Source organism: Nocardia sp. FBN12 (assembly GCF_050320175.1).
Taxonomy (GTDB): Bacteria; Actinomycetota; Actinomycetes; order Mycobacteriales; family Mycobacteriaceae; genus Nocardia.
This window is the reverse complement of the sequence record NZ_CP190048.1, coordinates 4,668,390-4,783,342: the sequence shown is the minus strand read 5'-3', so window position 1 is coordinate 4,783,342 and position 114,953 is coordinate 4,668,390. Positions and strand designations below refer to the sequence as shown.

The 114,953-nt window shown below is 68.2% G+C and carries 104 protein-coding genes (2 of these 104 cut by a window edge); 49 read left to right on the top strand and 55 right to left on the bottom strand.

Annotated elements, in window-relative coordinates; translation table 11 throughout:
- Positions 1-1,766: the 3' portion of a DEAD/DEAH box helicase gene (locus tag ACQHI0_RS22645; protein ID WP_427903838.1), read on the top strand. Its footprint begins 34 nt before the window's first position; 1,766 of the gene's 1,800 nt are visible here — the last part of the coding sequence; its start codon lies off the left edge, out of view; its stop codon occupies positions 1,764-1,766.
- Between the two features lie 132 nt (positions 1,767-1,898).
- Complete coding sequence (locus ACQHI0_RS22640; RefSeq protein ID WP_427909264.1) at positions 1,899-6,017, top strand: AAA domain-containing protein; 4,119 nt, start codon at positions 1,899-1,901, stop codon at positions 6,015-6,017.
- 45 nt (positions 6,018-6,062) lie between these two features.
- Here ACQHI0_RS22640 and ACQHI0_RS22635 read toward each other — a convergent pair whose 3' ends face one another.
- Genes ACQHI0_RS22635 through ACQHI0_RS22620 form a run of 4 tightly spaced genes read right to left on the bottom strand, consistent with a single transcriptional unit; the run spans position 6,063 to position 9,170 of the window.
- A complete protein-coding gene (locus ACQHI0_RS22635; protein WP_427903837.1) occupies positions 6,063-6,767 on the bottom strand; it encodes an ESX secretion-associated protein EspG in 705 nt (234 codons plus the stop codon).
- Complete coding sequence (locus ACQHI0_RS22630; RefSeq protein ID WP_427903836.1) at positions 6,764-8,152, bottom strand: WXG100 family type VII secretion target; 1,389 nt, start codon at positions 8,150-8,152, stop codon at positions 6,764-6,766. The genes ACQHI0_RS22635 and ACQHI0_RS22630 overlap by 4 nt, the downstream gene beginning before the upstream one ends.
- The gene (locus tag ACQHI0_RS22625; protein WP_427903835.1) at positions 8,145-8,546 is read right to left on the bottom strand and encodes a hypothetical protein; all 402 of its coding nucleotides are present in this window, start codon (positions 8,544-8,546) and stop codon (positions 8,145-8,147) included. The genes ACQHI0_RS22630 and ACQHI0_RS22625 overlap by 8 nt, the downstream gene beginning before the upstream one ends.
- Before the next feature lie 18 nt (positions 8,547-8,564).
- Positions 8,565-9,170: an alpha/beta hydrolase gene (locus ACQHI0_RS22620; protein ID WP_427909263.1), complete on the bottom strand. Its 606-nt coding sequence runs from the start codon at positions 9,168-9,170 to the stop codon at positions 8,565-8,567.
- Between the two features lie 203 nt (positions 9,171-9,373).
- Here ACQHI0_RS22620 and ACQHI0_RS22615 point away from each other — a divergent pair, with 203 nt between their 5' ends.
- Positions 9,374-10,288, top strand: coding sequence for an SMP-30/gluconolactonase/LRE family protein (locus ACQHI0_RS22615; RefSeq protein ID WP_427903834.1), 915 nt, complete (start codon positions 9,374-9,376; stop codon positions 10,286-10,288).
- An 83-nt stretch (positions 10,289-10,371) separates the two neighbouring features.
- On the opposite strand, the gene ACQHI0_RS22610 is transcribed toward ACQHI0_RS22615, so the two are convergent.
- On the bottom strand, positions 10,372-11,178 hold the full coding sequence (locus ACQHI0_RS22610; RefSeq protein ID WP_427903833.1) for a hypothetical protein: 807 nt from the start codon (positions 11,176-11,178) through the stop codon (positions 10,372-10,374).
- A 197-nt stretch (positions 11,179-11,375) separates the two neighbouring features.
- On the opposite strand from ACQHI0_RS22610, the gene ACQHI0_RS22605 reads away from it, so the two are divergent.
- A complete protein-coding gene (locus ACQHI0_RS22605) occupies positions 11,376-12,548 on the top strand; it encodes an acyl-CoA dehydrogenase family protein (protein WP_427903832.1) in 1,173 nt (390 codons plus the stop codon).
- Positions 12,549-12,557: 9 nt separating this feature from the next.
- Positions 12,558-13,685, top strand: a complete 1,128-nt coding sequence (locus ACQHI0_RS22600) for an acyl-CoA dehydrogenase family protein (RefSeq protein ID WP_427903831.1) — start codon at positions 12,558-12,560, stop codon at positions 13,683-13,685.
- A gap of 90 nt (positions 13,686-13,775) precedes the next feature.
- Here the strand turns inward: ACQHI0_RS22600 and ACQHI0_RS22595 are convergent, their stop codons facing one another.
- On the bottom strand, positions 13,776-14,405 hold the full coding sequence (locus ACQHI0_RS22595; protein WP_427903830.1) for a hypothetical protein: 630 nt from the start codon (positions 14,403-14,405) through the stop codon (positions 13,776-13,778).
- Positions 14,406-14,661: 256 nt separating this feature from the next.
- On the opposite strand from ACQHI0_RS22595, the gene ACQHI0_RS22590 reads away from it, so the two are divergent.
- Together ACQHI0_RS22590 and ACQHI0_RS22585 are read left to right on the top strand one after the other, a co-directional pair.
- Entirely contained in the window at positions 14,662-14,934 is a 273-nt protein-coding gene (locus ACQHI0_RS22590; RefSeq protein WP_427903829.1) for a hypothetical protein, read from the top strand.
- Positions 14,935-14,987: 53 nt separating this feature from the next.
- Positions 14,988-15,815 carry a GNAT family N-acetyltransferase gene (locus ACQHI0_RS22585; RefSeq protein ID WP_427903828.1) on the top strand — a complete coding sequence of 276 codons (828 nt, stop codon included), beginning with the start codon at positions 14,988-14,990 and terminating at the stop codon, positions 15,813-15,815.
- Between the two features lie 53 nt (positions 15,816-15,868).
- Here the strand turns inward: ACQHI0_RS22585 and ACQHI0_RS22580 are convergent, their stop codons facing one another.
- The 3 genes from ACQHI0_RS22580 to ACQHI0_RS22570 form a co-directional block, all read right to left on the bottom strand.
- Positions 15,869-17,380, bottom strand: a complete 1,512-nt coding sequence (locus tag ACQHI0_RS22580) for a protein kinase domain-containing protein (RefSeq protein ID WP_427909262.1) — start codon at positions 17,378-17,380, stop codon at positions 15,869-15,871.
- A gap of 5 nt (positions 17,381-17,385) precedes the next feature.
- Positions 17,386-19,194, bottom strand: coding sequence for a protein kinase domain-containing protein (locus tag ACQHI0_RS22575; RefSeq protein ID WP_427903827.1), 1,809 nt, complete (start codon positions 19,192-19,194; stop codon positions 17,386-17,388).
- Between the two features lie 137 nt (positions 19,195-19,331).
- Positions 19,332-20,507: a protein kinase domain-containing protein gene (locus ACQHI0_RS22570; RefSeq protein ID WP_427903826.1), complete on the bottom strand. Its 1,176-nt coding sequence runs from the start codon at positions 20,505-20,507 to the stop codon at positions 19,332-19,334.
- A 120-nt stretch (positions 20,508-20,627) separates the two neighbouring features.
- Between ACQHI0_RS22570 and ACQHI0_RS22565 the strand changes: the two genes are divergently transcribed.
- The 6 genes from ACQHI0_RS22565 to ACQHI0_RS22540 all read left to right on the top strand — a co-directional run bounded on the left by ACQHI0_RS22565 (position 20,628) and on the right by ACQHI0_RS22540 (position 28,357).
- A complete protein-coding gene (locus tag ACQHI0_RS22565; protein WP_427903825.1) occupies positions 20,628-21,398 on the top strand; it encodes a deoxyribonuclease IV in 771 nt (256 codons plus the stop codon).
- A 103-nt stretch (positions 21,399-21,501) separates the two neighbouring features.
- Positions 21,502-22,431 (top strand): TauD/TfdA dioxygenase family protein, encoded by a 930-nt coding sequence (locus tag ACQHI0_RS22560; protein WP_427903824.1) that lies wholly within the window; start codon positions 21,502-21,504, stop codon positions 22,429-22,431.
- A 156-nt stretch (positions 22,432-22,587) separates the two neighbouring features.
- The gene (locus tag ACQHI0_RS22555; RefSeq protein ID WP_427903823.1) at positions 22,588-23,799 is read left to right on the top strand and encodes a CaiB/BaiF CoA transferase family protein; all 1,212 of its coding nucleotides are present in this window, start codon (positions 22,588-22,590) and stop codon (positions 23,797-23,799) included.
- Between the two features lie 163 nt (positions 23,800-23,962).
- A complete protein-coding gene (locus ACQHI0_RS22550; protein WP_427903822.1) occupies positions 23,963-24,877 on the top strand; it encodes a hydroxymethylglutaryl-CoA lyase in 915 nt (304 codons plus the stop codon).
- 124 nt (positions 24,878-25,001) lie between these two features.
- Positions 25,002-25,778 carry an ABC transporter ATP-binding protein gene (locus tag ACQHI0_RS22545; protein WP_427903821.1) on the top strand — a complete coding sequence of 259 codons (777 nt, stop codon included), beginning with the start codon at positions 25,002-25,004 and terminating at the stop codon, positions 25,776-25,778.
- A 59-nt stretch (positions 25,779-25,837) separates the two neighbouring features.
- Positions 25,838-28,357 carry an ABC transporter permease gene (locus ACQHI0_RS22540; protein ID WP_427909261.1) on the top strand — a complete coding sequence of 840 codons (2,520 nt, stop codon included), beginning with the start codon at positions 25,838-25,840 and terminating at the stop codon, positions 28,355-28,357.
- A gap of 69 nt (positions 28,358-28,426) precedes the next feature.
- Here the strand turns inward: ACQHI0_RS22540 and ACQHI0_RS22535 are convergent, their stop codons facing one another.
- From ACQHI0_RS22535 to ACQHI0_RS22515, 5 genes are all read right to left on the bottom strand, one after another.
- Positions 28,427-30,643, bottom strand: a complete 2,217-nt coding sequence (locus ACQHI0_RS22535) for an ADP-ribosylglycohydrolase family protein (protein ID WP_427903820.1) — start codon at positions 30,641-30,643, stop codon at positions 28,427-28,429.
- Positions 30,644-30,853: 210 nt separating this feature from the next.
- A complete protein-coding gene (locus ACQHI0_RS22530) occupies positions 30,854-32,017 on the bottom strand; it encodes a VWA domain-containing protein (protein ID WP_427903819.1) in 1,164 nt (387 codons plus the stop codon).
- 199 nt (positions 32,018-32,216) lie between these two features.
- Complete coding sequence (locus tag ACQHI0_RS22525; RefSeq protein WP_427903818.1) at positions 32,217-34,592, bottom strand: DUF5682 family protein; 2,376 nt, start codon at positions 34,590-34,592, stop codon at positions 32,217-32,219.
- A gap of 48 nt (positions 34,593-34,640) precedes the next feature.
- Complete coding sequence (locus ACQHI0_RS22520; RefSeq protein ID WP_427903817.1) at positions 34,641-35,741, bottom strand: ATP-binding protein; 1,101 nt, start codon at positions 35,739-35,741, stop codon at positions 34,641-34,643.
- Positions 35,738-38,737, bottom strand: a complete 3,000-nt coding sequence (locus ACQHI0_RS22515) for a DUF5691 domain-containing protein (protein ID WP_427903816.1) — start codon at positions 38,735-38,737, stop codon at positions 35,738-35,740. Before ACQHI0_RS22515 ends, ACQHI0_RS22520 begins: the two co-directional genes overlap by 4 nt.
- A gap of 392 nt (positions 38,738-39,129) precedes the next feature.
- Here ACQHI0_RS22515 and ACQHI0_RS22510 point away from each other — a divergent pair, with 392 nt between their 5' ends.
- From ACQHI0_RS22510 to ACQHI0_RS22495, 4 genes are all read left to right on the top strand, one after another.
- The gene (locus ACQHI0_RS22510) at positions 39,130-41,601 is read left to right on the top strand and encodes an AAA family ATPase (protein WP_427903815.1); all 2,472 of its coding nucleotides are present in this window, start codon (positions 39,130-39,132) and stop codon (positions 41,599-41,601) included.
- 73 nt (positions 41,602-41,674) lie between these two features.
- A complete protein-coding gene (locus ACQHI0_RS22505; RefSeq protein WP_427903814.1) occupies positions 41,675-42,049 on the top strand; it encodes a hypothetical protein in 375 nt (124 codons plus the stop codon).
- Between the two features lie 113 nt (positions 42,050-42,162).
- The gene (locus tag ACQHI0_RS22500; protein ID WP_427903813.1) at positions 42,163-42,543 is read left to right on the top strand and encodes a YchJ family protein; all 381 of its coding nucleotides are present in this window, start codon (positions 42,163-42,165) and stop codon (positions 42,541-42,543) included.
- An 18-nt stretch (positions 42,544-42,561) separates the two neighbouring features.
- Positions 42,562-42,837, top strand: coding sequence for a SelT/SelW/SelH family protein (locus ACQHI0_RS22495; protein WP_427903812.1), 276 nt, complete (start codon positions 42,562-42,564; stop codon positions 42,835-42,837).
- Positions 42,838-42,843: 6 nt separating this feature from the next.
- Here the strand turns inward: ACQHI0_RS22495 and ACQHI0_RS22490 are convergent, their stop codons facing one another.
- Positions 42,844-43,065: an FmdB family zinc ribbon protein gene (locus ACQHI0_RS22490; RefSeq protein ID WP_427903811.1), complete on the bottom strand. Its 222-nt coding sequence runs from the start codon at positions 43,063-43,065 to the stop codon at positions 42,844-42,846.
- Between the two features lie 196 nt (positions 43,066-43,261).
- On the opposite strand from ACQHI0_RS22490, the gene ACQHI0_RS22485 reads away from it, so the two are divergent.
- Complete coding sequence (locus tag ACQHI0_RS22485) at positions 43,262-44,839, top strand: carboxylesterase/lipase family protein (RefSeq protein WP_427903810.1); 1,578 nt, start codon at positions 43,262-43,264, stop codon at positions 44,837-44,839.
- Between the two features lie 58 nt (positions 44,840-44,897).
- On the opposite strand, the gene ACQHI0_RS22480 is transcribed toward ACQHI0_RS22485, so the two are convergent.
- From ACQHI0_RS22480 to rfbD, 3 genes are read right to left on the bottom strand one after another with little or no spacing between them, the layout of a single operon-like run.
- Positions 44,898-45,977 (bottom strand): sugar phosphate nucleotidyltransferase, encoded by a 1,080-nt coding sequence (locus tag ACQHI0_RS22480; protein ID WP_427903809.1) that lies wholly within the window; start codon positions 45,975-45,977, stop codon positions 44,898-44,900.
- A 35-nt stretch (positions 45,978-46,012) separates the two neighbouring features.
- Positions 46,013-46,912 (bottom strand): glycosyltransferase family 2 protein, encoded by a 900-nt coding sequence (locus tag ACQHI0_RS22475; RefSeq protein WP_427903808.1) that lies wholly within the window; start codon positions 46,910-46,912, stop codon positions 46,013-46,015.
- An 11-nt stretch (positions 46,913-46,923) separates the two neighbouring features.
- Complete coding sequence (rfbD, locus tag ACQHI0_RS22470) at positions 46,924-47,775, bottom strand: dTDP-4-dehydrorhamnose reductase (protein ID WP_427903807.1); 852 nt, start codon at positions 47,773-47,775, stop codon at positions 46,924-46,926.
- Between the two features lie 226 nt (positions 47,776-48,001).
- On the opposite strand from rfbD, the gene ACQHI0_RS22465 reads away from it, so the two are divergent.
- From ACQHI0_RS22465 to ACQHI0_RS22455, 3 genes are all read left to right on the top strand, one after another.
- Positions 48,002-49,411: an LCP family protein gene (locus tag ACQHI0_RS22465; protein ID WP_427909260.1), complete on the top strand. Its 1,410-nt coding sequence runs from the start codon at positions 48,002-48,004 to the stop codon at positions 49,409-49,411.
- Positions 49,412-49,414: 3 nt separating this feature from the next.
- Positions 49,415-50,128 (top strand): TIGR03089 family protein, encoded by a 714-nt coding sequence (locus ACQHI0_RS22460; RefSeq protein WP_427903806.1) that lies wholly within the window; start codon positions 49,415-49,417, stop codon positions 50,126-50,128.
- A 104-nt stretch (positions 50,129-50,232) separates the two neighbouring features.
- The gene (locus ACQHI0_RS22455) at positions 50,233-51,561 is read left to right on the top strand and encodes a cytochrome P450 (protein WP_427903805.1); all 1,329 of its coding nucleotides are present in this window, start codon (positions 50,233-50,235) and stop codon (positions 51,559-51,561) included.
- A gap of 88 nt (positions 51,562-51,649) precedes the next feature.
- Here the strand turns inward: ACQHI0_RS22455 and ACQHI0_RS22450 are convergent, their stop codons facing one another.
- Positions 51,650-52,348: a response regulator gene (locus tag ACQHI0_RS22450; protein WP_427903804.1), complete on the bottom strand. Its 699-nt coding sequence runs from the start codon at positions 52,346-52,348 to the stop codon at positions 51,650-51,652.
- Positions 52,345-53,898: an ATP-binding protein gene (locus ACQHI0_RS22445; RefSeq protein ID WP_427903803.1), complete on the bottom strand. Its 1,554-nt coding sequence runs from the start codon at positions 53,896-53,898 to the stop codon at positions 52,345-52,347. The genes ACQHI0_RS22450 and ACQHI0_RS22445 overlap by 4 nt, the downstream gene beginning before the upstream one ends.
- Positions 53,899-53,995: 97 nt before the next feature.
- Between ACQHI0_RS22445 and ACQHI0_RS22440 the strand changes: the two genes are divergently transcribed.
- Positions 53,996-55,360, top strand: a complete 1,365-nt coding sequence (locus tag ACQHI0_RS22440; RefSeq protein ID WP_427903802.1) for a cation:dicarboxylate symporter family transporter — start codon at positions 53,996-53,998, stop codon at positions 55,358-55,360.
- 110 nt (positions 55,361-55,470) lie between these two features.
- Here the strand turns inward: ACQHI0_RS22440 and ACQHI0_RS22435 are convergent, their stop codons facing one another.
- Together ACQHI0_RS22435 and ACQHI0_RS22430 are read right to left on the bottom strand one after the other, a co-directional pair.
- Positions 55,471-55,689: a DUF4287 domain-containing protein gene (locus ACQHI0_RS22435; RefSeq protein WP_427903801.1), complete on the bottom strand. Its 219-nt coding sequence runs from the start codon at positions 55,687-55,689 to the stop codon at positions 55,471-55,473.
- Positions 55,690-55,753: 64 nt separating this feature from the next.
- Positions 55,754-56,170 carry a DUF4267 domain-containing protein gene (locus ACQHI0_RS22430; RefSeq protein ID WP_427903800.1) on the bottom strand — a complete coding sequence of 139 codons (417 nt, stop codon included), beginning with the start codon at positions 56,168-56,170 and terminating at the stop codon, positions 55,754-55,756.
- Between the two features lie 108 nt (positions 56,171-56,278).
- Between ACQHI0_RS22430 and ACQHI0_RS22425 the strand changes: the two genes are divergently transcribed.
- A complete protein-coding gene (locus ACQHI0_RS22425) occupies positions 56,279-56,845 on the top strand; it encodes a TetR/AcrR family transcriptional regulator (protein ID WP_427903799.1) in 567 nt (188 codons plus the stop codon).
- Positions 56,846-57,031: 186 nt separating this feature from the next.
- Positions 57,032-58,501: a phytoene desaturase family protein gene (locus tag ACQHI0_RS22420; RefSeq protein WP_427903798.1), complete on the top strand. Its 1,470-nt coding sequence runs from the start codon at positions 57,032-57,034 to the stop codon at positions 58,499-58,501.
- On the opposite strand, the gene ACQHI0_RS22415 is transcribed toward ACQHI0_RS22420, so the two are convergent.
- From ACQHI0_RS22415 to ACQHI0_RS22380, 8 genes are all read right to left on the bottom strand, one after another.
- Positions 58,492-59,445: a cation diffusion facilitator family transporter gene (locus ACQHI0_RS22415; protein ID WP_427903797.1), complete on the bottom strand. Its 954-nt coding sequence runs from the start codon at positions 59,443-59,445 to the stop codon at positions 58,492-58,494. The genes ACQHI0_RS22420 and ACQHI0_RS22415 overlap by 10 nt on opposite strands.
- 82 nt (positions 59,446-59,527) lie before the next feature.
- The gene (locus ACQHI0_RS22410; protein ID WP_427903796.1) at positions 59,528-60,442 is read right to left on the bottom strand and encodes a cation diffusion facilitator family transporter; all 915 of its coding nucleotides are present in this window, start codon (positions 60,440-60,442) and stop codon (positions 59,528-59,530) included.
- Positions 60,443-60,519: 77 nt separating this feature from the next.
- Positions 60,520-61,737: a mannose-6-phosphate isomerase, class I gene (gene manA / locus ACQHI0_RS22405; RefSeq protein WP_427903795.1), complete on the bottom strand. Its 1,218-nt coding sequence runs from the start codon at positions 61,735-61,737 to the stop codon at positions 60,520-60,522.
- Positions 61,737-62,951 carry a tobH protein gene (locus ACQHI0_RS22400; RefSeq protein ID WP_427903794.1) on the bottom strand — a complete coding sequence of 405 codons (1,215 nt, stop codon included), beginning with the start codon at positions 62,949-62,951 and terminating at the stop codon, positions 61,737-61,739. Before ACQHI0_RS22400 ends, manA begins: the two co-directional genes overlap by 1 nt.
- A 136-nt stretch (positions 62,952-63,087) precedes the next feature.
- The gene (locus ACQHI0_RS22395) at positions 63,088-64,467 is read right to left on the bottom strand and encodes a phosphomannomutase/phosphoglucomutase (RefSeq protein WP_427903793.1); all 1,380 of its coding nucleotides are present in this window, start codon (positions 64,465-64,467) and stop codon (positions 63,088-63,090) included.
- Positions 64,468-64,564: 97 nt separating this feature from the next.
- The gene (locus ACQHI0_RS22390) at positions 64,565-64,939 is read right to left on the bottom strand and encodes a DUF3499 domain-containing protein (RefSeq protein WP_427909259.1); all 375 of its coding nucleotides are present in this window, start codon (positions 64,937-64,939) and stop codon (positions 64,565-64,567) included.
- Positions 64,940-65,064: 125 nt separating this feature from the next.
- A complete protein-coding gene (locus ACQHI0_RS22385) occupies positions 65,065-65,547 on the bottom strand; it encodes a metallopeptidase family protein (protein ID WP_194826429.1) in 483 nt (160 codons plus the stop codon).
- 124 nt (positions 65,548-65,671) lie between these two features.
- The gene (locus ACQHI0_RS22380; protein WP_133733920.1) at positions 65,672-65,905 is read right to left on the bottom strand and encodes a WhiB family transcriptional regulator; all 234 of its coding nucleotides are present in this window, start codon (positions 65,903-65,905) and stop codon (positions 65,672-65,674) included.
- A 563-nt stretch (positions 65,906-66,468) separates the two neighbouring features.
- Between ACQHI0_RS22380 and cofD the strand changes: the two genes are divergently transcribed.
- The 10 genes from cofD to ahcY all read left to right on the top strand — a co-directional run bounded on the left by cofD (position 66,469) and on the right by ahcY (position 74,765).
- On the top strand, positions 66,469-67,455 hold the full coding sequence (cofD, locus tag ACQHI0_RS22375; protein WP_427903792.1) for a 2-phospho-L-lactate transferase: 987 nt from the start codon (positions 66,469-66,471) through the stop codon (positions 67,453-67,455).
- Positions 67,452-68,846 carry a coenzyme F420-0:L-glutamate ligase gene (locus ACQHI0_RS22370; protein ID WP_427903791.1) on the top strand — a complete coding sequence of 465 codons (1,395 nt, stop codon included), beginning with the start codon at positions 67,452-67,454 and terminating at the stop codon, positions 68,844-68,846. Before cofD ends, ACQHI0_RS22370 begins: the two co-directional genes overlap by 4 nt.
- On the top strand, positions 68,843-68,965 hold the full coding sequence (locus ACQHI0_RS22365; RefSeq protein WP_427903790.1) for a hypothetical protein: 123 nt from the start codon (positions 68,843-68,845) through the stop codon (positions 68,963-68,965). The genes ACQHI0_RS22370 and ACQHI0_RS22365 overlap by 4 nt, the downstream gene beginning before the upstream one ends.
- Positions 68,962-69,495 carry an NUDIX hydrolase gene (locus tag ACQHI0_RS22360; RefSeq protein WP_427903789.1) on the top strand — a complete coding sequence of 178 codons (534 nt, stop codon included), beginning with the start codon at positions 68,962-68,964 and terminating at the stop codon, positions 69,493-69,495. Before ACQHI0_RS22365 ends, ACQHI0_RS22360 begins: the two co-directional genes overlap by 4 nt.
- 197 nt (positions 69,496-69,692) lie before the next feature.
- Positions 69,693-70,931 (top strand): alkane 1-monooxygenase, encoded by a 1,239-nt coding sequence (locus ACQHI0_RS22355; RefSeq protein ID WP_427903788.1) that lies wholly within the window; start codon positions 69,693-69,695, stop codon positions 70,929-70,931.
- Complete coding sequence (locus ACQHI0_RS22350) at positions 70,928-71,101, top strand: rubredoxin (protein ID WP_358107553.1); 174 nt, start codon at positions 70,928-70,930, stop codon at positions 71,099-71,101. Before ACQHI0_RS22355 ends, ACQHI0_RS22350 begins: the two co-directional genes overlap by 4 nt.
- Complete coding sequence (locus ACQHI0_RS22345; RefSeq protein ID WP_266292625.1) at positions 71,098-71,280, top strand: rubredoxin; 183 nt, start codon at positions 71,098-71,100, stop codon at positions 71,278-71,280. Before ACQHI0_RS22350 ends, ACQHI0_RS22345 begins: the two co-directional genes overlap by 4 nt.
- Positions 71,277-71,936 (top strand): TetR family transcriptional regulator, encoded by a 660-nt coding sequence (locus ACQHI0_RS22340; protein ID WP_427903787.1) that lies wholly within the window; start codon positions 71,277-71,279, stop codon positions 71,934-71,936. The genes ACQHI0_RS22345 and ACQHI0_RS22340 overlap by 4 nt, the downstream gene beginning before the upstream one ends.
- 131 nt (positions 71,937-72,067) lie before the next feature.
- Positions 72,068-73,225: an alkane 1-monooxygenase gene (locus ACQHI0_RS22335; protein WP_427903786.1), complete on the top strand. Its 1,158-nt coding sequence runs from the start codon at positions 72,068-72,070 to the stop codon at positions 73,223-73,225.
- Positions 73,226-73,283: 58 nt separating this feature from the next.
- A complete protein-coding gene (ahcY, locus tag ACQHI0_RS22330; RefSeq protein ID WP_427903785.1) occupies positions 73,284-74,765 on the top strand; it encodes an adenosylhomocysteinase in 1,482 nt (493 codons plus the stop codon).
- A 230-nt stretch (positions 74,766-74,995) separates the two neighbouring features.
- On the opposite strand, the gene ACQHI0_RS22325 is transcribed toward ahcY, so the two are convergent.
- Positions 74,996-75,196 carry a hypothetical protein gene (locus ACQHI0_RS22325; protein WP_427903784.1) on the bottom strand — a complete coding sequence of 67 codons (201 nt, stop codon included), beginning with the start codon at positions 75,194-75,196 and terminating at the stop codon, positions 74,996-74,998.
- Between the two features lie 104 nt (positions 75,197-75,300).
- On the opposite strand from ACQHI0_RS22325, the gene ACQHI0_RS22320 reads away from it, so the two are divergent.
- From ACQHI0_RS22320 to hpf, 6 genes are all read left to right on the top strand, one after another.
- Positions 75,301-75,948, top strand: a complete 648-nt coding sequence (locus ACQHI0_RS22320; protein ID WP_427903783.1) for a dTMP kinase — start codon at positions 75,301-75,303, stop codon at positions 75,946-75,948.
- A gap of 77 nt (positions 75,949-76,025) precedes the next feature.
- Positions 76,026-76,703: an MtrAB system response regulator MtrA gene (gene mtrA, locus ACQHI0_RS22315; RefSeq protein ID WP_379240180.1), complete on the top strand. Its 678-nt coding sequence runs from the start codon at positions 76,026-76,028 to the stop codon at positions 76,701-76,703.
- Positions 76,704-76,773: 70 nt separating this feature from the next.
- The gene (mtrB, locus tag ACQHI0_RS22310; RefSeq protein ID WP_427909258.1) at positions 76,774-78,684 is read left to right on the top strand and encodes an MtrAB system histidine kinase MtrB; all 1,911 of its coding nucleotides are present in this window, start codon (positions 76,774-76,776) and stop codon (positions 78,682-78,684) included.
- Entirely contained in the window at positions 78,681-80,498 is a 1,818-nt protein-coding gene (lpqB, locus tag ACQHI0_RS22305; protein WP_427903782.1) for an MtrAB system accessory lipoprotein LpqB, read from the top strand. The genes mtrB and lpqB overlap by 4 nt, the downstream gene beginning before the upstream one ends.
- 103 nt (positions 80,499-80,601) lie before the next feature.
- The gene (locus tag ACQHI0_RS22300) at positions 80,602-81,246 is read left to right on the top strand and encodes a ComF family protein (RefSeq protein WP_427903781.1); all 645 of its coding nucleotides are present in this window, start codon (positions 80,602-80,604) and stop codon (positions 81,244-81,246) included.
- Between the two features lie 183 nt (positions 81,247-81,429).
- The gene (gene hpf, locus ACQHI0_RS22295; RefSeq protein ID WP_427903780.1) at positions 81,430-82,131 is read left to right on the top strand and encodes a ribosome hibernation-promoting factor, HPF/YfiA family; all 702 of its coding nucleotides are present in this window, start codon (positions 81,430-81,432) and stop codon (positions 82,129-82,131) included.
- Positions 82,132-82,179: 48 nt separating this feature from the next.
- Here hpf and bluB read toward each other — a convergent pair whose 3' ends face one another.
- From bluB to ACQHI0_RS22265, 6 genes are all read right to left on the bottom strand, one after another.
- On the bottom strand, positions 82,180-82,824 hold the full coding sequence (gene bluB / locus ACQHI0_RS22290) for a 5,6-dimethylbenzimidazole synthase (protein ID WP_427903779.1): 645 nt from the start codon (positions 82,822-82,824) through the stop codon (positions 82,180-82,182).
- Between the two features lie 15 nt (positions 82,825-82,839).
- On the bottom strand, positions 82,840-84,084 hold the full coding sequence (locus ACQHI0_RS22285; RefSeq protein WP_427903778.1) for a fatty acid desaturase family protein: 1,245 nt from the start codon (positions 84,082-84,084) through the stop codon (positions 82,840-82,842).
- Between the two features lie 97 nt (positions 84,085-84,181).
- A complete protein-coding gene (locus ACQHI0_RS22280) occupies positions 84,182-85,582 on the bottom strand; it encodes a fatty acid desaturase family protein (protein ID WP_427903777.1) in 1,401 nt (466 codons plus the stop codon).
- 141 nt (positions 85,583-85,723) lie between these two features.
- Positions 85,724-86,854 carry a ferredoxin reductase gene (locus tag ACQHI0_RS22275; protein ID WP_427903776.1) on the bottom strand — a complete coding sequence of 377 codons (1,131 nt, stop codon included), beginning with the start codon at positions 86,852-86,854 and terminating at the stop codon, positions 85,724-85,726.
- A gap of 128 nt (positions 86,855-86,982) precedes the next feature.
- Positions 86,983-87,525: a DUF6912 family protein gene (locus tag ACQHI0_RS22270; RefSeq protein ID WP_427909257.1), complete on the bottom strand. Its 543-nt coding sequence runs from the start codon at positions 87,523-87,525 to the stop codon at positions 86,983-86,985.
- Between the two features lie 10 nt (positions 87,526-87,535).
- Positions 87,536-88,948 (bottom strand): WS/DGAT/MGAT family O-acyltransferase, encoded by a 1,413-nt coding sequence (locus ACQHI0_RS22265; RefSeq protein WP_427903775.1) that lies wholly within the window; start codon positions 88,946-88,948, stop codon positions 87,536-87,538.
- A 227-nt stretch (positions 88,949-89,175) separates the two neighbouring features.
- Between ACQHI0_RS22265 and secA the strand changes: the two genes are divergently transcribed.
- The 3 genes from secA (at position 89,176) to ACQHI0_RS22250 (ending at position 92,773) form a co-directional block, all read left to right on the top strand.
- Positions 89,176-91,974, top strand: a complete 2,799-nt coding sequence (gene secA, locus ACQHI0_RS22260; RefSeq protein WP_427903774.1) for a preprotein translocase subunit SecA — start codon at positions 89,176-89,178, stop codon at positions 91,972-91,974.
- 116 nt (positions 91,975-92,090) lie between these two features.
- Positions 92,091-92,357: a hypothetical protein gene (locus ACQHI0_RS22255; protein ID WP_427903773.1), complete on the top strand. Its 267-nt coding sequence runs from the start codon at positions 92,091-92,093 to the stop codon at positions 92,355-92,357.
- Positions 92,354-92,773: a type II toxin-antitoxin system VapC family toxin gene (locus ACQHI0_RS22250; protein WP_427903772.1), complete on the top strand. Its 420-nt coding sequence runs from the start codon at positions 92,354-92,356 to the stop codon at positions 92,771-92,773. The genes ACQHI0_RS22255 and ACQHI0_RS22250 overlap by 4 nt, the downstream gene beginning before the upstream one ends.
- 25 nt (positions 92,774-92,798) lie before the next feature.
- Here ACQHI0_RS22250 and ACQHI0_RS22245 read toward each other — a convergent pair whose 3' ends face one another.
- Positions 92,799-93,122: a hypothetical protein gene (locus tag ACQHI0_RS22245; RefSeq protein ID WP_427903771.1), complete on the bottom strand. Its 324-nt coding sequence runs from the start codon at positions 93,120-93,122 to the stop codon at positions 92,799-92,801.
- Entirely contained in the window at positions 93,119-93,397 is a 279-nt protein-coding gene (locus ACQHI0_RS22240; protein ID WP_427903770.1) for a hypothetical protein, read from the bottom strand. The genes ACQHI0_RS22245 and ACQHI0_RS22240 overlap by 4 nt, the downstream gene beginning before the upstream one ends.
- Positions 93,398-93,505: 108 nt before the next feature.
- On the opposite strand from ACQHI0_RS22240, the gene ACQHI0_RS22235 reads away from it, so the two are divergent.
- Entirely contained in the window at positions 93,506-94,783 is a 1,278-nt protein-coding gene (locus ACQHI0_RS22235) for a phthiocerol/phthiodiolone dimycocerosyl transferase family protein (RefSeq protein WP_427903769.1), read from the top strand.
- Between the two features lie 59 nt (positions 94,784-94,842).
- On the opposite strand, the gene ACQHI0_RS22230 is transcribed toward ACQHI0_RS22235, so the two are convergent.
- The 6 genes from ACQHI0_RS22230 to ACQHI0_RS22205 all read right to left on the bottom strand — a co-directional run bounded on the left by ACQHI0_RS22230 (position 94,843) and on the right by ACQHI0_RS22205 (position 100,517).
- On the bottom strand, positions 94,843-96,357 hold the full coding sequence (locus tag ACQHI0_RS22230; protein WP_427903768.1) for a class I adenylate-forming enzyme family protein: 1,515 nt from the start codon (positions 96,355-96,357) through the stop codon (positions 94,843-94,845).
- 21 nt (positions 96,358-96,378) lie between these two features.
- Positions 96,379-97,131 carry a glycosyltransferase family 2 protein gene (locus ACQHI0_RS22225; protein ID WP_427903767.1) on the bottom strand — a complete coding sequence of 251 codons (753 nt, stop codon included), beginning with the start codon at positions 97,129-97,131 and terminating at the stop codon, positions 96,379-96,381.
- Positions 97,128-98,147 carry an NAD-dependent epimerase/dehydratase family protein gene (locus tag ACQHI0_RS22220; protein ID WP_427903766.1) on the bottom strand — a complete coding sequence of 340 codons (1,020 nt, stop codon included), beginning with the start codon at positions 98,145-98,147 and terminating at the stop codon, positions 97,128-97,130. Before ACQHI0_RS22220 ends, ACQHI0_RS22225 begins: the two co-directional genes overlap by 4 nt.
- A 112-nt stretch (positions 98,148-98,259) precedes the next feature.
- Entirely contained in the window at positions 98,260-98,553 is a 294-nt protein-coding gene (locus ACQHI0_RS22215) for a hypothetical protein (protein WP_427903765.1), read from the bottom strand.
- Positions 98,554-98,615: 62 nt separating this feature from the next.
- Positions 98,616-99,482 carry a hypothetical protein gene (locus tag ACQHI0_RS22210; protein ID WP_427903764.1) on the bottom strand — a complete coding sequence of 289 codons (867 nt, stop codon included), beginning with the start codon at positions 99,480-99,482 and terminating at the stop codon, positions 98,616-98,618.
- A 6-nt stretch (positions 99,483-99,488) separates the two neighbouring features.
- A complete protein-coding gene (locus tag ACQHI0_RS22205) occupies positions 99,489-100,517 on the bottom strand; it encodes a 3-oxoacyl-ACP synthase III family protein (protein WP_427903763.1) in 1,029 nt (342 codons plus the stop codon).
- Positions 100,518-100,684: 167 nt separating this feature from the next.
- Between ACQHI0_RS22205 and ACQHI0_RS22200 the strand changes: the two genes are divergently transcribed.
- Complete coding sequence (locus ACQHI0_RS22200) at positions 100,685-101,839, top strand: cytochrome P450 (protein WP_427903762.1); 1,155 nt, start codon at positions 100,685-100,687, stop codon at positions 101,837-101,839.
- Positions 101,840-101,852: 13 nt separating this feature from the next.
- Here ACQHI0_RS22200 and ACQHI0_RS22195 read toward each other — a convergent pair whose 3' ends face one another.
- The 7 genes from ACQHI0_RS22195 to ACQHI0_RS22165 are packed head-to-tail and all read right to left on the bottom strand — an operon-like array spanning position 101,853 to position 108,506.
- Positions 101,853-102,011, bottom strand: a complete 159-nt coding sequence (locus tag ACQHI0_RS22195) for a hypothetical protein (protein ID WP_427903761.1) — start codon at positions 102,009-102,011, stop codon at positions 101,853-101,855.
- Position 102,012: 1 nt separating this feature from the next.
- A complete protein-coding gene (locus ACQHI0_RS22190) occupies positions 102,013-103,410 on the bottom strand; it encodes an FAD-binding protein (RefSeq protein ID WP_427903760.1) in 1,398 nt (465 codons plus the stop codon).
- Positions 103,411-103,462: 52 nt separating this feature from the next.
- Positions 103,463-104,104, bottom strand: a complete 642-nt coding sequence (locus ACQHI0_RS22185) for an ABC transporter ATP-binding protein (protein WP_427903759.1) — start codon at positions 104,102-104,104, stop codon at positions 103,463-103,465.
- Entirely contained in the window at positions 104,104-105,087 is a 984-nt protein-coding gene (locus tag ACQHI0_RS22180; RefSeq protein ID WP_427903758.1) for an ATP-binding cassette domain-containing protein, read from the bottom strand. Before ACQHI0_RS22180 ends, ACQHI0_RS22185 begins: the two co-directional genes overlap by 1 nt.
- On the bottom strand, positions 105,084-105,938 hold the full coding sequence (locus ACQHI0_RS22175; protein WP_427903757.1) for an ABC transporter permease: 855 nt from the start codon (positions 105,936-105,938) through the stop codon (positions 105,084-105,086). The genes ACQHI0_RS22180 and ACQHI0_RS22175 overlap by 4 nt, the downstream gene beginning before the upstream one ends.
- Positions 105,931-106,962, bottom strand: coding sequence for an ABC transporter permease (locus tag ACQHI0_RS22170; protein ID WP_427909256.1), 1,032 nt, complete (start codon positions 106,960-106,962; stop codon positions 105,931-105,933). Before ACQHI0_RS22170 ends, ACQHI0_RS22175 begins: the two co-directional genes overlap by 8 nt.
- Positions 106,923-108,506: an ABC transporter substrate-binding protein gene (locus tag ACQHI0_RS22165; protein ID WP_427903756.1), complete on the bottom strand. Its 1,584-nt coding sequence runs from the start codon at positions 108,504-108,506 to the stop codon at positions 106,923-106,925. The genes ACQHI0_RS22170 and ACQHI0_RS22165 overlap by 40 nt, the downstream gene beginning before the upstream one ends.
- A 95-nt stretch (positions 108,507-108,601) precedes the next feature.
- Here ACQHI0_RS22165 and ACQHI0_RS22160 point away from each other — a divergent pair, with 95 nt between their 5' ends.
- Positions 108,602-108,934, top strand: a complete 333-nt coding sequence (locus ACQHI0_RS22160) for an ArsR/SmtB family transcription factor (RefSeq protein WP_427903755.1) — start codon at positions 108,602-108,604, stop codon at positions 108,932-108,934.
- Positions 108,935-108,965: 31 nt separating this feature from the next.
- On the opposite strand, the gene ACQHI0_RS22155 is transcribed toward ACQHI0_RS22160, so the two are convergent.
- The 3 genes from ACQHI0_RS22155 to ACQHI0_RS22145 form a co-directional block, all read right to left on the bottom strand.
- Positions 108,966-109,409, bottom strand: a complete 444-nt coding sequence (locus ACQHI0_RS22155) for a hypothetical protein (RefSeq protein WP_427903754.1) — start codon at positions 109,407-109,409, stop codon at positions 108,966-108,968.
- Between the two features lie 73 nt (positions 109,410-109,482).
- Positions 109,483-109,941: a MarR family winged helix-turn-helix transcriptional regulator gene (locus ACQHI0_RS22150; RefSeq protein ID WP_427903753.1), complete on the bottom strand. Its 459-nt coding sequence runs from the start codon at positions 109,939-109,941 to the stop codon at positions 109,483-109,485.
- A gap of 106 nt (positions 109,942-110,047) precedes the next feature.
- Positions 110,048-110,638 carry a DUF4352 domain-containing protein gene (locus tag ACQHI0_RS22145; protein ID WP_427903752.1) on the bottom strand — a complete coding sequence of 197 codons (591 nt, stop codon included), beginning with the start codon at positions 110,636-110,638 and terminating at the stop codon, positions 110,048-110,050.
- A 336-nt stretch (positions 110,639-110,974) separates the two neighbouring features.
- On the opposite strand from ACQHI0_RS22145, the gene ACQHI0_RS22140 reads away from it, so the two are divergent.
- The 3 genes from ACQHI0_RS22140 to ACQHI0_RS22130 all read left to right on the top strand — a co-directional run.
- A complete protein-coding gene (locus ACQHI0_RS22140) occupies positions 110,975-112,909 on the top strand; it encodes an N-6 DNA methylase (RefSeq protein WP_427903751.1) in 1,935 nt (644 codons plus the stop codon).
- A 133-nt stretch (positions 112,910-113,042) separates the two neighbouring features.
- Positions 113,043-114,569, top strand: coding sequence for a serine/threonine-protein kinase (locus ACQHI0_RS22135; RefSeq protein WP_427903750.1), 1,527 nt, complete (start codon positions 113,043-113,045; stop codon positions 114,567-114,569).
- Positions 114,570-114,738: 169 nt separating this feature from the next.
- On the top strand, positions 114,739-114,953 hold the beginning of the coding sequence (locus ACQHI0_RS22130; RefSeq protein WP_427903749.1) for a hypothetical protein. Its footprint extends 877 nt past the window's final position; 215 of the gene's 1,092 nt are visible here — the first part of the coding sequence; its start codon is at positions 114,739-114,741; the stop codon falls past the right edge of the window.

The window sequence follows — 114,953 nt, the reverse complement described above, 5'->3', positions numbered from 1 at the left end:
ACAACGACAGGAACGACACCGGCCCGACTTTCGCCGATCTCGGGATCGATGACCGCGTACTGCGGGCCATCGCCGATGTGGGCTACGAGTCGCCGTCCCCGATTCAGGCGGCGACGATTCCCCCGCTGCTCTCCGGCGCCGACGTGGTTGGCCTGGCGCAGACGGGCACCGGCAAAACCGCGGCATTCGCGATCCCCATCCTGATGAACCTGGACACCGCGCAGAAGAAGCCGAGCGCGCTGGTGCTCGCGCCGACGCGTGAACTCGCGATCCAGGTCGCCGAGGCGTTCGGCAAATACTCCTCGCACATCCCGGGTCTGCACGTGCTGCCGATCTACGGTGGGCAGAGCTACGGCGTGCAGCTGTCGGGTCTGCGGCGCGGCGCGCACGTCGTCGTCGGCACCCCCGGCCGTGTGATCGATCACTTGGAGAAGGGCACGCTGGATCTTTCGCAGCTGCGCTACCTGGTGCTCGACGAGGCCGACGAGATGCTCAAGATGGGCTTCCAGGAAGACGTCGAGCGCATCCTGCGTGACACCCCCAAGGACAAGCAGGTCGCGCTGTTCTCGGCCACCATGCCGGGCGTGATCCGCAAGATCTCCAAGCAGTACCTCAACGATCCGGTCGAGATCACGGTCAAGTCCACGACGCAGACCAGCTCGAACATCACCCAGCGCTATGTGCAGGTGTCGCATCAGCGCAAGCTCGATGCCCTCACCCGCGTGCTCGAGGTCGAAGCCTTCGAGGCGATGATCATCTTCGTGCGCACCAAGCAGGCCACCGAAGAGCTGGCCGAGAAGCTGCGCTCGCGTGGTTTCTCCGCCGCCGCGATCAACGGTGATATCGCGCAGAACCAGCGTGAACGCACGATCGGGCAGCTGAAGTCGGGCGGCATCGACATCTTGGTCGCCACGGATGTGGCCGCGCGTGGCCTCGATGTGGATCGCATCTCGCACGTCGTCAACTACGACATCCCGCACGACACCGAGTCCTACGTGCACCGCATCGGCCGCACCGGCCGCGCCGGCCGTTCGGGCGAGGCGCTGCTGTTCGTGGCCCCGCGTGAGCGTCACCTGCTCAAGTCGATCGAGCGGGCAACCAAGAGCGCGCTCACCGAGATGCAGCTGCCGAGTGTCGATGATGTGAACGCGACGCGCGCCTCCAAGTTTGGTGACTCGATCACCGAGAATCTGTCCTCGGACAACATCGCGCTGTTCCGCAAGCTGATCGAGGACTACGAGGCCGAGCACAACACTCCGCTCGCCGATATCGCCGCGGCACTGGCCGTGGCCGGCTACGACGGCGACAACTTCTTCATGTCGCCCGAGCCGGAGCCCGCCCCGCGTCGCGAGCGTGACTTCGACCGCGACCGTGAGCGCGCACCGCGCCGCTACGACGACGAGGACCGTCCGCGTCCGCCGTCGTTCAACCGGGAGAACGGCGAAGAACTCGCCACCTACCGGATCAGCGTCGGCAAGCGGCACCGCGTGGTGCCGGGCGCGATCGTCGGCGCCATTGCCAACGAGGGCGGCCTGCGGCGCAGCGACTTCGGTCACATCAGCATCCGGCCCGACTACAGCCTCGTCGAGCTGCCTGCCAACCTGCCCAACGAAACGCTGGAAGCCCTGCGGCGCACCAGGATCAGCGGCGTGCTGATCCAGCTGACGCCCGACCAGGGCGCACCGGCGCAGCGACTGAACGCTCGTGGCCCGCGCCGCGACCGCGAGGCGCGTCCGCGCACCGAACGGCGCAAGCCGCGCACCTGAGTCCCGCTCGCGTGCACCAGGGTCGTGGTCGGCGCATTCGCGCTGTTCGCGGGTAGTGCCCTGGTCTCTCGCAGCGCTGGTTAAGGTGTTGGGCGTCGGGTGTGCGTGAACACAGGAGGGCCGCGCTTGTTCGTGTCCGGTGATCGGGTAGTCGGTGCCGTCGGCGATCTCGCGCGCGCGGCGAACTGTGAGTTCGCGGTGCTGCGTGGCATCGACGCCGCCCTCGGCAACCTACCCGGGGTTCCCGACACCACCGCCCCGCTCGTGCGCACGGCCGAACCGTCAGCCGAACTGGTCACGCACTTCGGTGCGGGGCTGGTTCGCATTCCGTCGCCCGAGATGGTCGGCGGTGACGCGGCTGCCCGGATCGCGGCGCTCACCGCTGCCGCGGAGCAGACCGCGCACGCCCTGCGTTCCGGTGCCGAGGCGATCTACGGTGCCGTGTTCTTCGATGGTCGGTTCGCCTGTGGTGCTGATCTTTTGGTCCGGACTTCCGATGCGTCGGTTCCCGGTCCGATGCGCCCCGCGCGCGGTGTAGTCCACGCCGGCGTAGACCTGGTCAGTGCGGTGGACGAGTCGGGCAAGGTAGCTGACGAATCCCCCTGCGCCGCTGGCGTACCGCGCTACACGCTGCACAGTGCACTCGGTCCGGCTGCGGTCGGCGCGCCTGCGGCGCCCGGTCGTGGCGCGCGGAATCCGGCGGGCGACGCCGAATCTGTGCCGGCTGTGGGATCCGACGGACGGCGGGGGTTCGAGCGGTCGGGCGAGTCGGGGTGGTCGCGCATCGAGGACGGCGCTGCCTCAACAGGTCTGACGTCGTCGTCGGGTCCGGCAGTGGCGATGTCGGCTCGGCACGAGGATTCGGTGTCGTCGGCCGACGACGAGATCAGCGGTATCGCCGGATCGGCCGCGGTATCGCCCGCCGACAGTCGGCTGCTGCGACGCGAATTAGCCGCTGGACGAACGCCTTTTGAGCGGATCGCCGCTTTCGTGCACGCCGTCGAGGTCGACTCGGCTCGCGAATTGCTGTGCGCTCGCCTCGAGTTCGCGGCGTGCGCACAGGCTCTCGCCGACGCGGGTTTCGCTGCCGACCCGTCGGCCTACCTCTGGACAGCCGACGGCGTGCGGCGGGTGGTGACCGAGGAGCTGGCGCCGGTGTATTCGGCGCGGCGGGCTCGGGTGGAGCGGATCATCGAGGACAAGCTGGCGGAATTGCTGCCGGTGCAGTGGGGCGATCCGCGCTATCTGGCGTGCGGCCGGTGCCCGAGTTGCCGTGCGGCGGCGGCGAACGCGCGAGATCTCCTGCTGGTCGCGGGGATCCGCGCCGCTCAGCGGGCCAGGCTGCGCGAGGCGGGCGTCCTCACGATCGACCGCTTGGCCGCCACCAGTACTCCCGTTCCCGGTCTTGCCCCGCGCACGGTGACGGCACTGCGCACACAGGCTGACATCCAACTGGTCCGCGAACGCACCGGCCGCCCCGCCTTCCTGCTCCGCGACGCCACCGCGCTCGGCGCCCTGCCCGCCCCGCGCCCCGGCGACCTCGCCCTGGTCATCGACCTGGACCGGCACGGCGCCATCACCGGCCTCGAACTCGCCGACGCTGCCACCGTCGTCTTCCGGCCGGTCGTGGCCGGGGTCGCGCAGCCGAGCATCATCGGCAACCGCCCGACATTCGGTCCGCGGGATACCAACGCCGTGGTCTTCGGGCCGGGTGGTGTGGAACAGGCGAATCCGGGCGGTTATCCGTGCGCCGACGCGTCGGACGCGGGCGCTGCGGGACGGAGAGTCGCCGGTGACGATGGCGTCCTCGATCCGCGCGACCCCCTCGCCCGGTTGGGCGGCGCCGTATCCGCGGAGGCCGACACCATCGCTTTCGCGCGCGTTGTCAGCGACTCGCCCGACAGCACCCGAGGCCCCGATCGCTTCGATCATGCCGTGGCCGGGACCGGTTTTCGGCCGGGGGGAAGCGAAGCTCGCGCGGCCGGTTTCGACGAGTTCGACTCGGTGAACCTCGTCGATGACGCCCCATCGGCTCAGGGCGGGGGAGTGCTCGAGGAGCTGCTGGAGATCATCGCCGAGCACCGGGCGGCGGATCCGGATGTGCGCGTGTACCACTATGGTTCGGATGTTCGGACGGCGCTGCTCGATGGGGCGGGTCAGCTGGGGACCGGAGCCGATCTGCTGGATGAGCTGTTGGCCGATCGTGCGCTGGTGGATCTCGCGCCGATCGTGCGCACCGCGCTGTTGATCGGTGAACAGTCGTATGACGCAACGGGACTGGCCGCATTGCTGCCCGATACACCCGGTCGCGCGGCGACGGTCCTCGGTATCCGCGACTGGTTGCTCGATCGCGCGGCCGATGCGGGAATCGCTGTTCCCGGCGCTCGGTTCGCCGTCGCGGATTCCGATGTGCCGCCCTCGCTGCATCCCGGCTCGCTGGAGGCGGCGCTGAGCGAGTTCGCCGCTGACGCGCAAGGTGATTCGGCTCGCGCCGCCTCCTTGACGGCCGCGGTCCTCGGCTATCACCGACGGGAACGGCAGCCGCGCTGGTGGGCTCATATCGATCGGCTCGGCCATCCGGTCGGCGAATGGGCCGACGCGCCGGGCGTGCTCGTCGTCGAATGGGGCACCGTCGACACCAAATGGCATCGCACGCCGCAACTTCCGACGATGCGGCGCTACCTCACGCTCACCGGCAGGCTCGGCACGGGCGCCACCCTCACTCCCGGCACGCAGATGGTCACGATCTACGACGGTGCCGCCGCGGCGGGCATGACCCAGACGCTCGGCCGCCGCGCGACCGCGACCGCCACCGTGCTCGGCTGCGCTGTCGACCCGAATTTCGACGACACCGTGCGCCTGGAAGAACTGCTCCCGGCAGGCTGTCCGCCCTACGACGACCTCCCCGCCGCCATCGCCCCCGGCCCGCCCGACGGGGAGGCCGAGATCGAGGCCGCACTGGAGCACACCGCCCAGGATCTGCTGATGAGTCTGCCGTGGGTGCCCGAGAACGCCGTCTACGATCTGCTGCTGCGCCGCGCGCCGCGACTGCGCGACGGGATGGCGCTGCCCCAGCCCCACGACGATCTCGGGGCCGTCCTCGCCCACGCGGTCGGTGCGCTGGACGCCTCGTATCTGGCTGTGCACGGGCCGCCCGGCACCGGCAAGACGGGAATCACCGGGCGTGCGCTCGAGCGACTCGTCACCCGGCACAAGTGGCGGATCGGGGTGGTGGCGCAGTCGCACGCGGTGATCGAGCGGATCTTCGACGCGGTGGTCGAAGCGGGCCTGCTGCCCGAACTCGTGGCGAAGAAGGATGTCGCGTCGGTCGGCCCCGAGTGGTCGGCGATCGATGCCACGCGGTATCCGCGCTTTCTCGACAACGCGGTCAACGGGTGCGTGATCGGCGGCACCACAGCGGATTTCGTCGATGATCGGCTGATCGCGCCCGGGGCACTCGACCTGTTGGTGATTGCCGATGCTGGCGAATGCTCGCTGGCCGATACGGTCGCGGTCGCGGTGAGCGCGCGCAACCTGTTGTTGATCGGCGATCCGGTTCCGGCCAGGTCACAAGCGAAACATCCAGAGCCGGTGCAGGTTTCGGTGCTGGAGTGGCTGTGTGAAGGTGCGGCGACGCTGCCAACCGAACGTGGTTACTTCCTCGATCGCACCTGGCGGATGCACCCCGCGATCTGTGAGCCGGTTTCGGCGAGTTGTTATGACGGTCGGCTGCGTGCGGACGAGGCGGTCACGTTGACAAGGGATTTGGCGGGTATCGCGCCCGGGGTGAGTACGGTGCTCGTGGAGCATCGGGGTAGTGCTACCGAATCCGATGCCGAGGCGCGGGAAGTGGTGCGGCGGGTGCGGGTTCTGCTCGGTGAGACGTGGACCTCCGATGGAGGGACGCGCAAGCTGCACCCGCATGACATTGTGGTTGTCGCTCCCTATGCGGCGCAGGTGGCTCGGATTCGGACGCTGCTGGCGCGCGCCAAGATCGAGGACGTGCTGGTGGGGACGCCTGATCGGTTCCGTGGGCGGGAGGCCGCTGTGGTTCTGCTGTCTATGACTACTTCTACGCCTGCTGATGCGCCGTTCGGGATGCGGCCCTTGTTGTCGCGCAGTGTTATTCATGCGACGTTGTGTCGGGCTATGTGGAAGGCCATTGTTATTCGGTCTCCGCTGCTTACCGAGTATCTTCCGGATACGGAGGAAGAGTTGGCTGATCTTGTGGGGTTTCTTCAGCTCGGGTAGTGGATACGTTCGGGGTTTGGTCGAGCGCGGGGTTCGGGTGCGGGTTCAGGCGCTGCGGAGTAGGCGGCGTAGCCATTCGACGGTGGAGTCGGGGGTGGCGGGGATGATGTCTATGTGGCGGCTTGCGTGGACTAGGTAGCGGCCGTCGTTGGGGAGGTCGATCCAGGACAGGACGCCGGCGGGTTTGGGGTCGGTGCCTGTGGCTACGAGGATTTGGCCGATGCCGGTGCGGGGGCGCTGGAGGAGGCGGCGGATGCGGGCGGCGTCGGAGGGGCCCGCGACGGGGGCGGTGACTAGGTCGCGGCTGTCTTCGTCGACGCGGGTGGCGGGGGCGGTGATGCGCGGTGTGCTGCCCGGGGGGTGGCCGGGTAGGCGGGAGAAGACCTGGGCGGCAAGACGTTTCGTGCTGCCTACCTGGACGTGGACCGGGCCGCCGCGGTCGGGTGCGCTGCCGGGATCCTGCACCGCGAGTACCGCGACGTCCGCGGTGACCGCGCCTAGCATTCGTACCGGTGCGGGTGCGTGGCCGCAGACCTCGACGCGGATCTCCGGTTTCGCCAGCACCCGCAGGGCGGCCGCGAGGTCGGCGTCGAGGGTGCGGGCGCACCAGGCGTCGAGCGCGGGCTGCTGGGCGGCGCGCTCGACGGTGTCGCGAGCCGACGCGCGGACGGCGAGCGGATAGGGGATCCGGTCGCCGTCGGTGCGCGCCCAGGTCAGCGCGAACTGGTCCGGGGTGAAATGCCAGTTCACTCCCGCTCGGTCCACTCGCCGAGCACGGCGGGACTGGTCGGCTCCATCTTCCCGATCAGCGCATTCACCTCGTCCGCGGGCTCGAGGTAGGTCGGTTCGTCCTCGAGGTACCGCAGGAACTCGTCGTCCTCGTCCTCGGGCTCCTCCACCGGCGGGGCGGGCCGCGGCCCACCGGCGGGCCGGGTCTGATCAGCGGCGGCCATCGCCCCACCCATCATCCCGCCGATCGCACCCGCACCCATTCCGGCCGCGGCCTCACCGCCGGCGACCGCGGGATCGCGCTCCTGCCGCCCATCGCTCGCGGCTTCGGTCGTACTTCCGGTCGAGGCGCCGGTCACCTGGCCTGCGCCCACTCCGCCGGCCGCAGCGCTACTGGTCACAGTGGCATCGGTCGGGCCGCCGCCGGCCGCTTTCGGGTCGGCCCCCGCCACATCGGTTGTCGCGGAACCGGTCCGTTCGGACTTGGCAGGGCGGGGTCGGTTGCCTACCTGCACTGCGCCGGGTGCGGCCGTGGTAGTCGATGGCGGGGTGGTGGCGCTCGCACCGTTGGCGCTGGTCAGCGGCTGGCCCGGCGCTGTCCTCGCGGCGGGAGCAGTCGTCGCGGGAGCGGTTGCGCTCAACACGCCGGTGGCGGTTCCGGCGGCCGGGTACGCGCCGTTGCTCGTCGGGGTCGTGCCTGTGCCGGCAACCGGCGAATATCCGGCGGACGCAGTGGCAGCGGAGGTGGTCGCGGGTGAGGTCGCCGATGCGATCGCGGCGGACGCGGTCGTCTGCGGGATTCCAGCCGACGGCACGGTGCCCGACCCGGCCGCACCGGCAGCGGCCGTGCCTGTCTCCGTGGCGATTCCGGTGAACGCGGGCACACCCGACCCGGTCGGCAGGAACGCTCCGGCGTAGATCGTCTCCATCGCCTGCACCGCGTCGAGCCTGGCGTTCTCGGCGTCACGCGCGATCGTGGCGTTGTTCGCGGCCTGCTCGGAGTCGAGCAGCGCCGCGGCCGGATCAGGCTGTGCCCCATCGGGTTCCGCGACAGCCGCGCGAATGGACTCCGCCGCGTCGCCTGCCTGGCTGAGACGCACACCGACCGCGGTCAACACATCGGCGATCCGGCGACCCGCTTGTTCGAAGTCGCGCACGGCATCGGAGGCCTGCCCGGCCGCCGCACCGCGCCAGCCGTCGGCGATCGCGGCACGGATCTCACCGTGCGCGATCTCCACCCCGTCGCCGAGGCCGGTGGCAGTGGTCAGGAACACCTCACCCGCCCCCACCAGCGCCGCCGGGTCGAGTTGTCTTACCGCATTGTGGATCTCGGCGTGGGAGAGGTTGTCGAAGACTTCGACGACGGACACATAGTCGACATCGGTCCGGCCGGAGAGACTACGCATCGCCACCACCACCGGGAACCTCGATCGCGGCGACCGCGCCCGCCAGCGCCTGGTCGGCCTCGCGGTAGGTCGCGCCCGCGGCGCGGAAAACGGCGGCCAGATCGCGCGCGGTGCGCGCGTAGGCACGCAGTTCGTCGAGTGCCTCGGTGGCCTTGGTCTCGAAGCCGGTGCGCAGGGCGGCGCCCGAGGCGAGTCCGCCGAAGCCGGGAATGACCGCGGTCCGGCTGAGCGCCAGCACCTGGGCTTCGACCTCGTCGGCCAGCCGTTCGTAGCGCAGCGCGCAGCGTTCGGGCGCACCGTCGGCGACGAGCACCCCGTCGATCCACAGCCCACCCTCGTCGACGGCTTGGCCGAGAGCCGCCGTATTCGGCAGCCCCGTTCGGTTCGGTTGCACCGGTTCCCCCTTCGTCGTTCATCGCACCGCGGTGAGTACCCACTCCGCGATATCGGCCGCCACGCGGTGCTGCACCGGTTCGTGCAACAGGTCGTGTCCGGCGTCGGCGTACTCGCGCAAATCTACCGATCGGTGCCGTGCTGTCCATAGCCGGATTACATCGATGGGTGCTCGCCGGTCGTCCACCCCGTGCACCGCGAGGAGCGGCAGACCGGGGTCCGGTGCGAGGTCGGCGGCGCGGCGCGGGGTGCCGCATACGACGAGTCCGGCCAGGTCAGAGCAGTTTTCGCGGGCACAGTTCAAGGCGGTCACCGCACCGAGGGAGTGGCCCATCAACACCGGCGCGGCCGCATGACCGGCTCGGACGAGGGCGAGAAATCCCCACGCGTCGGCGGTCAGCTCGTCGAGGGTGCCCGGCGCGTCGGGATCGCCTTCGCTCAGCCCCTGCCCCGCGGTGTCCAGTGCCCACAGCTCGATCCCCGCGGCACGCAACGCCGCGGCGAAACGGTGGTAGTGCCCGCTGTGCTGACCGGTTCCCGGCAGCAGCGCCAGCCGCGCCGCGGGTTGCTCGACGGACCACTGCCTGCAGTGCAGGCGTCCGCGTTCGGTGTCGAAGAAGGGCACCGGTCGATTATCGCCGCTCACGATCGGCGAATCCGCCGTCCGTGGCCGGCCCGCTGCGAGTCGCCGATGAATTGTCATGCGGGACAGCGCCGGTACGTGATACGCCGTGATCGGAACCGCAGGTGACGTGCGCTGCCCACGGTGGGCCGGCAGCCGTTAGACTTCGCGCGTCGAACCAGGTCGAACAGAGTCGAGGGTTGCAGATGTTGTCGTTCCGCCGTTGCGTCGTCCGTGTCGTGGTCGGTGCCGCTGTCGTCGGCAGCGCTTCGCTCGGTTCCGGCACTGTCGCGGGGGCCGCGCCGCTGTCGCTGTGTGGACAGGCGCGCCAGGATGTCGCGATCAGGTCGAGTGTGCCGCTGCTGGACTGGTCGGAGAACTTCGGCATCGACGCCAACGGTGACCTCTGGGTTTCGCGGGTCATGCGCGGGGAGGTGCAACGCTACGACCGCGACGGGCGACTCACCGCCACCGTCGCCGTGCCCTCGCCCGGTGCGGTCCGGCTCGGTCCCGACGGACTGCTCTACGTGGTCACCGGCAACTCGCCGCTGGCCGGTTCCGGCGGCATCGTCCGCTTCGATCCCGCGGCCGCGCGCCCGACCCCCGTCGCCTTCGCGACCGGGTTCCCGCAGCCGAACGGCGCCGCCTTCGACGCCGACGGCAATCTGTATGTGACCACCGGCAACGGCCTGCACCGCTTGCGCCGCGACGGCAGCGAGGACATGGACTGGTGGTCGGCCGTCAGTATCGATGGCCCCAACGGCGTTGTGGTGTCGGGTGATTCGGTCTACGTCACCGCGAACTTCGCCGCCGCTGCCGGCCCGGTCGGTCGCGTACTGCGACTCTCCCGCACCGACCCGAGCACAGCGACCACGGTCGCTGACCTGACCTCGTTCGGCGCTCTCCCCGATTTCGTCGACGATCTCGTGGTCCGCGGTGGCTCGCTCTACGTCACCACGCTGGCCGGGAACCTCGTCCGCGTCAACCCGGCCACCGGTACCGCCTGCACCGTCGTCTCCACCCAGCCGCTGACCGCGGTCGTCGCCGACCCCGCCGACCCGTCGGCCCTGCTCGCGGGTTCCGAAGAGGGCACGGTCCTGCGTATCCGCCCGATCGGCTGAGAGCTACGCCAGTCAATCGCCTCGAAGCGACCGGCGCATGCGCACCCGCCCGATCGCGCGGCGGGGACTGCTGGTGAAGCGGCTCAGCCGCCGACGTTGGCTGCCGCGGGCGGGGCCGGGGGAGCGGGAGCCGGTGCGGGCTGCGGCGTTTCCGCGGGCGCGGGGGCCGCGGGGGTCGTCGAAGCCGGTGCGCCCGAGGCGGATTCGCCCGAGCCCGGGTTGACGGCCTTGGGTTCGGGGGCGGGCGGAGCCGCCGGAGCTTCGGGGACCACGACCGGCAGATCGGGCACGACGAACGTGCCGACGGTCGGGGGCATCACACAGCGGGCACCCGCGTAGTCGATGGTTCCCCACATGGAGGCGACCACGGTGCCCGCGCCGCTGTGCACGGTCTTCGACAGCGACGGCAGGTTGAATTCGGTCTGGTCGTCGAGGCCGACGATGCCGCTCTGCCCGTTGTTGACATTGACCCAGGCGACACTGAGTCCCGATGCGAGCGGAACGCCGGTGTGGCGCGGGCTCGCACTGAAGCGGATATCGCCCGGCGTCAGGCTGGCCTCGGTGCGCGGGCCCGGCCCTTCGAACGACGCCGCGGCGATGATCGTCGTGATCGGGCCGTTGCTGCCGCAGCCGAAAGTGGGCGCCGCGTAGGTGAAGGGGGTGAACTGCGTCGAGATATCACGCAGGGTGTCGGCGCCGACCATGTTGGTGAAGCCGGCGATCGCGCCGACGCCGGCCTTCGTCGGGGCGTCCTCGCCCGCGAGGTGGTTCAGGTGATTGATCGCGTCGTCCACCGGCGTCGCGGTCGCGCTCGGGGCCAGCAGTGCCAGCGCGCCGATGCTCGCCGCGGTGATCGCCGCTGCTCTACCTGCGATGGATCTGCCGTTCACCCGTAACTCCTCGGTGGATGCTCGTCGCCGGATAGTCCGGTTCGTCTGGCAACGTACCAGGTCGGCACGTGGGTCGCCGAGCCACCGGCGGCGTGGCGGGCGCCGGTGGGACAGGCATCGAGTGTGATGTAGTCGACACCGAGGATTACCGAAGGGTAAGTTTCTCTTCGACGGCTACGAGTGACTGGGAGACCCGTATGAAGTTAGCCCTGTCCCCTGACGAGGTCGCTTTCCGCGACGAGCTCCGGCATTTCTACGCCACCGAGATCCCGGCCGACATTCGTGACCGGGTGAAGCACGGCGCGGACCTGTCCCGCGAGGACATCGTCACGGCGAACAAGATCCTCAACGACAACGGCTTGTGTGTGCCGAACTGGCCGGTGGCCTGGGGCGGCAAGGACTGGACGCCGATGCAGCGCCATCTGTGGCTCGACGAGATGCAACTGGCCTCGGTGCCGGAGCCGCTCACGTTCAACGCCTCGATGGTGGGTCCGGTGATCGCGCAGTTCGGTTCCGAGGAACTCAAGCAGCGCTTCCTGCCACCCACCGCGGCGCTCGACATCTGGTGGTGCCAAGGCTTTTCCGAGCCTGACGCGGGTTCGGACCTCGCCTCGTTGCGCACCACCGCGGTCCGCGACGGCGACTCCTACATCGTCAACGGCCAGAAGATCTGGACCACGCTCGGCCAGTACGCCGACTGGATCTTCTGCCTGGTGCGCACCGACCCGAACGCGCCGAAGAAGCAGGCGGGCATCTCCTTCCTGCTCTTCGATGTGAAGTCACCCGGTGTCACCATGCGCCCGATCAAGCTGATCGACGGCAGCTACGAGGTGAACGAGGTGTTCTTCGAGAACGTCCGGGTGCCCGCCGATCAGCTCGTCGGCGAGGAGAACCAGGGCTGGACCTACGCCAAGTACCTACTCGGCAACGAACGCACCTCCATCACCGGCGTCGGCAAGACCAAGGTCAAGCTCGGCCTCGCGAAGGAGTACGCCCGCGCGACCAGAACCGGACGCGGCACCCTCCTGGAGGACCCGGTGTTCGCGGCGCGATTGGCCGACCTCGAGAACGAACTGCTCGCCCTGGAGCTGACCCAGCTGCGCGTGGTCTCCAACTCTGTTGCGGGCAAGCCGAATCCGGCCTCCTCGGTGCTGAAGCTGAAGGGCACCGACTTGCAGCAGGCCGCCACCGAACTGCTCCTCGACATCGCGGGCACCGACGCGCTGCCGGTCGACGCCGACGACATCGCCTCACCCGCCTGGGCCCAGCACACCGGTCCCGGCTACCTGAACTACCGCAAGGTGACCATCTACGGAGGCTCGAGCGAGGTCCAGCGCTCGATCATTTCCTCCACGATCCTCGGATTGTGAGGCGCTGACATGGAACTCGCACTGACCGAAGAACAGACGATGCTGCGTGACACCGTGCGTGAACTGCTGCACCGGTTCTACGACGGTGAAGCCCTCACCAAGAGCGGCGACACCGACCCCGGCTGGAACCGCACGGTCTGGAAGCAACTCGCCGACCTGGGCGTACTCGGGTTGACCATTCCCGAGGAGGACGGCGGCGTCGGCGCGGGCCCGGTCGAGGCGATGCTGGTGCAGGAGGAGCTGGGTCGCGCGCTCGCGCCGGAACCCGTGCTCGACTCGGTGGTGATCCCGGCTGAACTGCTACGGCTGGCAGGCAGCGCCGAGCAGCGTCAGCGGCTGTTGCCCGCGCTGGCCGAGGGAACCACTCTGCTCGCCTTCGCCCACACCGAGCCCGGCACGCGATGGCCGTCGACGGAGCTCGCCACCACGGCGGTCGCGCAGGGCGACGGGTACGCGCTGACCGGCGTGAAGAATCCGGTGCTGCGCGGCGACGTCGCCGACGAGTTGATCGTCAGTGCGGTGCTGCCCGACGGCGGGACCGGGCTGTTCCTGGTCGACCCGAATCAGGATGGCGTGCAACGACGTGCGTATCGCACCTTCGACGGTCGCCGGGCCGCGCAGTTCGATCTGGCAGGCGCGACGGGCGCACTGCTCGGTGACGCCGTCGACGCCGGCGAGACCATCGCCCTGACCCAGGGCTACGCGCAGGCGGCGCTGTGCGCGGAATCGGTCGGGGCGATGGAGGTGGCCCTCACGCTCACCACCGAATACCTCAAGACCCGCAAGCAGTTCGGGGTCACGCTGTCGAAGTTCCAGGTGCTCACCCAGCGAGCGGCGGACTGCTACGTCTCGCTGGAACTGGCCCGCAGCATGAGCCTGTACGCGACGGCGGCACTGGCCGACGGCGGCAACGATCCGGCGGTCGCGTCGCGGGCGCGGCTGCAGGTGGGCAAGTCCGCCGAGCACATCGGGCAGGAGGCGATCCAGATGCACGGCGGCATCGGCGTCACCGCGGAGTATCCGGTGAGCCACTACGTGGCCCGGTTGACGGCGATCGGCCAGACGCTCGGTGGCGCACTGGAACATCGGCGGGAGCTGGCCGATCGGGTCGGCGAGTACGACCTGGTCGAGCTGTAGTTCGCAGACAGACCGCACTGGGCGGACACTGTCGGTCGCGACGGTCGGATTGTCGACCCTCGGGCCCGACGATGTCCGCCCAGCGCGATGTCAGCCCGCGGACTCGGTCGGCACCGGGGCATCGGTCGTGGTCGAAGCCGATGTTTCGGGCGTCGCCGGAGTGGTCGCGGCCGGGGTCGGCGTAGCGGCGGTGTCGACCGGGGTTGCGCGGTCGAAGGCGTGGGTGGGCGGGTAGTCCTCGGCCGCTTCGTCATCGCCGACGCGGGGCGGGGTCACGGTGCGGGTCGGGTTCGGCCGAGAGGTGAGCTGCGGCCGGGTGGTCGTCGGCTCGTCCTCGGTGGTCTCCGGCGGGCGAGTCGCGGCCTCGGGCGGCCGGGATTCCGTGGTCGCCTCGGCCGGACGGGACTCGGGTGCCGGTTCGCCCTCGGATGGCGTCTCCGACGGCGAGGTCTCGGTCGAGCTGAGGCTGAACGGCTTTCGCGGCGACATGTACGGCGCGATCCGCCAGGTGGGCGACGGCGGGATCGGGATGTGCACCGTCGTCGACGTGGGCTCATCGGCCACCCGCGCGGGTGCGGCGGCCAGATCCGCGCTCAACGGCGGCGCCGGCACGTAGACATCCTGCTGTCCGACACCGCACGCACCGATGATGATCAGTCCGAGCGATACCGCGCCAACAGCGACTGCCGGACCTACGAACTTGGCCCTGCTGTTATCCATCGCCTGTTACTCCTCGTCGGCATCGAGATCGCCTCACAGTAGTGCAGGTCGAGCGAAAGAGCGCATTTTAAACGCTAGTGGTCCAGATATCGGATTGATCAATTCAGCGTGTCGTGGGGACGTGTCGCGCGCGTTCGGCGTCACCGAGTCGTAGCGTGTGTGAGCAAAGTTACGCATGAGACGCCCGGACCGAAACACCTGTCGCGCGAAGTTTGCGCTGTGCAAGTATCTGATCGGCGTCATCGAGGAGAATCTCATGGGAGCACTCTCGACACCCCGGCTGGAAACCGCGGCGGCGAACACTGATTCGACCGCCGCCGGGCATCTGTCGTCGACACCGCCCGGGACCTTCGTGGTCGTCGCGCGGGTCATGGGCTGGTTGTTCTTCATCGGCGGACTCGTCGGCGCCGGCCTCGGCATCGCGGGGCTGCACGTGGAGATCACCGTCGCCGGGCTGATTCTGGCCTGCACGGCTGGACTCATCCTACTGAAGCTGCGCACCGATCGGGACGCGCGCGAAACAACCTGAGACACCTCATAATTCGAATGCGACCGCGGGTGTGAAGACCTACCGTCGGTGTGGTGCGCATCGATATCACCACCGACGCTGCCCGGTTCCTGACCGAAGCGGAGCCGTTCCTCCGCCGTGATCCGCTACGCCACACGGTGATCGCGACCGTGCTGGTCAACCGGATCAACGGCAGGTCCGGGGCGATGGTGACGCAATTCCTGAGCGTGCGCGACAGTGCGGGCGTGGTCGTCGGCATCGCGCAGTGCACGAACGGCGCTGTCTACCTCGGTGAGCTGCCCGTGCACAGTAGTGCGGCAGTCGCCGATGCCTTCCTCGCCCGCGACATCGTGCTACGCAGCGTCGAAGGCGACAGCGCCGCCGCCGCTGCCTTCGCGGCGCGCTGGTCGGCGGTCGGCGGCGGTAGCTACCGCGAGAAGTACTCGACCCGCCTGTTCGGTCTCGGTGAGCTGTCCGTGCCCGGCGCCGTCGGCGCTGCGCGCCAGGCCACCGCCGACGACGTCGCCCTCGTCATCACGATGATCGAGGAGTTCGGTGTGGAGGCCGACGTGCCACAAAGACTCGATGAGACGGCGGTGCGCAGGCGCCTCGAGGCTGGAACGTCGTGGTTGTGGGAGCACGACGGGACGCCCGTCACGCTGGTCGCCCGGCAGACGGCGGTGTTCGGCTGGGCCAGAATCGGGCCGGTCTACACGCCACCGCGGTTCCGGGGCAATGGATTCGCGAGTGCGCTCACGGCGACGGTCGCGGGCCGGATTCGGGCGGAAGGCGCCGATGCCTGTCTGTTCACCGATCTGGCCAACCCGACGTCGAACAAGATCTACCAGCGGATCGGATTCGAGCCGGTGCGCGACTTCGTGCACTACACCTTGACCGCTTGATGGGCGCGGCGGTCGTCGAACGCGCACGGCCGGAGGCGAATGCGCGGGTACGCCTAGGTCAGCGGAGCCGAACGCCACCAATCCAGCTCGTCGCTGGGCTGTGCAGCGTTGGCGCCGATGATCTGCGGGTCGCTGCTCGGCGGCGCCGTCGAGGTCGGGCGGGTCGACGCGGAAGGCGTTGCGGATAGCGATGTTTCGAGAGCGGGCTGACCCGACGCGCCCGCCTTTCCGTCATCGCCGAACGCCACCCAGAACACCCAGCCGAGGAACGCGACGGCGGCGATGATCGCCAGCCAGCCCATCGGCGACCCCTCCCAGCGTGAGTCCCGCTTCTTGCCGAGATACTCCTCGCGGACCGAGGTACGCTCGCCTGTCGTCCGGGCATTCCCCGCTTCGCGGGCGCGCTGAGCGAGGGTGCTCGGTGGGTACGGCGACGACCCGTTGGGCGCCGAGGGACCGTACGGCTGCCACGGTTGGCCGGCTCCGGCATCGGCGGGCCGCGAATACGCGCCGACCCCGGCAGGCGACGGCTGACCGGGGCTCGGTGCCCACTGCGGGTGGTAATTCTGGGGCAGTGGTCGGCCGCCTGCGGCCCAAGGCTGGTCGCCTGTCCATGGTGTTTGTCCGACAGGCGAATTCGGGCCGCCGGCTACCGGGTACCCGGCGCCGGGAGTGTACGGCGAGTTCGGCGGGTAGGTCCTCGTCGCCGCCGAGCCAGGGAACTGTTGCGGCACAGCATGACCGGCCAGGGCCTGCACGGCGGCGGCGGCGAACTCGGCGCAGGTGGCGAAGCGCTCTTCGGGGCGCTTGGCCATGCCACGAGCGATTACCGAGTCCAGCGCCGGGGTGATGCCCGACCGCAGGGTGCTCGCCCGGGGTGGGGGTTGCTGGAGGTGGCCCTGGATCACCGCGACGGGGTTGGTGGCGTCGAAGGGAGTGGTTCCGGTGAGCAGGCGAAAGAGCGTGCAGGCCAGGGAATACTGGTCGGCGCGGCCGTCGAGGGCGATCCCGGACAGTTGCTCCGGTGAGGCGAAAGCCAGTGTGGCCGTGAAAGTTCCGGTTTGGGTCAGCTTGGCGGCATTGTCGTTGTGCAGGCGGGCGATGCCGAAATCGGTGAGGTAGACGCGTTCGGTGGTGTCGACGGGTTCGAGCAGGATGTTGGCCGGCTTCACGTCGCGGTGCAGCACGCCTCTGCTGTGCGCGAAGTCCAGTGCCGCCGCGGTTTCGGCGACGATCCTGACCGCGCGCGCCGGGTCGACGGGCGACTGCAGCGACGACGCGTCGGCGCCGTCGATGTAGCGCATCGAGATCCACAGCTGGTCGTTCTCGACACCCCGGTCGTACACGGTGACGATATTGGGGTGATCGAGTTGCGCCACGAGGTCGGCCTCGCGCTCGAACCTGGCCCTGATCTCGTTGTCGAAGAACAGCTCTCGATTCAGCAGCTTCATCGCGGTGCGCCGGGGCAGCCGCGGATGGCGCGCCAGATACACCGAGCCCATGCCGCCACGGCCCAGCAGTCGTTCGATCGTGTATCCGGCGAAAATGCTGCCGCCGTCGAGCATCGACATCAGTTCAGCGGCGCCGAACGCCACCAGCGCAGCACCTCGTCGGCCGTGCCGTAGCCGTCGGTGTACATCAGGAACTGGGCGCGGTCGGGGTCACCGGTGAACTGCGTGATGATCTTGTTCCCGTTGTCGGTGTACTTGTAGTTGGTGTACTGCTTGCCGCCGTTGCTGTCGGTGGATTTGGTGTTGGTGGGCAGGCCGTCGAGCACCGACTTGACGTCGGCAGCGGAGTTGAAGGCGTAGATCCGGTAGAACGGATCGTCGCTGTCGCCGCCACCGAAGCAGCTCCACAGGTGCGCCCAGGCACCGAAATCGGGTTCGCCTTCCGCGGGCGAGGGCGGATCGCTGCTGTCGGTCTCCCAGCAGGTCGCGCCGTTGTACCCGGTGGAATCGTCGGTCGTGGCGGGCACGATCCGGCCGAATTCGGCGCTGATCGCGTCGGCGCTCGGGGTGATGAGGTTGGCCGCTGCGGTAGTGGTGGTGGTGGTCGTGCGGTCGCCGCCGGTGTCATCGCCGCTGGCCGCGATGCCGATGCCGATCAGCAGCGCGATCACCAGAATCACCGCGACGACGATGCCGATGATCAGGCCGGTGTTCGACTTCGACGGCGGTCGCTGCGGGTATTGGGTGAAACCGGCGGCTTGTGGCCGCGGCGCGGACTGGTACTGCGGGCGCGACTGCGGGGTGTAGGGATTCTGCGTGGCGCCGGTCTGCGGCCGCTGGGCGCCGCCGGTCATCGGGCCCTGGGCGGTGCCCATCGGACCGCCGGTCATCGGGCCTTGCGCGGTGCCCATCGGGCCGCCGGTCATGGGGCCCTGGGTGGTGCCCATCGGGCCGCCGGTCATCGGGCCTTGTGTCGCAACGGGATACGGCAGGCCGGTCTGTGGAATCGCGCCACCCGTGGTGGGCCGTCCCGCGATCGGGTGTGCCCCGCCGGTGCCCGGTCGCGGACCGACAATCGGCATCGCGGGCGCACTCGGACTGTTCAACGCCTCGATCGCCGCCGCGGCGAAATCCGAACACGAATCGAACCGGTCGTCGGATCGCTTGGCCATCGCCTTGGCGAGCACGCCGTCCAGCGCGTAGGACAGTCCGGGGCGAACACTGCTCAGCGCGGGCGGCGGTTGCTGCAAGTGGCCCTGGATGACCGCGGCCGGGTTGGTCGCCGTGAACGGTCCCGAACCGGTGAACAGCCAGAACAGCGCGCAGGCAAGGGAATACTGGTCGGAACGGTGGTCCAGCGCGGCGCCGGTGAGCTGTTCGGGCGAGGCGTAGGCGAGCGTCGCGGTGAAGGTGCCCGTCTGGGTGAGATGACCGGTGTCGTCCCGCAATCGGGCGATGCCGAAGTCGGTGAGGTACACCCGTTCGCCACGGCCCGCGCCCGAGCGGGCGAGCAGGATATTGGCCGGTTTCACGTCGCGGTGCAGCACACCCATGCCGTGCGCGTAGTCGAGCGCGTCGGCGGTTTCCTTCACGATCTGCAGCGCGCGGGCGGGCGGCAGCGTCTGCGGATCCACCGATGCCGCGTCGATCCCGTCGATGAACTGCATGGAGATCCACAGCTGCTCGTCGTCGTGCCCGCGGTCGTAGACGGTGACGATGTTCGGATGATCAAGGCGCGAAACAAGATCCGCCTCGCGCTCGAACCGCGCCCGCACCTCGTCGTCGAAGAACATCTCGCGGTTGAGCAACTTCAGCGCCGTCATCCGCGGCAGCCGAGGATGTTTGGCTAGATAGACCGAACCCATGCCACCACGACCGAGCTGCCGTTCGATGACGTAGCCGGCGAAGACATCTCCGTTGGCCAGCATGTCTGCTCCACTTCCCGCCGCGCGCCGGGACCCACCAGCGCACGCGCGTACAGCATGAAAAGCCGCGGCCGGGGTGGCCCGCCACGGGAAAATCAACGAAACCTTAACAGCCGGCTATGACGCCGAGGGGTGCACGATCACGGTGGGCGGCGCTGCTGGGGCGGCACGATGTAGCCGGGATGGTTACGGCCGCCGGGGAAATCGATGGTGCCGGGGCGCGGCGTTCCGCGGCGCGGCGGGATGGCCGAACCGCCCGTCGACGGCCGCGGCGCATGCGTGTGCGGCTGCGCGGGAGTTGTCGGCGGGGTGTGCGGCTGCACGTGTGGGTGCGGCTGCGGGGGTGTCGGTGGGGGTGCGTTGCGGTACGGCTGCGCCGGCGTTTGCGGTCGGGGATAGCCCGGTGCCTGCGGGTAGGGCTCGCGGGCGCGCAGGACGACGCCGGTCGGGCTGTACTGCTGCTGGTGATGCCATGGCCCCGGCACCGCGAACAGCGCGGCCTTGGCCGCCTGCGCGAACTCCGCGCAGCTGGCGAATCGTGCGTCGACGCGCTTGGCGGTGGCCCTGGCCAGCACCGCGTCGAGGGTCGCGGGTAGATCGGGGCGCAGGCTGCGCAGCGGCGGCAGTGGCTTGCTCAGGTGCGCTTGGATCACCGCGCCCGGGCTCGGGCCCGGGAACGGCACCGAGCCGGTGAGCATCCAGAACAGCGTGCAGGCCAGCGAGTACTGATCGGCGCGATGATCCAGCGGTGCGCCTGCCAGGTGCTCGGGCGCGGCATAGGCCAGGGTGGCGGTGATCGAGTCGCCCGAGGACAGGGTGGTCTCGCTGTCGCGGACCGCCGCGATGCCGAAGTCGGTGAGTACCACGCGTTCCGGGCGCCCGATCGGCGGTTTGGCGAGCAGGATGTTCGCCGGTTTCACATCGCGGTGCAGCACGCCGCCCGCGTGCGCGAAGTCCAGCGCGGTGGCGGTCTCGGCGGCGATCTGTACCGCCCGGCCCGGTGTCAGCACGTTCACGTCGGCGGTCGCCACGTCGGTGCCAGCCACGAACTGCATGGAGATCCACAGCTGGCCGTCGTCGTTGCCCCGGTCGTAGACATTGACGATGTTGGGGTGCTCGAGCTGGGCGACCAGGTCGGCTTCGCGTTCGAATCGGCGGCGGGTCTCGTCGTCGGCCGACAGTTCGCCGCTGAGCAGTTTGAGTGCGGTCAGCCGGGGCAGACGCGGGTGCCTGGCCAGGTAGACCACACCCATCCCGCCCTGTCCGAGCACGCGCCGGATCGTGTATCCGGCGAACACGTCGCCTTTGCGCAACACGCGAAGTCACCCCCTCCAGGGCAGAGCACCCGTTTGAAATTCTACCGATGTATCTCTCTGAGCCGTCGCGGTGCAACATCGCGGGCAAAGTTGTCGGTGCCCGATATTAAGGTGGCAACTATGCGCATTGGAGCACACGTTCGCGACGAGAGCGATCCGATCGGCTTCGGCGAGAAGCTCGGTGCCGAGGTCGTCCAGATGTTCGTGGTCGATCCGCAGAGCTGGGACAAACCCCAGCCCCACCCCAAGGCTGCCGAGATTCTCGCCAGTCCGATCGATGTTGTCGTGCACTCGTCCTATCAGATCAATGTCGCGAGCCTGAACAACCGGTTGCGGATGCCCTCGCGCAACGCGGTGGCCCAGCAGGCGAAGGCCGCGGCCGAACTCGGTGCGTTCGGGCTCGTCGTGCACGGCGGGCACGTGCGCTCCGACGCCGAGCTCGACACCGGAATCGACAACTGGCGCAAGCTGTTCGAGCGTCAACAGGACAAGGGCGGATTCGCCGTGCCGATCCTGATCGAGAACACCGCCGGTGGCAATCACGCGATGGCCAGGCATTTCGACTCGATCGCGCGGTTGTGGGACGCGGTCGGCGAGTACGGCGCGGGCTTCTGCCTCGATACCTGTCACGCGTGGGCCGGCGGTGAGGAACTGGTCGGGGTGGTCGAGCGGATCAAGGCGATCACCGGGCGCATCGATCTCGTGCACCTGAACTCCTCGCGCGACGAATTCGATTCCGGCGCCGACCGGCACGCCAATTTCGCCGACGGCACCATCGACCCGCAACTGCTGGCCGAGGTCTGCCGCACCGCCGGTGCGCCGGTGATCCTGGAAACCCCGGCCGACGGGGTCGCCGAGGACCTGGCCTACCTGCGGGAGAACCTCGGCTGAGGGGTGTTGGGATCACCCCGAGGCAAAACCTGTCTGTCGAACGCGATTCGCGGTGTGCTTGATGCGAACCAACCGATCGAGAACGACAGTGAAGGTGATCCCCATGACGGTCGACCACGCTATCCCCGCCACCGTGACGGTGACCAAGCTCGGCGCCCACATCGGCGCGCAGATCGATGGTGTCCGGCTGGGTGGTGATCTGGACGCGGCGACCGTGGCGACGATCCGACGTGCGCTCAACGAGCACAAGGTGATCTTCTTCCGTGGTCAGAACCACCTCACCGAGGACGGTCAGTACGAATTCGCGGAGCTGCTCGGCACGCCGACCACGCCGCATCCGACGGTGAAGTCGGCCGGGGTGAAGAGTCTGGCCATCGACTCCGAGCGGGGTCGCGCCAATTCCTGGCACACCGATGTGACGTTTGTCGACCGGGTGCCGAAGGCGTCGATCCTGCGCGCGGAGTATCTGCCGAGCTACGGCGGTTCGACGACCTGGGCGTCCACGGTCGCGGCCTACAACTCGCTGCCCGCGCCGCTCAAGGCGCTGGCCGAGAACCTGCGTGCGGTGCACACCAATCTCTATGACTATGCCGGTGCGGTCGACAAGGTTCGTCCGGCCCAGGTCGAGTACTCGGCGGAGTTCCAGTCCGATGTGTACGAGACCGAACATCCGGTGGTGCGGGTGCATCCTGAAACCGGGGAGCGGTCGCTGTTGCTCGGGCACTTCGTGAAGCAGTTCGTGGGGATTCCGTCCAAGGAGTCCGAGCAGCTGTTTCGGTTGTTGCAGGATCGGGTGATTCGCCTGGAGAACACCACCCGCTGGAACTGGGCCGACGGTGATGTGGCGATCTGGGACAACCGTGCCACTCAGCATTACGCCATCGACGACTATGACGACCAGCCGCGTCGACTGACCCGGATCACCCTCGCCGGTGACATTCCGGTCGGCATCGACGGGCAGTCGAGCACTGTGCTGAAGGGGAACGCTGAGGACTACTCGATCGTCGAGGAAGTTGAGTTGCTCGCTAGTTGAGGTGGTGCTGACCTGGGGTTTGGTTGTCCCAGGTCGGGAGTGCGGTGGTTGGGAGGGTGGGGTGTGGAAGACGGGGACAGGCTGGGTTCGCGGGGTGACAGGCTGGGTTCACGGTGTGGCTGAGAGGGTTGGGAGGGGGCCCGCCATACTGGGCGCATGAGTATTCGGCCGTTGGACGGTGTTCGCGTCCTGGAACTCGGTAACTATGTTGCCGCTCCCACTGCCGGACGGATTCTCGGCGACTTCGGCGCCGAGGTGATCAAGGTGGAACGCCCTGGTACGGGCGATGAGTTGCGGAACTGGCGGTTGTACGGGGGTGACACCTCGATGTTGTATCGGACCGTCAATCGGAACAAGAAGTCGATCGTGCTGGATTTGCGGACCGACGCGGGGCGGGCGGTTGTGCTCGACCTGGTGAAGCAGTGCGATGTGCTGTTGGAGAACTTCCGGCCGGGAATGCTGGAGAAGTGGGGGCTCGGGCCGGAGGTGCTCGAGGAGGTGAATCCGACGCTGGTGATCACGCGGATCTCGGCGTATGGGCAGACCGGGCCGATGGCGGCGCGGCCGGGGTTCGCGGCGGTCGCGGAGGCGGTCGGTGGGCTGCGGGAGCTGGTGGGGGACCCGGATCGGCCGCCGGTGCGCACCGGGGTGTCGATCGGTGATTCGATCGCGGGTATCTACGCGGCGTTCGGGACCGTGATGGCGCTGTTCCAGCGCGAACGGGTCGCGGGGCCGGTGCCGCAGGTGGAACGGATCATCGACGTGGCGCTCAACGAGTCGATCCTGTCGGTGATGGAATCGCTGATCCCCGACCACCTCGCCTACGGCATCAACCGCGAACGCGTCGGTGGGCGGATGGAGGGCATCGCCCCGTCGAACGCGTACCCGACCAGCGACGGTTACTCGATCATCATCGGTGGCAACGGCGACGCCATCTTCCAGCGGTACATGGAGGTGATCGGCCGCCCCGACCTCGCCGTCGACCCGGAACTGGCCGACAACAACGGCCGCTGGCGCCACCGCGAACGCCTGGACGCCTCGATCGCGGAATGGTCGATTCAGCACACCAGGGCGGAGGCACTGAAACTTCTCGACGCCGCCGCCATCCCCTGTGGTCCGATCTACACCGCGGCCGATATCGTGGCCGACGAGCAGTACCGCGCGCGCAATATGATCCAGACGTTCCCGGTCGACGTGGGCGAGGCCGAACCCAAACAGGTGGGTTTCGGTGGCATCGTCCCGGTGATCGGGGGCGCATCGCTGCCGATCCGCAATGTCGGCCCCGACCTCGGCGAGCACACCAGGGAAGTGCTCGGCGGGCTGCTCGGGATGAGTGAAGATCAGATCGACGCGCTGGAGGCACTGTGACGAGGCGAGTACACGGCAGGCGCCGCCCGCCGGTGCGCAACAAGTGGGAGCCGCGCGGTCCGGGACACGTGCGCCCGACGGTCCATCCGACCCCGGCCAGCGTGGGTGACAAACCGTGCGGTGGCGTGATGTGTGTGCCCGCGCGGGAACCGGAGCAGCGGCGGTGACCGCGCCGCTGTTGCGTGATGTGACGCTGCGCGACGGTTTGCAGCTCACCGGCAAGGTGCTGCCGGTCGAGCGGAAGGTCGACGTGGTGCGCAGGCTGCTCGCCGCCGGTGTGCCCGCGCTCGAGATCGGCTCGATGGCGCGACCCGATCTTGTTGCGCCGATGGCCAATTCGCTCGACTTGATCGCGGCGCTCACCCCGGATGAGCTGGCGAAATGCTGGGTGTGGGTGGCCACGCCGCGCCATGTCGAGAAGGCCGCCGCGGCCGGTGCGCGCAATTTCCAGTACTGCTTCTCGGTGTCGGACGCCCACAACACGGCCAACATCGGCCGCGATACCGAGACCTCGGTGGCCGCGATGCCCGACGCCATCCGCCTCGCCCGCGATGCCGGTGGCGAGATCCAGCTGTGCCTGGCCACGACGTTCACCTGCCCGTTCGACGGTCCCGTCGATCCGGAACGCGTCCTCGCCATCGCGAACGACCCGCGCACCGAAGGCGCCGCCGACATCGTCCTCGCCGACACCCTCGGCCAGGCCTGCCCCGACCAGGTGAGCGCGTTGGTCACCGCGGTGCGCGACTCCACCCCGCCGCGCCGCATCGTCTTCCACGGTCACGACACCTGGGGCATGGGCGTGGCCAACACCCTCGCCGCCGTCGCCGCGGGCGCCACCATGGTCGACGGCGCACTGGGCGGTCTCGGCGGCTGCCCCTTCGCTCCTGGCGCCAGCGGCAACACCGCCTCCGAGGACATCCTGTTCGCCACCCGCCCCGACTGGTTCACCCCCGCAACCCTGGCTGACCTGGTCGTTCTCACCGAAGGACTGCTCGCGGACCTCGGTGAGCCCAACCGTTCCCGTGCCGCGCAAGGTGCCCGCTCCGAAGCCGCGGCTTTCGAATGGGTCGTGCGCTAGCCGACCCCCTGACACGGGGCCGACCGAATCGAGGCCGGCTCGCTGGTTGAGAGTCCCCTGAGACCTGCGGTATCGGGGGGATCCCGGATGGCGCGGTTCACCCTGGACAGCCAGACTGGACAGCATGACTTCGCACGCCATGGGGACCGAGGCCGTCGACGCGGCGGCCGCCACCGATATCGCGGCCGCCGCGACCGATCTGGTCAAGCTGTACGGATCGGGAGATACACAGGTCAAGGCACTGGACGGGGTGTCGGCTGACTTCGCGAAGGGCGAATTCACCGCGATCATGGGTCCATCGGGTTCGGGCAAGTCGACCTTGATGCACTGCCTGGCCGGGCTCGACAGCGCCAGCGCGGGCCAGGTGCGCATCGGTGACACCGCGCTCACCGGCCTGTCCGACAAACAGATGACGGCGCTGCGGCGGGATCGGATCGGGTTCGTCTTCCAGGCGTTCAACCTGGTCCCCACGCTCACCGCGCTGGAGAACATCACCCTCCCGCTCGATATCGCGGGCCGCAAGCCCGACCAGGAATGGCTCGACACCGTGGTCAAGCGCCTCGGCATCGGCGACCGCCTCGAGCACCGGCCGTCCGAGCTGTCCGGTGGCCAGCAGCAGCGCGTGGCGTGTGCGCGTGCGCTGGTGGGCAAGCCGGAGATCATCTTCGGTGACGAGCCGACCGGCAACCTGGACTCACATTCCTCGGGCGAGGTGCTGTCGATCCTGCGTGCCTCGGTCGACGAGTTCAACCAGACCGTCGTGATCGTCACCCACGATCCGCGCGCGGCCGCCTACGCCGACCGCGTCGTGTTCCTCGCCGACGGCCGGATCGTCGACGAGCTGCGTGACCCGACCCAGGATTCGATCCTCGACCGGATGAAGGCGCTGGAAACTCGATGACGAACACAGCACCGCGCAGCGATTCGATGAAGGGCGGTGGCCGGGTGGCGGGCGGGCCCATGCGCAAGGTCGCCTTGCGTAACCTCGCCGCGCACAAAGTGCGATTGGCGCTGACCCTGTTGTCAGTGGTGCTCGGTACCGCCTTCATCTCCGGATCATTCGTCTTCACCGATACCTTGCAGCGCACCTTCGACGGTATTTTCGAAGGCCAGGCTCAAGGTGTCGACGTGCGCGTCAGCCCGTCGGATCGCCAATCACTGGGCCTACCGACGAATATCGTCGACGCACTGGCCAAGCACGAAGGTGTCGCACGGGTCGCCCCCGCCGTGAACGGCCCGGTCGTGCTGCTCGAGCCCGACGGCAAGAAGGCCGTCCAGACCGGTGGCGCACCGAGTTTCGGCCTGTCCTACCTGCCGCCGGAGAAGTCTGTCGAGGAGCCCGAGAAATTCGTGGCGGGCGCCGCGCCCACCCAGCTGAACGAGATCGCGCTCAACACCAGTGGCGCCGAGAAGGCCGGGCTGAAGGTCGGCGACAAGACCAAGGTGCTGATTCCCTCCAAGGGTGATCCGTTCGAGGTGACCCTGTCCGGCATCTACGAGATGCCGGGTGCGGGGAGCAGCGGAGTGGTCGCGGTGATGTTCACCGAGCCCCAGGGCCGCAAGCTGTTCACCGACGGTTCGCACGTGGCCTACGCCGATATCGCCGCGGCGCCCGGTGTTTCGGCCGATGACCTGCGCGATCAGCTCGCCGCGGGCCTGCCCAACTACAAGGTGCAGAACTCCGACGAGGTCCGCGAGGACATGAAGAAGGAGATCTCCGAGGCGCTCACCTTCATCAACTACTTCCTGCTCGCCTTCGGCGCGATCGCGCTGATCGTCGGGACGTTCATCATCTACAACACCTTCTCGATGATCGTGGCGCAGCGTCTGCGCGAACTCGCGTTGCTGCGCGCGATCGGGGCGAGTCGTCAGCAGGTCGGGCGCTCGGTCGTCGCCGAGGCGATCGTGATAGGGCTGATCGGCAGTGTGCTCGGGCTGGCCGCGGGTATCGGGTTGGCGTACGGGTTGTCGGCGTTGCTCAACGCCTTCGATCTCGGACTGCCGACGGGGTCGCTGACGGTGCTGCCGCGGACCGCGATCATCGCGCTGCTCGTCGGCCTGATCGTCACTGTGACCAGTGCCTACGCGCCTGCTCGACGGGCCGCGAAGGTGCCGCCGGTGGAGGCGATGCGTTCCGAATTCGCCAGTGCCGGTGACTCTTTGCATCTGCGGACGATCGTCGGTGCGGTGCTGGCCGTAGCCGGTGGGGTGCTCGTGTACGTGGGTGCGCAGGGGACCGGTAAGGGCTCGGCGGTGACCGTCGGGGTCGGTGCGCTCGGGTTGATCCTGGCGGTGCTGCTGGCCGCGCCCGCGTTGTCGCGGCCGATGGTGGCCGTGCTCGGGGTGCTGACCAAACCGTTCGGTCCGATCGGGCAGATGGCGCGCAACAACGCCACGCGTAATCCGCGTCGAACCGCGGCCACCGCGTTCGCGCTCACCCTCGGCCTGATGCTGGTCTCGGCGATCGGCATTCTCGGCGCTTCGGCGAAAACCAGTGTCGGCGTGCTCATCGACAAGGGTGTGAAGGCCGAGTACGTGCTCGCCGGTCCGCAGATGATCGGCGCGCCGATCGGGGCGGTCGACGCCGTGCGCACCGAGGTGCCGGGGGTCAGCGATGTCACCGGGATCCGGGTGGTGGCGTTCAAGGTCGGCGACGATCAGATCGGCGCCACCTCACCGGACGGCCCGATCGATCCGGTGATGGACATCGAGATGAAGAGCGGCACCAACACGATCCCCGCCGGTGGCGCGCTCGTCGATGAGACCGAGGCGGCCGCGCGCGGGTGGAAGGTCGGTGACAAGGTCGCCATCACCAGCCTCGACAAGAAGCAGCTCGAGCTCACAATCGCCGGCGTCTACGCCAACTCACCGCTGCTCGGTCCGATGGTGGTCGATCCCGGCATCTACGAGCAGTTGATGCCGCAGAGTCTGCGCACCAATGTCTTCGTGCTGGTCAAGGCCGAACCGGGCGCCGATCTCACGGCGATGCGGGCGAATCTGGAGAAGGCCACCGAGCCGTTCGTGGTGGTGCAGGTGCAGGACCACGAACAGTTCAAGGGCGCGCAGGGGAAGCAGATCAACACCCTGCTCGCCATTCTCTACGGGTTGCTCGCGCTGGCCGTGGTGATCGCGGTGCTCGGCATCATCAACACCCTGGCGCTGTCGGTGGTGGAGCGGCGGCGCGAGATCGGCATGCTGCGCGCGGTCGGTACTCAGCGTGCGCAGGTGCGGCGCACGATCTACCTGGAGTCGATGTTGATCGCGATCTTCGGCGCGATCGTCGGGCTGGTGCTCGGTATCGCGCTCGGTGTCGGATTCCTGCGCACGCTGCGGGACATGGGCATCGACCAGATCACTATTCCGTGGTCGCAGCTGGTGATCGTGCTGGTCGCGTCCGGTGTGGTCGGTGTGCTGGCGGCGGTGTGGCCGGGTGTGCGGGCCGCGCGAACGCCGCCGTTGGCGGCTATCGCGGATCTGTAGACGGCACAGGCACTTCGGCCCCCGGTGGACGACTCCGCCGGGGGCCGACTTGTGCCGGGTGGACGGCGATCACGCCGGGTAGCGGTTGTACCAGTCGCCGGTCGGCTGGCCTGTGTTGTCGGCCGGTGGGGTGAGGCCGAATTCGGTGGAGTAGTCGGCGGCCAGGCGTTCGAGGACGCGGCGCGCGTCGATGGTCTCGAACCAGCGGCGGGGTAGGGCGCTGCGGCCGTAGCGGGCGCCGAGGAGACTGCCCGCGAGGGAGCCGGTGGCGTCGCTGTCGCCGGAGTGGTTGATCGACAGTAGGAGTCCGGTGCGGACGATGTCGTGGGGTGCGCCGCCGAGACCCTCGGCCGCGAGGACGGCGAAGACGGCGATCGCGAGGGCTTCGGGACCGATCCAGCCCTGGCCGAGGGTCTCGACGTCTTCCGGTGTGGGGTAACGCCTTTCGCGTTCGATCCGGGCCGCGAGCCGGTTCGCCGCGTTGAGCGCGGCCGACGTTTCCTCGTGGTCGGCGTAGCTCGTCAGTTCTGTTCGTGCGCGCGAGAGCGCGGTGGCGGTGTCGGCACCGCGGGCGAGCTGATAGATCAGCGCGGACAGGGTGCCCGCCGGGAGCCAGCCGCTGGGATGGCCATGGGTGAGTGCGGCAGCATCGCAACCCAATTCGAAGATGGCGTCGGTGGCGGCACCGGAACGGTCTGCGGCGTAACCGAATCCGCACGGGGCGGCACGCATTACGGCGCCGCTGCCCTTGGAGTTGTTGATCGGCTGGTCGCGGGTGCCGAGTGGGCTGGTCGGTGCGCGCCGCTCGGCCGCCCGGCGCAGCGCGGTGTAGACCGAGTTGGCCACGCCGCGTTGCTCGGTGAGCTCGGGGCACCCGCTGAGGGAGCTGTGCAGCGCGAACGGTTGATCGGGCAGCTCCGAGACCTGTCCGCGCAACCACACGAGCAGGCCCTGCTGGAGCAGACCCATCGTCGCTCCGCCGATGCCCTTCGCCCTGGCCCGCACCGAGCCCCGGATCAGCGCTTCGACGGTGAACGCGGTCAGCTGGGTCTCTTCGGAGATGCGCAGCGGGTCGATGTCGATGACGCCAGCCGCGCCGTACTCGGCGCGAATCTGTTGCAGTGAACGGGTTTCCACGGGAGCGCCGAGCGCATCGCCGATCGCGCCGCCGAGTAGGCAGCCGTGCACGGCGTTCAGCCAGAGCGGGGCGGCCGTCGCGACGGCGTCCCTGGTCCGCTCGGGGCTCGATGTGTGCGTGCTGTGTGCGGTCGATCCCTGGGCCGACCGGACGTCGATGCCGCGGCCGTGGACGGAGACGAGACGCTCCGGCTCGGTCGCGGTGTGGCGGACAGCGGTCGGGTCGTGTCGCCCGGCGGCGTTCGGAGATCCGTGTGGCACGGGGCCGGTGCCCGGCCGCAGCGCCGAGGTTGCCCCGGCGGCGGGGCGGCGGCGGAGGGCTTCGGTGAGGGCGGTGGCGAAGGCGGTGCAGCTGGGGAAGCGGTGGGCCGGATCTTTGGCCATGGCCTTGGACAGAACCGTGTCGACCGCGGTGGGGAGCGTGGCGCGGCGGGTACTTGCCGACGGGGGTGGGGTGTTGAGGTGGCCGAGCATGACGGTGGCGGGGTTGGGGGCGTCGAAGGGGCCGGTGCCGGTGAGGAGGCGGAATACCGTGCAGGCCAGGGAGTACTGGTCGCCGCGCCCGTCGAGGGGGGCGCTGCTGAGTTGTTCGGGGGAGGCGTAGGCGATGGTGGCGGTGAACTGGCCGGTGCGGGTGAGGCCACCGGTGTCGTCGAGGAGCTTCGCGATGCCGAAGTCGGTGAGTACGACTCGTTCGTCGAAGCCGGCGCCGACGCCCGCGGTGCGCGACAGCAGGATGTTGGCGGGCTTCACGTCGCGGTGCAGGACACCCTGGCGGTGGGCGTAGTCGAGGGCGCTCGCGGTCTGAGTGACGATCTGGGCGATCCGCTCGATCCCGAACTGCTGCACCGGAACCGCCGACGCATCCGTACCGTCGACGAACTGCATGGCGATCCACAGTCGTTCCTCGTCGATGCCGCGGTCGTAGACGGTGATGATGTTCGGGTGATCGAGCTGGGCCACGAGGTCGGCTTCGCGTTCGAATCTGGCCCGGATCTCGAAGTCGGCGAACAGATCACGGTGCATCAACTTCAACGCGGTGAGCCGCGGCAGCCTGCGATCCCTGGCCGCGTACACCGCGCCCATCCCGCCCCGCCCCAGCTCACGCTCGATGACGAAACCGGCGAACACCGCCCCGCGCCGCAACATCGCCTCACCCCGTCCAACGAACCCGATCGTTCGCAGCCTAGTTGGCCCGGGCGCGATGCGCTCCGAGTCCCTCGTGCCGGTCTATGTGCCTGCCTTCGAGTTCAGCTGCTGCACCGGGCCCGAGCGAGACCGAACTGCCTGGCTGCCGCGCTCTGCGCACCCGTCAGGCAAGGCAAGCGAGGCGCTTCTCGTCGCGGGCGGCACGGCGAATCAGACCGCCGGGGCGTTGGTGTCGGCCCAGCGGGTGATGTCGCCACGGTCGAGAGCGGTAGCGAGTAGGTCCGGGAATTTGTCGGGGGTGCAGGCGAAGGCGGGGATGCCGAGGGCGGCCAGTGCTGCGGCATTGTCGTGGTCGTAGGCGGGTGCGCCCTCGTCGGAGAGGGCGAGCAGCACGACCACCTGGACGCCCGCTTCCTTCATCGCGTTGCAGCGGCGCAGCATCTCGTTGCGCACGCCGCCTTCGTATAGGTCGGAGATGAGCACGAACAGGCTGTCGGTGGGGCGGGTGATCAGGGTTTGCGCGTAGGCGATGGCGCGGTTGATGTCGGTGCCGCCGCCGAGCTGGGTACCGAACAGGACGTCGACCGGGTCGGCGAGCTGATCGGTGAGGTCGACGATCTCGGTGTCGAACACGACCAGTGAGGTCTTCAACGACCGCATCGACGCGAGGACGGCACCGAAGACCGAGGCGTAGACGACGCTGGCCGCCATCGAGCCGGATTGGTCGATGGCCAGGACAACGTCGCGCTGGATCGACTGCGATTTGCGGCCGTAACCGACGAGCCGTTCGGGCACGACAGTGCGGTGTTCGGGCAGGTAGTTGGCCAGATTCTTGCGGATGGTCCGGTTGAAATCGATGTCGCGCAGTTTCGGGCGATGGGTGCGGGCGGCCCGATTGATCGCGCCGGAGACGGCGGCCACGGTCTTGGCGGCGATGCGCTGCTCGATCTCGCGCACCACCTTCTCGACCACCATGCGCGCGGTGGCCTTGGTGGTTTCTGGCATCACCCGGTTGAGACCGAGCAGCGTGCCCACCAGATGTACGTCGGGCTCGACCGACTCCAGGAGTTCGGGTTCGAGCAGCAGCTGGGTGAGGTTGAGCCGGTCGACGGCGTCGCGCTGCATCACCTCGACCACGGTCGCGGGAAAATAGGTGCGGATATCCCCGAGCCAGCGCGCTACTCGGGGCGCCGAACCGCCGAGTCCCCCTGACCTTTTCGTCGAACCCCCGGCTTCGCCGGTGTTGTAGAGGGCCGACAGTGCCTGGTCCATCGCCTGATCGGCACCCGAGCTCAAGCCGCCGAGTTGCTCCTCGGCCGCGGTGCCGAGCACGAGACGCCAACGGCGCGACTGGGTTTCGTCGGGTTCGGTCATCGGTGCTCCTGGTGGTCGAGCGTGCGATCTGGCTGCGGTATCGCGAGGGTGCCGCGCACGGCCGCCGTGGCGACCGCGCCGCGGGCGATTCGCGGTGCGCGATTCTCGTGTGGGACTGCGGGCAAGGAGCGCGAGCCGCGGATCTGATGTCGCGCACGGCCCGGCCGCTGGTTCGGCGTCAGCTGCCTGTGCGGGCGGGTCATCCTGCGGCCCCGAGGATCGCGGTCGCCGCGCGCAGTGCCAATTGCCCGCGGATCGGATCGATCGCGGTGGGGGTGTGGGCGGCGGTCGGGGCTGAACCGGTGTCGCGCAGTGCCTGGCTGATGGCTCGGCGTTCGCCGGATTCGAAGGAGCCGAAGGTGCGGCGCAGCAGCGGGAGGGTGGCGACGAACTGGTCTTCGTTGAGGTCGCGGAGCCATTCGTCGATGCGGCGCAACAGCTCTCGGTCGTGAACAAGGAGCAGGCCGCGACCGCCGAGGAAGCCGTCGATCCAGGCGGCCTTGGCGGCGGGGGTGTTGCCGATGGACAGCGCGGCGGCGAGGCGGCGGGCGGAGCCGGCGTCGTCGATCCGTTCGGCGTCACAGAGCAGGCGCACCGCGCGCCCGCCGATCGCGCCGTGCACATCGTCGCGGTCGGCGATGCGCTGCAGGGTCGCCAGCCATTCGGTGGTGGCGTGCTCGTCGTCGCGGGTGCTGATGGCGGTGTGCGCGGCATCGATCTGGGTGCGCAGGGCTTGGGCGGCATCGGCGTCGAGGCCGGTGACGGCGCCCGGCAGGCCCGCGCAGATCCGCACCAGCAGGCCGTCGGCGACGTGGGCGAGGGCCTTGGTGTCGGTGCCGCGGACATCGCCGTAGCGCAGGGTGCGGGTCAGACCGGGCAGGGCGCCGAGCAGGTGGGTGACGTCGTGGTCGAGCGCGGCCGCCGCCTCCAGCCTGATGATCAGACCCTCGGTGGCGCCGCCCAGATCGGCGAGCAGGGCCATTTCCAGTGCGTCGGCGAGCGCGGTGACGGTGACGTCGTCGCGGCTCGCGGTGTCGAGGATCTTGGTCTCCGCGGCGGTGCGCAGGGTGGTGCCCCAGATCGCGGCTTCGACGATGCGGACTTCGAATTCGGGTTCCCAGCGCAGGGTCCACGTCTCCCGGAAGGTACCGGTGCTGCGGACCTCGCCGGTTGTCGGAGTGCCCCAGGCGATCCCGAGCAGGCGCAGGCGATGCAGCAGGTGCGAGCGTTCGACGTCGCGTTCCTTGCGCAGGTCGAGGTCGACGTTTCGGGCGAGCGCTTCCTGCTTGAGCCGCAAGGTCTTGCTGCGCGCACGCAGATCGGCGGCAAGGGGGACCGTCGGGGTGTCCTCCGGGACGCCGCCGAGCGTTTCGCCGACCACGAGCTCGTCGACGACAAGGCGCAGCATGGTTTCGTCGCCACCACACATGACCGACCGCACGGCTTCGGTGACCTCGGACAATCCGGGCAAGGGCCTGCCGCGCAACGCCGCGAGGGTGTCCGCCAGCCGCACGGCCTCGATGATGTGCGCACTCGACACCGGCAGATCGTGCGCGCGCAGCACCCCGGCGACCTTGGTCAGCCACCGCGCGACCGGCCGCTCGGTCTCGGTGAACAGATGGTGATACCAGCCGGGCGAGGTGACACCCGCCCCGTAGCCCGAGTCGGCCGCCAGCCGCGAATGCGTCCACGGCACCCAGGTCAACGCCGCCTTCGTCTTCGGTAACCCCTTGAGTAGGCGCATATCCGGAGCCGCAGGACCGAGCGGCTCGACCAGCGCGGGTGCATGCCAAGCCCCACACACCACCGCCAACCGCCTCGCGCCACCCTTGAGTACCTGCCGCATCACCTGCCGCATATGCGCTTCACGGACCAGGGTGTGCCGGTCGACGATGAGGGGCGCGATCGACGGGTCATAGTGTTCCGCCGCGGGTGGCGCGGTCCCGGTCGCGGAGTGTGGGGCGTCCTCTCGGAGCGCGGCCATCGCCTCGGCGATAGCATCGAAAGCCGCACTGTCGGGGACGGATTCGACGACGGCGTCCCACCAGCGCTCGGCGTCGTCGTAGCCCGCGGCCGCGGCGAGGGCGGCGAGGGGATCGGAGCCGCCACCACGGGCGTTGTCCTCGGCGGCGAGGACGTTCGTGGCCGGAAGGTCGCAGAAGCGAACCGGGACGGCGTGGTCGACCCCGTAGCGCATGGCCTGCCATTCCGGCGAGAACACCGCGAACGGCCAGAATGCGGCGCGGGCAGGCGAATCCGGGACATAGGCCAGCAGTGCGACCGGTGGGGCCATCGTGTCGGCGGCGACGAACCCGACGAGCGGATCGGCATCGGCAGGGCCCTCGATGAGAATGGCGTCAGGCCGGAACTCCTCGAGCGCGTGCCGTAGGGATCGCGCCGATCCGGGTCCGTGGTGCCGGATGCCGAATACCCGCGTCACCGCGACCGCATCGACCGACTTGTCGTGGGCGGCCCCGCCCACGACAGCCTCCGACCCAGGGCGCCTGTGGACGTCGGCATCGTCCGGTGTGGTCGCACCGGCGGCCGAGTGGGCCGCGTTCTTGCGTTGACTCATCGAAAACACCATGTGCGCTGTGTGTTCCGTCCTCCCCGGCGGTGGATGTCAGCCGGCGATTTCGCGGCAGGCTCGGTAGAAGTCGGCCCAGTCGGGGCGTTCGCGGACCACGGCCTCGAGGTATTCGGTCCAGACGACGGTATCGGCGACGGGGTCTTTGATCACCGAGCCGAGGACGGCGCCCGCGATGTCGGAGGCGCGCAGGACGCCGTCGCCGAAGTGGGCGGACAGGGCAAGGCCGTTGGTGATCACCGAGATCGCCTCCGCGGTGGACAGGGTGCCCGAGGGGGATTTGAGTTTGGTGCGACCGTCGGCGGTGATGCCGGAGCGCAGTTCGCGGAAGACCCGCACCACGCGGCGGACTTCCTCGGCGGCGGCGGGAACCGTCGGCAATTCCAGTGCGGCGCCGAGCTGTTCGACGCGACGGCTCACGATGGCGACCTCGGAATCCTCGTCGGCGGGCAGCGGCAACACCACGGTGTTGAAGCGGCGGCGCAGGGCCGAGGAAAGATCGTTCACGCCGCGGTCGCGATCGTTGGCGGTGGCGATGACATTGAAACCCTTGGCCGCCTGCACTTCTCCGCCGAGTTCGGGGACGGGCAGGGTCTTCTCCGACAGGATGGTGATGAGCGCGTCCTGCACATCGGAGGGGATGCGGGTGAGCTCCTCGATCCGGGCGATGGCGCCGGTGCGCATGGCGGTCATCACCGGCGACGCGACCAGGGCCTCGTCACTCGGGCCTTCGGCGAGCAGCCTGGCGTAGTTCCAGCCGTAGCGGATCGCTTCTTCCGCGGTGCCGGAGGTGCCCTGTACCAGCAGCGTCGACTCGCCACTGATCGCGGCCGAAAGATGTTCGGATACCCACGTTTTCGCGGTACCAGGGACGCCGAGCAGGAGCAGTGCCCGGTCGGTGGCGAGGGTCGCGACCGCGACCTCCATCAGTCTGCGCGGGCCGACGTATTTGGGTGTGATCACGGTGCCGTCGTCGAGGGTGCCACCCAGGATGTAGGTGACCACCGCCCACGGCGACAGCTTCCAGGACGGCGGGCGCACCCGATCGTCGACGCGGCCGAGGGCGGCCAATTCGTCGGCGAAGGCCTGTTCGGCGTGTGGGCGAAGCAGAGTGGTAGACGGTTCGGTGGTGGTCATCGCAGCTCCTCGAGCATGGTGGCGCGGTCGGTGAGATCGTGGGCGAGTCGGTGGAAAGCCTGTTGCCAGGCGGGGTCTTCGGTGCTGTCGGCGAGCGCGGTGATGCGCGCGGCCAGTTCGACAGGCAGGTGGACGCTCGCCGCGGTGAGCAGCGCCCTGTCGGTGTACACGCCGGCACTGGCGTGCGGCTGACGCGCGGTGGTGCGGGCGCGCTCGCCGAGCAGGCGCAGCACATGGGTGGCCACTCGGTCCGGCCACGGGTGATCGAGGCCGGGCAGGATCGCGTGCAGTTCGTTGAGTTGATGCGCGTCGAGGTCGAGGACGTGCTCGATCCGGTCGGCGGCATCGAGCAGGGTGAACAGTTCGCGACGCCGCAGCACGGCCTGCTCGGTGGGGGTCGCGTGGGCGAACAGCGCACGGGCCCACCCGGTGTCGCGCTGGGCGAGCGTGGCATCGACCCAGCCGTCCACGATCGCCTTGGCATAGCGGGGTGGCAGGGACAGCGTCAGCGCGGTGGACGCGACCGTTTCCTCGGTGGCGCGCACGATCGGAGCCCATGCCGAGAGCGGCGTCGCACCGATCGCCTGGTGCAGGGTCGTGATCGTCGAATCCGGGGTGTCCCAGCGCAATTTCGCTTGATCGGTCGCATCGGTGATGCCGTCGCGGCGGGCCTGCGCGTCCAGCTCCGCCGGGACCGTCACCTCGACAGTGCCGTCGTCGGCCACCCGCATCCAGGACGCCACCAGCGTCGCCATCCGCTGCCCGAACGCGGCGTCCGGGAGAGTGTTCAGCAGCGTGGTCGCCGTCCGCCTGACATCGCCGCGTCGATCGTCGAGTGCCCGCTCGAGCAGCGCTTCGTCCGCCGAACTCAGCCCATCGGCCAGCAACGCCAGCAACTCCGCCTTGACCGGCCCTGACTCCTTCGGCCACGCCGCGGTCAACACGGCGCGGGCCGCGGCCGGATCCGCCCGGCGGGTACGCGCGAACCAGTCCTTGCGCTCTCCCGGCGTTCCGAACAGCCACACATCGTGCGCGACACCTGCGCCCGCGTCGTCGCTCGACCCAGAGCCGGTATCGGTGCTCGGCTCACGACCCGCCCCGAGGTCGGCACTCGCGGTATCGGCGTCCGTTGTGTGGGCGAGTGGCCGAGCGATGCCGGGCGCTTCCGTGTGCGATGTGGCTGCGTCGCTGGGGAATTCGTCGACGAGTTTCGCCCAGGCGGGGTTGCGGGCGGCCAGCCATCGTCCACGGCGACCCGCCAGGCGGAGCAGCGGTGCTCGCAGTGCGGTGTCGGAGGCCGCGGACAACGCCTGGACGCACAGCACATCGGGCAGCCGGAAGTCGAAGGGTGTTGCCGCGGCGAACCATTCGGGCAGGAACGGCGACTTGTCCGCGAGCAGGCGGCTCAGGCGGTCGGCGGCGGGACGCGGCAGCAGCGGGCGTGGATCGTCCGCGGCGGGTTCGGGTATCGACGCGGTGCGGGGGAGTTGCCCGCCGCGCAGGTACAGGTCTTGGAGTGCGGCGGTGTGGAGCAACCGGGTGGCCGGTTCGCCCGCGTGTTGCGGGACGGCGGTGGCGACCGCGGCATCGAGCTGGACGCCGTCGGCGCTGCGGCGGGCGGTACCGAGCAGCGCCACCGAAACCAGTTCGGCCAGTGCTGGAGTGGGGGTGGTCTCGGTGGGGAAGTCGGTTTCCAGGTCGCTCACCTCGCCCGCGGAGAAGACCGTGATCGGGTCGAAGCCGTCGGCTCGCCACTCGCCGCACACGGTCACCGGGTGACCACCAGCGACGGAGATCAGCCGCCACGGGCGCACGCCCGCGGGCAGCGGTAGCGCGGTGCCATCGGCCGCGACGAGCTGCCACCCGTTCTCGTCGAGCATCGGCACGACATCGGTGAGCAGCGCGGGCCAGGCCCGCAACCACGGGTCATTGCTCAGGGCGGCGGCGTAGGCGTCCAACGCGTCGTCGATCGTGGTGCCGCCGACAGCGGGGATGGTGGTGAACGGCTCGGGGGCGCCGTGGCGGGTACCCCACTGCACGCGCAGCGATGCCGCGCCGGGGTAGTAGTGCAGTTCCGCGTCCACCTCGCTACCGGGCGCGGGCACCTCACCGGTAAAATTCGGTGTGGCGAAGGAATGTTCGATGAGCAGGGCCCATCGTCCGCTGCTACGACCGCGCAACCAGGTTCGCCGGGTGTGCAGGCGCTCCTCCTCGCTCACCCGCATGCCGAGCACCAGCCAGCGATCACGCACGGCGGGCTGGGTCAGGACCGACTCGGCCGCCGTCGGATAGCCGACATGAGTTCGAATACCCGCTTGCAGCGACTCGGGGAGTGCATCGAGCCGGCGATGGGCGAGGACCAGCAGGTGCAGGCGGGCGTACTCGCGCAACAGCAGTTCGGGCCAGTGCTCGTTGGTGACGACCGCCGTGGGCAACCGGCGCAGGGCCTCGGCGACACGGGGCGCCTGCGCGTCGACCATCCGTGCCGCGATCGCCTCGTAGGCGGCGAACGACCGGTCGGTCTGGGCGAGGCCGGTCCGGATCTGGTCGGTCAGCCAGACCTCGAGTTCGGTGAGCCCGGCCGCGACGCGGGTTCGTCGCTGCTCGACGGTGGCCTGCGACGGGGTGCTCGCCGCCTTGGCCTTCGGCGGCGCGGCGGCCTTCGCGGCGCGTCCCGCCAGCCATTCGGCCGCGAAATCGGCGGGGGCGTCCCGGACCGGCGTCTGGCCGCTCGACCACGTGAGCAGCAGTGACAGCGTGTGCTTACAGGGGAACTTGCGGCTCGGGCACGAGCACTTGTACGCGGGCCCGTCCAGGTCGACGATCGCTTGATACGGCTTCGCGCCACTGCCCTGGCACAGCCCCCAGACCGCGTTGCCCGCCGTGCCGGTGTCGCGCCAGCGACCTGCCAGCTTGCGTGCGGCAGCCAGCGAGCTCGCGTCGGGCGCGAGTGCGCGGACCTGGTCCTCGGTCCACGGCGTGCGGTGCTCGGTCATCGGTTCCCCCGTTCTCTGTTCGCCGAAATATCTACCGCAACCCACCGACAACTGACGGACGTGGCGGACAAATGCCTGGAAAATGCTGGTGCTGTGGGAAATTCGTGTTCCAGCTCTTGCTGTGAACGGTGATGTCTGGCATTCTGATCTGTTCGGCACCGCCCGGACCGCCCGCGCTGCTCGACGCAGCGTAACGCGGGTGTGAACACCTCATCGAGCTGCCCGCCGGGGTGGGCGAGGGGTGGACATCGAGGGCCCGCCGTGGCATCACGATGGCCATTCCACTCCCGCGGGCAGATTCGCTGGGGCCCTGCGCATCCCCTGGGCGAACGTCCGGCGATCGGGTAGCGTTTCCACCAGAATCGTCGCGTTGCGCGCGGGCGCGAAGGGGGATGTCTCGAGTGTGCTCGGATCGGATCGCCGAGGTGGTCGCGCGCGAGCTCGCCGCCGACCCGGCAGTGGAGGAACGGGTCGCCGAATGCGTGCTCGCCGCGCTGAGCGCTGTCGACGGTGACTCGGCCGCAACGGATTCCGGTGATACCGGGGTCTTTCTGCGGTCGATCACCGTGCAGGGGTTTCGAGGGATCGGACCCGCGGCGACGCTGCGGCTGAATCCGGGGCCAGGTCTGACGCTGGTGGTCGGGCGCAACGGCAGCGGGAAGTCGAGTTTCGCCGAGGCCGCGGAATTCGCGTTGACCGGTGGGAACCGGCGCTGGGACGGCCGCTCGACCGCATGGCGGGAGGGGTGGCGCAACCTGCACGAACCCGATACCGCCCGGATCGATATCGAACTGCTCACCGCGGGTGACGAGCCCGCGCTCTCGGTCGCCACCCGCTGGGACGCGAGCGCGGAACTGGCCGACGCGCAGTGGACCGAGCGGCGTGGATCCGAACCGGCGGCATCGGTCGACCCGGGTGGCCGCAGGCAACGGCTCGATCTGTACCGGCCGTTCCTGTCCTACAGCGAACTCGGCGCGCTCGTCGACGGGAAGCCGAGCGATCTGTTCGACGCGCTGCATCGCCTGCTCGGTCTCGACGAGTTGGCGGCCGCGGCCGAACAGATCAGACTGCGCAAGCTCGAACTCGAACGCGCCGTGAAGGATTCGCGCCAATCGCGCGCCGACCTGCTGGTCGAACTCGCCGAAGCCGATGACGAGCGCGCCCGCGGCGTTGCCGATCTGCTGCGCACCCCGGACCCCGACATCGACGCGGTGGCAGGTGCGGTGGCCGACTCGGTCCTCGGGATCGATGGGCCGGAGGGTCTGCGCGCGATCCTGCGGCTGGCCGTGCCCGGCACCGAGCAGGTCGCGGCCACGGCGGATCGGCTCGCCGAAGCGTCCCGGAATGTGGCGCGGCACGCGACCGCCGACACCGCAGCCGACCTGCGTGTGCTCGAATTGCTCACGCGGGCACGCGACCACGTGGCTGCCTCGGGTTCGTGTCCGTGCCCGGTCTGCGGACGCGACGATCTCGACACCGAATGGCGCACCGCCGCTGATTCCGAAATCGCTTACCGCACTGCGGAACTGGCGGCGCTCCAAGCGGCCACGGCGGAATTCGATGCGGCACTGGTGGCGGCTCGTGGCCTCCCCTGCGCGGTGCCGGCGGAGCTCGGCTCGGCGACCGCGCGCGGTGTCGGCGGCGCTGGTTCGCACGAAACCCCGGACTCGTTGCGCAAGCAGCGCGAAATCGTCGGGCAGCTCTGGTCTGAGTGGGCCGCGCTGGCCACCGCCGACCACGACGATCGGATACCGGATCGGCTACGGACGGTCCACGCCGATCTCGCCGCGGAACTCGAGGCACTGCAACGGGATACGCGGATCGAGCTGGACCGGCTGGATACGGTGTGGTCGCCGCTGGTCCCGCGCATTCGCGCCTGGCTCGACCCCGCTCGTGCCGTCGCCGACCACGCGAGCGAACTGCGGGTGGTGAAGAAGGCAGCCGACTGGCTCAAAGCGGCGACGGCGACGATTCGCGAGGAGCGGATGCGGCCGTTGGAGACCACGGCGCGGTGGGTGTGGAGCACGCTGCGGCAGCAGAGCAATGTGGAGCTGGGCGCGATCCGCCTGCAGGGCAGTGCGGGGACGGCGCGGCGGGTGCTGCTCGATGTGACCGTCGACGAGGTCGACGGTGCGGCGCTCGGGGTGATGAGCCAGGGGGAGCTGCACGCGCTCGGGCTGTCGCTGTTCCTGCCGCGAGCCACGGTGGCGCACAGTCCGTTCCGGTTCGTGATGATCGACGACCCGGTCCAGGCGATGGATCCGGCGAAGGTCGACGGGCTGGCGAGGGTGCTCGCCGAGGTGGCGGCGTCGCGGCAGGTGGTGGTGTTCACCCACGACGAGCGACTTGCCGAGGCGGTGCGCCGGATGCAGCTCGATGCGACGGTGCTCGAGGTGCAGCGTCGCGAGCGTTCGATCGTCGAGGTGCGGGTGACCGGCGATCCGGTTCGCCGGTATCTCGACGACGCGCGATCGCTGCTGCGCACACCGCAACTCCCAGCCGCCATCGCCGACGAACTCGTTGCCACCTGTTGCCGTTCGGCGATCGAGGCGGCGGGTCTGGCGAAGGCGCGGCACGAACTACTGGCCGCCGGGCTCGAACACAGTGAAGTGGAACGGCGCGTTCGCAACGCGCACACCACCAGGGCCATGATCACGCTCGCGATCATGGGTGTCGGTGCGCGGGTGGACGATCTGAACAAGCACTTGAGCGCGGTCGGCGGACGCTGGCTCGTCGGCGTCCTCCGTGACGCCACCGCGGGCGCGCACGTTCCGATCGACCGTCCGATGCGGGAATTGATCAGCGACACCGAGCGATTCATCACCTGGCTGCGCGCGCACGAGCCTGCCGTGGTGCGCGCGTGAGTGGCATCGCTGGGGAAGTAGCGGCGTCGTGAATCGCCGCGGCAGGCCTCGCGCGAAGTTCACGCGACCCTCGGTGGCGGAGCGGCTCGAAGCGGCCGAGAATTTGCTGGACGGGTCGGTGTCGGACGCGGGCGGGGTGTGGTCACGGGCGGTGGCGTGGATCCTGCGGTTGGCGCTCGAGCAGGCGGTAGATCAATTGTGGGCGCAGGTGGCGCCGGAGTTGATGCGATGTCCGATGCGGGCGCAGCTGCTCGCTCTTCGGGTGTACGCCGGGCCGGAAACCGCGGGTCAGGTCGGGGCGCTGTGGGCCGCGTTGTCGCGGGCCGCGCATCACCTCGACTACGAGATGGCGCCCAGCGTCACCGACCTACGGCGCTGGCGGGATCAGACCGCGGAGCTGGCTCGGGTGTTGGACCTCGCCCCCCTCGCACACCAGCCGTTCGGATGATCGGCCGACTGGTAGTTTAGGCCCTCCCGGCCGCTGCGCACTCGACGTAAAGCCGGGAGCCGAAAGTCGGGCTCCCGGGCGGCCCGCCGAATTCCCGGAGAGGCGAACGAGTAGTGACAGCGTGTCCGTGTCGTCGCGGTGAGCCGTTCGATGCCTGCTGCGGGCCCTTTCTGGCCGGCGAGAAGGCCGCGCCGACCGCGGAAACGCTTATGCGCTCGCGCTATACCGCCTATGTCGTCGGCGATGTGGACTATCTGCTGCGGTCCTGGCATCCCAGCACTCGTCCTGCCGAGCTCGAGCTCGATCGGGGTCAGCGGTGGCTGTTTCTCGAGATCGTGGGAACGCAGCGTGGGGGGCCGTTCGACGACAACGGGACTGTGGAGTTCATCGCCCACTACAAGGTCGACGGTGTGCGCGACGCGATGCACGAGCTGAGTACCTTCGTGCGGGTCGACGGGGCCTGGGTTTACCTCGACGGGACGTTCCAGGCCTGATCCGGGGATACTGCTGTGGTGCCCCGTATCACGATCGAGTACTGCACCCAATGCCGCTGGCTGCTCCGGGCGAGCTGGATGGCGCAGGAACTGCTGACCACGTTCGCCGCCGAACTCGGGGAGGTGGCGCTGGTTCCCGGGCAGGGCGGCATCTTCCGGATCACCCTGGACGGTGAACAACTCTGGGAACGCAAGGCGGACGGGGGGTTTCCCGATATCGCGATCCTCAAGCAGCGGGTTCGCGACCGGATCGCGCCCGACCGCGACCTCGGCCACGTCGACCGGCGCGAGTGAATCAGGTCAGCAGCAACCGCCACCACCGCAGCAACCGCCACCGGCCGGACGAGGTGCGGGTGCGGGAGTGGGAGCTGAGCCACGTCCCACGGCCGCGAAGGTGGTGAGCAGTTTGACGGTGTCGTCGTGGCCGAGGGGGCACGATGCCGGATCCGAGGACTGCGCCATCGGCCGGTTGACGTCGAAGGTGTCGCCGCAGGAGCGACACCGGAAGCTGTAGTTCGGCATCGGCCCAGTGTAAGCGGCACCGGCACGAGAAGCCGCTTCCTTCTGTACCGCGAAGTAACTGTTACCTGCGGAAACGGCGCGTAGGGCGCGCGCACGCCCGGTGCGCACGTACTCTCGTAGGAAGTCACCAGGTGCTGCGGCCCGCGGGAGCAAATGCACAGGCACCCGTGCGGTCGCGCCGGCTAGGAGGTGTGCGATGAGCATTCAGCCCGATCTCGACTCCGACACGCGGACGCACGAGGCCGACCCACTGGCGGACACCGAATACGGACTGGCAGGCGGAACCTGGGACGGTCCGATCGCCGTATGGCGCAGCGTCCCCTACGCCGCCGCACCCGCCGGACCTGCCCGATTCGCCAGGCCCGAGCCCCCGAAGCCCTGGGACGGCGTTCGTGACTGCGTGGTGTTCGGTGACATCGCACCGCAGGCCATGGGCGCGATGGTGCCGGTGGGTTCCGATCTGCAGATGGGCGAGGACTGTCTGTGGGTCAATGTCTGGTCGCCGCGACCCGAACCGAGCGACGGTGAACCGCGCCCGGTGATGGTGTGGCTGCACGGCGGCGCCTACTGCCTCGGTACCGCCGCCCAGACCATCTACGACGGGCGCAAGCTGGCCGAGGCCGGCGATGTGGTCGTCGTCTCGGTGAACTATCGGCTCGGGGTGCTCGGTTTCCTCGATCTGTCCTCGTTCGGTGATCAGTTCACCGCGAATCTGGGCCTGCACGATCAGCTCGCCGCGCTCGCGTGGGTGCGCGACAATATCGCCGCGTTCGGCGGCGATCCGAGCAATGTGACGCTGTTCGGCGAGTCCTCGGGCGCGGGGTGCGTGACCGCGCTGCTCACTTCGCCTGCCGGGGCCGGTTTGTTCCACAAGGCGATCGTGCAGAGTCCGCCCGCCACTACGGTTTTCGGGCAGGAGCGGGCCGCAGTCGTCGGCCAGCGGTACCTGGAACTGCTGGAACTCGGGCCGGGCGAGGCGAATCGGTTGCTGGAGTTGCCGATCGAGCAGCTCGTCGAGGTCGGTGCGGTGCTGCTGGACGAGGTACCGATCAAGGAACCGGGCAGGCTCGCCGCCGCACCGGTCGTCGACGGAGATCTGTTGCCGGGCTATCCAATCGACCGATTCCAGCAGGGGCATTCGCATCGGGTGCCACTGCTGATCGGGACCAATCGCGATGAGGCGTCGCTGTTCCGGGTGCTGCGCTCGCCGATCATGCCGGTGACGCCCGACGCGGTGAACGCGATGCTGCGCGATGTCGCCGCGTCGCATCCGGAGATGTCGCCCGAGCGGATCGCGGAGATCACCTCGGCCTACCCCGATCTCACCAAAACCCGTGGGGCACTGGCGATGTCGACCGACGCGGCGTTCCGGATGCCCGCGGCCTGGGTGGCCGAGGGTCATGCGCAGCATTCACCGACCTGGATGTACCGGTTCGACTACGCGACCCCGATGTTGAAGGCGGCCAGGGTCGGAGCGGGTCACGCCACCGAATTGCCTTATGTCTTCGGCAATTTCGGCACCTTCAACCACGACCCCACCTTCTGGCTCGGTGGGCGCAAAGCCTCGGTCGCGGTCTCGGGTCGCATGCAGCGTCGCTGGCTGGCCTTCGCCGAACACGGCGTCCCCGCCGCGATCGACGGTTCCAAGCACTGGCCGCACTACCGCCCCACCGCCCGCACCACCCTGCTCATCGACACCATCGACCGCGTCGTGGACAACCCCGACGCCGACCTGCACACCGCTTGGGGCGACCAAGCCGTCGGCTTCAGCTGAACAGCACGACGCCGGGCCACCGGCCGAGGAAATCGGCGATGACCCGGCGTCGGGTGGATCAGACGTCGGTGGAGAAGCGGATGCCGCCGTCGGGGATGACCACTCCGGGCCACACGCGGGCGCCGCGCAGGAGTTCACAGCGGGCGCCGACATTGGCACCGTCGCCGATCACGCCGTCGCGAACCAGCGCGCGGGGACCGATGCGGGCACCGAAGCCGATGATGGAGCGTTCGACCGTCGCGCCCGCTTCGACCACCGCGCCGTCGAAGATCACCGCGCCGTCCAGCCGCGCACCCGCGCCGATCTCGGCGCCACGCCCGACCACGGTCCCGCCGATGAGCAGCGCGCCCGGCGCCACACCGGCACCGGGGTGGACGAGGGACTCGCCACGCTGGCCGGGCAGGGCCGGGGAGGGAGCGATACCGCGGACCAGGTCCGCGGAGCCGCGCACGAAGTCTTCCGGGGTGCCCATGTCACGCCAGTAGGAGGCGTCGACATGGCCCTGCACGCGGGCGCCCTCGGCCAGGAGCGCGGGGAAGACCTCGCGTTCCACCGAGACCGGACGACCCGTGGGGATCTTCTCGATGTATTCGCGGCGGAACACGTAGCAACCCGCGTTGATCTGGTCGGTCGGCGGATCCTGGGTCTTCTCCAGGAACGCGGTGACGCGGCCGTCGGCGTCGGTCGGCACGCAACCGAAGGCGCGCGGGTCGCTGACCCGGACCAGATGCAGGGTCACGTCGGCATTGGTCGACTCGTGGGTGTCGAGGATCGCACCGAGGTCGGTGCCGCCGAGCACATCGCCGTTGAACACCATCACGTTGTCCGCGCGCAGCTTGGGCAGCACGTTGCGGATACCGCCACCGGTGCCGAGCGGCTCGGTCTCGGTCACGTACTCCAGGTCGAGGCCCAGGTCGGAGCCGTCACCGAAGTGCTCTTCGAAGACCTCGGCCTTGAAGGAGGTGCCGAGCACCACGTGGGTGATCCCGGCCTCGGCGATCCTGGCCAGCAGGTGGGTCAGGAACGGCAGCCCGGCCGTCGGCAGCATGGGCTTGGGCGCCGAGAGGGTGAGCGGACGCAGCCGCGTGCCCTGTCCGCCGACGAGAATGACCGCGTCGGTGCCTGCATTGCCTGCCATCGAGTTTCCCCTGTTCACAGTGGACCGGCGCCTACTCAGGCACCGGTTCGCGCTTGCTCACGCAGCGCCGATCGAACCGCAATCTTGGAGCGAACCGCAAGTCCGGCCCGCAACGCGCCCCGCAACGGTGCCTGCCACCAGTGCGGATGCCGGTCCGCCTGGAAGCGGTAGGCGCTGGCGTGGTGGGCGGGCAGCATCAGTTCGGGATGCTTGCCCGCGGCGTGGCCCTTGGCATGGGTCACCTCGGCGTCCGGGACGAACACATTGTGCCAGCCCGCCTTGCCCATGCGGTCACCGAAGTCCACGTCCTCCATGTACATGAAGTAGCGCGAGTCGAATCCGTCGATGGTGTCGAAGGCGGCGCGGCGCACCAGCAGGCAGGAGCCGGACAGCCAGCCGACCACCCGCTCGGAGATCTGCTCGTTCTCCTGGCGATAGCGCACCGACCAGGGGTTCTTCGGCCAGACCGAGCCCAGAATCGCGTGTCCGGCGCCGTCGGCGAGGCCGGGGACCCGACGGGCGGAGGGATAGATGCTGCCGTCGGGCTCACGCACCATCGGCCCGATCGCGCCCGCTCGCGGCCAGCGCGCTGCGGCCTCGAGCATCTTGTCGATGGAGTCGACGCCCCAGCGGATGTCCGGGTTGGCCAGGATCACGAATTCGATCGACGGGTCGATCTCGGCGACGGCCCGGTTGATGGCGCCGCCGTAGCCGATATTGCCGCCGGTGTGCAGCAGCGTGACGTGCGAGTTGGCCTCGGCGACCAGCTCGGGGACGCCGTCGGTCGAGCCATTGTCGGCCAGGATCACCTGCGGCTTCTCGCTGGTGGCGTCGGCCAGGGTGGTGATGAAGTGCTCGAGGTGCTCACCCGGTGAATAGGTCACCGTGACCACGGCAAGGCCGGCGGGGGCTGGAGAATCGGCTGCGTCGTTCACGAGAGCGGAGCCTAGTCGGACAACCGGCTCAGTGTGTCGGTGAGTGCGATACGCCAAGGGCGAAGGGGGGTGAGGCCGGCCGCGTCCCAGGCCGCCGGGGACAGCACCGAATACGCCGGGCGCGGAGCGGGTCTGGGGAATTCGCTGGACGCGCACGGCAATACCCGGTTCGGGTCGGCTCCCAGGTCGGCGAAAACCGCCGCGGCGAGATCGAACCAGGTGGCGGTGCCGGAATTGGTGGCGTGCAGCACACGGGGGGTGTCGGGACGGGTGCTCAATTCCAGGAGCGCCGCGGCCAGGTCGGCGGCGCTGGTGGGGGAGCCGAGCTGGTCGTTCACCACGCTGATGGTGTCGCGTTCGGCTTCCAGCCTGCGCATGGTCGCGACGAAATCCCCCTCGACACCGGCGTACACCCAGGCGGTACGCACGACCTGGGCGCCCAGCTCGAGCACGGCCTGCTCACCGGCCAGTTTGGACCGGCCGTAGACCGTGTGCGGTCCGGTGGGGTCGCTCGGCTCGTACGGCGTGCGCGCGGTGCCGGGAAAGACGTAATCGGTGGACACGTGGATCAGCCGCGCACCCGCGTCCGCGCAGGCGGCCGCGAGCACGGCCGGTCCGGTCGCATTGGCGGCGAACGCGGCCTCGACATCGGTTTCGGCCGCGTCGACCGCGGTATAGGCCGCGCAGTTGAGCACCACGGCACCCGGCACGAGGACGGCGTCGACGGCACCGCGGTCGGTGATATCGAGTTCGGCCCGCCCGAAGCCGCGCGCCGCCGGTGCCAGCCGCGAGATCTGTCGCCCCAGCAGACCGCGTGCGCCGGTTACGATCAGGTGAGCGGGGGCGGGGAAATCGGCGTTCACGCCGCAAGTCTGGCACGCCGGGGCACCTGCGGTTGGGCCTCGGTGTGGTAACTAATGGTTAGCCTGTGATGGCCGGTATCCGAGGACGAGCCCGGGCCAACGACACGGCGGTGTTTGCCGGGGGGAAGAGCGGACCGGGCGCGGAGTTCGTCGAGAGGATGCACGAGTGCGAGAGTCGACTAGGCCGGTCAGCGCGCCTGCGGGCACCTTCGGCCCGGCCAAATTGATGGTGGCGATCTCGGCGGTCTTGGTCCTGTGCCTCACCGGATTCGCCTGGCGCAGTGTCGACAACCTGATCGCCAATATCGACCGGATCGGTGGCCTCGGTCTCGGGGGTGGCCGCGACGGCGCCGTCGACATCCTGCTGGTCGGCGTGGACAGCCGTACCGACGCGCACGGCAATCCGCTCACCACAGCCGAACGCGCCATGCTGCACGCGGGCGACGAGGTGGGCACCAACACCGACACCATCGTGTTGATCCGCGTCCCCAACGACGGCCGTTCGGCCACCGCGATTTCCATCCCGCGCGACTCCTACGTCGATATCGGCGGCGGCCAGGGCAAGGCCAAGATCAACTCCGCGTACGGCTCGACCAAGGAGACCGAACGCGCCGAACTGCTCGCCGACGGCAAGTCCGAGGCCGAGGCGGAACGCGAGTCGACCAAGGCGGGACGGCAGGCGCTGATCAAATCGGTGGCCAACCTGACCGGCATCAGCGTCGACCACTACGCCGAGGTGAGCCTGCTCGGCTTCGTGCTGCTCACCGACTCGGTCGGCGGTGTCGAGGTGTGCCTGAATCAGGCGGTGGACGAACCGATGTCGGGCGCGGACTTCCCCGCCGGGCGCCAGCGTCTCGACGGTCAGGAGGCGTTGAGCTTCGTGCGTCAGCGCCATGACCTCGAACGCGGTGACATCGACCGGATCGTGCGTCAGCAGGTGTTCATGGCGCAACTCGTCGGCCAGATGCTCAATGCCAAGACCCTCGCCAATCCGGGCAAGCTCAGCGAGATCAGCGAGGCGGTCGGGCGCACCGTCGTGCTCGACGAGGACTGGGACGTGCTGGCTTTCCTGCAGCAGCTCAAGGATCTGTCCGGCGGCAAGGTGGCATTCGAGACCGTTCCCGTCTCCGACCTCAACAGCATGACCTCGGACGGGGAATCGGTGGTCAAGGTCGATCCGAAGACGGTGCAGAGCTTCGTCGCCGGGCTCGTCGGCGAGGAGAAGGCCGACGACGGACCGAAACTCGACCCGTCGACGGTGACGGTGAGCGTGCTCAACGCGGGCGGTGCCACCGGGCTCGCGGGCAAGGTGTCGACGGCGCTGACGGGCAAGGGATTCAAGGAAGGCACGGTCGGCAACTACACCGGCGGCAGCGTGAGCTCGAGCCGGGTGCTGGCCGCGGACGCCGACAATCCGAAGGCGGCGGCGGTCGCCGAGGCGCTCGGTGGTCTCACCGTGGTCGCGGATCCGTCGCTGTCGGCGGATACGGTGAGCGTGGTGCTGGCGAGCGACTACTCTGGTCCGGGCTCAGCCGCGGCAGGCATGTTCGATGCAGGCGCGACTGCGACCGCGACACCGATACCGCCCGCCCCGCCGATCGACGCAGGCCAGAACGGACCGAAATGTGTGAATTGACCCATGCGTGAGCCGAACTCGACCCTGACCGACGCCCTCCTCGACCCGATTCTGGAACGCGATCCCGCCGGACCGCGCGTCACCTGGTACGACGACGCCACCGGCGCCCGGATCGAACTGTCGGGGCTGACGTTGGCCAACTGGGCCGCCAAGACCGCGAACCTGATCCGCGACGAATTCGCGCTCACCCCCGGCGCCAGGGTGGCGGTGCTGTTGCCCGCGCACTGGCAGACCGCCGCGGTGCTGCTCGGATGCTGGTGGGCGGGAACCGAAGTGGTGCTCACACCCGATCCCGATGCCGACCTCGCGCTGGTCACACCCGACCGGCTCGACGATGCCGATGGTGTCGACGAGGTGGCGGTGCTGTCGCTGGACGCGATGGGAACGCCGGTCCGCGACGTTCCGGTCGGCGTCACCGATTTCGCGACCGCGGTGCGGGTGCACGGTGATCAGTTCCTGCCCGGCGGTTTCCGGGCGGCGCTCGACGGTCTCTCGGTGAGCGAAGTGCTGGCCACGGCCCGGAAATCAGCCGCACTGCAAGGGTTTTCCGCAGGCGATCGGGTGCTTTCGAGTACGCCGTGGGAGACGGTCGAGGAAGTGATCGACGGGTTCGTCGCGGTGCTGTTCGCGGGGGCTTCGCTGGTGCAGGTCGTCAATCCGGATCCGGGTGCGATCGAGCATCGGGTCGTCACCGAGAAGGTGACCGTCCGCCGCTAGCTCCTACCTGGGTATTGGTTCGGCTCCGCCTCGGGAACGTGTCGCGTGTCACACCCGCTCCGTACTGTGGAAGCAAGTTCTCGGCTTCGACGGTAGGGGTGGCGATGTTCGCGCAGTACTGGGTTCGATGGTCGGCCGAACACGGGGCACCGCGCGCGATCCTGCGCTGGCAGGTGCGTCGCGGTGATCCGTTCGCGACGTTGCTGAGCGGTCGGCGGGGATTGCACGATCCCTATCCGCTGATCGATGAACTGCGCGGGTCGGGCGGATTGCGCAAAACGCCACTGTCCTACGCCGCGTTCGATCACGCGCCGGTTCGGGCGATTCTGCGCGACCCCAGATTCGGCGTGCGGCCCGCCCTCGGCAACGATCTGCCCACCCCGTGGCGCAAGCTCGCCGAGCGGGTCACGGTGCCACCCAACCCGGTCGAGCCCCCGTCGATGCTGGTCATCAACCCGCCCGACCACACGCGCATGCGCAAGCCGGTGGCCTCGGCGTTCACCCCGCGCGCCATCTCCAGGCTGCGGGACCGGGTGGAGGTGGTCACCGCCGAACTCCTCGACGCGATGCCCGCCGACGGATCGGTCGACCTGATCACCGATTTCGCCGCCAAGGTGCCGATCGCGATCATCGCCGAAATGCTCGGCTTCGCGCCCGCGGACCGGGACAGGTTCCTCGATTGGGGCGACAAGGTGACACCCCTGCTCGACATCGGCACGTCGTGGCGGTCCTACCGTGGCGCGATGCGCGCGATCGAGGAGATGGACGACTTCCTCGCCGACCACATCGCCACCCTGCGCCGGGCGCCGGGCGAGGACATCCTGTCCACCCTGGTCAGTTCGGGCGAGCTGAACCTGGCGGAACTGCAGGCGGGCGCGAGTCTGCTGATGGGCGCGGGTTTCGAGACGACGGTCAATCTGATCGGCAACGCGGTGGCCGCGCTGTCGGCGTACCCCGATCAGCTCGCGCTCGCGCAGGACGATCCGCAACGCTGGCCCGATGTGGTGGAGGAGACGCTGCGCTTCGATCCGCCGGTGCAGACCACCGCGCGCCAGGCGCTGGAGGATGTCGAGATCGAGGGCGGCCTGGTGCGGGCGCAGACGACGGTGATCCTGTCGCTGGCCGGGGCAAACCGTGACCCGGCCGTCTTCCCCGACCCGCACCGCTTCGACATCGACCGCCCCAATCTCAGGGAGCACGTGGCGTTCAGCAGCGGCATCCACGCCTGCCTCGGTGCGAGCCTGGCCCGGATGGAAGCGGTCCATGCCCTGCGCGCGCTCTACACCCGTTACCCGAACCTGCGGTTACGTGGCGAGCCGACGCGTCGAAACCTGTTCACGCTGCACGGTTTCGAACATATGCCGGTCGACCTCGGACCTGTCGCGCGAACGCCGGCGCCCGACGACTTGGCAGGTGCCTCGCGTCCCGCCTGAGTCGGTGGCGATCGTCGGGCTCGGGGGCGCTGGTGAGTCCCGGTCCGGTCGAATGGGTTTCGTTCGTAACGAAGCCCCGCTCGGTCGCCTACGTGCTCGCGCGCCAGCGGTAGCGGGTCTTCGGGCGACCTGCGCGCCCGTAATCGGCACGGCGTTCGGCGAGTCCGTCGTCGGCGAGCTTCTCGAGGTATCGCCACGCGGTGATGCGCGAAACACCAACGACGGCAGCGGCATCGGTGGCCGTGATGCCGGTCTCGGTCGCGCGCACCGCCCGTGAGACCTCCTCGAGGGTGTGCTGCACAACGCCTTTCGGCGCGCCGGCCTTCTGGTCGGCGGTGCGCAGCGCGCCGAGCGCGCGGTCGATGTCGTACTGCGACAGTGCCGCCTCGCCCGCGGGCAGCGCGGTGTTGAAATCGCGGTAACGTTCCAGCTTTTCGCGGAAGGCGGCGAAGGTGAAGGGCTTGAGCAGGTACAGCACCACACCGTGCGCCACCGCGCTGCGCACCATGTTCAGCTCGCGCGCCGAGGTGATCGCGATGACATCGGGACGGGGCGTGAGCCCGTTGAGCGCGGCGGCCACATCGAGCCCGCTGATATCGGGCAGCCCGATATCCATCAACACCAGGTGGAACGGATTGCCGTCGGCGATCGCCTCGGCCGCCACCCGCAGCGCGTCGCGCCCGGTGTGCACGAGCCCACCGGTGACGAAACCGTCGAGCCGTTCGAGATAGGCCCGATGGGCCTGGGCGATCAACGGCTCGTCCTCGACGATCAGGACCCGGATCATGGTTTCTCCCTCAGCGGAATGCGAACGATGACCGCGCTGTGTGGTGCGGCCGTGGTGGTGATGGTGCCGCGATGTCGATCGACGAGGCGGTGCACCAGAGCGAGGCCGAGGCCCGCGTGGTCGGATTTCGTGGTGTAGCCGCGTTCGGCGGCCCGCGAGAACATCTGGGCCGACATACCGGGCCCGCTGTCGGACACCTGCACCCACAGCGCGCCGTCGCGGTGACACACCGACACCTCGACGCGCTTGTCGACAGTGCCCGCGGCCGCATCGATCGCATTGTCGATCAGGTTGCCGACCAGGGTCACGGTCTCGTGCGCCGAGAGCGGATCGGTGGAGTCCAGCGCGGTGTCCTCGCTGATGGCCAGGCTCACGCCGCGCTCGGCGGCCTGGTCGACCTTGCCGAGCAGCAGCGCGGCCAGCGCCGCGTCACCGACAGCGGCCAGCAACCGGTCGATCAGGACCTGTGAGAGCTGGAGTTCCTCGGTCGCGAAGGCCACCGCCTCATCGGGGCGGCCCAGCTCGACCATGGTGACCACGGTGTGCAGCCGGTTGGCCGCCTCGTGGGCCTGGGCGCGCAGCGATTCGGCGAAGCCGCGCACCGAGTCGAGCTCACCCAGCACCGCGCGCAGTTCGGTCTGATCGCGGATGGTGAGCACGGTGCCGATCTCGCGGCCCTCCCAGCTCACCAGGTCCTGGTTGACCAGCAGGATGCGGTCGGTGGTCACGTGCGTCTCGTCGCGCACCACGCCACCGCTCATCTGCTGCAGCGAAACCGGCAGGTCGCTGCGGAGGACCGGCCCGTCGGGCAGGTCCAGCAGGGTGCGCGCCTGATCGTTGACCACCTCCGCCGCCTCGGCTTGGGCACCGAACACCACCAACCCTTCGTGCACGGAGTGCAGGACCGCGTCGTGGTGCTCGTAGAGCGCGCGCAGCTCGTCGGGGGCCAGCCCGTGGGTCTGGCGGCGCAGCCTGCGGCTGATCAGGAACGACGACAGCGCGGCCAACGCGAGACCCATCGCGGCCACCCCGAGGATCAGGGGCAGCTGGGTGGCGACCTGGGTGCTGATCTTGGCGCGGGTGACCCCCGCCGAGACCAGCGCGACCACCCGGCCGTTGTCGTAGACCGGAGTGACCGCGCGGATCGAGGGGCCGAGGGTGCCGGTGAAGGTCTCGGTCAGCGTCTGGCCTGCCAGCGCACCGTCGATGCTGCCGACGAACGGCTTGCCGATCAGGTCGGGGTTGGTGTGGGTGTAGCGCGTGCGGTCGGGCGCCATCACGACGATGAAGTCCATGCCGGTGGCCGCTCTGATCCGCTCGGTGGTCGGCTGCAGCAGCCCGCTCGGGTAGGGCGAGTTCACCGCGGCCAGAGTCGACGGCGACCGCGCCACCGTCACCGCGACATCCCTGACCTGCATTTCCGCGGCCAGATCATGGTCGCGTCTGGCATCGAGCACGGCCAGGATCGTGCCGACGGCGATGAGCAGCGCGAGCACCACCAGCTGCCATACGAAGGCCTGTCCCGCGAGCGACAGTCGTCCTCGTCGCACCTCTTGCCTCCGACCTGGATTTCTGAACGTTATGCACCGATATGAACCTTATGGAACAAAGTGACGGCCGTCACAATAGTTCCTCATGCTCGTCGGCATGAGCGATACCACCGCACCACGGAAACGCGACCATACCCATTGGCTGTATATCGCGGTGATCGTCGCCGTCGTGGCCGGCGTCATTGTCGGCCGGGTAGCACCGGAATTCGGTCAGTCACTGGCGCCGCTCGGCACCCTGTTCGTGAACCTGATCAAGATGATGATCGCGCCGGTGATCTTCTGCACGATAGTCCTGGGCATCGGGTCGGTCCGCGCGGCCGCCACCGTCGGCAAAGTCGGTGGCCTGGCCATCGGCTATTTCCTGGCGATGTCGACGGTCGCGCTCGGCATCGGGCTCGTGGTCGGCAACCTGATCGATCCGGGCGAGGGGCTCAACGTCACGGCCTCGGGCGCGGGTGCGAAGTACGCCGATCAGGCGCACAGCGCGGGCGGCACGTGGGACTTCATCCAGAACATCGTGCCGACCACGCTGGTGTCCTCGCTGACCGCGGGCAGCGTGCTGCAAGCACTGTTCGTCGCGTTGCTGGTCGGGTTCGCCGTGCAGGCGATGGGCGAGACAGGCGCACCGATCCTGCGAGCGGTCTCGCTGATGCAGAAACTTGTCTTCCGGATCCTGTCGATGATCCTGTGGCTGGCCCCGATCGGCGCGTTCGGCGCGATCGCCAACGTGGTCGGCCGCACCGGCTGGTCTGCGGTGGTGCAGCTGGCGACGCTGATGATCGCGTTCTACCTGACGTGTCTGGTGTTCGTGTTCGGTGTGCTCGGCGTGATCCTGCGCATGGTCTCGGGCGTCTCGATCCTGAAGCTGTGCCGGTACCTGTCGCGCGAGTACCTGCTGATCGTGGCGACCTCGTCGTCGGAGTCCGCGCTGCCGCGACTGATCGCCAAGATGGAACACGCGGGCGTGGAGAAGACGACAGTGGGTGTTGTTGTGCCGACCGGCTATTCGTTCAACCTCGACGGCACCGCCATCTACCTCACGATGGCCTCGATCTTCATCGCCGACGCCATGGGCAAACCGCTGAACCTCGGCGAACAGATCGGCCTGCTGCTGTTCATGATCATCGCGTCCAAGGGCGCCGCGGGCGTCACCGGCGCCGGCCTGGCCACCCTCGCCGGCGGCCTGCAGAGCCACCGCCCCGACCTGCTGGACGGCGTCGGCCTCATCGTCGGCATCGACCGCTTCATGTCCGAAGCCCGTGCCCTGACCAACTTCTCGGGTAACGCGGTGGCGACGCTGCTCATCGGAACCTGGACCAAGACGGTCGACGCGGACCGGACCCGGCGGGTGCTCGACCGTGAACTGCCGTTCGACGAGGAGACGATGGTTGACGACCACGATGTCGACCACCCGGTCGACATCACGAAACCTGTTCCAGTACAGGCTGTCGACGCGCAGTGAGACAGCCGAAAGGCCCCGCGATGAGAACTCGCGGGGCCTTTTCGGTGATTCATCGGGTCAGATTCTCGAGCAGGGGCTCCGTGATCCGAATCGTATGCCGACTGGGGGAGTCAAATCCTGGACCACTTGCCCGGGTTGAGGTGGAACTGCACGAGGGCGGTGGCGTGGCCGTGGCCGAGGCCGTGTTCTGACTTCAGCCAGGTGACCAGTGCCGTGTGCCCGGTTGGCTCGGCCGCGTCGAGGAGGGTGAACCACTCGTCGACGGAGCGCCCGTACTTGGTCTCGATGGTGGGGAAGTAGGACGCGGGTCCGTGCGGCGCGTTCGCCATGGTGGTTCCTCCTCGACGGGTGTTCGTTATCGGTGAAGACGGTGCGGCGGGACAGAATTCATCGTCAGGCTGTGACGAGCTGGCGTTCGGTCGAGCTCACACGGCGTTCACGGATGAGCAGCACGCCGGCCAGTGCGACCAGTACCGCGGTGAAGCCGTGGACACCGAAGGCGGTGGCGGTGGAGCCGTGCCAGCTCAGGACGGTGGCCATGTCCCCGAACGGGGTGAGCGAGGTGGCCAGCATGGCGACGCCGAGGGCGAAGCGTTGCTTGGTGGCCAGCAGGCCGAGGATCACCAGGCCGCTGACGATGTCGCGGACGCCCTTGAGGTTCAGGAACGCCACCGCGTCGCCCTGGGGTACCGCGGGGAGGCCGAAGCCCGCGGCCGTCGCCTCCGGGGCGATCAGGTAGTTGATGCCGACGTAGATGATGAAGAGCCCGCCGAGCAGGGAGAGGGCGGTGGCGATGCGCGAGGTGGTCATGGTGTGCTCCTGAATCTTTCACTGTGCTCTGAAAACTAGCGGCGCTAGGTGTTAGAAGAACCATAACTCAGCCTCGCTACCTTGTCTAGCGCTGCTAGAATTTCAAGCATGAGTACGCAGCAACGCAAGGAACGCGACCGCGCCGAACGCCATCAGCGGATCATCGACGCCGCACGCGAGATGGCCGAAGCGGACGGCTGGGACGCGGTCACCATCCGAAAACTGGCCGACCGCATCGAATACAGCCAGCCCGTGCTCTACAGCCACTTCGCGAACAAGGCGGCGATCGTCGGCGCCGTGGCCCTGCAGGGCTGCACCGAGTTCGCCGAGAAACTGAAGCTGGCCAGGGCGGCCGCGACCACCCACTCCGAGGTCGTCGCCAATGTCGCCCGCGCCTACCTCGACTTCGCCACCGACAACCCGGCCCGCTACGACGCCATCTTCGAGCAGAAGACCGACCTCGAATTCGGCCTCAACGCTCCGCAGCCACTGCGCGACGCCTTCGCGGGACTCGAAGCGATGTTCACCCCGTACGCCGAAGGCGACGAACTCGGGGCCCGCACCGAAGTCGCCTGGGCCTCCCTGCACGGCCTCGCGACGCTGGAGCGCAACGGCCGGCTGCGCCCTGATCTGAGAGAACGGCGTATCGCCCTGCTCGTCGACGGGGCTGTGTAGATCGAGCGCCGGCGCGCTGGCGCGGGCCCCGCCCCAGCGCAGACAGGCAGCGGAGACCTTGCCGGGCCCGTCACCGATAGCGCTCGGCGCTGAGCGGGTACTCGGCACGGTGAGTGAAACCTCATCGGCGCGCGGACCGGCCCCGCGTAAGTTGGAGCAGGTAGGCACACGTGCGGAGGGACGGCAATGGCGGAAGTCGTAGTAGTGGGGTCGGGACCGAACGGACTCGCCGCAGCGGTGATCGCCGCTCGCGCCGGGTTGTCGGTGCGGGTTCTCGAAGCGCAGGAGCAGCCGGGCGGGGGATCGCGTACGGCCGAGTTGACGCTGCCCGGCTTCCATCACGACATCTGTGCCGGTGCGCATCCGATGGCCTTGGCATCACCGTTCTTTCGCGCGTTCGATCTCGAGGCGCACGGTGTCGAACTGCTCGCTCCGACCGTCTCCTACGCACACCCGCTCGACGGGGGGATCGCCGGACTGGCCTGGCGCAACCTGGAATCCACGGTCGCCGACCTCGGCCGCGACGGCCGGGCCTGGCGTGACCTGTTCGCGCCGCTGGTCGAGCACTGGCCCGAGGTGGTCGACCTGGCCATGTCGGATCTGCGGCACCCACCGCTGCACGTCGGCACCGGCATCAAGTTCGCGACCCGGCTGCTCGAGCAGGCATCCCCGTTGTCCGACAACCGCTTCCACGGTGACGTCGCGCCCGCGATGTTCAGCGGGGTGGCCGCCCACGCCATCACCTCACCGCGGGCCTTCCCCGCGGTCGGCGCGGCACTGCTGCTGGGCACCCTCGCGCACGCGGGAGGCTGGGTGGTTCCGCGCGGTGGCAGCCAGGCCATCCCGAACGCGATGATCGCCGAGATCGAACGGCTCGGTGGCGAGGTGATCACCGGGCATCGGGTCGACGATTTCGCCGAGCTCGCGACCGCGCGCGCCGTGCTGTTCGACACCTCGCCCGCCGAACTCCTTCGCATCGCCGGCGACCGGCTGCCGTCGCGATACCGCAACGGCCTCGGGCATTTCCAGTACGGCAACGCCGCCTGCAAGGTCGACTTCGCGCTGTCGGGGCCGGTGCCGTGGGCCGCGCCGGGCGCCGACCTGGCAGGCACTCTGCACCTGGTCGGCACCAGAGCCGAAGCCATGCACGCCGAACACCAGGTCGCCACCGGCAGATTCGCCGATCGGCCGTTCGTCCTGGCGATTCAGCCCGGCGTGGTCGACCCCACTCGCGCACCCGCTGGCCAGCACACGCTGTACACCTACGCGCACGTCCCCAACGGAACCGACCGCGATATCAGCGACCAGGTGATCGACCAGGTCGAGCGCTTCGCCCCCGGCTTCCGCGACCTGATCCTCGCTGAACATGTGCGACCGGCGGCTTTCATGCCCGATCACAACGCCAACTACATCGGCGGTGACATCTCGGCGGGCGCGATGACTACGCGCCAGACCGTGTTCCGGCCGATCGCTCGCTGGAATCCTTACGCCACACCGATTCCGGGCACGTACCTGTGTTCGTCGTCGACCCCGCCGGGTCCCGGCGTCCACGGGATGCCTGGCTTGCACGCGGCGAAACACTTGCTGCGCAACCGTTTCGGCATCGTCACCGACCCGCTCGACCTGTTGCGCGGCGAGGCACCGGCCTACCGGTAGGGCTTCATCGGCGCGTCGTGGACCTTGTCCGGCTTGAAAACATCGGGTTCCAGGTAGACCGTGCTCGTGTTCGGCACGGCGGCGTGGATGCGGTCGTCCGCGGAGTCGATCACCTCGGCCACCTGCGTGATGTCGAGGCCGGCGTGCAGCGCGATCTTGGCGTTGATCAGCAGATCCTGTGGCCCGAGGTACTGGGTCTGCATCCGGATGACGCGCTCGACCCGCGGATCGGCCAGCAGCGCCGACCGAATCGCGGTGTCGTCCTTGGCCGTCGCGCCCTCACCGATCAGCAGGCTCTTGGTCTCCACGATCAGGATCACGGCGTTCACGCCGAGCAGCAGGCCGATGAACAGGGTCCCGACGCCGTCCCACACCGCGTCGCCGGTGATCATCGACAGACTCACCCCGGCCAGCGCGAACATCAGCCCGGTGATCGCGCCCGCGTCTTCGAGCAGCACCACCGGCAGTTCGGGATTACGAGTGTTGCGGATGAAGTGCCACCACGAACTCTTGCCTTTGAGCAGCGCCGACTGCTTGCGCGCGGTGACGAAACTGGCACTTTCGAGAATCAGCGACACACCGAGGATCGCGATCGCGACCCAGGCCGACTCGATCTCTTCCGGGAACCGGATCTTGTGGATCGCCTCGTTGATCGCGAACAGGCTGCCCATCACGAACAGCACCAGCGCGACGACGAACGAGTAGAAGTACCGATTGCGCGAATATCCGAACGGGTGCAGCGTGTCCGCCGGCTGCTCGGCCCGATTACGTCCGACCAGCAGCAGCGCCTCGTTGCCGGTGTCGGCCACCGAGTGCACCGCCTCGGCCAGCATCGACGACGAACCGGTGATGAACGCGCCGATGAACTTCGCGATCATGATCCCCGCGTTCGCCCCGAGCGCGGCGAGGATCGCGACCTTGCTGTCTCCACCCTGCTCGGCCATACCGGGCACCGTACCGCCGGTGCCCGCCCAGACGCCTGACCTCGTTCACCGTGTCGTCGGCACCGAACCGCGGCGCCAGCCGCTATTTGACCCGGTAGAGGTCGGGTTCGAGGTAGATCAGGCGGGCGGTGGGGACCGCGGCGCGCACGCGCATCTCGGCGGCGTCGATGGCCTCGGCGACATCGGCGATGCCCAGGTTCGGGGCGAGGGCGACCTTGGCGGCGACCAGCATTTCGTCCGGGCCGATGTACTGGGTCTTGAGGTGGATCAGTGAGGTGATCTTGGTGCCGTCGACCAGGTTCTCGCGGATGGCCCGACCCTGTTCGGGGGTGGCGCCTTCGCCGATGAGCAGGCTCTTCATCTCGATGATCAGCACGATCGCGATGATGCCGAGCAGGATGCCGATGGACAGGGTGCCGATGCCGTCGAAGATCGGGTCGTCGGTGACCATGGTGAGTCCGACGCCACCGAGGGCGAGCACGAGACCGACCAGCGCGCCGGTGTCCTCGAGCAGCACTACCGGCAGCTCGGGGCTGCGCGAGTTGCGGATGAACTGCCACCAGCTCGCATTGCCCTTGAGCGGCCTGGATTCGCGCACCGCGGTGAGGAAGCTGTAGGTCTCCAGGCCGATCGCGATCACCAGGATCACCACCGCGACGATCGGCTGACTCAGCTCCTCGGGATGCTGGATCTTGTGGATGCCCTCGTAGATCGCGAACACCGAGCCGAGGGTGAACAGCACCAGCGCCACGACGAACGAGTAGAAGTAGCGGTTGCGGCCGTAACCGAACTGGTGCAGCTCGTCGGCGTCCTTGGCGGCGGCGCGCTGCCCGAACAGCAGCAGGCCCTGGTTCGAAGTGTCGGCGACCGAGTGCACGCCCTCCGCCATCATCGACGCCGACCCTGTGATGAACGCGCCGATGAACTTCGCCACCGCGATCCCCGCATTGGCCGTCAACGCCGCGAGGATCGCCTTCTTGCCACCACCAGCCGACATGCCGGCCCGCCCTTCTGCTCACTGAACACGACTCGCCACAGCCTAATCGGATGCAGGCGCGAAAGTGGGTGTCGGTATCAGTTGTCCCCGACGCAGGCGCTGAACAGCTGAGCGGGGCCGCGCAGCGCGCGCGCCTTGATGTCGGTGTCGGCGGCGGAGATCCAGGCAGCGCTGCCACGTTCGACGATGAGAGTGCGTCCGTTCTCGGACAGCTCGACCGTGCCCGCGGTGCACAGCACGATGCCCGGCCCGGCGTCGGCGAGCACGACCGGCTCGGCCTCGGCGCCGAGGTCGAAGCGGCACAGTGCGAATTCCGGTGCGGGCGTGTGGTATCGGATACCGCCGTCGTCGCCGGGTTCGGGTTCGATCACCGGCAGGTCGATCGGCTCGAAATCCAGGACGCGCAGCAACTCCGGCACATCGACGTGCTTGGGGGTGAGCCCGCCGCGCAACACATTGTCGGAGTTGGCCATGATCTCCACGCCGACCCCACGCAGATAGGCGTGCAGATTGCCGGCCGCGAGGAACAGCGCCTGACCAGGTTCGAGGGTCAGCCGGTTGAGCAGTAGCGCGGCCAGGACACCCGCGTCGCCGGGGTAGACCTCGGCCAGTTCGAGCGCGGTGCGCACCTCGGCGGTGAACTCCCGCGCGCCCTTACCGGACAGGTACTGCACACAGCCCTCGAGCACCGTGGGCAGCAGCTTCGACAAGGCGGCGGGCGGCAGCGTGATCCAGGTGGTGAACAGCGTGCGCAGCCCGGCCGAATCAGGCTGGGCGGCAAGCAGTTCGGCGTAGACATTGAGACCGGGGACGTCGAGTGCGCGCAACAGGTCGACGGTGCGGTGCGGGTCGCGGAACCCGGCCAGCGCCTCGAAACGTTCCAGCGCGACAACGAGTTCGGGCTTGTGGCTGTCGTCGCGGTAGTTGCGTAGCGGTGAATCCAGCGCCACCCCGGTGCGGTTCTCCCGTTCGAAACCGGCTTGGGCCTGCGCCGAGCTCGGGTGCGCCTGCAGCGACAGCGGTTCCTCGGCCGCGAGGATTTTCAGCAGGAACGGCAGCCGGGTGCCGAAAGTATCGGCCACCGCGCCCAATTCACCCGCCGGGTCGGCGGTGAGTACCTCGAGCAGCGAGCGGTTGCCCGAGTCCAGCTTCACCTGCGCGGGATCGGCCGGGTGCGCGCCGAACCAGAGTTCGGCCTCGGGATGGGCCGAGGGCACCGGCCTTCCGCACAGCTGAGCGAGCGCGGTGCGCGACCCCCATGCGTAAGAACGCAGCGCACCAACGAGTTCCTGCACTAGTAGCGTCCCCCGTCATATCGATCCGGTTCGGGCGCGGCGGTACCGCGCGCACCGATCAGCCGAAGATAGGCAGCGGCCATGTCCAGCCGCAGCGCGAGCACGGCCAGCTGCTCGAGTTCGCTGCCGTGTCCGCCCCCCGCGGCGGATTCGGCAGCCGTTCGCTCGATCATGGCGCCGGGGTCGGCGAGCTGGGATTGCAGCACGTCGACGTCGGCATGGACCAGATCGGCGTCGACCAAGCCCGCGCCCGCGCCCTCGAAGACCGCGAGCTTGCGCCGGGCGGCGGCCTGATCGGGGTGCACGCTCAAGGCCAGCACCCGTACCCGGTCGACCGGGGCGGGTCCGTCGAGCTCCTCGTCGTGGAACAGCGGATCGAAGCCGGGCGCGGTGCCACCGGTGGTCGCGGCCAGGCGACCGACCGCGGCGACGGCGTCGGCGAGATCGGCCGCCGAAGCCAGCCTGCCCGCGGACTGCAGCAGCACCTCGGCGCCGTGCCCGGCCAGTTCGACCGCGGCGGGGGAGTCGCCCGCGAGGACGACTCCGACACCGTGCATGCGCGCGGCGAGGGTCTTGGCCGGGTTATGGAAGACCTCGTTGGTCGGGCCGTCGCGTAACGCTTCGGCGTCGAGCATGTCGGCCAGCGCGGTGAGATCGGGCGTGGCCGGGCCGCTGCGCTGGGCGTCGACACCGCGCAACACCGCGATGCCGACCGCGAGGAAACGCAACAGCCGATTGTGGTCGAGCACGGGCACCCGCGGTTCGAGCACGATCGCGCGACCGGCGGCCACCGCGCGCAACGGACCCTCGTTGGGCGCGGCGATCACCACCTCGGCGCTGCGGCGCAGGGCACGGTCGACGGCGTCGATCAGGCGCGGATCACCCGCGTCGTCGCCGGCTACCAGCACCACATCCAGCGGGCCGACCCACGGCGGCAGCGCGGTGACGGCCACGATCGGCAGCCCGGCGCGGTCGCCGAGCGTGGCGACGAGCAGCCCGGCCGCGCGCGCGGCGCGACCCGAGCCCGCGACCAGTACCAGGCTGCGCGGGCGCAGGTCGGCGAGCCGTTCGATGAGCGAGGTTTCGGCGACCGCCGCGGCGGTGGCCCGCACCTGGGCGCCGCCCGAGGCAGCCGAGCGCAGGGCGCCGCCGGTGTCGGCCGCCGCCAGCGACTCGGCGTCGTCGAGGTCGAATACCGGTGTTCCAGCGATCATCGCCGAATCCACCTCCCCTCATCGCGCTGTGTCGTCTGTGACTCCACTATTCCAGCCGGGCACCGGCAATGCTCGTAATCCGCCGTCGCCGAATACCGGGCATGTGATTCCACGGGTACTGGTTTCATCTTCCCAGTCAGGCGCGGACGATGCTCAGGATCTCGGTCACGAGTGCGTTTACTTCGGCCTGCGATCCGGCCTCGACATTGAGTCGAAGTAGCGGCTCGGTGTTCGAGGCGCGCAGGTTGAACCAGGCGTGCTCGCCCAGATCGACGGTGACGCCGTCCATCCGGTCGACCGATTCGGTGCGGTCGGCGAACGCGGCGAGCACCGCGGCGGTGCGATCGGCCGCATCGGACACGGTCGAATTGATCTCGCCAGAGGCGGCGTACACGTCGTAGGCGGCCATCAGATCCGAGACGGTCCGCTCGCCCTCGCCGAGCGCGGCCAGCACGTGTAGCGCGGCCAGCATGCCCGAGTCGGCACCCCAGAAATCGCGGAAGTAGTAGTGCGCCGAATGCTCGCCGCCGAACACCGCGCCGGTCGAGGCCATCTCCTGCTTGATGAACGAGTGCCCGACCCTGGTACGCACCGGCTTGCCACCCAGCTCCTCGACCAGCTCGGGCACCGCCCGTGAGGTGATCAGGTTGTGGATAACCGTCGCGCCCGGCTCCTTGGCCAGCTCACGCTGCGCCACGATGGCCGTGATGGCCGAGGGGGACACCGGCTCGCCGCGCTCGTCGACGACGAAGCAGCGGTCGGCGTCGCCGTCGAAGGCAAGGCCGATGTCGGCGCCGCTGGAACGGACAAGTGCCTGCAGGTCGACGAGGTTCTTCGGGTCGAGGGGGTTGGCCTCGTGGTTGGGGAACGAGCCGTCGAGTTCGAAGTACAGCGGCACGATCGTGATCGGGCCGAGCGTGCCGAGCACGGCGGGCACGGTGTGGCCACCCATGCCGTTGCCCGCGTCGACCGCGATGGTGAGCGGGCGGATCTCGTCGAGGTTCACCAGTTCGCGCAGGTAGGTCGCGTAGTCCGCGAGCAGATCGGTGGTGGTCGCCGCGCCGGGCGCGCCGTCGTAGGCGGGCACGCCCTCGATGACCTCGGCGGCGATGGTCGCCAGCCCGGTGTCCTGGCCGACCGGCAGGGCGTTCGCGCGGCACAGCTTGATGCCGTTGTACTTCGCCGGATTGTGGCTGGCGGTGAACATGGCGCCGGGACAGCCGAGCTTGCCGGAGGCGAAGTAGAGCTGGTCGGTGGAAGCGAGGCCGATGTGCACCACATCGAGGCCCTGGACCTGCACGCCCTGCGCGAAAGCCGCAGCGAGGGCGGGGGAGGATTCGCGCATGTCATGGCCGATCACGACGCGCTCGGCACCCTCGGCGCGCATCAGGCGGGCGAAGGAAGCGCCTACGTCGCTGACGAACGCCTCGTCGATCTGCTCGCCCACCACCCCGCGGACGTCATAAGCCTTGATCACGGCATTCACGAGTTCGCCAGAGCGCGCGAGGGTCGTCATGCGCACAAGCCTATCCGCCTCTCCGCGACTTCGGCCGTACAGGTCCGCCTAGCTCGACCGTGTTCGGCAGGTCCTGCGTGGGGAGCGCTCGGCTGGGTCAGGGGTCCGGGAGAACGCGGAGGTGGCCGCGGCGGCCCGTGCGCGCGGTGCGTGGGGCGGCGGGGGCGTTGTCGCGGTAGCCCGGCTGGTCGGGTTCGGCGGGGCGGCGGCGTAGGCCCGCTTCGCGGACCGCTTCGGCCAGTGCCGTCAGATCGTCGTCGTCGGGTGTGCTCGAGGAGAAGCCGCCTTCGTGGCGGACCAGTTCCCAGCCCTTGGGCGCGGTGATGCGGCAGGCGTGCGTCTCGCAGAGATCCCAGGAATGCGGTTCGGCGACAGTGGCCAGGGGTCCGACGACGGCGGTCGAGTCGGAGTACACATAAGTCAGCGTCGCTACAGCCGGGTTCTTGCAGCCGGGTCGGCAGCAACGACGCATAGGGATCACGACGTCGAGATTAGCCCTCCACGCGCGGAAAGTGGAGACGGACACGCCCTAAAAGGGCCCGGAAAGGGCCCAGTCGCGCACCGTTCGCCGGTCTGGCGCGCACCGGCGGGCGAGGCCTATTCGGGCTCGGGATCGATCAGATCGGGGTCGACGCCGAGGTAGGTCGCGATCTGCTGCACGAGTACCTCGCGCAGCAACTCGACCAGATCGTCCGGATCGGCCGCCCGCAATTCCAGCGGCTTGCGGAACAACACCACCCTGGCGCGAGTGGCCGCACCGTGCCGGTCGACGCCGGCGGGGATGAGCCGCGACAGTGGCACCGGGCCGTCGGCCACGACCTCGTCCGGCCAGGTGACCGAATCAGGATGCAGCGGACGGATTTTCGGCACATCGTCGACGGCGATATCGAGCTTGGTGAGGCGATCGTGCCAGCGGGTGTCCAGCGGAGCGAAGGCCTCGAGCACGAGCCGATCGAATTTCTGCCCTCTGGTGCGCCACGCGGGCACCGTCGGCGGGAGCATGGGGCCACGAACACCGCGGCCGCGGCGGGTCACCGAACGGGCGGTGGGTGCCGGGGAATGACGCCGGGAACGTGCCATGGGTCTTTCACCTCTCTCGCCTGCACCGTGAAGATCAACAAGGGCGTTCGCCCGGAGACACCGACGTACTGCGCCTGCGTGGCTCCGGGCCAGGCCTGGAGAGAGTCTACTTTCGAACAGTCACTTAACCGATTCCGCGCTTCAGCCTGCGACGCTCTCGTTCCGAGAGACCGCCCCAGATGCCGAAGCGTTCATCATGTGCCAGTGCGTATTCCAGGCACTGGTCACGTACTTCACAGCCCAAGCAGATTCGCTTGGCCTCACGCGTGGAGCCGCCCTTCTCGGGGAAGAACGCCTCGGGGTCGGTCTGAGCGCAGAGGGCACGTTCCTGCCACTGCTCTTCGATCGACTCGAACATTTCGTCGAAGCCCGGCACGACCAGACTCAGCCGGGGAGCCGCGACTTCGCTTACCACGTCCGGTTCCTGCCAGCTCATGTCAGCGCAGACAGCGTGAGCTGCGCCTGCTGTGGAATCGGTCGGCGAGACCAGATCTTCGGTCATCGTTCCGCCTCCTCACTATGTGTTAGCGCAGAATGATTCTTTCCGTCGGACCAGATACAACCCCGACGGCCCAACACCGCGACGTAGTCTCGCGGGCTTCCCCGAGCCTGCCTTCCGGCGAGTTGGAACCCGCTCGCAACCCCACCCGTGCGCCAAGTCCTCGCGCGGTGGCCTTTTCAGGCGAGTTGGAACCCTCTCGCAAACGCCCCCGCGCTATGCCCTCTCGCGGTGACCGGAATGACATGTCTGTGATTAGACACGCCGCACTTGCCGGTGGTCAACCCGCCGTCACCCTTCCGTTACACTCCGCACCCGCCTTTCGTGTTGATCTTGTTATGTGCTGTGGCAAATGATCAGCAACTTCGCTGGAATTCGGCGCGAAATCAGTCGGCAACCCTCGGTCACTAGGCTGTGACCTTGTGACTGCACAACACTCGGTGCGCGAGCCCAAGATCGCCGTACTCGTCGGCGGCGTCGGCGGTGCCCGGTTCCTCCAAGGCGTCCGGCAGCTGCTGCCCGAGGCCGACATCTCCGCTGTCGTCAACGTCGGCGACGACGTCTGGATGCACGGCCTTCGCATCTGTCCCGACCTCGACACCTGCATGTACACCCTCGGCGGTGGCATCGATACCGAGCGCGGCTGGGGCCACGCCGACGAAACCTGGCACGCGAAAGAGGAGCTGGCGAAATACAACGCCCAGCCCGATTGGTTCGGCCTCGGCGATCGCGATATCGCCACCCACCTCATTCGCACCGAAATGCTGCGCGCCGGATATCCGCTGTCCGCGGTCACCGAAGCGCTGTGCAATCGGTGGCAACCGGGGGTGCGGCTGATCCCGGCTACCGACGATCGCTGCGAAACCCACGTGGTGGTCAGCGATCCCGACAATGCTGGCGAACGTCGCGCGATCCATTTTCAGGAGTGGTGGGTGCGGTACCGCGCGGCCCTCCCGACGCACGGATTTGCCTCGATCGGTGCCGAGCAAGCCTCCCCGGCGCCGAATGTGACCGAAATCATAGGCGCCGCTGACGCCGTGTTATTGGCCCCGTCGAACCCCGTGGTGAGCATCGGCGCGATCCTCGCCGTGCCCGGAATCAGGGGCGCGCTGCGCACCACCGAGGCCAAGGTCATCGGGCTCTCGCCGGTGATCGACGGAAAGCCGTTGCGCGGCATGGCCGATGAGTGCCTATCGGCGATCGGGGTCGAGTCGACGGCCGAGGCCATCGGGCGTCACTACGGTGCGCGCTCGGCCACCGGCATCCTCGACGGCTGGCTGGTGCACTCCACCGACTCCGCGGAGGTTCCCGGCGTCGAGGTGCGCAGTGTGCCGCTGCTGATGAGCGACCCCGAGGCGACCGCTGAAATGGCGCGCGCCGCACTGGAATTGGCGGGAGTGAAGGCATGAGCGAGATTCGCCAGGAAGCGTCGCAGCCACTGGCTGGTGACAGTCGTGGCGCGTTGCCCGACCATGCCGCCGACGAACTCCGGATTCTGCCGGTGCCGGGGCTGCCGGAGTTCCGGCCGGGCGATGATCTCGCCGAACATCTTGCGGCGCAAGCGCCCTGGCTCGCCGATGGCGACGTCGTGGTGGTCACCAGCAAGATCGTGTCGAAGGTGGAGGGTCGCATCGTGGCCGCGCCGATCGACCCCGACGAACGCGACACCGTGCGTCGCCAGCTCGTCGAGGACGAAGCCGTTCGGGTGCTCGCGCGCAAGGGCCGCACCCTCATCACCGAGAACCGGCTCGGCATCGTGCAGGCGGCCTCCGGGGTCGACGGCTCGAACGTGGCCGAGGGCGAATTGGTGCTGCTGCCGGTCGATCCCGACGGCAGCGCGAAGGCTTTGCGTACCGCGCTCGCCCAGCGGTTGGGCGTCGACGTGGCCGTGGTCATCACCGACACCATGGGCCGGGCCTGGCGCAACGGCCAGATCGACGCCGCCATCGGTTCGGCCGGGCTGCGTGTGCTGCACGACTACGACGGCGCCGTCGACGGGCAGGGCAACGAACTACACGTCACCCAGGTGGCCATCGCCGACGAACTCGCCGCGGCCGCCGACCTGGTCAAGGGCAAGCTCGGCGGCGTCCCGGTGGCGGTGGTGCGCGGGCTGCGGACCGACGACGACGGTTCGACCGCGGCCGCGCTGCTGCGCGGTGGCGTCGACGACCTGTTCTGGCTCGGCACCGCCGAAGCGCTCGAGCAGGGGCGCAAAGAGGCTGTGCCGCTGCGCCGTTCGGTGCGTGCCTTCGCCGGCGACGCCGTGGACCCGGCACGGATCCGCGCCGCCGTCGCGGTCGGCCTCACCGCGCCTGCCCCGCACCACACCCGCCCGGTGCGTTTCGTCTGGCTGCGCAAGGCGACGCTGCGGGCACAGCTGCTCGAGGCCATGGCCGAGAAGTGGAGCGCCGACCTCACCGCCGACGGGCTCGATGCCGAACGCGTGCGACGTCGAATCGCGCGCGGTCGTATCCTTTTCGACGCGCCGGAGGTGATCATCCCGTTCTGCGTGCCCGACGGCGCCCACGACTATCCCGACGCTCGCCGTCAGGCCGCCGAGCAGACGATGTTCACGGTGGCCGTCGGCGCGGCGGTGCAGGGTCTGCTGGTCGCGCTGGCCGCCGACGGACTCGGCAGCTGCTGGATCGGCTCGACCATCTTCGCGCCCGAGATCGTGCGCGAGGTCCTCGGGCTCGACGAGGACTGGATGCCGTTGGGCGCCATCGCGATCGGTCATCCACTCGAAGAGCCTGTCCCGCGCACCGTCGGACCGGCCGGCGCTGGGCTGGTAGAGCTGTGAGCGCGAAGGCGCTCGCCGCCGCGTCGGAGCTGCGTGCGGCGACCGCGGAGTCGGCACATGCCGCACAGCCGACGCCCGGCGTGGTGACGCGCGCCGCGGTGACGGAGCTGGTCCGATGAGCGCGGAATCGCTGCATGCCTCGGCGACCGAATTGCTCACCGAGTGGGAGCCGGACACGAACCCGGATCGCTCACTGCGCGAAGCGATTCTGGCCTTCCTCGGCTCGGCGCCTCGCGGCTGCCTGCGTGAACACGCCCCCGGCCACATCACCGCGTCGGCCATCGTGCTGTCGCACGATCGCCGCGACATCCTGCTCACCCTGCACCCGCGCGTCGGCCGCTGGATCCAGCTCGGCGGTCACTGCGAACCCGATGACAAGACCGTGCCGGACGCGGCGCTGCGCGAGGCCGTGGAGGAATCGGGCATCCCCGACCTGGTTCTCACGCCCGGTCTCTACGGCGCGCAGGCGCACCCGATCACCTGCTCGCTCGGCGTCCCGACGCGGCATCTCGACCTGCTCTTCGAGATCGTGGCACCGCCGAACGCGGTCCCGGTGCGCAGCGCCGAATCGACCGATCTGCGGTGGTGGCCGGTCGACGGGCTACCACCGGGCGCGGACGTGCTGCTTCCGGTCAGAGGCCGAATGTAAAGGCCCCTGAATAGGTCACTGACCTGTAACGACGGCGACCGTGTCCAGTTCGGGCACGGTCGCCGTCGGCGTTATCGGACCGACACTGCTTTACAAATCGGCAAATTTGTCTAGACAGCGGACGCATCCGGACATATCGTCTGTGACAGAGAGTTACGCACATCACAGGTGTGAGATGTGCCTCGGAACTGGAGACGATGATGTCGACTGATGCCAACGCGTCCGAGCAGCGGGTCGCGCCGCCGCAATGGCGAGATTCCAAGCGATATTTGTGGCTGTGGGGCCTGTTCGCCCCGACCGGCCTGTTCACGATCGCGATCCCCCTGATCTGGGGCCTCAACCAACTCGGCTGGCACCGCATCGCCGAGATCCCGTTCTGGCTCGGCCCCGTGCTGGTCTACCTCGTGATCCCGCTCGCGGACCTGTTCTTCGGTCCGGACGGCAACAATCCGCCCGACGAGGTGATGGAGTACCTGGAGAACGACAAGTACTACCGCTACCTCACCTACCTGTACCTGCCGTTCCAGTACGCCTCGCTGATCTTCGCCTGCTACATCATCACCGCGCCGAATCTGCACTGGCTCGGCTTCCCCGGTGGCGCCAATGTGGTCGACAAGATCGGCATCGCGATCAGCGTTGGCATGATCGGCGGCATCGGCATCAACACCGCGCACGAACTCGGCCACAAGAAGGTCGAACTGGAACGCTGGCTCGCGCGCATCGCGCTGGCGCAGTCGTTCTACGGGCACTTCTACATCGAGCACAACCGCGGTCACCACGTCCGGGTCGCCACCCCGGAGGATCCCGCGAGTTCGCGGATCGGCGAATCGTTCTGGGCCTTCTGGCCGCGCACGGTCTGGGGCAGCCTGCGCTCGGCCTGGCATCTGGAGAAGGAACGACTGGGCCGGCTGGAGAAGAGTCCGTGGACGCTGCGCAACGACGTGCTCAACGCCTGGGCGATGTCGGTGGTGTTGTGGCTCGGCTTGATCGCCGTGTTCGGCATCGAGGTGCTGCCGTACCTGATCCTGCAGGCAGTCGTCGGCTTCAGTCTGCTCGAGTCGGTGAACTATCTCGAGCACTACGGCCTGGTCCGGCAGAAGACCGCGAGCGGACGTTACGAACGCCCCGCACCCGCGCACAGCTGGAACAGCGACCACATCGTCACCAACATCTTCCTCTATCACCTGCAGCGCCACAGTGACCATCACGCGTACCCGACCCGGCGCTACCAGACGCTGCGCAGCTGGGACGGCGCGCCGAACCTGCCCAGCGGCTACGCCAGCATGATCCTGCTCGGTTACTTCCCGCCGATCTGGCGCAAGGTGATGGACAAGCGCGTGCTCGCGCACTACGGCGGGGACGTCACCCTCGCCAATATCGAACCCAAGCGCCGGGAGCAGGTGCTGGAAAAGTACGGAACCGAGGTCGGGTCGTGAGCGCCTACAGATGTCCGGTATGCGATTTCGTCTTCGACGAAGCCAAAGGTGCCCCACGCGAAGGATTTCCGCCTGGCACACTGTGGACGGCCGTCCCCGACGACTGGTGCTGTCCGGACTGCGGGGTGCGGGAGAAGATCGACTTCGAGGCGGTAGGAGAATCGCTGTGACCGACTACAAGCTGTATCAGTGCGCACAGTGCGGTTTCGAATACGACGAGGCCCAGGGCTGGCCCGATGACGGCATCGCCCCCGGTACCCGCTGGGACGATATCGCCGACGACTGGACCTGCCCGGACTGCGGTGCCCGCAAGTCCGACTTCTTCATGGTCGAGATCGAACGTTCGTGAGCGTCGCGGGCACCCCGCGCACCGGTTCGCGCGTCCCGTACCAGGAGGCCGCGCGCGAACTGCTGCGCAACTCGGTCCTGGACGGGATGCGCGAACTGCTCACCGAGCGTGACTGGTCCAAGGTCACCCTCGGTGACGTCGCGGCCAGCGCGGGAGTGAGCAGGCAGACCCTCTACAACGAATTCGGTTCGCGCGCGGGGCTTTCGCAGGCCTACGCGTTGCGCCTGGCCGACGATCTCGTCGACCACGTGCGCGAGGCGCTCGACGCCAATGCCGGTGACGCGCGGGCCGCGATCCAGGTCGGAATGACCGGCTTCTTTCTCTCCGCCGCGGGCGACCCTTTGGTCCGCTCGCTGCTGAGCGGGGAGATGAAGCCGGATCTGCTGCGGTTGATCACTCTCGACGCGGCCCCGCTGCTCGAGCACGCCACCGCGCGGTTGACCGAGGTCTTCATGCACAGCTGGGTGAACGCGACGCGGGCCGAGGCCGATGTGCTCGCGCACGCGCTCGTGCGCATCGCGCTGAGCTATATCCCGAACCCGCCGGTCCCCGAGCGCGACGCCCCCGCCGAGATGAGCGCCCTGCTCACTCCGTACGTGGAGGCGATTGTGCAGGTACGGGGCATGCGCGTCCCATCAGGTGAGCTGGATCACTGAGAGAAGTCACGAGCCCTGATTCGCTCCTGTGTAACCGTCACCACGTTTGAGGATCTGCCGCTGTGTAACGCGCCTATGGTCTGTCAGTATTCACATCGGTCGACGATCGGTCTTTTTGTAGCGGAGCGGGTGTGCAAACGGTTGGCAAACCGGGGGGTTTTCGTGATCCCAAACGGTATCTCTGGGCTTTAGGGCTGATCGCCCCGGCGTGCGCGCTGTTGCCCTCCCAGCTGGTGTTCCATACCAAGGCTGAAGTGTTCTGGTGGATCGGGCCTGTCATCGTCCTGATCGCCATCCCGGTGCTGGACTGGATCGTCGGCGAAGACGGCAACAATCCCCGCGACGAGGACTACGCGGCGCTCTCCGCCGACCGGTACTACCGGTGGTGCACCTACCTGTTCCTGCCGATCCAGATGATCAGCCTCGGCGTGGCCTGCTTCATGTGGACGAGCCCCGAGCTGGCGCTCGTCGACAAGCTCGGTTTGGCCGCCACGGTCGGCTTCGTCAGCGGCATCGGCATCAACGCCGCCCACGAATTGGGCCATCGGGTGGAGAGTGCTGAAAAATTGCTGTCGAAGATCGCGCTCGCCCAATCGGGGTACGGGCACTTCTTCGTCGAGCACAATCGCGGACACCACGCCCGGGTGGCAACGCCCGAGGATCCGGCCAGTGCCCGGATGGGTGAATCGCTCTGGGAATTCTTGCCGCGCAGCGTGCTCGGCGGGTTCCGGTCGGCCATGCAACTCGAGCGCGCGCGCCTGTACCGGCAGGGGCGCAGCTGGTGGAGTATCGAGAACAACATCCTGCAGGCCTGGGCGATGACGGCGGTGCTGTTCGGTTCGCTGACCCTGGTCTTCGGCCCGGCGATTCTGCCGTGGCTGGTCATCCAGGCCGTGATCGGCTTCGGCCTGCTCGAGACCGTCAACTACGTCGAGCACTACGGACTGCTGCGCGCGCGCAAGCCCAACGGCCGCTACGAACGGTGCTCCCCGCGTGACAGCTGGAACTCCGATCGCCTGGTCACCAACATCTTCCTGTTCCATCTGCAGCGCCACAGCGACCACCACGCCAACCCGGGCCGGCGCTATCAGACCCTGCGCAGCACCGAGGAAGCGCCGCAGCTGCCCGCCGGGTACGCCACCATGATCCTGCTGGCCGCCGTCCCACCGCTGTGGCGTGCGGTGATGGACCCCAGGGTCGCGGCCCATTACGGCGGCGACCTGAGCCTGGCCAATGTCGCGCCAGACAAGCCGCGACGGTTGCTGGCCCGATACCGCGCCGCGGCCTGAGGCTCGACCTTGACGACAGCGGGGAACTCGCGCGGCCCCAACCGGTAACCTAGCCACCGTGACGACCTCAGAACTCCCCGCGCGCACCGAGCTCACCCCCGACGTCCGCAACGGCATCGACTTCAAGGTGGCAGACCTCTCGCTGGCCGAATTCGGCCGTAAGGAGATCCGCCTCGCCGAGCACGAGATGCCGGGCCTGATGGCACTGCGTCGTGAATACCACGACGTTCAGCCGCTGAAGGGCGCGCGAATCTCCGGATCGCTGCACATGACGGTCCAGACCGCCGTCCTGATCGAAACCCTCGTAGCGCTGGGCGCCGACGTGCGCTGGGCCTCCTGCAACATCTTCTCCACCCAGGACCACGCCGCCGCCGCCATCGTGGTCGGCCCGAACGGCACCGTCGACGAGCCCAAAGGCATCCCGGTCTTCGCCTGGAAGGGCGAGACGCTCGAAGAGTACTGGTGGGCCGCCGAGCAGATGCTGACCTGGCCCGGCGCCCCGGCCAACATGATCCTCGACGACGGCGGCGACGCGACCATGCTCGTGCTGCGCGGTGCGCAGTTCGAGAAGGCCGGTGTGGTTCCGCCCGCCGACGCCGACCACTCCGCCGAGTACACGGTGTTCCTCGACCTGCTGCGCGAGAGCATCGAGGCCGACAAGACCAAGTGGAGCACCATCGCCGAGTCGGTCAAGGGTGTCACCGAGGAGACCACCACCGGCGTGCTGCGCCTGTACCAGTTCGCCGCCGCGGGTGAGCTGGTGTTCCCGGCGATCAACGTCAACGACTCGGTCACCAAGTCCAAGTTCGACAACAAGTACGGCACCCGCCACTCGCTGATCGACGGCATCAACCGTGGCACCGATGTGCTCATCGGTGGCAAGAAGGTGCTGATCTGCGGTTACGGTGACGTCGGTAAGGGTTGCGCGGAGTCGCTCGCGGGCCAGGGCGCGCGCGTGCAGGTCACCGAGATCGACCCGATCAACGCGCTGCAGGCGCTGATGGACGGCTACGACGTGGTCACCGTCGAGCAGGCGATCGGCGATGCCGACATCGTCATCACCTCGACCGGCAACAAGGACATCATCACCCTCGAGCACATGAAGGCGATGAAGGATCACTCGATCCTGGGCAATATCGGCCACTTCGACAACGAGATCGATATCGCGGCGCTGGAGCGTTCGGGCGCGACCCGGATCAACATCAAGCCGCAGGTCGACGAGTGGACCTTCGATTCGGGCAAGGCGATCATCCTGCTGTCGGAGGGTCGTCTGCTCAACCTCGGCAACGCGACCGGCCACCCGTCGTTCGTGATGTCGAACAGTTTCTCCAACCAGGTGATCGCGCAGGTCGAGCTGTGGACCAAGCCGCAGGAGTACGACAACGAGGTCTACCGCCTGCCCAAGCACCTCGACGAGAAGGTCGCCAAGATCCACGTCGAGGCCCTCGGTGGCACGCTGACCAAGCTCACCAAGGATCAGGCCGAGTACATCAACGTGGACGTGGAAGGCCCGTACAAGCCCGACCACTACCGCTACTGATTCAGACATGAGAGTGGCCCGTCGACCATCCGGTCGGCGGGCCACTGTCGTCTCGGCCTCAGCCGGGGTATTAGCCCAGGCAGAAGGTGTTCTGCGGTGACACGCCCGACATCGTCGCCAGCGAACACAGCACGCCGGGTGCGCCGAGCGCACCGGCGGTGCCGCTGGTGATCGCGTTGCTGCCCGTCGTGGTGGTCGACCGGCGACGGGAAATCGGGAGGTCGCGCCCGCTAGCCGAGGATCGGGCCGGTGCAGAAGATGTTGTGTTCACTGCTGATACCGAGCAGCGCGCACATCACCGAATTGAAGGCCGTGGAGGACCCCGCGTCGGGGGGAAGGACAGGATCGGCGGCCTGCGCGGTCGCGGTACCGCAGGCGAGGGCGGCGGTGATGGCGAACGTGGCCGCCGTGGTGCGGAGAATCAACCTCATGGCGAGAATCCTCGTCGACCGCGATGGCGCCGACCAGACCATGTTTCCGGGGTGGGACGGCCGGGGTCGGGTCGGTGCCGTGATCTGCGGGTAATCTGCTGCGCATGGGCGTGCTGATTGCGGTCGAGGGACTCGACGGGGCAGGAAAACGGACGCTGATCGATGGGTTGATCGCCGAATTGTCCGGCAAAGGGCTGCGGGCGGACAGTATGGCCTTTCCGCAGTACGGGCATTCGATCCACGCCGATCTCGCCGCGGAGGCGTTGCGCGGGGGCAACGGTGATCTCGCGGGGTCGATCAACGCGATGGCGATCATGTTCGCGCTCGACCGGGCCGCGGCGCGCGCGGAGCTGTCGGACCTGTTGGGCGGCAACGACATCGTGATTCTGGACCGGTGGGTGGCCTCCAACGCCGCCTACTCGGCCGCGCGGGCGCAGCAGAACGCCGATGGCGAAATCGTTTCGTGGGTGGGCGATCTGGAGTTCGGCAGGCTCGAACTGCCGGCGCCGGATCTGACGGTACTGCTCGACGTGTCCACCGAGGTGGCGGCCGAACGTGCCCGTCGCCGTGGCGAACTCGATGACACGCGCGCCCTCGATGCCTACGAACGGGACGGCGGTCTGCAGCAGCGCACCGGCGAGGTCTATCGTGAACTCGCCGACCGCGACTGGTTCGGCCGGTGGTGGACATACCGATCCGATGACGATAGGCCTGCGTTACTCACCCTCTGCTCGGAAATCTTTGCCGGATAAGGTTGGATACGCGACGGGTTCACACCATTAATGGCGTGGCAGCCCGATCCTGGCCATGGAGATGACAACATAGGACTATGAAGCCCAAGATTCTGGTCGTCGACGACGATATGGCACTCGCTGAGATGCTGACCATCGTCTTGCGCGGGGAAGGGTTCGACCCGCATGTGGTGGGCGACGGCACACAGGCCCTGTCAGCGGTGCGGGAGATCCGCCCCGACCTGGTTCTGCTGGACCTGATGCTGCCCGGCATGAACGGCATCGACGTATGCCGCGTGCTGCGGGCCGATTCCGGCGTTCCGATCGTCATGCTCACCGCCAAGACCGATACGGTCGATGTAGTTCTCGGCCTGGAGTCCGGTGCCGACGACTACATCGTCAAACCCTTCAAGCCCAAGGAACTCGTCGCCCGCGTGCGAGCGCGCCTGCGCCGCACCGAGGACGAGCCCGCCGAGCTGCTTTCGATCGCCGACATCGTCATCGACGTGCCCGCGCACAAGGTGACCCGCGGCCCCGCGCAGATCTCGCTCACCCCACTGGAGTTCGACCTGCTGGTCGCGCTCGCGCGCAAGCCGCGTCAGGTGTTCACCCGCGAGGTACTGCTCGAACAGGTCTGGGGTTACCGGCACGCCGCCGACACCCGTCTGGTGAACGTGCACGTGCAGCGACTGCGCGCCAAGGTCGAGAAGGATCCCGAGAACCCGGAGATCGTGCTGACCGTGCGCGGGGTCGGATACAAGGCCGGACCGCCGTGATCGGTCACTGCGGGGCGCCGCTGTGACCACTGGTCCAGTGGCGCAGCTGCGGCGGTGGGCGACCCCGATCATGGCCTGGTTTCAGGCCGTCGGGACCGCACTCGGCCATCTGTGGCGCCGTTCGCTGCAGCTGCGAGTCATCGTTTCGACGTTGACCCTGTCGCTCATCGTGATCACGATCCTCGGGGTCGTGCTGACCGGTCAGATCACCGACCGGCTCCTCGAAGCCAAGATCAACGCGGCTGTCGAGGAGATGGATCGTGCCCGCAGCACGATCGAGAACAAGATGTCGGGCGTGCAGTCCGGCATCAGCCAGGACCAGCAGCTCGCCGACGCGCGGGCGGCCCTGTCGAGCCGCGGCGGCACCGGTCAGTCCACCGGCGCCGCGGGCAGTTTCGACTCGGCGCTGGCGATGGTCGGCGGCACTCCGCCGCACGAGATCCAGGCCGGACCGCTCGGCGAGGTGCCGCAGGAGTTGCGCCGTTTCGTCCAGCGCAACCAGGTCTCCTACCAGTTCACCACCGTCGCCGACCCGGACGGTTACCGCGGGCGCGCACTGGTGATCGGCAGCCCGAGCGCCGAGGTCGCGACCCTGGAGATCTATCTGATCTTCCCGCTGGCCAGCGAGGAATCGAGCCTGTCGCTGATGCGCGGCACGATGCTCATCGGTGGTGTGGTGCTGCTGGTGTTGCTCGCCGCGATCACCGCATTGGTCACCAGGCAGGTGGTGCTGCCGATTCGGTCGGCGGCGCGGATCGCGGGCCGATTCGCCGACGGCAGGCTCAAAGAACGCATGCTGGTGCGCGGCGAGGACGACATGGCCCGGCTGGCGCAGGCGTTCAACGAGATGGCCGAGAGCCTGTCGAACCAGATCACCCAGCTCGAGGAATTCGGCAATCTGCAGCGCCGCTTCACCTCCGATGTCAGCCACGAACTGCGCACCCCGCTCACCACGGTGCGCATGGCCGCCGACCTCATCCACGGCTCGAGCGACGAACTCGATCCCGCGCTCGCGCGCAGCTCAGAGCTGCTCGTCAACGAGCTCGACCGGTTCGAGGGCCTGCTCAACGACCTGCTCGAGATCTCCCGTCACGACGCGGGCGTGGCCGAACTGCAGATCGAATCGCTGGACGTGCGGATGTGCGCGCGGGCCGCGATCTCCACGGTCCGCCACCTGGCCCGCGACGCCGAGATCGAGGTGGTGATCGACCTGCCGGAGGAGCCGGTGGTCGCCGAGGTCGACCCGCGCCGCGTCGAGCGCGTGCTGCGCAATCTGCTCGCCAACGCGATCGACCACTCCGAGGGCAAACCGGTGCTGATCCGCATGCGCGGCGACGCCGAGGCCAATGCCGTCGCGACGGTGGTGCGCGATCAGGGCGTCGGGTTGCGGCCCGGCGAGGAAAAGCTGGTGTTCAACCGGTTCTGGCGCTCGGACCCGTCGCGGGTACGTCGCTCGGGCGGTACTGGGCTCGGCCTGTCGATCAGCGTCGAGGACGCGAATCTGCACGAGGGCAGGCTCGAAGCATGGGGCGATCCGGGCGTCGGCGCGAGCTTCCGTCTGCTGCTGCCGATGGTGCGCGGGCGCAAGCTCGGGCAGAGCCCGCTCGCCCTGGAACCGATGCTGCGCAAGGTCCCCGCGCTGCCGGAAGTCGAACCGGCCGAGCCGACGGTCGACGACGCGTCCACCGATGTGCCTGCCACGGATGCGCCTGCCGCCGAATCGACCGGCGGTGAGTCGATGGGGGCCGTAGTGCCGGAGGCCCGGTCGACCGAAGCTGAGCAGACGGGAGCCGATGCGGCAGTGATCGAGCCGACGGGCGCCGAGCCCGACGGACATGAGATGGTCGAACCACTCGACCCCGAACCCGCGGTGGGGGAGTCCACCATCGAACCGCCTGCCGCGGGCGCCCAGACCAATGGACGTGGCACGGTCCCCGCTGACAAGTCGAGACCCGTCGAGACCGGAGAAGGAGAGTCATGACCAGCGCGCGTGGTGATCGTCGGGATCGGCACGGCGCCGCATTGCTCGCAGCGGTACTGGTAGCCCTGATGGTGCTCACCGGGTGCGCCAGTCTCCCTGAGTCCTCCGCGCCCCAGGCGCTCGGCACGATCAACCGCGCTCCCACCTCGGAGGGCCCGACCCCGCCGATCTCCGGCCGCGACCCCGACCTGCTGCTCGGCGATTTCCTCACAGCCAGCGCCGATCCCACCAACCGGCACGCCGCGGCCCGCCAGTACATGGCGCCGGAGACCGCGGGCAGCTGGAACGACGAGGCGAGCACCACGATCGTCGACGACCGCCCCGACACCCTGCGCGAGTCGCGGTCGGGCGACAAGGCCAGCTACGTGCTGCGGGCTCGCAAGGTCGGCGAGCTCGCTCGCGACGGCGGCTACCGCGCCACCGACGGCACCCTCGAGAACAAGATCGAGATGAGCAAGATCGACGGCGAGTGGCGGATCACCGAGCTGCCGTCGGGCGTGGTGATGGACAACGACGCCTTCGTGAAGTCCTATCACCGCTATGTCCTGCACTACATCGACCCGGGTAGTTCGCTGCTCGTCCCTGATCCGCGCTGGGTCTCGGTGCCGCGCGCCCAGCTCACCGAGCGACTGATCGGCATGCTCGCGGAGGGACCACAGTCCACGATCGCCCCGGTGGTCCGCAATCAGCTGGCCGACCCGGTCTCGCTGCGCGGTCCGATCACCAAGGCCAACAACGAACCGGGCGATGTCGGCGTCGGCATCGGCGGGGTGCGGATCGACTTCGCCGGCATCGGTGGGCTCGGCCAGCGCGAGCGTGAACTGCTCGCTGCGCAGGTGGTGCTCACCCTGTCCGGCGCCGAGATCCTCGGCCCGTACGTGCTGCTCGCCGACGGCAAACCGCTCGACGACCGGTACGCGGCCAACGGCTGGTCGGTGGCCGATGTCGACCAGTACAGTGCCTCGGCGCCCGGCCAGAACCGGATCGGCCTGCACGCCCTGCGCAACGGCACCCTGGTGCAGGTCACCCCTGACGGCATCGTCACGCCGAGCGGTTCCTTCGGCGAGGCGACCAACCTGCAATCGGTCGGCATCTCGGCCGACGGCCAGTTCGTCGCCGCGGTCGCCGACTCCGGCAAACCGGCACCCGAACCGGCGCGCACCCTGCTCATCGGCAACTACGGCGCCAAGGCGTTCGCGGTCGCCGAGGGCGCCAGCATCGCCCGCCCGTCCTGGACCAGCGACGGCGGCGCCGCCTGGACGGTGATCGACGGCGAACGGGTGATCCGGGCGGTCACCGATCGCGCCACCGGCAATGTCTCCACCGAAGACGTCGACATCTCGGCCCTGGTCGGTGGCGCGGGCGCACCACGGCCGCCGATCAGCGAGGTGATGATCTCGCGCACCGGCGTGCGGGCGGCGCTGATCGCCGATGGCGAGGTCTACGTTGCGGTGGTCGAGCGTCGTCCCGACGGCAAGTACGCGCTCACCTCCCCGGTGCCGCTGGCGCTCGGCCTGAGTTCGCGCGCGGTCTCGCTGAGCTGGGTCACCGGCGACACCGTCATGGTCGCCCGCGAAGGCAACGTCGACCCGGTCTTCACCGTCTCCATCGACGGCTCCCAATTCAGCGCGGTGACCTCGCAGAACCTCACCCCGCCGGTCCGGGTGGTGACAGCGGCCCCGGCCACGCAGTACGTGGCCGATTCCCGGGCCGTCCTGCAGCTACAGACCGCCGATCCGACCCGCAACGACCGTTTCTGGCGCGAGGTACCCGGACTGACCGGAGAACAGGTTGTACCGGTCCTACCGAGCTGACACATCGGCGGTGGCACGCCGAGGACAACACCGTCGAGCGACGGGCCGAGAACGCTGGTCGAGCGACTGAATGTGTCGGTGGCCACTGCCATACTCGCTCGCTATGAAGGCGCTGCTGGATCTGATCCTGCCCGACCGGTGTGGGGGCTGCGGTGCGGTCGGCGAGCAATGGTGTGCCGGGTGCGCCGCCGAGCTCGGCCGCGGGCTGGTCCGGGTTCGGCCGCGTGCGGACCCCGGTGTTCCGTGCTGGGCGCTCGGGCCCTACCGAGGCGTTGGCCGGCGGGCGGTGCTGGCAGCCAAGGAACACAGCAGGCGCGATCTCGCCGACCCACTCGGCCTGGCACTGGCCCACGCACTGGTCCGTCTGCGCGCCCCCGACCGCCCGCTGGTGCTCGTACCCGCACCGACCAGAACCGCGGCAGCGCGACGGCGTGGCGGTGATCCGGTGGCCCGCTCGGCCGCGGTGGCGGCGCGATGGCTGATCGATTGCCGAACCGCACCGCTGCTGCGGATGGGTCGCGGTGTGCGCGATTCGGTGGGCTTGACGCCGCATGAACGCACCCACAATCTGCGCGGCAAGATCACGACCGTCGCGGGTCAGGGCGACCGGGGTGTTATCACTGGAAAAGACCAGGTAGTGCTGGTCGACGACGTACTCACTACCGGTGCCACCGCGTGCGAATCGGTACGTGTTCTTGGCCGAATCGGCATAGTTCCGCGAGCGGTTTTGGTGACCTGCGCGGCTTGACTGAGGAAAGTTCGCGTGAACAGTGGCGGACTTGCTCATGGCGGACTAGCGTCGCGAGCACACACCGAACCACAAGTTTGGGAGGTGGTGCCGCGGATACAGGTGCCGGGCGATTCCCGATCGGCACAGCTCAATCCCGCCGCCCTACGTTCGTAGTTGTGCGGCCATATCCGGGAGGTACGCGTGACGACTTCTTCACGGGCATCAGTGCAAGATGCTGAACCCACGGCACATTTCAACGGTGCCACCGAGACGATCGAATCCGAGACACCACACGCCGAAGTGGTGGTATCCGGTCGTAACGTCGAAATACCAGACCACTATCGAATCTACGTGACGGAGAAGCTGTCTCGGTTGGAGCGCTTCGACCCGTCGATCTTCCTCTTCGATGTGGAACTGTTCCACGAACGCAACCGTCGTCAACGCAAGGCCTGTCAGCGCGTGGAGATCACCGCGCGCGGCCGTGGACCGATCGTGCGCGCCGAGGCGTGCGCCGACAGCTTCTACGCCGCGCTCGAATCGGCCACCCAGAAGATCGAGAGCAGACTGCGCCGGTCCAAGGACAAGCGGCGCGTCGTGCACTACGGCGACAAGACGCCGGTCTCGGTCGCGCAGGCCACTGCCACATTGGTCGACGAGTCGCTGTTCACCCAGCCGAACGGTTCCGCAGCCCACGATCACGACGAGCCGGTCGACGAATCGGGCCCAGGACACATCGTGCGCACCAAGGTGCACACCGCGACACCGATGTCGGTTGACGACGCCCTCTACCAGATGGAATTGGTCGGCCACGACTTCTTCCTCTTCCATGACAAAGAGACAGACCGCCCGTCGGTGGTCTATCGCAGACACGCCTTCGACTACGGCCTGATCAAGCTGGCCTAGAACGCTGACCGATCCGGGCATCCGCTGTGCGGGTGTCCGGATCCTTGTTCAGCCGCCGAAGGTCTCGCGATGCACGGCGTCGGTCAACGAGCGTCCCGCACGCCACCCGAACCGTTCCAGATCCGGTACCTGCTGGAATCGGCTCACCGGCCCGACACACAGCCAGGCCACCGGCTTGATCCCGACAGGCAGGCCGACGAGTTCGCGCAGGAATTCCGGGTCGTAGAACGACACCCAGCCCACCCCCACCTGCTCGGCGGTCGCCGCGAGCCACAGGTTCTGGATCGCCAGCACCGTCGAATACACGCCGGTCTCCGGCACGCTCGCCCGGCCGAGCACCTGCGGCCCCCCACGCGAATCATCGTGGGTGACAACAACACCCGTGCCGCTCTCGATGATTCCGTCGATCTTGATCGGCGCGAAGGTCGCCGCCCGCTCGGCGGGCAGCGACGCACCGAACTCGACTCGCTTGTCCGCCACATGTTCGGCGAAACGGCGCAGCGTCTCGGCCTGACGCACCACCACGAAGTCCCACGGCTGTGAGTTCCCGACGCTGGGCGCGCGATGCGCCGCGTCGAGAATCCGCAGGAGGGTGTCGTCGTCGATCGGCTCGCCGGTGAATTCGGCGCGCACGTCACGACGCAGACGGATCGCGTCGTAGACGCTCAGCTGATCGGCACTCACACCGACCATCCAACCGCAGCCGGGTCAGGCAGGAGACCGGCGGGCCAGCTTGCGCCCGGCGGCCAGCGCGGTACGCAGGCCCTGACGACGTCCGGTCGCCGGGTCGATCGAGGGGGTGGTGTTGCCGGCGAACAGGCGCTCGGACTTGGTCTCCGGCGCGTCGTCGGTGGTGTGGCGCAGGTACTTGTTCGGCAGCGAGAGCTTGAGGATGGTGCGCCACGACTTGAAGTACTGCACCGGCAGCGAACCGGTGGTGTAGGGCAGGTCGTACTTCTCGGCCAGCTCGCGCACCCGCACCGCGATGGCGGCGTAGCGGTTGCTCGGCAGGTCGGGGAACAGGTGGTGCTCGATCTGGTGGCTGAGGTTGCCGCTCATGAAGTGCAGCAGCGGCCCGCCGCTGATGTTGGCGCTGCCCAGCATCTGGCGCAGGTACCACTCGCCCTTGGTCTCGCCCTCGATGTCGGCCTTGGTGAACTTCTCGGCGCCGTCGGGGAAGTGCCCGCAGAAGATGATCGCGTTGGTCCACACATTGCGCACCACGTTGGCGGCGATGTTGGCGGTGAGCGTGGTGAGAAACGCCGGGCCGGTGAGCAGCGGGAAGACCACATAGTCCTTGGCGGCCTGCTTGCCGATCTTCTTCAGCACCAGTGTGCGGTCGGCCTCGAACTGCTTCCACTCGGGCGAGTCCTTGGCCCACTTCTTCTTGGCGACCTTGCCCAGCTCGAGATGCTGGATCGCGACGCCGTACTCGAACAGCGCCTGCAGCAGCAGGTTGTAGACGGGATTGCCCAGGTAGAACGGCATCCAGCGCTGGTCACGGGTGACGCGGAGCAGGCCGTAACCGATGTCGTCGTCCATGCCGAGCACATTGGTGTACTTGTGGTGCAGGAAGTTGTGGGTGATCTTCCAGTGCGCCGACGGTCCGGCGTTGTCCCATTCCCACGAGGTGGAGTGGACTTCCGGATCGTTCATCCAGTCCCACTGCCCGTGCATGACGTTGTGGCCGATCTCCATGTTCTCGATGATCTTGGCCGAGCCGAGCAGGGCGACACCGGCCAGCCAGGCCGGGGGCAGGAAGCTGGCGAACAGTACCGTGCGGCCGCTGATCTCGAGCGCTCGCTGTAACCGGATGACGTTGCGGATATAGCGCGCGTCGGCCGCGCCGCGCGAGGATTCGATCTCCCGGCGGATCGCATCGAACTCCGCACCGAGAGCTTCGACATCCGCAGCGGTGAGGTGTGCGTATTCCTTGACATCCGAGATCGCCATGGCGGCTACAGTACCGTAAGTTACGAGAGCGTAGGTTGGCGATTTTCGCGACGAAATGTGTGATAAGTCCTATTGCGAAACCGAGACGTAAATGTTATCAGGCGTGTCGGGCCATGCGACGGGCGGCTTTGTCGCGCAGCACGCCACGCTCGCGCACCGCGCGTTCGCCCAGCGCCCGCTTTGCCTCGCGCAGCGCCAGCTTCTCCTGCCGTGCCCGCGCCTTGAGCGCTGTTTTCGCCTCGCGCAGCACTTCTTTCTCGTGCCGTGCCTTGATCTCGAGCGCGACCTTCGCATCGTGCAGCGCCGAGCGCAGCCCGAACCGCTTACCGGTCTCCGGATCGACCCGCAGGCTCTCGGGCAGCGAGATACCGGCGAACTTGCGCTCCGATGACGTCTCGGGCGCATCGTCGGCGGTGCGCTTGAGGAAACGATCCGGCAGTGCCAGCTTGTGGATGGTGCGGAAGGCCAGCAGGTACTGCTTGCCCAGCGACCCGGTGGTGTAAGGCAGGTCGTACTTGTCGCACAGCTCGCGCACCCGCACCGCCACCTCCGAGTACCGATTGCTCGGCAGGTCGGGGAACAGGTGGTGCTCGATCTGGTAGCACAGATTGCCGCTCATGAACGCCATCACGGGACCGGCCTTGAAGTTGGCACTGCCCAGCATCTGACGCAGGTACCACTCGCCCTGGGTCTCCCCGTCGAGCTGTTCGGCGGTGAACTTCTGCGCGCCGTCGGGGAAGTGGCCGCAGAAGATCACCGCGTAGGACCACAGGTTGCGCACCAGGTTGGCGGTGGCGTTGGCCTTGAGTGTCGACTTCCAGGCGGGGCCGGTGAGCGCCGGATACAGCACGAAGTCCTTGACGACCTGACGCCCCGCCTTGCGGTAGAAATCGAGATCGGGCGGCGAGGTGAGGGTGCCTGCCTTGACGCCGGCCAGTTCCTTCTCGATGCCGAGATCGTGCAGCGCGATACCCCACTCGAAGGTCGCGGCGAGCAGCAGGTTGGCGGCGGGCTGGGCCAGATGCAGTGGGCGCCACTGCTCGTCGCGCGTCATCCGCAGAATGCCGAACCCGAGATCCTCGTCTTTGCCGAGGACGTTGGTGTAGGTGTGGTGCGAGTAGTTGTGCGCGCGCCGCCACTGCGACGACGTGCCGGTCATGTCCCACTCCCAGGTGGTGGAGTGGATCTCGGGATCGTTCATCCAATCCCATTGGCCGTGGCTCACATTGTGGCCCAGCTCCATGTTCTCGATGATCTTGGCGACCGAGAGCATGGCGGTACCGCCGAGCCACGCCCACCGGTTGCGGCTGCCGAACAGCACCGCGCGCCCCGCCACCTCGAGTGCGCGCTGGGCCGCGATCGTGCGACGGATGTACTTCGCGTCGCGCTCGCCGCGCGAGGTCTCCACCTCACGGCGGATCGAATCGAGTTCTTTCCCCAGGGTCTCGATGTCGGCCGCCGTCAGATGGGCGAAGGCCTGGATATCGGTGATAGCCACCGGGGGTCCTCCTGTGAGTGGTCCTGAGTCGTGCCCGGCCGGAATTGATCGAAATCAGTGGCCTCAACGATTGCCGTTGGTCACGGTGTGTGACCGACGCATAACTCCGAGGGTACCCGGTGGTTGCTCCGGCGGGCCGACCTAGATGTCGAGGGTGCAGTCGCCGGCGGCGGCGGAGATGCAGGTTTGCACCTTGTCGCCCGGTTGGCGCTCGTCGCCGTTGCGCAGGTCGCGGGCGTGTCCGGCCGACAGCGTGACCACGCAGGTCTGGCAGATGCCCATCCGGCAGCCGAAGGGCAGCTGCACGCCGACGGATTCACCGGCTTCGAGCAGACTGGTCGCGCCGTCGACAGTGAGGCTGCGCCCGGTGGTGCCGAACGTCACGGTGCCGCCCTCGCCGATCGCGGAGCGTTCCACCTCGAAGCGTTCGATGTGCAGCTTGTCGGCCACACCCGCGTTCTTCCAGTGGTTCTCGATCGCGTCGAGCATCGGGGCGGGGCCGCAGGCCCAGGTCTCGCGCTCGCGCCAGTCGGGGTAGAGCTCGTCGAGGCTGGCCAGGGAGAACAGGCCCTGCGCGTCGGTGAGCTGCAGGTGCGAGACGAAGCTGGGGTGCTTGTCATGCAGGGCGCGCAGCTCGGCGCCGAACATCACGTCGGCGTCGGTGGGCGCGGAATGGACGTGCACCACATCGTGGACGCCGTCGCGGCGGTCCATCGTGCGCAGCATCGACATGACCGGGGTGATGCCGCTGCCCGCGGTGAGGAACAGCACCTTCGCCGGCGGCGGCTCCGGCAGCACGAACCCGCCCTGCGGCGCGGCCAGCCGCACGATCGTGCCCGCGGCCACCCCGTTGACAAGGTGGCTTGACAGCTTGCCTTCCGGCATCGCCTTCACCGCGATGGAGATGAGTCGTTTGCCGCCCTCGCCGGTCCAGTCGGGCGGACAGGTGAGCGAGTACGAACGCCAGTTCCAGCGGCCGTCGATCAGGATGCCGATACCGATGTACTGCCCTGGCCGGTATTTGAAATCGAAGCCCCAGCCCGGCTTGATCACCAGGGTCGCCGAGTCGGCGGTCTCCTTGTGCACCTCGACGATGCGCCCGCGCAGCTCGCGCGCCGACCACAGGGGGTTGGCCAGGTGTAGGTAGTCGTCGGGCAGCAGGGGAGTGGTCACCCGGGCGACCGCGCCGCGCAACACGTTCAGCTTGCCGCCGCGGTCGGCGACCTGCGCCGCCGGTGCTTCGAGCCATTCCCGGAACTTATTGAGGACCATGCGCTGCGATTTCTCCCTGTCGTGCATTCGGGCCACCGTGGGGTGACTCGCTCGCAGCCAGGTTACGGCATCGTAGGTTCAGCGCCAGTTGTGAACAGTGGGCAACCCCGTCGGCCCTGCGCCGACAGTTACAACAGCTCGAGCAGGAACGGCACTTCTTGTGGCGCGTACCAGGCAAGCTGATGGTCCTCCGCGTCACCGAGCACGAATTCGGCATCGGTGTCACCGAGGTCGGCGGCGTCGATGACGTCCACCGCCTTCGCGACCTGCGGCTCGGCGTCGGCCAAGTCCACATGCACCGCCGCGACCTGCTTGAAGGTGAGCGGCCCCGACAGTTTCACCACAGCGTCGTCGAGATCGGGCCGCAGTGTCGCTCCCGGCACATCCGCCGCGATCACCGCGCGCCGGTACACCGGGCTGACCGGGTCGGCCGCCGCGCCTTCGCTGTCGCCGAGATCGTCGAGGCCGTCGCGTTCGGCGCCGATCAGGCGCATGGAGGCCCGTGCGGCTTCCTGCATCGCCACTTCCGCGAGCTCGTCGTCGTCGCCCGCCGCGTACGCCTCGCGCAGGGCGGGTGTCACGGCGAACGCGGTCCCGCCGAGCGGGAACAGCTGCTGCTCGTCGACGAGTTGGCGCAGGATCGGAATCGTCGCCGGGATGTAGACGCGCATCGTGTCGTTCTCAGAGACAGGCACCGAGCAACTCCTCCATCGATTCGTGCACCGATGCCGCGAGGACATCGATATCGGCCATGGCGTCGCGGTCGGCGTTGAGTCCGTAGAAGACCTGACCGTCGTACGAGGTGAGCCCGAAACTCAACGTCTGATTGCGCAGCAGCGGCGATACCGGATACATCTCGAGCATGCGCGCCCCGCCGATGTACATCGCGGTCTGTGGTCCCGGCGCGTTGGTGATCACCAGATTGAAACTGTTGTCGGCGAAGGTACTCGCCGCCCGCACACTCATCGCGTGCAGGCTCGCGGGCGCGAACCCGGCCAGGTGCACGAGTGTGCGCGCCCTGACACCGCGACGTTGCCTGCCCGCGGCGTCGGTGGCGTGCGAGATGTGCGACAGCCGCATCGTCGGATTCGGTTCGCCCACCGGCAGATCGATGAGGAACGAGGACACCTCGCTGGCCGGGGTCAGCTGGTTGTCGCCGTCGACGTAGACCGACATCGGTACCACCGCACGCAGATTGGTGGACTCGACCAGCGCCTCGTTGCGCGAGAGCAACCAGTTGCGCAGCGCTCCGGTGACCACCGCGAGCACCGTGTCGTTGATCGAGCAGTCGAAATGCCCGCGGATCGTGCGGTAGTCCTCCAGATCCGTGCGCACCACGTCGAAGCGGCGGCTGCGCGAGGTGCGGGCGTTGAGCGGGCTGTCCGGCGCCGCGCTCGAGGTCGCCGCGCGCACCACATTGGCCGCGGCCTGCACCGCCATCCGGGTGCCGCGCACCACTCCGAACGCGTTCGATCCCGCGTCGCGCATCACGCTGTAGGCCTCTCGCGGCTGCGCGGCCAGTCGCGACAGCGCCCCCGCCAGCAATTCCACATCGGATGGTTCGCGCGGTGCCCGCCACGCGTCGTCGGCCAGTTCGCGCGGCAGCGGGGAGTTGTCGAGGATCACGTGCCCGATTTCCAGGGCGGTATCACCGTCGACGAGCGCCGAATGTGACTTGGTGAACACCGCGGCGCGACCGTCGGCGAGGCCTTCGATCAAATACATCTCCCACAGTGGCCGCCCCTGATCCAGCGGGCGTGAGGCGAGCCGGGCGACGAGATCGTAGAGCTGGGAGTCGCTGCCCGGACCGGGCAGCGCGGAGCGGCGGATGTGATAGCTGATGTCGAAACGACTGTCCTCGACCCAGACCGGCCGACCCATGGCGAGCGGGATCTCGCGCACCTTGCGGCGGTAGCGCGGCACCATCGGCAGCCGGGATTCGACCAGGTCGACGAGGCCTTCGTAGTCGAGTACCTGGCCCGCGGCGTCGGGGGAGGAGTTGTTCAGAATCGCGAGAGAGCCGATGTGGATCGGGTTGCTGCTCGACTCGAGCCGATAGAACGACGCGTCCTGCGGCGTCAATCTCGTGATCACGCGCTCCGATGCTCCTTCCGGTGCCGCGTGGCGCTGATCGGGCACGCGCTACATCCTACGTCACGGCAGGTGAATCGCAGTGCCGGGCAACGAGGCTCGCCGGGCATCGTGACCTGGGGCAATGACTGCGCCGGTACGTCAGGCACGGGTCCACGCCGCCGGGTACGGTGGTCTGCGGACTACCATCGCCGTTGAACACAACTCCGACCAGAGGACTGACGAGACCCGTGCCTGCGCTGACACTGACGAGGTTGCTACGGATTGGTGAAGGTCGCATGGTCAAGCGGCTCTCGAACCTCGCCGATGAGGTCATCGCGTACGGCGACGAGATCGAGCCGTTGACCGACGACGAGCTGCGCGCCAAGACCGACGAGTTCCGCGAGCGCTACGCCGCCGGGGAAACCCTCGACGACCTGCTGCTCGAGGCTTTCGCCGTGGCGCGTGAGGCGTCGTGGCGGGTGCTGAACCAGAAGCACTACAAGGTCCAGATCATGGGTGGCGCCTCGCTGCACCTGGGCAATATCTCGGAGATGAAGACCGGTGAGGGCAAGACGCTCACCTGTGTGCTCCCCGCGTACCTGAACGCGATCTCCGGCGACGGCGTGCACGTGGTCACGGTAAACGACTACCTGGCCAAGCGCGACGCCGAGTGGATGGGCCGCGTGCACCGCTTCCTCGGCTTCGAGGTCGGCGTGATCCTGGGCGGGATGACCCCGGCCGAGCGCCGCGTGGCCTACAACGCCGACATCACCTACGGCACGAACAACGAGTTCGGCTTCGATTACCTGCGCGACAACATGACTCACTCCCTGGACGATCTCGTCCAGCGCGGTCACAACTTCGCCGTGGTCGACGAGGTCGACTCGATCCTCATCGACGAGGCCCGCACCCCGCTGATCATCTCGGGTCCGGCCGACGCCTCCTCGAAGTGGTACGCCGAGTTCGCGCGCATCGCGCCGCTGCTCAAGAAGGACGTTCACTACGAGACCGACATCAAGAAGCGCACCATCGGCGTGCACGAGGCCGGCGTGGAGTTCGTCGAGGACCAGCTCGGCATCGACAACCTCTACGAGGCCGCGAACTCGCCGCTGGTGAGCTACCTGAACAACGCCATCAAGGCCAAGGAGCTCTACACCCGCGACAAGGACTACATCGTCCGCGACGGCGAGGTGATCATCGTCGACGAGTTCACCGGCCGCATCCTGGTCGGGCGCCGCTACAACGAGGGCATGCACCAGGCTATCGAGGCCAAGGAGAAGGTCGAGATCCAGCCGGAGAACCAGACCCTGGCCACGATCACCCTGCAGAACTACTTCCGCCTCTACAACCGCCTGTCCGGCATGACCGGTACCGCCGAGACCGAGGCCGCCGAGCTGCACTCGATCTACAACCTCGGCGTGGTCCCGATCCCGACGAACAAGCCGATGGTCCGTAAGGACCAGGCCGACCTGATCTACAAGTCGGAAGAGGCCAAGTTCGCCGCCGTCGTCGACGATGTCACCGAGCGGCACGAGAAGGGCCAGCCGGTGCTGATCGGTACCACCAGCGTCGAGCGCTCGGAGTACCTGTCCAAGCAGTTCACCAAGCGTGGTGTGGCGCACTCGGTGCTGAACGCGAAGTTCCACGAGCAGGAAGCCCAGATCATCGCCGAGGCCGGCCGCCCCGGCGCGGTCACGGTGGCCACCAACATGGCCGGTCGTGGTACCGACATCGTGCTCGGCGGCAACGCCGACATCATCGCCGACATCCTGCTGCGCAAGCAGGGCCTCGACCCGGTGAACACCCCCGACGAGTACGAGGCCGCCTGGCACTCCGCGCTCGAGCAGGTGAAGAAGCAGACCGAGGACGATGCCGAGACGGTCCGTGAGGCCGGCGGTCTCTACGTGCTCGGCACCGAGCGCCACGAGTCGCGTCGAATCGACAACCAGCTGCGTGGTCGTTCCGGCCGCCAGGGCGATCCGGGCGAGTCCCGCTTCTACCTCTCGCTGGGCGACGAGCTGATGCGCCGCTTCAACGGCGCCGCCCTCGAGGCGATCATGACGCGGCTGAACCTGCCCGACGATGTGCCGATCGAGGCGAAGATGGTCTCCAAGGCCATCAAGAGCGCCCAGACCCAGGTCGAGCAGCAGAACTTCGAGATCCGTAAGAACGTGCTGAAGTACGACGAGGTCATGAACCAGCAGCGCACCGTCATCTACGGCGAGCGCAACCAGATCCTGCGTGGCGAGGACATGGAGGGTCAGGTTCAGAACATGATCACCGACGTGACCACCGCCTACGTCGACGGCGCCACCGCCGAGGGCTACGTCGAGGACTGGGACCTGGACAAGCTCTGGACCGCCCTCAAGACCCTCTACCCGGTCACCTTGGACCACAAGGAACTCACCGGCGAGACGGCCACCGGCGACGCGGGCGAGCTCACCCGCGACGAACTACGCGAGGTCCTCCTCGAAGACGCCCACAACGCCTACGAGAAGCGCGAACAGGAAATCGACGGCCTCGCGGGCGAAGGCGCCATGCGCAATCTGGAACGCCAGGTCCTGCTCTCGGTCCTCGACCGCAAGTGGCGTGAACACCTCTACGAGATGGACTACCTCAAGGAGGGCATCGGCCTGCGCGCCATGGCCCAGCGCGACCCGCTGGTCGAATACCAGCGCGAAGGCTTCGACATGTTCGCCGCCATGCTGGAAGGCCTGAAGGAGGAGTCCGTCGGCTTCCTCTTCAACCTCCAGGTAGAAGTCCAGCAGCCCCAGCCCGAAGGCGTCTCCATCGACAAGGGCCTGCGCTCCCCGGTCGGCAACCGCCCCCAGGACACCCCCACCGAAACCCAGGCCCCGCCTGCCTTGCGCGCCAAGGGCATCACCGACCAGGCTCCCCGAGCCATGAACTACTCGGGCCCCGCCGAAGACGGCCACGCCGAATCCCATTCCGACGCCCAGGAATACGGCGGCCAACAGCAACCCGGCACCCGCCGCGAACGCCGCGAAGCCGCCCGCACCGATTCGAAGGGCAAGCGCCGCCGCTGAGGCACCGCTGAACCGCCGACGAAGGCCCTCACTCCTGAGTGGGGGCCTTCGTGGTATTCCACTGCCCCGCACCTGCCACCTGGTCGCTGATCAAGTGTGCATGTACTATTGCATGCATGGTTGCCTTGCAGATCCGCGACGTTCCCGAGCCGCTGCGCGATCAGTTGGTCGCGCTGGCGCAGCGGCGGGGGCAGTCGCTGCAGGCCTTTCTCTTCGACCTGGTCCGTGACGAAGCCCGCCGTCAGGACAACATCGCGGTACTCAAACAGTTCAGTCCCGCGACGTGGGATGTTGCCTTCACCGCGCAGGATGTGGTGGTAGCGCTGGATTCTGAACGCGCTGAGCGCGATTCGGTGCTCGGCGGACCGGAGATCGGCGAGTGATCGTGGTCGATGCTTCGGTGTTCGTCCATGCTCTCTTGAATCCCGACCCCCTCGGTGACAGCTGTCGCGCGGCCCTCGAAGCCGACAACCGATGGATCGCGCCTCAGCACTGGACCGTCGAGGTCCTTTCGGTGATCCGCCGTTTCACCCGTGCGGGCACGATCAGCATCGAGCAAGCGGCCGGAGCGGTCACCGCCCTGGAAAAACTCGACCCAGAAGTCCCCGTCACCCGCGTTCTCGTACCCAGGATCTGGGAGCTACACGACAACCTGACTGCCTACGATGCCGCCTACGTCGCCGCGGCGGAGGCCTACGGGTGCGACCTGCTCACCACTGATTCGCGATTGGCCAATGCGCCGGGGGTCAACTGCACGGTGCGTGTTCTGACGGCCCCGGCGGGCGCTTCGCCGCGATAGCCGGTCGCAACGGCGGGTTCGCTCGTCAGCTCGCGCGGTGGATGGGGTGGACTCGGGAGAGGGCGCGTTTGGCTTCGGCGAGGGAGATCATCTGGTCTTCGTCGTCGATGTCGGCGACGGCTGCCTCGGCCCATTCGCGCAGGAGGGTGGAGACGCCTACCCGGCGTTCGTCGGCGAGGGATTTCAGGCGGGTGTGCAGGCCGAGGGGCAGGCGCATCGACGTGGTCACCATGATGTCTTCGTTGACCGGAAGGCGTGGTGGGGCGTCGGTGGGCTCGTCGGTGAAACTCAGCCGATCCATGAAGTCGGCGAGTTCTTCTTTGCTGGACGGAAGTCCCTGCTCGCTCATGATCGGTTCCCACTTTCCCACTGCTCGAATTGCGCCAGTTCCTCGGCGCGCATCGTCCGTGCGCCGATGATCACCCACGTCCAGTCCTCCCGCTGTCGCATCACCACGATCAGCGGGCGGCCTGCTGTGGTGCGCCCCCACACCGTCAGGACGGTCACCTGGCCGTCGAAGGCCGGGCGTGGCCACCGTCGTGACGCTGCGAGGACCTGCCGAACCTCGCTGGGTTCGATGCCGATCAGGTGAGCGATCGCCCAATCAGGCCACTCGAAACCCATAAGTCCATAATACGCATGTAGTAACTCCATGTGAAAGCGCTGAGTTTCGGGCGGGCATCGGTTCGATACGCTCGCGGTGACGCAGTTGCCGAGACAGGGGAGGCCGCGATGGGCGAGGTGACGCGGCCGCTGTCGGCAGCGGAGCGCTGGTTCTGGCTTGTCGATCAGCTGTCGCCGGCGAATTGCGTCGTCCGATTGCGGGTGCGGGGTTCGATCGGCGCCTACCGCCTCGAGGAAGCCGCGGACGCAGTGCTCGCGGAATTCCCGCTGCTGCGAACAACGGTTGTCGACGGCCCCTGTTTCGCTCCGTCCGCCGACCCGCACCTGCCGGTCTTGCACCGCCTAGTCGAAGACCCCGACGAGTGGCGCTCGATCTTCGACGAACAACTGGCCGACTCCATCGATCTGGCGACAGCGCCCGGACGGCTCATCGATTTAGCCTGGCGCCCAGGCACTTCCGCCGAACACCACGACCTGATCCTCGTGTTGTCCCACGTCCTGCTCGACGGGCGTTCGATGGTGTCGCTGGCCTGGCGAATCCTCGCCTACACCTTCGGATCTCCCGTCCCCGCCACATCGCGCCCGCCGAGTCCGCCCCCCGACGACCTCATCCCACCCGCGAACACCGGCCTCCTGCATTGCCTGCGCACCAACATCGGCGGCCAACTCACCGCGATGGCCCGCCGCCCGGCCGGTCTGCCCGGCACTCCGCCACCGCTACCGATCCGCCGCACCCGCACCGTGATCCGCACCATCGAGGGTGAAGCCCTCACCGAGTTGCGTATTCGCTGCCACCAGCACGACGTCACGATCAACGCAGCGCTGGCCGCCGCCTTGGCCGAGGCCCTCGGAGAACTCGCTCCCCGGACATCCGGGGTCGCCGGCATCGGCATCCCGGTCGACGTCCGCGCCCGCCTGAACCCACCCCCGGCCGCCGACGAGCCCGGCATGTTCACCGCCGTAGTCCCCACCTTCGTCCCCTACGGACCGGCCGGCTCCCGCTGGGATGCGGCCCGTGCGGCGAAAACTCAACTGACCCAACACTTGTCGAAGAACAACGATCTCACCGCCCTGGCCGCCATCCGCCACGGCTGCCCCCGCTCGCTCGAATCCGGCAGGCGCACCATCGAACTCATCGACCGCCGCGCCCCCTGGAACGTCACCCTCAGCAACCTGGGCAGACTGTCGCCACCCGAAACCCCTGAGCCGCTGGACATCACCGCGCTGACGGTCGCCGGAACGAATTCCTGCGCCAGTGCGCTGACCGTCGCGGTAGCCACTCTCAGCACCACGATGTCGATCACCTTCTGCTACGTCGACACCATGCTCCCGCGAGCGACCATCGAATCCCTCGCCGACAGCACCATCCGCTCGGTCACCCGCTGAGCCGACCGGCAACCGTCATCGCGCCGCTGAGTTCAGCACTGGGGCGCTCGGCCGCGTGCTCACGCGAGCAGCGTGACCACAAGCTCCCGTAGCGCCGCCCGGTCCGGTTTGTTCGTCCGCCCGCTGACCGGAATTCGATCCACCACCACGATGTCATCGGGGACGGCGGTGGTGTCGATGATCTGCGGCAGTCGTTCGCGAAGTAGTGCCACGATGTCCGCGGACTCAGGTTCGGCGACAATGGCGAGCACGATCCGCTCGTCGCCGATCTCGTCCGGCAGGCCGACCATGATCGCTTCGCGCACCCCGTCGATCGCGGTGATCACCGGCTCGTACAGCCCGGGGTAGATGTTGGTCTTTCCCCTGATCATCATGTCCTTCTTGCGTCCGGTGAGGACGAGTTCCTTGCCGTCCCAGCGGGCGAGGTCGCCGGTCGCGATCTCGGTCATGGGCTCCGCGCCGAGATATCCGCGGCACAGATTCGGGCCCGACAGCACGAGTTCGCCATCGTCGGCAATCCTTGCCCGCACACCACGCACAGGTGTGCCGAGGAGATCCCCGTCGTGTGCGAGCTTCGCGGCGCCGGTCGCGACCGCCACCGGCAGGATCTCGGTCATCCCGTAGACGGCGAGAAACTCGGTGTCGGGCAACGACTTCTGTGCTCGACGCAGCAGGGCTGAGGTGACCGGCGCCCCGCCCAGCGCTACCTGGCGCAGATTCGGCGGCGCCGCAAGGGCGTCGGCCTCGATCGCGGCGAGGGCGACAGCCAGATCGGCCGGGGTGTAGAAGGCGTGCGTAGCGCTGCGCAGATTCCGCGTGAACCGCACCGGATCGATGTGTGTGCCGAAGCGCGGATACCGCGGCATCGCCCACCGGGCCCCCGCCATCAGCGCGGGCAGCCCCATCATGAGCTGCTCGGTGTGCAGGAAGGCGCCAGGTGCGAGGCTCGTCCTTCCGCCCATCGCGGCGAGGCCTGCGCTCAGCGAAGCACGGGTGTGCACCACGGCTTTCGGCTCATCGGTGGTTCCTGAGGTGAAGACGATCAACGCCGCCGCATCCGGATCCGCGGCGGGCAGCGCCCTCTCGCGCGCGTCACCGGTGAACCGCCGCAACGGAATCGACCCGAGCGGTGTGCCGGGCAACCACACCCCACTGTGGATATGCCGAACATCGAGCGCGCCGAACCGGGGCAGCTCCAGCCCCTTCCTTCGACCGAACCCGGCCAGCGGTCCACTCACGGTGTACAGCAGGGATTCCGTTGCGGCCCAAGACGGTTCGACCACGTCGACGCGTTTGGCGAAAAGCTCCGGGCCCACGCCGGGGTCGACGAACACGATCGTCCCGCCCGCCGCGATCACACCGAAGATCAACAGCACCGACGACACACTCGGCCGAATCGAGAACAGCATCCGATCACCCGGCGCGAACCCCGCCTCGCCGAGATTGTGCGCGACCCCGCCGACCGTCTCCACAAGTTCCCGATAGGTGAGCGCACGCTTGCCGACCGTTCCGAGCGCCGAGGCGTCCGGAATCCGTTCAGCCTGCGTGGCAAGCCTTTCGAGAAAGTCGGTCACCGGTGCTCCCCTCCACTTCGTTCACCGAATATCGACCACGTCGGGCCGATACCGATGATCGGCATACCAGGCGAGAGTCTTGCGAATGCCCCAGGCCCGCACCCGGCGATTCGAGCCGTACACCCGCACGTCCCGGCGCAAACCATAGTCGGTGGTGATCGTGCGCACCGCATTGACCAGCGCGCGGTCCTCGTGCAGATCCTCGATCGCGGTTCGTGGGAATCCGCCTGCGGCGTCATATAATTCAGCGGTGATCGCCATGTTGCACCCCGGCGTCATCACATATGGCCCGAGATACTTCGGATCCCGATTTCCCGAACGCACCTTGCCGAAGGTCGACGCCACTTCCAGGGCCACCCGGATGATCGTGCGGTCGATCCACGAAACACCTTCGTCGGTGCGTGGAATCAGTTGACCGCTGACCAGTCGCAGCCCGGAGCCGAACCCGGCTTTGACCCGCCGGGTCCAGTCGGGGGCAGGCAGGCAATCGGCGTCGGTGCGGGCCAGGTAGGTCGCACCTTGTGCAATCGCGTGCCGCATACCGGTATCGGCGGCAGCGCCGGTGCCCTTCTGCTGTTCGCCGATCACGACGATGCGCGGCACCGGATGCGCCGCGGCGAAGGCCCGGACCACCTCGACGGTGCGGTCGGCGGAATTGTTGTCGACCACGACCACCGTGAAATCTGTGTCCTGTTGCGCCGCGATGGCAGCCAGGGTTTTGCCGATGCCGAGTTCCTCGTCGAAGGCGGGAATCACCACCCACAGCTCACTCACGCATCCTCCAGCAGCCGGTCGAGCCCGCCGACCTGGTCGACCCAGCGGTGGAAGTTGTCCAAGCCCGTCTCGAACGGCACCGTAGGACGAAAGCCGAGTTCGCGGGTAGCGCGCGAGATGTCGTAGGTCGCCGACCGGGTGACGAGCGCGACCGCGTACCGCGACAGCGGCGGAGCCCACCGCTGCGCGACCGCCGGGATCCGCCACAGCGTTTCGATCGCCGCCAACGCCCCACCGAGCACTGGCGCGGGCACGGTGACGCTCGGTCGAGCCAAGGAGAACCGGTCTGCCACCGCGTCCAATGTCGCCCACACCGAAACAGGTGCCGCATCGGCGACGAAATACGCACGCCCACCGACTTTCTCGGCGTCGAGAGCGAGAACTACAGCATCGACGAGATGGTCGATGTAGCACAGTGAAGCCTGAACATCGCGCCCACCGGACAGATCCGGCAACCGTCCCGCTCGCAGCTTCGCCAGAATCTGCACGATCGGCCCGTGCCGATCCCCGGGTCCCCACACTGCCCGCGGTCGCAGCGAACAAGTCGTGAACCCCGGCGCATCAGCGCGCAGCACCAATTGCTCAGCCACGGCCTTGGTTTCGCAATAGCTGTTCAGAAACCGGGCGGGGTAGGGCACGGTCTCATCGATCCCCACCTGATCCCCACCATCAGGCGCCATCAACGCACTCGGACTGCCGATGAACACGAACCGTCGCACCCCGGCCGCCGACGCTTCCTGCACCAGCCGGTCGGTCCCGGCCACATTCACCGCGAAAAACTCAGCAGGCCTTCCGAATTCGCCGAGCAGCGCCGCCGCGTGCACAACGGCGCGCACCCCGGCCACCGCGGCCGCCAGCGCACCCGCGTCCGCGAGGTCGGCCACCGCCACCTCGGCACCCGCGGGCGCGGATGCCGGATCCCGAACCATCGCCCGAACCGGCACGCCACGGTCCACCAGTCCACGCACGATCGCCGCGCCGACGAATCCCGTTGCGCCGGTCACCAGCACAGTCATCGCGGCGCGCTATCGCGTCGGCGATCTCGTGGGCCGTAGCCGGGCGAGGTCCTCCCGCCGATGGCCCGCGGCGCGAAGCCGGTGGTCACAGCACCCGAGCCCGGCGCATCGGTCACTGTTCGGCCTCGCCCAGCGTCTTCCACCAGGTAGCGCCGAACAACATGGTCATCACGGCCGCCCGCCGACCCGAGATCCCCCGCTCAGCGGCCACCGCCCGGGCCGCCGGAATCTGGGCGGCGTGCACCCCGATGCTCAGCACCACATCGATCCAGAAGGCCACCCGCAGCCACCGAGCCTGGAACGGCCGCACCACCCCGACGAGCAGGAACACCCATCCGACCACCGGAATCGAGCGCAAGGCCAGCACCGTGCGCCGACTCGGCACCCCCACCGGGGCATCGGACACCGCACGATGGCGACCGTGCCGCGGCGCGCTCACCGGATCCGGAACAACGTGTAGAGCCCGCGTCACCGCACACCAACCCCTCGATAGGTCACCGCCGCCGCGGTGGGTCCACCATCAGCGGCAACGAACAGCAACGGCCGATCAGCCAGTCCCGCATCGCGTGCCGCCACGAACGCGGCGGTCAACGCGGAAGTGTGTGCGTCGCCGGTGAAGTCGTCGGTCACCACCGCGCCCACGCCGAGCTGGGCGGCCAGTTCGTCCGCGAAGTCCGGCGTCGGCTTGCCGCACAGCAGTACCACCTGCGCGGCGTCGAGCCCGTCCGCCGTCAACGCATCGCGCGCCGCGATGGCGGCATGTTCGACGAGTTCCGCTGTCCCGGCGAGTAATTCGACCGTCAATGAAGAGCGCCCCTCGGCGCCCATCGCGGACAACTTCACATAACCCTGCGGTTCGGGCGGCGCGTCACCGGCACTCACGTGGACTCCGCCGAATCCCGCGGCCTCCGCGTAGTTCTCGAGTACGAACGCCGCCCCCACCGGTTCGAACGCGAACTCCGCGCCGGCCTGCCCCGACGGGTGCGCGTCCCCCGACACCACCACCACATGCCCGGAAGGCAGATCGGCCAGCAGCGAAGCGGCTACGCCCACCGCGTTCACCACTCCGCAGGCGCCGTTCATCAGATCGAACGACAAACACGGCACATCACCGCGCCGATAGTCCAACCCGATCCCCGCCGCCTGCTGGATCAGCGCCGCGACCGCCGGTTCCACGAGGTTCGCATCGCGATAGACCCCCACATTGATCAGCGCGTCGACCTGTTCGGGCGGACACCCGGCACCCGCTAGCGCGTCGCGCGCGGCATCTGCCGCCTGACCTATTGAGCTGACTCCGCCGCTGCGCGTCACTGCCGAAGAAATGATGATTCCCATACTGTCCTATACCCGCAGATCGCCGATTGTCACCGACAAGAATCCCGCGACCACCCCGGAAGCGGCCGGTACCAGCAGTACCTTCGACCCCGGCGCGATCAGTCCCTGCCGTAAAGCGTCGTGCAACACCACGAAATGCGAGGTCGACGCGGTGTTGCCGTACCGGTCCAGTACCGCGAGCCCCGGCGGCATCGCCGCGTCGAATTCGCGCTCAGCGATCTTGTTGATCAATTCCACTGCTGGGCCGCTGAATTGATGATGGATCAGATAGTCGTAACCCTCCGCGGTGAAGCTCGATCCGCGCGCGGCGAGGAACTCCTGTTGCCGTGCGGTCCACAGCAGATACCGGGACTCGTTGTGCATCGCGCGATTGTCGGTGTAGAGCGCGACCCCGGGCCCCTGATCGCTCGGCATCCCGAGACACAGCTCGGCGAAGGCGGCGCTGGTATTGAGCTCCACGTAGTCGAGCCCCGGCCCGTCGGTGCCGTCGAGCACCACGGCCGCGCCCGCGTCGCCGACGGTGAGCGAGGCGAACTGCGGGTCGTACTTCTGCGAGATCTCCCGCACGGCGGTATCGGCGATCGGCGTGATGCATTCCCCCGACACCACCATGCCGCGACGCACCGCGCCGGACCGAATCATCCTGTCCAGCACCAGAACTCCGGTCATCATCCCGGCGCACGCATTGGACACGTCGAAGTGGATCGCCCGCGTTGCCCCGAGCTCGGTTCGCAGCATCAGGGCGAAGGACGGTTCCAGGCAGAAGTCCTCGCCGCGGGTCCGGGTGATCGAGCAGGAGATGATCACGTCCAGATCGGCGGCGTCGTAGCGCGAGTTGTCCAGTGCGCCGCGGGCGGCGGCGAGGGCGATGGTGAAGGAATCCTCGGATTCGTCGCGCACCCGTCGCGCCCTGACCCCGCTGACCTTCTCCAGATCCAGCGGCGCGTCGACAGCCAGCTGCGCCAGCAATTCCGCCGTGGTCACTTCCCTGGCCGGCAGATACGCGCCGACGGCTTCGATTGTCGATCTCACCATGCTTGTTCACTTCCAGATATCGCGTGATGCACAGATCACCACCAGCGCATCTCGCCGATCCTAGCCACAGATCTTCACTAATCGGGCTCGCTCGATTAGATTGTGCCGGGGTGTGGAGCTCTGCCCGACGCCATGAACTCACCCTACTCGCCGCAGGTCAACCCTGGTTGCCTGGATTATTGCTGCTCGGACGGTTCGCGCGGCCGATTCGCAAGGTTCCCGAACTCGGTTGGTTCGTCGCTGATCCGCTGGTGGCCCGCCAGATCTACAACGACAGCACGCATTTCAGCATCGTCTCCGAAGGTGCCGCCGGGCACTGGTGGGCGCAGGTGATCGGCGACTGGGTCGAGGACCTGTTCGAAGGCCCCGGCCACACCGACCTGCGGACCAAGGTGCGCGACCTGTTCACCCTCGCGCACACCGACGCCCTGGTCGAGCGGGTGATCGGTCCCGATCTGCGTGACCTGCGCGAACGGCTCGCCGCGGGGGAGACTGTCGACATCGCCGCCCGCGCGCAGATCCTCGTCGGCCGCAGCGTCTCCGACCTGGTCGGGATGCGTCCCGAAGACATCGCCGCGGCGATCGGTGGTGACTACACCGACGACCAGGACGCCCTGTTCCTGCGGCTGTTCCATCACGTCGAAGAGCTGGTCAACCTGGGTTTCGGCACCATGGCCTCGACCACCCTCGATCCCGTTGCGCTGGCTCGCGCTCGTGAGCTGGCCACCCAGCTCGCTGTCAACGTCCCCGACGCCTACGCCCGCGCCGACCCCGACACCACCCTTGGCCGCTGCCGTGAACTCGGCCTCGACGTCGAGCACGCCGGCGGTCTGGCGATCCTCATGGCGGTCGCGGGCACCGACACTCTCGCCAGCGCGATGACCAGAATGGTCGCGATCATGCACGACACCGCGCAGCATCGCGCCCTGCTCGCGGCCCCCGACCGCCTCCCCGACGCGGTCCGCGAAACTCTGCGGGTCACCAGCCCGGCCTATCTCGTCGGCCGCTCGGTGACCGCGGACGTCCGGGTGGCCGACCGCGATCTGCGCGCGGGCGAGCACGTCAAGATTCTGACCTGGACCATCAACAATGCCGCGGGTGAGTTCCGGGTGGACCGCGACTACAACCCCGAAACCCGCCAGCTCTGGTTCGGTGGCGGCAGGCACCTGTGCCTCGGGGCACAACTCGTCCACTCCGAACTCACCGCGCTACTCGAAGCACTGACCGCTGCCGGTCGCCCGTGGGAGATCGTCGAACGCCGGTACCGCCGAAAGGTTTTCATCCCGACCTACGAGAAGCTGCGCATCCGTCTCGCACCCTGAACTCCCACGCCTACTACTGGTTTTCCGGCGCGTTGATCCGGTTGTGGAAGCCGATGCCGAGGACCAGCCCGCCGACGTCAGCGATGGCGCAGCCCGCGAGGCCGCCGATCGCGGTGATGATGCCGAACTGAGTGGCCGCGGCGATGACGAGTGCGGAGGTGATCTGAAGCACATCATTGTCGCGCTCCTGTGACCAGCTGTAACCGCCGGGAAAGATCGGACGCGAAGACCCGCTCCGGGTCGACCCGATCCCGGATCTGCCGCCATTCACCGAGCCGCGGATACATTGTCGCGATCATCTCCGGCGTGGTCCGTGATTCCTTCGCGAAGTACAGTCGGCCACCGGCCGCACGTACCCGTTCGTCAAGGTCTACGCAGAACCGGTCGAGCCCGCTGGTCAGTGCGAAGTCCAAGCTCAGCATGTATCCGGGATGCGGCCATGACAGTGGCGCCGGGTTGCTCGGGCCCATTCGTTTGAAGACGTTGAGGAACGAGTGGTGCCCGGACTCGGCGATGGCGCGCACCGTGTCGGCCAGCTGCTGCTCGGCCCCGTACGGCATGGAGAACTGATACTGCAGGAACCCACGCTTGCCGTAGGCCCGATTCCATTCGCCGAGCAGATCCAGCGGGTGATAGAACTGCGTCAGATTCTGGATGCGGCCGCGCGCCCGCCGGGGAAAAAGGCGATGTGCGGCCTCGGCGGCAATGCGGGTGGTCACCGCGTTGACCATCCCGTTCGGAAAGATATCGGGCACTGTGAACAATTGTGGCGCATCGAAGTTCAAGGGTTTGCTGCGCAATTTCACCGGCAACTGATCGACCGTTGCGAGGGACCCTCGGCTGAACCCGGCCCGCCCGAGCTTCGCCCCGGTGGAAATGGTGTCCGGCACCGACATCGAGTAGTCGTATCCGTCATCGGACCCACCGGTCAGCAATTCCATCGTCTCGTCGAGGTCGCGCGTCCGGTCGTTGTCGACGAGGAAATACGCGGTCTCGGTGTGCTTCAGCCGAATTCGTGTCCTGACGACGATCCCGGTGAGCCCCATGCCACCGACCGTCGCCCAGAACAGCTGCGCCTGCGCCCCTTCCGGCGCCAGCGTTCGCACCGACCCATCGGCGGTCAGCAGGTCCATCGACACGACGTGATTGCCGAAGCTGCCCTGCGAATGATGGTTCTTCCCATGGATGTCCGCACCGATCGCGCCACCGACCGTCACCTGCCTGGTCCCCGGCAAGACCGGCACCCACAGCCCGAACGGCAGCGCGGCCTTCATGAGAGTGTCCAGACTGACGCCCGCGTCGACCTCGACGATCCCGCTGTCCGGATCGATGCTGTGGATGCGGTCAAGCGCGGTCATGTCGACGACCAGTCCACCCGCGTTCTGCGCCGGGTCCCCGTAGCTACGTCCGAGCCCGCGCGCGATCACTCCGCGCGGCCCCGCGGTCCGCACCCGCTCGGCGATCACCGCGATGTCCGGCGTGCGCAGCACTTCGGCGACGGTCGGTGCGGTGCGCGCCCAACCACTGAGGCTGCGGCAGGCGACGACTGGATTACCCTGCGTGAATGTCACAGGGGCTCACGCTAAAACGGATTCCTGAGCGCAGCCTGAGGTAATCGTGCGGTTATTGCGGAGATACCGGCCGTGCGGCGAGTGTGCCCTCGCGCATCGTGGCGATCCGGGTGCAGGCGGCCGCGAGGAGGGCTTCGTCGTGGCTGATCAGCAGGACGCCGAGGTCGTCGCTGGCGTGGTTCATGACCAGGCGGACAATGGTGGCGGTGGTGGCCGCGTCGAGCATGGCGGTGGCTTCGTCGAGGATGAGGTAGCGGGGGTGCTGGGCCAGGGCGCGGGCCAGGCAGGCGCGTTGGAGCTGGCCGTCGCTGAGGGCGTGTGGGCGGCGGTCGAGGAGGTCGGGGGTGAGGCCGACGGTGCTGATCAGGGCTGCGAGATCGGGCGGCGGGGTGCGGCGGATGCGCGCGGGTTCGGTGATGATCTGGGCGAGGGTGAAGTGCGGATTCGTTGCGGCACGGGGGGATTGGAAGACCATGGCGATGGCGCCGCGGGCTTGTCGGGGTGGGTGCCCGTCGACGGTGACCGTGCCCGAGGTAGGCGTCAGAAGTCCCGCCATCGTTCGAGCGAGCGTGGTTTTCCCCGATCCCGAGTCGCCGGTGATTCCGACGATCTCGCCCGGGGCGATCCGCAGGTCGACCCCGCGAAGGACGGGTTCCGCGTCGTAGCCCGCGGTGATGGCGTCGGCGATCAGCATCAGGACCTCAACTCGCGAATCATGCGCTCCCGCTGTGGAATCAGCTGCGTCGGGCCACCCGCGTAGGGGCAGATCTCGGTCAGATTCGTCAGCGCTCGCGGGGGATGGGGGAGTGGGTGCAGGCCACGTTCGGGCAGGGCGGCGAGCAGGTCGCGGGTGTAGTCGTGCCATGGATCGTCGAGTACTTGCGCGCCGGGACCGACCTCCATCAGGCGTGAGGCGTACATCACCGCGACAGTGTCGGCGATGTCGGCGCGGATCAGATGCCCGAGATCGTGGGTGATCAGCAGGACCGCGGCACCACCATCAGCGCACTCGCGCAACAGCTTTCCGATCTGGTCGGTGTGGGAGCGATCGAGCCCGGAGGTGGGTTCGTCGGCGATGATCACGTCGGGGTCGCCTGCCAATGCGGCCGCTACGGCTGCCCGCTGGGCCATGCCGCCGGAGAGTTCGTGGGGGTACAGGTCGAGCGCGGTGGGGGACAGACCTGCCCGTTCGACGAGGTCAGCGGGGGTATGCGTGGTGCCGAGTGCGGCGATCGCCTCCGCGAGCTGCGAGCCGACGGTGCGTACCGGGGTGAAATAGGTGCTCGGCGACTGGGGTACGAGGGCGATATGACGGCCGCGATAGGGATCGTCGCCGGTGAGAATATCGATCGGCCCGTCGCTCCGGCCCGAGCCGGTGATTTCGGCGGCATCGTGGGAACGGCCGGTGCCCGCGCCGGGGCCGGGCCGGGGCAGTGCGGTGTCCGCCGCGCGCGTGCCCCGACCGATCAGGCGAACGGTCCCGGTCGTGCTGGCCTCGTGGGGCAGCACCCCCATCACCGCACTCGCGACAATCGACTTCCCGCAACCGGATTCGCCGACGAGCGCGGTGATCGAGCCGGCCGCGATGTCGAGGGACAGGTCGGTCACCGCGTGCACCACAGCTGTGCGACTCACCGGAATGCGCACGGTCAGCGCGTCGATGGACAACTGGCTCATCGCGGCATCCTCGAAGGTTTCGGCGGGGCGAGCAGTCCGCGCAGTGACGACCCCGCGACAGCCACCGCCACTGTCGTCAGCACCAGGAACCCCGCGGGAAACATCAATGTCCACCACCCGCCAAGTAACAGCGACGTGCGCGCTTCCTCCAGCAGGGTGCCGAGGCTTGGTTCGTGCGGAGGCAAACCGAACCCGAGGAACGACAGCGTCGACTCATGCCAAATAGCATGCGGCAGAAGCAGAACCACCGCGATCAAAGCCTGCGGGGCGACGGCGGGCAGCAGATGCCTGAGCAGCAGGTGCGTGCGACTCGCGCCTGCGAGCACCGCCGCGGACACATACTCGCGCTCTCGCAGACTCAAACTCTCCGCCCGCACGATCCGCGCCACCTGCACCCAGTGGGTGAGCCCGATCGACAACACCACCGCCACCGCGTTGCCACGGAACAGCGCCACGATCACAATCCCGAGCAGCAGATGCGGCAGCGCGTTCGCGGTATCGGCGAACCGCATCACCACCCGATCCACCCAGCCACCGGCCAGCGCCGACACCGCGCCGACCAGCACCCCGATCACCGTCGACACCGCCGCCGCGCACGCCGCCACGATCAGCGAGGTCCGCAACGCCGCCGCGATCCGCACGAACAGCGACCGCCCCGCCGAGTCGGTCCCGAACCACCACTGCTCCGACGGCGCCTGCCGCGCGCTCGCGAAATCGGTCAGCCGATCGTCGACCCCACCGGCCCACGGCACGATCACGGCATACAGCACCACCGCGACCAGGACCGACAGCGCGAGAAACAGCCGTCGCGCACCAGGTCCGCGCTCGAGGTCGCGCCACCGCTCACCCATCGGCGCGCACCCGAGGATCGAGCAGCACCACCGCGACGTCGGCGAGCAGCGACCCGAGCATCACCGCGCACGTCGTGCCGACCGTGAGCACGGCCAGCAGCGCCATATCGAGATCCTTCGCCGACTGGACGAACGCCCCCGCGATCCCCGGCCAGGAGAAGATCTCCTCCACCAGCACCGCCCCCACCACGACCTCCGGCAGCCGCGCGCCGAGGATCGTCACGAACGGGGCCAGCGACGACGGCAGGATGTGCCTGCGGGTGATCGTCGCGGTATCGATGCCGCGCGTGGCCGCCCCGACCACGAAATCCTCACCGCGATTGCCCGACACCGACTCCCGTACCGCCAGCAACAACCACGGCACCTGCGAGACGGCCAACGCGGCGGCGGGCAAAACGAGGTGTCGCACCACCTGACCGAACCCGACCTCGGCCCCGGCATCGGTGAGCCCCGCGGGCGGCAACCAGCCGAGACCCACCGCGAACACCGCGATCGCGGCCAGCGACACCACGAACGGCGGCAGCCCTTGCATCATCACGCACGCCGCGGTGACCAGCCGGTCGACCAGCCCACCACGGTGCATACCCGCCCAGACACCCGCACCGAGCGCGACCGCGACAGCCACGCTCATCGCGACCACGACCAACAGCGCTGTCCACGGAAGCCGTTGGGCGAGCAAGGTGCTCACCGGTTGCGCGAACCCGCGCGAAACGCCGAGATCGCCACTGAACAGGTCGCCGATCCACCGCCCGTACAGCTGGTACCACGACGCGTCCAGTCCGAGTTGACCAGTGAGCAGCACCCGATCCGTCGCACTCGTCGTCTCGTAGCGAGCACCGAGATATCCGACCAGCGGATCGAACGGTGACAGCGCGGCGGCGGCGAACAGGGCGGCCGATACGGCGGCGAGTACCGGAATCAATGTCACCAGGCGCCACCCGACCATCGCCCGGAGGCCGCGCCCGCGAAAGCGGCTGCGCCCCATCAGCGCGTCCACGTCTGTAGTGACCACCACGGTCCCCAGGTGACGCCGTGCGCGTGCGGCTCGAGGATCGGTCCCGACATCTGCCAGGACGAATCCTTCACCACATACGTGTGATCGAGATGCACCAGGAACACGTGGCTCGGGTCCTGGGCGTACCGGCTCTGAACCTCGCGGTACGCGGCGGCCCGCACGACGGGATCCGTACTGCGCCGCGCGGTGTCGAGTTGTGCGTCGATCGCGGGATCCGCGTGCCGGCTCGCATTGTCGTACGGGCTGCCCGCGCTCGGATCGAGGAGCGGCGAGTGCAGGGTGTTGTAGGCCTGGGTGTCGGGATCGTAGGGCTCGCTTCCGCCGCCGAGCAGAATCGCGGCCTGCGCGATCCGCGGCTCGATCCGGTCCCAGGACAGCGCTTCGAGATCCACCTCGATACCCACGCGCCGCGCATCGGAGGCGAAAGCCATGGCCAGATCGCGGCGCAACGTGTCGGTGGAGTTGTACATCACGGTGAATCGCGCGCGCACACCATCTTTCGCGCGCACACCGTCGGCGCCTGTCCGCCATTCCGCACTGTCCAGGATCTGCTCGGCTCGGGCGCGATCGAATGCGAAAGAGACTGCCGGGTTGTGGGATTCGCCGTAGACATCGGCAATGGGTGTGTAGGCCGGGCGGCCGTAACCACCGAGAATGTTGTCGATCATTCCCTGACGGTCCACCGCGTAGTTCAGTGCCAACCGGACAGCGGAGTCCCCGGCAACGGGATCGTCCTCGGGCATTGACACCCCACGCCAGTCCGCGGAGGTGTTGGCCCGCACAGTCATTCGATTCCCGAACGTCGCGGCCAGCAGGGGCGGCAGCGATGTCCCGTCGAGTTCACCGCTGGCCATCCGCTGCGCACGGGTGTTGTCGTCGGGCACGTAGAGAACCGTCAGCCGCTTGACCGAAGGCGCACCACCCCAATAGGTCTCGTTCGCCTCGAACACCGCCCGCGTCGGCTCCAACGAGGTGAGCCGATAGGGGCCGGTGCCGATCGGGGCGGTATTGAGCGGCGATTCGGTCGCGGGCCCTGGCGTTGCGACGGCTTCCGACGGAACGATCCCGATCAGCAGCTTGGCCGGGAACGCGGCATACGGATGACGCAGGGTGAACCGCACCGACAGCGGATCGACAGCCTCGACCCGCTCGATCATCGAAAACGACGACCGCACCTCCGAGGCGGACGCCGGATCCAGAATCGCCCGATAGGTCGCCACGACATCCTCGGCATCGAACGCCGACCCGTCGCTGAACCGCACTCCGGGGCGCAGCGGCGCCGTCCACACGGTCGCATCGGCGTCCGGCGTCGGCAGCGCGGTGGCCAACGCGGGGGCGAAGCCGGGCACGCCGGTGCCGCCGGTCAGCCGCAGCAACCCGTCGTAGATCTTCGCCTCACCGGCGGCTCCGTACCCGGCGACCGGGTTGTATCCGCCCAGCTCAGCCGCATCGGCGAGCACCAGCGCATCGGTGGACCCGCGCTCGGGCGCACCGCACGATGTCAACGCGATCGCGCACGCGACCCCCACAGCGATCAGCGGCCGAACGCGCATCCATCATCCCAACTTGTGTTTATCTGAACAGATGGACAGATGATAGTCGCGGGCAGTGCCACCGTGTCCACTCGGCGATTAAGCTGGGCACCGCTATGGGAGAGCCACGCACACTGCACGGGTCGCCGGTCGAACTCGGCCGTCGCGCGATCGGCGATGTCGAGATCCGGGACTGGGCGCAACGCTTCGACCTACTGTCCGACCCCGGCCGCCTGGAAATCCTGCTGTGCCTGCACCGCTCGCCCGGCATCAGCGTCGGTGAACTGGCCGCGGCGATCGGCCGCAACGAGAACGCGATCTCCCAGGCCTTGCGCGTGCTGCGGCACGAGGGTTGCGTCACCTCGAGCCGTGAAGGTCGTTCGGTCACCAACCGGCTCACCGACCCGATCATCCACGAAATCCTGCACACCATCGGCGCCAAGCACTGACGTCGAAATCCACTCCGCGGTGTGCTGGAGTTCAGTTGGCCGACCCGGGACGGACGATCATGAGAACGACCACGGCCGTCCACAGCAGGTTGTAGATACCCGCGAGCATGGCCAGCATGCGCAGGCGCTTGCCGTCGTCGGGCTTGTCGAGGGCATCGCGCTGCATCGGAACGATCTGCACGGCGAGTAGTCCGCCCGCCACCGCGGTGGTGATCATCGCGGTGGTGATCCAGATTTCGTTCATCCGGCCCTGGATCGTGGCCAGCACGATGCCGATCACCGGCACGATGATCGCCAGTTTCGCGTAGCTCCTGGTGATCCGGTGCATGGCGACCGCCACCGGCACACTGCGGATCGCGTCCGGGTCCGGTCCCGTGACCGGCGCGTATCGAGGAAAAAGACTGGCGGCGACTGCTGAGCCGCCGACGAAGACGATGCCCGCGAGCACATGCACGGACAACAGGACGTGTTCCAACTACCGACTCCCTCCGACCTTCAATGTGCTTGAAGCCTAGCTCGAGCTTCAGTCAAATTGAAGGTCGGATTCGTCACGCCTGGGGGCGGGGCGGGATTTCCCCGGCGAACGCGTCGACGATCGCCGCGCCGACCCGCCGCAGAATCGGATCCGATTCCGCCCCGAACACCTGAATATCGACCCGCGCCACCGCTTTCCGTGCCTCCGCGAGCAACTCCGACCCCGCCGCCGTCAACTCGATCGCCGACGCCGAACCCGCCCGCGCGGTCCGATCCTGCACCAGTCCGGCACCCACCAGGCCCTTCACTGCAGCATGCACACTCTGCACACTCGTCCCCGACATCCGCGCCAACTCGCTGAACGAGGCCCCCGGCACGCCATTGATATGCCCGAGCAACCCCAACCGGGCCACCGTCAGATCCAGCGCCGCCAACTCCATCCCCAGTGCCGCCTCCACCCGCCGCGACATCGTGATCACCAAAATGCTCGGGCTCATAGCCGGTGGTCCAGGGCGCTCGTTCTCGGTGGTCACCAACCCATTTTCCCGTACGAGACCGCGATCGTCGTGTTCCGGGCGGTAGACGGCGCGAAACGGATTCGGGCCCAGCGGGTTCGCTGAGCCCGAATCCGGTGCGGGATCACTTCAGGGCGACGCGGGTTCCGTCGGAGAAGGCGGAGTCGTGGAATTCGATCGCGGTGGGGACGGTACCTACCGGGACGTCGAAGACGAGGACCATCGAGGTCTTGTTGCCGGGGTTGATTTCGGCGGAGAGCTGGTCGTTGACGTTGATCTCGGCGGTGGTGTCGTTGGCGAACTCGCGGCCCTGATCGTCGATCAGCTTCTGGTTCGAGCCGAAGTAGCTCTGGGCGACATTCGAGGTATTCGCGACGTCGACATAGACCAGGACGAATTCACCCTGCGCGGTCTTCTGCAGGAACTGATTGTCGCCGACGGTCGTGACCGGCGGGTCCACCTTCGTCACCGTGAATCCGAACTTGCCGTCGCGCACCTCGGTGCCCGCCGGCGCCGCGACCGACTTGCTCTCCTCGACCTTGGCGACCTCGTTGGCTGCCGTGCCGATCACAGCCACGCATCCGCCGAACAGGACGAGCACGGCAAGGACGAACCCACCGAGCACCCACGGCCACACCTTCTTCTTGCGCGGTGGCTGCGGGTAGTAAGGCTGCTGCGGGACGCCGGGACCGGCGGGGTACTGGGGGTTGGTCATGATGATCTTCCTTCTCTGGGAAACGCCCTCGGTCGCCATGGCTCCGGTTGTGCTGGGCTGCTGATGGCATGACTGATCGCGGCCCGAATGGGCCGTCCGGTGCGGGACTGTGGATCGACGAATGGTGCTGCGAGAGTTGTTGTCTCGCAACCGTATTCCTGCGTCGGAGACTGGCGTTCGAGTTGTTGCCGCTCCGTTGAGAAGGACGCTACACGTCCGTAACGCCAATAGCAACAAGGAAACAATGTTTTCACTGTGGACGTTGAAAACATGTGTACTGACGTCGGGTTATGTCAATGAAGGTGTGTAAGGTTTGACCTTGACCAGAGGAGACCTATGTCAGACTCGACCCCCACCGTCGCCGCCGCCGAGATCTCCCGGCTGGCCGGTGTCACCCGCGCCACCGTGAGCAACTGGCGCCGCCGACATGCCGATTTCCCCGCGCCGGTGCCGGGGGGCTCCGAATCGCGGCCACTGTTCGACCTCGCCGAGGTGCAACAGTGGTTGCGCGGACACGGTGTGACCGCGGCGGACTCGCCGGTGCAGCGGCTGCGTACTGTGCTGCGCTCGGAGGTCGCGCCCGAGGATGTCGCGGGTTTGATGGCGTTCGTGGCGGACCCGGCGAGCAAGGCGAAGGGCGCGGCGCACAAGGCAGTCCGTGCGGCGATCGGGGAGGTCGGCGTGCAGCAGACCCTCGCGGTGCTGGCCGAGCGTGGACTCGACGGTCCCAGCACCGGCGTCTACCCGACCGATCAACCCGTGGCCGCGTTGATGGCCGACGTGCTCGCCGCGTCCGCGTCGCCCGCCCCGCGCTCGGTGCTCGATCCGGCCTGCGGTGGGGGCACCCTGTTGCTCGAGGCGTCCCGGATCGGCGCCGAGCAGCTCGACGGTCAGGACATTCTGCCGGTCCAGGTGAGTCGTACGGCCGCGCTGCTCAGCACGCTGGCACCCGGGGCCGCCGCGGATATCCGCGTGGGCGATGCCTTGCTCGCGGATGCGTTCACCGATGTCGAGTTCGACGCGGTGCTGTCGAATCCGCCCTATTCACAACGAGATTGGAGCGCCGACGAACTGGCGCTCGATCCGCGCTGGGTGTATTCGGTACCCCCGCGCAGCGAATCCGAACTCGCCTGGGTGCAGCACGCCATCGCCCATCTGCACCCCGGTGGCACCGCTGTACTGCTGCTCCCGCCTGCCGTCGCGGCCAGGTCGTCGGGTCGCCGGATACGCATGGAACTGTTGCGGGCGGGCGCGTTACGTGCCGTGATCGCCCTGCCACCCGGCGCGTCGACACCGCGTCAGGTGGGGCTGCAACTGTGGATCCTCCGTCGCCCGGGCAAAGGGAATCCGAACGACACGCTGCTGTTCGCCGACACCACCCGCTTGCCCGATCATGGTGGAGATCAACCGGATTGGCACGTGCTCGCCGAAACCGTCGTCAACGCGTGGCATGCCTTCGACAGGGGTGCGGACGCCACCGTGCCCGACGTCACCGCCGTGGTCCGGGTGATGGACGTCCTCGACGACGACGTCGACCTCACGCCCGCCCGCCAGGTACGCGCCGCCGTCGACCCCGACAGCGCCTCGGCTTCGGCGCGCGCCGCCATCGGCCAGCTCGGCGAGAACCTCACCGAGCTGCACTCCGTCGCCGACGCTGTGCGCGAATGGGATTCGGCACCGGGCACCGTGTGGCGCTACGTCGCCGTCGGCAACCTGATCGCGGGCAAGGCCGTGCGCATCGTCACGAGCAGCGCCGACACCGCTGCCGGCGACGCCCCCCAGCGTCCCGTCCTCACCGGCCACGACCTCCTCGACAGCCGCGCCCCGTCCGGCCTCACCGCTCCCGGCGTCGCCGTCGGCGACCCGATCGAGGAAGGCGACATCCTGGTCTCGCGCCTACGCGACGACCACGGCGCCGCCCAGGGCTCCCGCGTCGCCGAAGGCACCGATATCGGCGCCGTCCCCGCCCCCGGTGTCCTCGTCTTCCGCACCGACCCCACCCGCATCGACCCCTGGTTCTTCGCCGGCTTCATCGGCAGCCCCGACAACGCCGCCGCCATGTACGGCACCACCACCATCCGCCTCGACCCCGCCCGCCTGCGCATCCCCATGCTCCCGCTCCCCGATCAAAAGGCCTACGGCGAAGCCTTCCGCCGCCTCCACCACCTCCGAGTGACCGCCCACACCACCGCCACCGCCGCCCACCGAGCCGCCGACCTCATAGCCACCGGCCTCACCGCGGGAGCTCTGGAACCCCACCCCGAAGGCTGATCGACGTCGCACGCGACCTCTGGCGACGGCCACCTGCGAGACAGGTGCTGATGCATCGGCTGCCTCGACGACCCCCCGCCGGGGCGCAGTATTGTGCGGGGGTCTTGTCGGGCGGTGGGCTGGAGGTTTCCGGGTGCGGGAGGTTATCGACGGGCGGTATGAGATCACCGGGGCGTTGGGGGCTGGGGGGATGGGGGAGGTTCTGCTGGGGTATGACGTAGTGCTGGATCGGGCGGTGGCGGTCAAGCGGATTGCGGTGGGGCAGTTTGCTTCTCGGGGGGATTTGGCTGAGGAGTTCGTGGCGCGGTTTCGGCGGGAGGCCAGGGTGACCGCGCGGATTCGGCATCAGGGGGTGCCGCAGGTTTTCGATGCGGTGCTCGACCAGGGTGCTGAGAGTGTGTATTTGGTGATGGAGCATATCGAGGGGGTGACGCTGCGGGATTGTTTGTCGGGGGTGGGGGAGTTGCCGATCGAGTGGGGGGTTGCTGTTGCGGCGCAGATCGCGACGGTTCTGTCGCATGCGCACGTGTTGCCGGTGGTGCATCGGGATTTGAAGCCGGCGAATGTGCTGGTGGCGGGGGACGGGACCGTGAAGGTGATCGACTTCGGGATCGCGGCGTTGCTCGATGGGAGTACCAGCCGGATCACCAGGACCGGGTCGGTGCTCGGGACGGCCGCGTATATGTCGCCGGAATTGGTGAACGGGCAGGACGTGGGGCCGCGGGCCGATCTGTACGCGCTCGGCTGCATCATGCACGAGATGTTCAGTGGGCGGCGCGTATTCGAGGCTCGGTCGGAGTTCGATACCTACAATCGGCATCTCGCCGATGCGCCGACACCCTTGCGTGTGTTGCGCCGCGAGATCCCCGGGCAGATCGAACAGCTGGTCTTGGAGCTGCTCGCGAAGGATCCGGCCGACCGGCCCGCCACCGCGCGGGCTGTCTACGACCGCCTACTGCCGTTCTTCCCTGGACCGGGAACGACCGAATGTTCCACTCCGGCTGGATATCCGGATCCGACCAGAATCTTCCGCCGCCCCAACCCGCCCGCCGACATGGCACCCGCGGCGCCACGCCCCGCGCCCGGCAAGCCCGCCGCCGCGACGGGCGGCCTCGCCGACGTCGCCGCCCGCTACCGCGAACTGTGCGAACTCGGCCGATTCGCCCAGGCCGCCGAGGCATTGGTCACCGTCGTCGACGAGGCCGAGCACCGCTACGGCGCCCACAGCCGCCAACTCGGCGAACTGCACCGCGACATCGCCACCGCCTTCGCCCACAGCGGCGAACACCGCCGAGCCCTGGCGGAATGGGAACGCGTCGAGGCGATCGAACTGCGGGCAGGTGCCACGTCCGGCAGCCGGATCTGGCGGGCGCGGGTCGCCGCGATCGAGTGTCGCGCCACCCTCGGCGACCTCAGCGCGCCCGCGGCAGTGGACGAGCTGTACCGGCTGTTCGGTGAAATACGTTCCGTCGAAGACGAATTCAGCGACGATGCCGTGCACGTTCGGCTGGCCATCGCGGAAATCCTGCCCGCAGTGGGTGATCGGTCCCGAGCGGAACGGTTCCTCGCCCAGCTGCGCACCGACCTCGAAGTGCTCCGGCCTGCGGAAGATCCAGTCCGTCGGCGAGTCGAGCAGCTGGTCGCCGAACTCCGCCGCTGACCGGTTCGGGTGCACCTACCGCACCGACCCTGGATCTGGCGGGCACTACCGGTGACACGCAGACCCTGTCCGACCAGCCGAGTATGCTCCTCGCATTCGCCGACGGGGGAGCGCGTCGGGTGTCGGGTGCGGCCGCGATCGGGCAGTTCGCACGGAAGTGGAGTGCCAGGTGCGGTGGTTCGGCAGGGTCGGATGGGTCGTCGGGCTGATAGCCGGCGTCTTCGGCGTGCTGCTCGGGGCGACCGGCTACTTCAGCGGCATCGGTAACGCGAGTACGCCCGAGATCGTCCTCGCGGTCGGATTCCTGGTCGCGGGCACCGCACTCGCGAGCGTGTCGATCTGGCAGCTCGTGGTGAGCGACCGGCACAAACGCCGAACGTTCAC

What these genes read in the sequence shown, in the direction of transcription:
- ACQHI0_RS22630 (WP_427903836.1), bottom strand. Translation starts at nt 8,152, where the DNA reads ATGCGTAGTCTCTCCGGCCGGACCGATGTCGACTATGTGTCCGTCGTC.
- ACQHI0_RS22615 (WP_427903834.1), top strand. Translation starts at nt 9,374, where the DNA reads ATGTTGTCGTTCCGCCGTTGCGTCGTCCGTGTCGTGGTCGGTGCCGCT.
- ACQHI0_RS22605 (WP_427903832.1), top strand. Translation starts at nt 11,376, where the DNA reads ATGAAGTTAGCCCTGTCCCCTGACGAGGTCGCTTTCCGCGACGAGCTC.
- ACQHI0_RS22600 (WP_427903831.1), top strand. Translation starts at nt 12,558, where the DNA reads ATGGAACTCGCACTGACCGAAGAACAGACGATGCTGCGTGACACCGTG.
- ACQHI0_RS22595 (WP_427903830.1), bottom strand. Translation starts at nt 14,405, where the DNA reads ATGGATAACAGCAGGGCCAAGTTCGTAGGTCCGGCAGTCGCTGTTGGC.
- ACQHI0_RS22590 (WP_427903829.1), top strand. Translation starts at nt 14,662, where the DNA reads ATGGGAGCACTCTCGACACCCCGGCTGGAAACCGCGGCGGCGAACACT.
- ACQHI0_RS22580 (WP_427909262.1), bottom strand. Translation starts at nt 17,380, where the DNA reads ATGCTCGACGGCGGCAGCATTTTCGCCGGATACACGATCGAACGACTG.
- ACQHI0_RS22575 (WP_427903827.1), bottom strand. Translation starts at nt 19,194, where the DNA reads ATGCTGGCCAACGGAGATGTCTTCGCCGGCTACGTCATCGAACGGCAG.
- ACQHI0_RS22565 (WP_427903825.1), top strand. Translation starts at nt 20,628, where the DNA reads ATGCGCATTGGAGCACACGTTCGCGACGAGAGCGATCCGATCGGCTTC.
- ACQHI0_RS22560 (WP_427903824.1), top strand. Translation starts at nt 21,502, where the DNA reads ATGACGGTCGACCACGCTATCCCCGCCACCGTGACGGTGACCAAGCTC.
- ACQHI0_RS22555 (WP_427903823.1), top strand. Translation starts at nt 22,588, where the DNA reads ATGAGTATTCGGCCGTTGGACGGTGTTCGCGTCCTGGAACTCGGTAAC.
- ACQHI0_RS22545 (WP_427903821.1), top strand. Translation starts at nt 25,002, where the DNA reads ATGACTTCGCACGCCATGGGGACCGAGGCCGTCGACGCGGCGGCCGCC.
- ACQHI0_RS22540 (WP_427909261.1), top strand. Translation starts at nt 25,838, where the DNA reads ATGCGCAAGGTCGCCTTGCGTAACCTCGCCGCGCACAAAGTGCGATTG.
- ACQHI0_RS22535 (WP_427903820.1), bottom strand. Translation starts at nt 30,643, where the DNA reads ATGTTGCGGCGCGGGGCGGTGTTCGCCGGTTTCGTCATCGAGCGTGAG.
- ACQHI0_RS22530 (WP_427903819.1), bottom strand. Translation starts at nt 32,017, where the DNA reads ATGACCGAACCCGACGAAACCCAGTCGCGCCGTTGGCGTCTCGTGCTC.
- ACQHI0_RS22525 (WP_427903818.1), bottom strand. Translation starts at nt 34,592, where the DNA reads ATGAGTCAACGCAAGAACGCGGCCCACTCGGCCGCCGGTGCGACCACA.
- ACQHI0_RS22520 (WP_427903817.1), bottom strand. Translation starts at nt 35,741, where the DNA reads ATGACCACCACCGAACCGTCTACCACTCTGCTTCGCCCACACGCCGAA.
- ACQHI0_RS22515 (WP_427903816.1), bottom strand. Translation starts at nt 38,737, where the DNA reads ATGACCGAGCACCGCACGCCGTGGACCGAGGACCAGGTCCGCGCACTC.
- ACQHI0_RS22510 (WP_427903815.1), top strand. Translation starts at nt 39,130, where the DNA reads ATGTCTCGAGTGTGCTCGGATCGGATCGCCGAGGTGGTCGCGCGCGAG.
- ACQHI0_RS22490 (WP_427903811.1), bottom strand. Translation starts at nt 43,065, where the DNA reads ATGCCGAACTACAGCTTCCGGTGTCGCTCCTGCGGCGACACCTTCGAC.
- ACQHI0_RS22485 (WP_427903810.1), top strand. Translation starts at nt 43,262, where the DNA reads ATGAGCATTCAGCCCGATCTCGACTCCGACACGCGGACGCACGAGGCC.
- ACQHI0_RS22480 (WP_427903809.1), bottom strand. Translation starts at nt 45,977, where the DNA reads ATGGCAGGCAATGCAGGCACCGACGCGGTCATTCTCGTCGGCGGACAG.
- ACQHI0_RS22465 (WP_427909260.1), top strand. Translation starts at nt 48,002, where the DNA reads ATGGTGGCGATCTCGGCGGTCTTGGTCCTGTGCCTCACCGGATTCGCC.
- ACQHI0_RS22460 (WP_427903806.1), top strand. Translation starts at nt 49,415, where the DNA reads ATGCGTGAGCCGAACTCGACCCTGACCGACGCCCTCCTCGACCCGATT.
- ACQHI0_RS22455 (WP_427903805.1), top strand. Translation starts at nt 50,233, where the DNA reads ATGTTCGCGCAGTACTGGGTTCGATGGTCGGCCGAACACGGGGCACCG.
- ACQHI0_RS22450 (WP_427903804.1), bottom strand. Translation starts at nt 52,348, where the DNA reads ATGATCCGGGTCCTGATCGTCGAGGACGAGCCGTTGATCGCCCAGGCC.
- ACQHI0_RS22440 (WP_427903802.1), top strand. Translation starts at nt 53,996, where the DNA reads ATGAGCGATACCACCGCACCACGGAAACGCGACCATACCCATTGGCTG.
- ACQHI0_RS22435 (WP_427903801.1), bottom strand. Translation starts at nt 55,689, where the DNA reads ATGGCGAACGCGCCGCACGGACCCGCGTCCTACTTCCCCACCATCGAG.
- ACQHI0_RS22430 (WP_427903800.1), bottom strand. Translation starts at nt 56,170, where the DNA reads ATGACCACCTCGCGCATCGCCACCGCCCTCTCCCTGCTCGGCGGGCTC.
- ACQHI0_RS22425 (WP_427903799.1), top strand. Translation starts at nt 56,279, where the DNA reads ATGAGTACGCAGCAACGCAAGGAACGCGACCGCGCCGAACGCCATCAG.
- ACQHI0_RS22420 (WP_427903798.1), top strand. Translation starts at nt 57,032, where the DNA reads ATGGCGGAAGTCGTAGTAGTGGGGTCGGGACCGAACGGACTCGCCGCA.
- ACQHI0_RS22415 (WP_427903797.1), bottom strand. Translation starts at nt 59,445, where the DNA reads ATGGCCGAGCAGGGTGGAGACAGCAAGGTCGCGATCCTCGCCGCGCTC.
- ACQHI0_RS22410 (WP_427903796.1), bottom strand. Translation starts at nt 60,442, where the DNA reads ATGTCGGCTGGTGGTGGCAAGAAGGCGATCCTCGCGGCGTTGACGGCC.
- ACQHI0_RS22400 (WP_427903794.1), bottom strand. Translation starts at nt 62,951, where the DNA reads ATGATCGCTGGAACACCGGTATTCGACCTCGACGACGCCGAGTCGCTG.
- ACQHI0_RS22395 (WP_427903793.1), bottom strand. Translation starts at nt 64,467, where the DNA reads ATGACGACCCTCGCGCGCTCTGGCGAACTCGTGAATGCCGTGATCAAG.
- ACQHI0_RS22390 (WP_427909259.1), bottom strand. Translation starts at nt 64,939, where the DNA reads ATGCGTCGTTGCTGCCGACCCGGCTGCAAGAACCCGGCTGTAGCGACG.
- ACQHI0_RS22385 (WP_194826429.1), bottom strand. Translation starts at nt 65,547, where the DNA reads ATGGCACGTTCCCGGCGTCATTCCCCGGCACCCACCGCCCGTTCGGTG.
- ACQHI0_RS22380 (WP_133733920.1), bottom strand. Translation starts at nt 65,905, where the DNA reads ATGTTCGAGTCGATCGAAGAGCAGTGGCAGGAACGTGCCCTCTGCGCT.
- ACQHI0_RS22370 (WP_427903791.1), top strand. Translation starts at nt 67,452, where the DNA reads ATGAGCGAGATTCGCCAGGAAGCGTCGCAGCCACTGGCTGGTGACAGT.
- ACQHI0_RS22360 (WP_427903789.1), top strand. Translation starts at nt 68,962, where the DNA reads ATGAGCGCGGAATCGCTGCATGCCTCGGCGACCGAATTGCTCACCGAG.
- ACQHI0_RS22355 (WP_427903788.1), top strand. Translation starts at nt 69,693, where the DNA reads ATGATGTCGACTGATGCCAACGCGTCCGAGCAGCGGGTCGCGCCGCCG.
- ACQHI0_RS22325 (WP_427903784.1), bottom strand. Translation starts at nt 75,196, where the DNA reads ATGAGGTTGATTCTCCGCACCACGGCGGCCACGTTCGCCATCACCGCC.
- ACQHI0_RS22320 (WP_427903783.1), top strand. Translation starts at nt 75,301, where the DNA reads ATGGGCGTGCTGATTGCGGTCGAGGGACTCGACGGGGCAGGAAAACGG.
- mtrA (WP_379240180.1), top strand. Translation starts at nt 76,026, where the DNA reads ATGAAGCCCAAGATTCTGGTCGTCGACGACGATATGGCACTCGCTGAG.
- mtrB (WP_427909258.1), top strand. Translation starts at nt 76,774, where the DNA reads ATGGCCTGGTTTCAGGCCGTCGGGACCGCACTCGGCCATCTGTGGCGC.
- lpqB (WP_427903782.1), top strand. Translation starts at nt 78,681, where the DNA reads ATGACCAGCGCGCGTGGTGATCGTCGGGATCGGCACGGCGCCGCATTG.
- ACQHI0_RS22300 (WP_427903781.1), top strand. Translation starts at nt 80,602, where the DNA reads ATGAAGGCGCTGCTGGATCTGATCCTGCCCGACCGGTGTGGGGGCTGC.
- bluB (WP_427903779.1), bottom strand. Translation starts at nt 82,824, where the DNA reads ATGGTCGGTGTGAGTGCCGATCAGCTGAGCGTCTACGACGCGATCCGT.
- ACQHI0_RS22285 (WP_427903778.1), bottom strand. Translation starts at nt 84,084, where the DNA reads ATGGCGATCTCGGATGTCAAGGAATACGCACACCTCACCGCTGCGGAT.
- ACQHI0_RS22275 (WP_427903776.1), bottom strand. Translation starts at nt 86,854, where the DNA reads ATGGTCCTCAATAAGTTCCGGGAATGGCTCGAAGCACCGGCGGCGCAG.
- ACQHI0_RS22270 (WP_427909257.1), bottom strand. Translation starts at nt 87,525, where the DNA reads ATGCGCGTCTACATCCCGGCGACGATTCCGATCCTGCGCCAACTCGTC.
- ACQHI0_RS22255 (WP_427903773.1), top strand. Translation starts at nt 92,091, where the DNA reads ATGGTTGCCTTGCAGATCCGCGACGTTCCCGAGCCGCTGCGCGATCAG.
- ACQHI0_RS22245 (WP_427903771.1), bottom strand. Translation starts at nt 93,122, where the DNA reads ATGAGCGAGCAGGGACTTCCGTCCAGCAAAGAAGAACTCGCCGACTTC.
- ACQHI0_RS22240 (WP_427903770.1), bottom strand. Translation starts at nt 93,397, where the DNA reads ATGGGTTTCGAGTGGCCTGATTGGGCGATCGCTCACCTGATCGGCATC.
- ACQHI0_RS22235 (WP_427903769.1), top strand. Translation starts at nt 93,506, where the DNA reads ATGGGCGAGGTGACGCGGCCGCTGTCGGCAGCGGAGCGCTGGTTCTGG.
- ACQHI0_RS22220 (WP_427903766.1), bottom strand. Translation starts at nt 98,147, where the DNA reads ATGACTGTGCTGGTGACCGGCGCAACGGGATTCGTCGGCGCGGCGATC.
- ACQHI0_RS22210 (WP_427903764.1), bottom strand. Translation starts at nt 99,482, where the DNA reads ATGGGAATCATCATTTCTTCGGCAGTGACGCGCAGCGGCGGAGTCAGC.
- ACQHI0_RS22205 (WP_427903763.1), bottom strand. Translation starts at nt 100,517, where the DNA reads ATGGTGAGATCGACAATCGAAGCCGTCGGCGCGTATCTGCCGGCCAGG.
- ACQHI0_RS22185 (WP_427903759.1), bottom strand. Translation starts at nt 104,104, where the DNA reads ATGCTGATCGCCGACGCCATCACCGCGGGCTACGACGCGGAACCCGTC.
- ACQHI0_RS22180 (WP_427903758.1), bottom strand. Translation starts at nt 105,087, where the DNA reads ATGAGCCAGTTGTCCATCGACGCGCTGACCGTGCGCATTCCGGTGAGT.
- ACQHI0_RS22175 (WP_427903757.1), bottom strand. Translation starts at nt 105,938, where the DNA reads ATGGGTGAGCGGTGGCGCGACCTCGAGCGCGGACCTGGTGCGCGACGG.
- ACQHI0_RS22165 (WP_427903756.1), bottom strand. Translation starts at nt 108,506, where the DNA reads ATGCGCGTTCGGCCGCTGATCGCTGTGGGGGTCGCGTGCGCGATCGCG.
- ACQHI0_RS22160 (WP_427903755.1), top strand. Translation starts at nt 108,602, where the DNA reads ATGGGAGAGCCACGCACACTGCACGGGTCGCCGGTCGAACTCGGCCGT.
- ACQHI0_RS22145 (WP_427903752.1), bottom strand. Translation starts at nt 110,638, where the DNA reads ATGACCAACCCCCAGTACCCCGCCGGTCCCGGCGTCCCGCAGCAGCCT.
- ACQHI0_RS22140 (WP_427903751.1), top strand. Translation starts at nt 110,975, where the DNA reads ATGTCAGACTCGACCCCCACCGTCGCCGCCGCCGAGATCTCCCGGCTG.